Annotated in this window: 105 protein-coding genes (2 of these 105 only partly in view); 54 read left to right on the forward strand and 51 right to left on the reverse strand. The window is 61.4% G+C overall.

Annotated features, from left to right (window positions below; translation table 11 throughout):
* The 4 genes in view from PS14A_RS21820 to lnt are tightly spaced (at most 14 nt apart) and all read left to right on the forward strand, a layout consistent with a single transcriptional unit that may run on beyond the window.
* Positions 1-255 carry the end of a PhoH family protein gene (locus PS14A_RS21820; protein WP_016773043.1) on the forward strand. It extends 738 nt beyond the left edge of the window, so the window shows 255 of its 993 coding nt (coding positions 739-993); its start codon lies beyond the left edge, outside the window; it ends in the stop codon at positions 253-255.
* On the forward strand, positions 248-742 hold the full coding sequence (gene ybeY, locus PS14A_RS21825; protein WP_212617211.1) for an rRNA maturation RNase YbeY: 495 nt from the start codon (positions 248-250) through the stop codon (positions 740-742). The genes PS14A_RS21820 and ybeY overlap by 8 nt, the downstream gene beginning before the upstream one ends.
* A gap of 5 nt (positions 743-747) precedes the next feature.
* A complete protein-coding gene (locus tag PS14A_RS21830) occupies positions 748-1,587 on the forward strand; it encodes an HlyC/CorC family transporter (protein ID WP_122610970.1) in 840 nt (279 codons plus the stop codon).
* A 14-nt stretch (positions 1,588-1,601) separates the two neighbouring features.
* Complete coding sequence (lnt, locus tag PS14A_RS21835; protein WP_212617213.1) at positions 1,602-3,125, forward strand: apolipoprotein N-acyltransferase; 1,524 nt, start codon at positions 1,602-1,604, stop codon at positions 3,123-3,125.
* Between the two features lie 116 nt (positions 3,126-3,241).
* Here lnt and PS14A_RS21840 read toward each other — a convergent pair whose 3' ends face one another.
* Together PS14A_RS21840 and PS14A_RS21845 are read right to left on the reverse strand one after the other, a co-directional pair.
* Positions 3,242-4,003 (reverse strand): YdcF family protein, encoded by a 762-nt coding sequence (locus tag PS14A_RS21840; protein ID WP_130912135.1) that lies wholly within the window; start codon positions 4,001-4,003, stop codon positions 3,242-3,244.
* Positions 4,004-4,107: 104 nt separating this feature from the next.
* Positions 4,108-4,431: a hypothetical protein gene (locus PS14A_RS21845; RefSeq protein WP_024014441.1), complete on the reverse strand. Its 324-nt coding sequence runs from the start codon at positions 4,429-4,431 to the stop codon at positions 4,108-4,110.
* A 255-nt stretch (positions 4,432-4,686) separates the two neighbouring features.
* Here PS14A_RS21845 and leuS point away from each other — a divergent pair, with 255 nt between their 5' ends.
* The 5 genes from leuS (at position 4,687) to PS14A_RS21870 (ending at position 10,758) form a co-directional block, all read left to right on the forward strand.
* Positions 4,687-7,293 (forward strand): leucine--tRNA ligase, encoded by a 2,607-nt coding sequence (gene leuS, locus PS14A_RS21850; RefSeq protein ID WP_212617214.1) that lies wholly within the window; start codon positions 4,687-4,689, stop codon positions 7,291-7,293.
* Positions 7,294-7,381: 88 nt separating this feature from the next.
* Positions 7,382-7,987: an LPS assembly lipoprotein LptE gene (gene lptE, locus PS14A_RS21855; RefSeq protein ID WP_130912133.1), complete on the forward strand. Its 606-nt coding sequence runs from the start codon at positions 7,382-7,384 to the stop codon at positions 7,985-7,987.
* A 39-nt stretch (positions 7,988-8,026) separates the two neighbouring features.
* Entirely contained in the window at positions 8,027-9,064 is a 1,038-nt protein-coding gene (gene holA / locus PS14A_RS21860) for a DNA polymerase III subunit delta (protein ID WP_041477726.1), read from the forward strand.
* Positions 9,065-9,209: 145 nt separating this feature from the next.
* Positions 9,210-9,374: an alternative ribosome rescue factor ArfA gene (arfA, locus tag PS14A_RS21865; protein ID WP_016773035.1), complete on the forward strand. Its 165-nt coding sequence runs from the start codon at positions 9,210-9,212 to the stop codon at positions 9,372-9,374.
* 61 nt (positions 9,375-9,435) lie between these two features.
* Positions 9,436-10,758 carry a lytic murein transglycosylase gene (locus PS14A_RS21870; protein ID WP_130912132.1) on the forward strand — a complete coding sequence of 441 codons (1,323 nt, stop codon included), beginning with the start codon at positions 9,436-9,438 and terminating at the stop codon, positions 10,756-10,758.
* A 100-nt stretch (positions 10,759-10,858) separates the two neighbouring features.
* Here the strand turns inward: PS14A_RS21870 and PS14A_RS21875 are convergent, their stop codons facing one another.
* From PS14A_RS21875 to PS14A_RS21935, 13 genes are all read right to left on the reverse strand, one after another.
* Positions 10,859-11,824 (reverse strand): LD-carboxypeptidase, encoded by a 966-nt coding sequence (locus tag PS14A_RS21875; RefSeq protein WP_212617215.1) that lies wholly within the window; start codon positions 11,822-11,824, stop codon positions 10,859-10,861.
* A 132-nt stretch (positions 11,825-11,956) separates the two neighbouring features.
* Positions 11,957-12,955, reverse strand: a complete 999-nt coding sequence (gene lipA, locus PS14A_RS21880; protein WP_160768663.1) for a lipoyl synthase — start codon at positions 12,953-12,955, stop codon at positions 11,957-11,959.
* Positions 12,956-12,980: 25 nt separating this feature from the next.
* The gene (lipB, locus tag PS14A_RS21885) at positions 12,981-13,628 is read right to left on the reverse strand and encodes a lipoyl(octanoyl) transferase LipB (RefSeq protein WP_130912129.1); all 648 of its coding nucleotides are present in this window, start codon (positions 13,626-13,628) and stop codon (positions 12,981-12,983) included.
* Complete coding sequence (locus tag PS14A_RS21890; RefSeq protein WP_093098020.1) at positions 13,628-13,903, reverse strand: DUF493 domain-containing protein; 276 nt, start codon at positions 13,901-13,903, stop codon at positions 13,628-13,630. The genes lipB and PS14A_RS21890 overlap by 1 nt, the downstream gene beginning before the upstream one ends.
* 80 nt (positions 13,904-13,983) lie before the next feature.
* Positions 13,984-15,141 (reverse strand): D-alanyl-D-alanine carboxypeptidase family protein, encoded by a 1,158-nt coding sequence (locus PS14A_RS21895; RefSeq protein ID WP_016773028.1) that lies wholly within the window; start codon positions 15,139-15,141, stop codon positions 13,984-13,986.
* 188 nt (positions 15,142-15,329) lie between these two features.
* Positions 15,330-16,340, reverse strand: a complete 1,011-nt coding sequence (locus PS14A_RS21900) for a septal ring lytic transglycosylase RlpA family protein (protein WP_016773027.1) — start codon at positions 16,338-16,340, stop codon at positions 15,330-15,332.
* Complete coding sequence (mltB, locus tag PS14A_RS21905; RefSeq protein ID WP_137215661.1) at positions 16,340-17,350, reverse strand: lytic murein transglycosylase B; 1,011 nt, start codon at positions 17,348-17,350, stop codon at positions 16,340-16,342. Before mltB ends, PS14A_RS21900 begins: the two co-directional genes overlap by 1 nt.
* A 17-nt stretch (positions 17,351-17,367) precedes the next feature.
* Positions 17,368-18,471 (reverse strand): rod shape-determining protein RodA, encoded by a 1,104-nt coding sequence (gene rodA, locus PS14A_RS21910; RefSeq protein WP_051600793.1) that lies wholly within the window; start codon positions 18,469-18,471, stop codon positions 17,368-17,370.
* Positions 18,472-18,502: 31 nt separating this feature from the next.
* The gene (gene mrdA, locus PS14A_RS21915) at positions 18,503-20,398 is read right to left on the reverse strand and encodes a penicillin-binding protein 2 (RefSeq protein ID WP_071173699.1); all 1,896 of its coding nucleotides are present in this window, start codon (positions 20,396-20,398) and stop codon (positions 18,503-18,505) included.
* Positions 20,399-20,408: 10 nt separating this feature from the next.
* The gene (gene rlmH, locus PS14A_RS21920) at positions 20,409-20,876 is read right to left on the reverse strand and encodes a 23S rRNA (pseudouridine(1915)-N(3))-methyltransferase RlmH (protein ID WP_011063671.1); all 468 of its coding nucleotides are present in this window, start codon (positions 20,874-20,876) and stop codon (positions 20,409-20,411) included.
* A gap of 9 nt (positions 20,877-20,885) precedes the next feature.
* Entirely contained in the window at positions 20,886-21,380 is a 495-nt protein-coding gene (rsfS, locus tag PS14A_RS21925) for a ribosome silencing factor (RefSeq protein WP_016773024.1), read from the reverse strand.
* Positions 21,381-21,452: 72 nt separating this feature from the next.
* Positions 21,453-22,142 carry a nicotinate-nucleotide adenylyltransferase gene (gene nadD, locus PS14A_RS21930; RefSeq protein WP_016773023.1) on the reverse strand — a complete coding sequence of 230 codons (690 nt, stop codon included), beginning with the start codon at positions 22,140-22,142 and terminating at the stop codon, positions 21,453-21,455.
* A 1-nt stretch (position 22,143) separates the two neighbouring features.
* Complete coding sequence (locus tag PS14A_RS21935; protein ID WP_212617216.1) at positions 22,144-23,415, reverse strand: glutamate-5-semialdehyde dehydrogenase; 1,272 nt, start codon at positions 23,413-23,415, stop codon at positions 22,144-22,146.
* 177 nt (positions 23,416-23,592) lie between these two features.
* Here PS14A_RS21935 and PS14A_RS21940 point away from each other — a divergent pair, with 177 nt between their 5' ends.
* The 5 genes from PS14A_RS21940 to PS14A_RS21960 all read left to right on the forward strand — a co-directional run bounded on the left by PS14A_RS21940 (position 23,593) and on the right by PS14A_RS21960 (position 33,581).
* Entirely contained in the window at positions 23,593-24,288 is a 696-nt protein-coding gene (locus tag PS14A_RS21940) for a DNA-3-methyladenine glycosylase (protein ID WP_130912141.1), read from the forward strand.
* A gap of 126 nt (positions 24,289-24,414) precedes the next feature.
* The gene (locus PS14A_RS21945; protein ID WP_130912124.1) at positions 24,415-25,731 is read left to right on the forward strand and encodes a bifunctional DedA family/phosphatase PAP2 family protein; all 1,317 of its coding nucleotides are present in this window, start codon (positions 24,415-24,417) and stop codon (positions 25,729-25,731) included.
* A gap of 566 nt (positions 25,732-26,297) precedes the next feature.
* On the forward strand, positions 26,298-27,962 hold the full coding sequence (locus PS14A_RS21950; RefSeq protein WP_249121388.1) for a hypothetical protein: 1,665 nt from the start codon (positions 26,298-26,300) through the stop codon (positions 27,960-27,962).
* A gap of 183 nt (positions 27,963-28,145) precedes the next feature.
* Positions 28,146-31,511: a calcium-binding protein gene (locus tag PS14A_RS21955; RefSeq protein WP_349251724.1), complete on the forward strand. Its 3,366-nt coding sequence runs from the start codon at positions 28,146-28,148 to the stop codon at positions 31,509-31,511.
* A gap of 111 nt (positions 31,512-31,622) precedes the next feature.
* A complete protein-coding gene (locus tag PS14A_RS21960) occupies positions 31,623-33,581 on the forward strand; it encodes a hypothetical protein (protein ID WP_212617219.1) in 1,959 nt (652 codons plus the stop codon).
* Between the two features lie 58 nt (positions 33,582-33,639).
* Here the strand turns inward: PS14A_RS21960 and PS14A_RS21965 are convergent, their stop codons facing one another.
* The 5 genes from PS14A_RS21965 to PS14A_RS21985 form a co-directional block, all read right to left on the reverse strand.
* Positions 33,640-34,200, reverse strand: coding sequence for a hypothetical protein (locus PS14A_RS21965; protein WP_212617220.1), 561 nt, complete (start codon positions 34,198-34,200; stop codon positions 33,640-33,642).
* 71 nt (positions 34,201-34,271) lie between these two features.
* The gene (locus tag PS14A_RS21970) at positions 34,272-34,526 is read right to left on the reverse strand and encodes a hypothetical protein (protein ID WP_130912119.1); all 255 of its coding nucleotides are present in this window, start codon (positions 34,524-34,526) and stop codon (positions 34,272-34,274) included.
* A gap of 90 nt (positions 34,527-34,616) precedes the next feature.
* Positions 34,617-35,207, reverse strand: a complete 591-nt coding sequence (locus tag PS14A_RS21975) for an LON peptidase substrate-binding domain-containing protein (RefSeq protein ID WP_137215668.1) — start codon at positions 35,205-35,207, stop codon at positions 34,617-34,619.
* A 10-nt stretch (positions 35,208-35,217) separates the two neighbouring features.
* Positions 35,218-35,934, reverse strand: coding sequence for an LrgB family protein (locus PS14A_RS21980; RefSeq protein ID WP_016773013.1), 717 nt, complete (start codon positions 35,932-35,934; stop codon positions 35,218-35,220).
* A complete protein-coding gene (locus tag PS14A_RS21985) occupies positions 35,934-36,296 on the reverse strand; it encodes a CidA/LrgA family protein (protein WP_016773012.1) in 363 nt (120 codons plus the stop codon). The genes PS14A_RS21980 and PS14A_RS21985 overlap by 1 nt, the downstream gene beginning before the upstream one ends.
* A 194-nt stretch (positions 36,297-36,490) precedes the next feature.
* On the opposite strand from PS14A_RS21985, the gene PS14A_RS21990 reads away from it, so the two are divergent.
* The 3 genes from PS14A_RS21990 to PS14A_RS22000 all read left to right on the forward strand — a co-directional run bounded on the left by PS14A_RS21990 (position 36,491) and on the right by PS14A_RS22000 (position 39,445).
* Complete coding sequence (locus PS14A_RS21990; RefSeq protein WP_016773011.1) at positions 36,491-36,946, forward strand: MaoC family dehydratase; 456 nt, start codon at positions 36,491-36,493, stop codon at positions 36,944-36,946.
* 102 nt (positions 36,947-37,048) lie between these two features.
* On the forward strand, positions 37,049-38,776 hold the full coding sequence (locus tag PS14A_RS21995) for a C13 family peptidase (protein ID WP_212617221.1): 1,728 nt from the start codon (positions 37,049-37,051) through the stop codon (positions 38,774-38,776).
* 27 nt (positions 38,777-38,803) lie between these two features.
* Positions 38,804-39,445: an oxidoreductase gene (locus PS14A_RS22000; RefSeq protein ID WP_016773010.1), complete on the forward strand. Its 642-nt coding sequence runs from the start codon at positions 38,804-38,806 to the stop codon at positions 39,443-39,445.
* Positions 39,446-39,545: 100 nt separating this feature from the next.
* Here the strand turns inward: PS14A_RS22000 and PS14A_RS22005 are convergent, their stop codons facing one another.
* From PS14A_RS22005 to PS14A_RS22020, 4 genes are all read right to left on the reverse strand, one after another.
* A complete protein-coding gene (locus PS14A_RS22005; RefSeq protein WP_212617222.1) occupies positions 39,546-39,830 on the reverse strand; it encodes a YceK/YidQ family lipoprotein in 285 nt (94 codons plus the stop codon).
* Positions 39,823-40,470, reverse strand: coding sequence for a flavin prenyltransferase UbiX (gene ubiX / locus PS14A_RS22010; protein WP_024014462.1), 648 nt, complete (start codon positions 40,468-40,470; stop codon positions 39,823-39,825). The genes PS14A_RS22005 and ubiX overlap by 8 nt, the downstream gene beginning before the upstream one ends.
* Positions 40,467-41,816, reverse strand: a complete 1,350-nt coding sequence (mpl, locus tag PS14A_RS22015) for a UDP-N-acetylmuramate:L-alanyl-gamma-D-glutamyl-meso-diaminopimelate ligase (protein ID WP_212617223.1) — start codon at positions 41,814-41,816, stop codon at positions 40,467-40,469. Before mpl ends, ubiX begins: the two co-directional genes overlap by 4 nt.
* Before the next feature lie 608 nt (positions 41,817-42,424).
* Positions 42,425-44,338 carry a sigma-54-dependent Fis family transcriptional regulator gene (locus PS14A_RS22020; protein ID WP_212617224.1) on the reverse strand — a complete coding sequence of 638 codons (1,914 nt, stop codon included), beginning with the start codon at positions 44,336-44,338 and terminating at the stop codon, positions 42,425-42,427.
* A 302-nt stretch (positions 44,339-44,640) separates the two neighbouring features.
* Between PS14A_RS22020 and PS14A_RS22025 the strand changes: the two genes are divergently transcribed.
* The 10 genes from PS14A_RS22025 to PS14A_RS22070 all read left to right on the forward strand — a co-directional run bounded on the left by PS14A_RS22025 (position 44,641) and on the right by PS14A_RS22070 (position 54,682).
* Positions 44,641-46,161, forward strand: a complete 1,521-nt coding sequence (locus tag PS14A_RS22025; protein WP_024014465.1) for an aldehyde dehydrogenase family protein — start codon at positions 44,641-44,643, stop codon at positions 46,159-46,161.
* A gap of 193 nt (positions 46,162-46,354) precedes the next feature.
* Positions 46,355-47,806 carry an ethanolamine permease gene (eat, locus tag PS14A_RS22030; RefSeq protein WP_076564284.1) on the forward strand — a complete coding sequence of 484 codons (1,452 nt, stop codon included), beginning with the start codon at positions 46,355-46,357 and terminating at the stop codon, positions 47,804-47,806.
* Between the two features lie 52 nt (positions 47,807-47,858).
* The gene (locus PS14A_RS22035; RefSeq protein ID WP_212617225.1) at positions 47,859-49,253 is read left to right on the forward strand and encodes an ethanolamine ammonia-lyase subunit EutB; all 1,395 of its coding nucleotides are present in this window, start codon (positions 47,859-47,861) and stop codon (positions 49,251-49,253) included.
* A 5-nt stretch (positions 49,254-49,258) separates the two neighbouring features.
* Positions 49,259-50,083, forward strand: coding sequence for an ethanolamine ammonia-lyase subunit EutC (gene eutC, locus PS14A_RS22040; protein ID WP_212617226.1), 825 nt, complete (start codon positions 49,259-49,261; stop codon positions 50,081-50,083).
* Between the two features lie 115 nt (positions 50,084-50,198).
* Positions 50,199-50,660 (forward strand): GNAT family N-acetyltransferase, encoded by a 462-nt coding sequence (locus PS14A_RS22045; RefSeq protein WP_016773002.1) that lies wholly within the window; start codon positions 50,199-50,201, stop codon positions 50,658-50,660.
* Positions 50,661-50,918: 258 nt separating this feature from the next.
* Complete coding sequence (locus PS14A_RS22050) at positions 50,919-51,569, forward strand: DedA family protein (RefSeq protein WP_016773001.1); 651 nt, start codon at positions 50,919-50,921, stop codon at positions 51,567-51,569.
* Between the two features lie 4 nt (positions 51,570-51,573).
* A complete protein-coding gene (locus PS14A_RS22055; RefSeq protein WP_212617227.1) occupies positions 51,574-52,386 on the forward strand; it encodes a zinc-dependent peptidase in 813 nt (270 codons plus the stop codon).
* A gap of 112 nt (positions 52,387-52,498) precedes the next feature.
* Entirely contained in the window at positions 52,499-53,026 is a 528-nt protein-coding gene (gene ppa / locus PS14A_RS22060) for an inorganic diphosphatase (RefSeq protein WP_003205933.1), read from the forward strand.
* 320 nt (positions 53,027-53,346) lie between these two features.
* Positions 53,347-54,093, forward strand: a complete 747-nt coding sequence (locus PS14A_RS22065; protein ID WP_038860948.1) for a S24 family peptidase — start codon at positions 53,347-53,349, stop codon at positions 54,091-54,093.
* Positions 54,094-54,511: 418 nt separating this feature from the next.
* Positions 54,512-54,682: a hypothetical protein gene (locus tag PS14A_RS22070; protein ID WP_212617228.1), complete on the forward strand. Its 171-nt coding sequence runs from the start codon at positions 54,512-54,514 to the stop codon at positions 54,680-54,682.
* Between the two features lie 62 nt (positions 54,683-54,744).
* Here the strand turns inward: PS14A_RS22070 and PS14A_RS22075 are convergent, their stop codons facing one another.
* Genes PS14A_RS22075 through PS14A_RS22100 form a run of 6 tightly spaced genes read right to left on the reverse strand, consistent with a single transcriptional unit; the run spans position 54,745 to position 64,927 of the window.
* The gene (locus PS14A_RS22075; protein ID WP_212617229.1) at positions 54,745-55,557 is read right to left on the reverse strand and encodes a DUF2135 domain-containing protein; all 813 of its coding nucleotides are present in this window, start codon (positions 55,555-55,557) and stop codon (positions 54,745-54,747) included.
* Positions 55,558-55,560: 3 nt separating this feature from the next.
* Complete coding sequence (locus PS14A_RS22080) at positions 55,561-57,180, reverse strand: DUF2300 domain-containing protein (protein ID WP_212617230.1); 1,620 nt, start codon at positions 57,178-57,180, stop codon at positions 55,561-55,563.
* Position 57,181: 1 nt separating this feature from the next.
* On the reverse strand, positions 57,182-61,756 hold the full coding sequence (locus PS14A_RS22085; protein ID WP_212617231.1) for an alpha-2-macroglobulin: 4,575 nt from the start codon (positions 61,754-61,756) through the stop codon (positions 57,182-57,184).
* Positions 61,753-62,403 (reverse strand): DUF1175 family protein, encoded by a 651-nt coding sequence (locus tag PS14A_RS22090; RefSeq protein ID WP_212617260.1) that lies wholly within the window; start codon positions 62,401-62,403, stop codon positions 61,753-61,755. The genes PS14A_RS22085 and PS14A_RS22090 overlap by 4 nt, the downstream gene beginning before the upstream one ends.
* Positions 62,388-64,100: a DUF2138 domain-containing protein gene (locus PS14A_RS22095; protein WP_212617232.1), complete on the reverse strand. Its 1,713-nt coding sequence runs from the start codon at positions 64,098-64,100 to the stop codon at positions 62,388-62,390. The genes PS14A_RS22090 and PS14A_RS22095 overlap by 16 nt, the downstream gene beginning before the upstream one ends.
* Positions 64,101-64,135: 35 nt before the next feature.
* Positions 64,136-64,927: a DUF2135 domain-containing protein gene (locus tag PS14A_RS22100; RefSeq protein ID WP_130912727.1), complete on the reverse strand. Its 792-nt coding sequence runs from the start codon at positions 64,925-64,927 to the stop codon at positions 64,136-64,138.
* Between the two features lie 278 nt (positions 64,928-65,205).
* On the opposite strand from PS14A_RS22100, the gene PS14A_RS22105 reads away from it, so the two are divergent.
* From PS14A_RS22105 to PS14A_RS22125, 5 genes are all read left to right on the forward strand, one after another.
* On the forward strand, positions 65,206-66,339 hold the full coding sequence (locus PS14A_RS22105) for a Fic family protein (protein ID WP_137215680.1): 1,134 nt from the start codon (positions 65,206-65,208) through the stop codon (positions 66,337-66,339).
* A gap of 105 nt (positions 66,340-66,444) precedes the next feature.
* On the forward strand, positions 66,445-66,687 hold the full coding sequence (locus tag PS14A_RS22110) for an exodeoxyribonuclease VII small subunit (protein ID WP_016772991.1): 243 nt from the start codon (positions 66,445-66,447) through the stop codon (positions 66,685-66,687).
* A complete protein-coding gene (gene ispA, locus PS14A_RS22115) occupies positions 66,684-67,571 on the forward strand; it encodes a (2E,6E)-farnesyl diphosphate synthase (protein WP_122705939.1) in 888 nt (295 codons plus the stop codon). Before PS14A_RS22110 ends, ispA begins: the two co-directional genes overlap by 4 nt.
* 91 nt (positions 67,572-67,662) lie before the next feature.
* Positions 67,663-69,561, forward strand: coding sequence for a 1-deoxy-D-xylulose-5-phosphate synthase (gene dxs / locus PS14A_RS22120; protein ID WP_130912730.1), 1,899 nt, complete (start codon positions 67,663-67,665; stop codon positions 69,559-69,561).
* A gap of 140 nt (positions 69,562-69,701) precedes the next feature.
* Positions 69,702-71,585: a TonB-dependent receptor gene (locus tag PS14A_RS22125; RefSeq protein ID WP_212617233.1), complete on the forward strand. Its 1,884-nt coding sequence runs from the start codon at positions 69,702-69,704 to the stop codon at positions 71,583-71,585.
* A 137-nt stretch (positions 71,586-71,722) separates the two neighbouring features.
* Here PS14A_RS22125 and PS14A_RS22130 read toward each other — a convergent pair whose 3' ends face one another.
* From PS14A_RS22130 to nrdR, 12 genes are all read right to left on the reverse strand, one after another.
* Positions 71,723-72,523 carry a cobalamin-binding protein gene (locus PS14A_RS22130; RefSeq protein WP_212617234.1) on the reverse strand — a complete coding sequence of 267 codons (801 nt, stop codon included), beginning with the start codon at positions 72,521-72,523 and terminating at the stop codon, positions 71,723-71,725.
* Positions 72,523-72,942 carry an MFS transporter gene (locus tag PS14A_RS22135; protein ID WP_212617235.1) on the reverse strand — a complete coding sequence of 140 codons (420 nt, stop codon included), beginning with the start codon at positions 72,940-72,942 and terminating at the stop codon, positions 72,523-72,525. Before PS14A_RS22135 ends, PS14A_RS22130 begins: the two co-directional genes overlap by 1 nt.
* Positions 72,939-73,556, reverse strand: a complete 618-nt coding sequence (ribA, locus tag PS14A_RS22140) for a GTP cyclohydrolase II (protein ID WP_024014485.1) — start codon at positions 73,554-73,556, stop codon at positions 72,939-72,941. Before ribA ends, PS14A_RS22135 begins: the two co-directional genes overlap by 4 nt.
* 243 nt (positions 73,557-73,799) lie before the next feature.
* On the reverse strand, positions 73,800-74,537 hold the full coding sequence (locus PS14A_RS22145; protein ID WP_212617236.1) for a transporter substrate-binding domain-containing protein: 738 nt from the start codon (positions 74,535-74,537) through the stop codon (positions 73,800-73,802).
* A gap of 25 nt (positions 74,538-74,562) precedes the next feature.
* Positions 74,563-75,066, reverse strand: a complete 504-nt coding sequence (locus tag PS14A_RS22150) for a phosphatidylglycerophosphatase A (protein ID WP_039761886.1) — start codon at positions 75,064-75,066, stop codon at positions 74,563-74,565.
* Positions 75,063-76,028 carry a thiamine-phosphate kinase gene (gene thiL, locus PS14A_RS22155; protein ID WP_212617237.1) on the reverse strand — a complete coding sequence of 322 codons (966 nt, stop codon included), beginning with the start codon at positions 76,026-76,028 and terminating at the stop codon, positions 75,063-75,065. The genes PS14A_RS22150 and thiL overlap by 4 nt, the downstream gene beginning before the upstream one ends.
* Before the next feature lie 27 nt (positions 76,029-76,055).
* Positions 76,056-76,556 carry a transcription antitermination factor NusB gene (nusB, locus tag PS14A_RS22160; protein WP_039761889.1) on the reverse strand — a complete coding sequence of 167 codons (501 nt, stop codon included), beginning with the start codon at positions 76,554-76,556 and terminating at the stop codon, positions 76,056-76,058.
* Positions 76,553-77,029 carry a 6,7-dimethyl-8-ribityllumazine synthase gene (gene ribE, locus PS14A_RS22165; protein ID WP_003228649.1) on the reverse strand — a complete coding sequence of 159 codons (477 nt, stop codon included), beginning with the start codon at positions 77,027-77,029 and terminating at the stop codon, positions 76,553-76,555. Before ribE ends, nusB begins: the two co-directional genes overlap by 4 nt.
* Positions 77,030-77,119: 90 nt before the next feature.
* Positions 77,120-78,211 carry a bifunctional 3,4-dihydroxy-2-butanone-4-phosphate synthase/GTP cyclohydrolase II gene (ribBA, locus tag PS14A_RS22170; protein WP_039761895.1) on the reverse strand — a complete coding sequence of 364 codons (1,092 nt, stop codon included), beginning with the start codon at positions 78,209-78,211 and terminating at the stop codon, positions 77,120-77,122.
* A 21-nt stretch (positions 78,212-78,232) separates the two neighbouring features.
* Positions 78,233-78,895, reverse strand: coding sequence for a riboflavin synthase (locus PS14A_RS22175; protein ID WP_212617238.1), 663 nt, complete (start codon positions 78,893-78,895; stop codon positions 78,233-78,235).
* Between the two features lie 47 nt (positions 78,896-78,942).
* Positions 78,943-80,076: a bifunctional diaminohydroxyphosphoribosylaminopyrimidine deaminase/5-amino-6-(5-phosphoribosylamino)uracil reductase RibD gene (gene ribD, locus PS14A_RS22180; RefSeq protein WP_212617239.1), complete on the reverse strand. Its 1,134-nt coding sequence runs from the start codon at positions 80,074-80,076 to the stop codon at positions 78,943-78,945.
* Positions 80,073-80,537: a transcriptional regulator NrdR gene (gene nrdR / locus PS14A_RS22185; RefSeq protein WP_007910946.1), complete on the reverse strand. Its 465-nt coding sequence runs from the start codon at positions 80,535-80,537 to the stop codon at positions 80,073-80,075. Before nrdR ends, ribD begins: the two co-directional genes overlap by 4 nt.
* Positions 80,538-80,665: 128 nt before the next feature.
* Between nrdR and PS14A_RS22190 the strand changes: the two genes are divergently transcribed.
* From PS14A_RS22190 to trxA, 3 genes are all read left to right on the forward strand, one after another.
* The gene (locus PS14A_RS22190; RefSeq protein WP_071173724.1) at positions 80,666-81,130 is read left to right on the forward strand and encodes a YbaY family lipoprotein; all 465 of its coding nucleotides are present in this window, start codon (positions 80,666-80,668) and stop codon (positions 81,128-81,130) included.
* Positions 81,127-81,783: a 50S ribosomal protein L11 methyltransferase gene (locus tag PS14A_RS22195; RefSeq protein ID WP_212617240.1), complete on the forward strand. Its 657-nt coding sequence runs from the start codon at positions 81,127-81,129 to the stop codon at positions 81,781-81,783. The genes PS14A_RS22190 and PS14A_RS22195 overlap by 4 nt, the downstream gene beginning before the upstream one ends.
* Positions 81,784-81,912: 129 nt before the next feature.
* The gene (gene trxA, locus PS14A_RS22200) at positions 81,913-82,785 is read left to right on the forward strand and encodes a thioredoxin (protein ID WP_212617241.1); all 873 of its coding nucleotides are present in this window, start codon (positions 81,913-81,915) and stop codon (positions 82,783-82,785) included.
* A 126-nt stretch (positions 82,786-82,911) separates the two neighbouring features.
* On the opposite strand, the gene PS14A_RS22205 is transcribed toward trxA, so the two are convergent.
* Positions 82,912-83,271, reverse strand: coding sequence for a hypothetical protein (locus PS14A_RS22205; protein WP_212617242.1), 360 nt, complete (start codon positions 83,269-83,271; stop codon positions 82,912-82,914).
* Between the two features lie 128 nt (positions 83,272-83,399).
* On the opposite strand from PS14A_RS22205, the gene PS14A_RS22210 reads away from it, so the two are divergent.
* The 6 genes from PS14A_RS22210 (at position 83,400) to PS14A_RS22235 (ending at position 88,287) form a co-directional block, all read left to right on the forward strand.
* Positions 83,400-83,966, forward strand: coding sequence for a hypothetical protein (locus tag PS14A_RS22210; protein ID WP_212617243.1), 567 nt, complete (start codon positions 83,400-83,402; stop codon positions 83,964-83,966).
* Between the two features lie 155 nt (positions 83,967-84,121).
* Positions 84,122-84,715: a DUF2796 domain-containing protein gene (locus PS14A_RS22215; protein ID WP_133339259.1), complete on the forward strand. Its 594-nt coding sequence runs from the start codon at positions 84,122-84,124 to the stop codon at positions 84,713-84,715.
* Between the two features lie 145 nt (positions 84,716-84,860).
* Positions 84,861-85,571 (forward strand): ABC transporter ATP-binding protein, encoded by a 711-nt coding sequence (locus PS14A_RS22220; RefSeq protein ID WP_212617244.1) that lies wholly within the window; start codon positions 84,861-84,863, stop codon positions 85,569-85,571.
* Position 85,572: 1 nt separating this feature from the next.
* Positions 85,573-86,838: an ABC transporter permease gene (locus PS14A_RS22225; RefSeq protein WP_212617245.1), complete on the forward strand. Its 1,266-nt coding sequence runs from the start codon at positions 85,573-85,575 to the stop codon at positions 86,836-86,838.
* Between the two features lie 11 nt (positions 86,839-86,849).
* Positions 86,850-87,368, forward strand: a complete 519-nt coding sequence (locus tag PS14A_RS22230; protein WP_024014502.1) for a DUF3299 domain-containing protein — start codon at positions 86,850-86,852, stop codon at positions 87,366-87,368.
* Between the two features lie 220 nt (positions 87,369-87,588).
* Positions 87,589-88,287 carry an OmpW family outer membrane protein gene (locus tag PS14A_RS22235; RefSeq protein ID WP_212617246.1) on the forward strand — a complete coding sequence of 233 codons (699 nt, stop codon included), beginning with the start codon at positions 87,589-87,591 and terminating at the stop codon, positions 88,285-88,287.
* A 411-nt stretch (positions 88,288-88,698) separates the two neighbouring features.
* Here PS14A_RS22235 and PS14A_RS22240 read toward each other — a convergent pair whose 3' ends face one another.
* Positions 88,699-89,631, reverse strand: a complete 933-nt coding sequence (locus PS14A_RS22240) for an NAD-dependent epimerase/dehydratase family protein (protein ID WP_212617247.1) — start codon at positions 89,629-89,631, stop codon at positions 88,699-88,701.
* The gene (locus tag PS14A_RS22245) at positions 89,624-90,508 is read right to left on the reverse strand and encodes a sugar nucleotide-binding protein (protein ID WP_137215697.1); all 885 of its coding nucleotides are present in this window, start codon (positions 90,506-90,508) and stop codon (positions 89,624-89,626) included. The genes PS14A_RS22240 and PS14A_RS22245 overlap by 8 nt, the downstream gene beginning before the upstream one ends.
* Positions 90,509-90,784: 276 nt before the next feature.
* Here PS14A_RS22245 and PS14A_RS22250 point away from each other — a divergent pair, with 276 nt between their 5' ends.
* Positions 90,785-95,071 (forward strand): DEAD/DEAH box helicase, encoded by a 4,287-nt coding sequence (locus PS14A_RS22250; protein ID WP_212617248.1) that lies wholly within the window; start codon positions 90,785-90,787, stop codon positions 95,069-95,071.
* 114 nt (positions 95,072-95,185) lie between these two features.
* Here the strand turns inward: PS14A_RS22250 and PS14A_RS22255 are convergent, their stop codons facing one another.
* A complete protein-coding gene (locus PS14A_RS22255; protein ID WP_212617249.1) occupies positions 95,186-97,288 on the reverse strand; it encodes a mechanosensitive ion channel family protein in 2,103 nt (700 codons plus the stop codon).
* 387 nt (positions 97,289-97,675) lie between these two features.
* On the opposite strand from PS14A_RS22255, the gene PS14A_RS22260 reads away from it, so the two are divergent.
* The 4 genes from PS14A_RS22260 to PS14A_RS22275 are packed head-to-tail and all read left to right on the forward strand — an operon-like array spanning position 97,676 to position 101,650.
* The gene (locus tag PS14A_RS22260; RefSeq protein ID WP_212617250.1) at positions 97,676-98,602 is read left to right on the forward strand and encodes a DUF72 domain-containing protein; all 927 of its coding nucleotides are present in this window, start codon (positions 97,676-97,678) and stop codon (positions 98,600-98,602) included.
* Positions 98,599-99,396 carry an endonuclease/exonuclease/phosphatase family protein gene (locus PS14A_RS22265; protein WP_130912274.1) on the forward strand — a complete coding sequence of 266 codons (798 nt, stop codon included), beginning with the start codon at positions 98,599-98,601 and terminating at the stop codon, positions 99,394-99,396. Before PS14A_RS22260 ends, PS14A_RS22265 begins: the two co-directional genes overlap by 4 nt.
* Positions 99,393-100,667: a cardiolipin synthase ClsB gene (clsB, locus tag PS14A_RS22270; RefSeq protein WP_016772961.1), complete on the forward strand. Its 1,275-nt coding sequence runs from the start codon at positions 99,393-99,395 to the stop codon at positions 100,665-100,667. The genes PS14A_RS22265 and clsB overlap by 4 nt, the downstream gene beginning before the upstream one ends.
* On the forward strand, positions 100,664-101,650 hold the full coding sequence (locus PS14A_RS22275) for a lysylphosphatidylglycerol synthase domain-containing protein (protein WP_212617251.1): 987 nt from the start codon (positions 100,664-100,666) through the stop codon (positions 101,648-101,650). Before clsB ends, PS14A_RS22275 begins: the two co-directional genes overlap by 4 nt.
* Positions 101,651-101,761: 111 nt before the next feature.
* On the opposite strand, the gene PS14A_RS22280 is transcribed toward PS14A_RS22275, so the two are convergent.
* The 3 genes from PS14A_RS22280 to PS14A_RS22290 all read right to left on the reverse strand — a co-directional run bounded on the left by PS14A_RS22280 (position 101,762) and on the right by PS14A_RS22290 (position 104,900).
* Positions 101,762-102,520, reverse strand: a complete 759-nt coding sequence (locus tag PS14A_RS22280) for an alpha/beta fold hydrolase (RefSeq protein WP_016772959.1) — start codon at positions 102,518-102,520, stop codon at positions 101,762-101,764.
* Positions 102,510-103,619 carry a DUF3182 family protein gene (locus tag PS14A_RS22285; RefSeq protein ID WP_212617252.1) on the reverse strand — a complete coding sequence of 370 codons (1,110 nt, stop codon included), beginning with the start codon at positions 103,617-103,619 and terminating at the stop codon, positions 102,510-102,512. Before PS14A_RS22285 ends, PS14A_RS22280 begins: the two co-directional genes overlap by 11 nt.
* A 279-nt stretch (positions 103,620-103,898) precedes the next feature.
* Positions 103,899-104,900 carry a GlxA family transcriptional regulator gene (locus PS14A_RS22290; protein WP_212617253.1) on the reverse strand — a complete coding sequence of 334 codons (1,002 nt, stop codon included), beginning with the start codon at positions 104,898-104,900 and terminating at the stop codon, positions 103,899-103,901.
* 101 nt (positions 104,901-105,001) lie between these two features.
* Between PS14A_RS22290 and PS14A_RS22295 the strand changes: the two genes are divergently transcribed.
* The 7 genes from PS14A_RS22295 (at position 105,002) to PS14A_RS22325 (ending at position 110,264) form a co-directional block, all read left to right on the forward strand.
* A complete protein-coding gene (locus tag PS14A_RS22295) occupies positions 105,002-105,556 on the forward strand; it encodes a cysteine hydrolase family protein (protein ID WP_137215703.1) in 555 nt (184 codons plus the stop codon).
* A gap of 143 nt (positions 105,557-105,699) precedes the next feature.
* Entirely contained in the window at positions 105,700-106,368 is a 669-nt protein-coding gene (locus PS14A_RS22300; RefSeq protein ID WP_212617254.1) for a YjfI family protein, read from the forward strand.
* Between the two features lie 17 nt (positions 106,369-106,385).
* A complete protein-coding gene (locus PS14A_RS22305; RefSeq protein WP_041477670.1) occupies positions 106,386-107,084 on the forward strand; it encodes a PspA/IM30 family protein in 699 nt (232 codons plus the stop codon).
* A gap of 210 nt (positions 107,085-107,294) precedes the next feature.
* Complete coding sequence (locus tag PS14A_RS22310) at positions 107,295-107,945, forward strand: DUF2491 family protein (protein WP_137215705.1); 651 nt, start codon at positions 107,295-107,297, stop codon at positions 107,943-107,945.
* A gap of 14 nt (positions 107,946-107,959) precedes the next feature.
* Positions 107,960-108,385, forward strand: coding sequence for a DUF350 domain-containing protein (locus PS14A_RS22315; RefSeq protein ID WP_016772952.1), 426 nt, complete (start codon positions 107,960-107,962; stop codon positions 108,383-108,385).
* Between the two features lie 18 nt (positions 108,386-108,403).
* Positions 108,404-109,105: a DUF1190 domain-containing protein gene (locus PS14A_RS22320; RefSeq protein ID WP_110646974.1), complete on the forward strand. Its 702-nt coding sequence runs from the start codon at positions 108,404-108,406 to the stop codon at positions 109,103-109,105.
* Position 109,106: 1 nt separating this feature from the next.
* Entirely contained in the window at positions 109,107-110,264 is a 1,158-nt protein-coding gene (locus PS14A_RS22325) for a glutathionylspermidine synthase family protein (protein ID WP_212617255.1), read from the forward strand.
* Between the two features lie 194 nt (positions 110,265-110,458).
* Here PS14A_RS22325 and PS14A_RS22330 read toward each other — a convergent pair whose 3' ends face one another.
* Positions 110,459-110,980 carry a single-stranded DNA-binding protein gene (locus PS14A_RS22330; RefSeq protein WP_042610650.1) on the reverse strand — a complete coding sequence of 174 codons (522 nt, stop codon included), beginning with the start codon at positions 110,978-110,980 and terminating at the stop codon, positions 110,459-110,461.
* A gap of 9 nt (positions 110,981-110,989) precedes the next feature.
* A complete protein-coding gene (locus PS14A_RS22335) occupies positions 110,990-112,387 on the reverse strand; it encodes an MFS transporter (protein WP_041477665.1) in 1,398 nt (465 codons plus the stop codon).
* Between the two features lie 191 nt (positions 112,388-112,578).
* Here PS14A_RS22335 and uvrA point away from each other — a divergent pair, with 191 nt between their 5' ends.
* Positions 112,579-114,951, forward strand: the 5' portion of a protein-coding gene (gene uvrA / locus PS14A_RS22340) for an excinuclease ABC subunit UvrA (RefSeq protein ID WP_039761937.1). It continues 462 nt past the right edge of the window; the window shows 2,373 of its 2,835 coding nt (coding positions 1-2,373); it begins with the start codon at positions 112,579-112,581; its stop codon lies off the right edge, out of view.

The raw sequence follows: 114,951 nt of genomic DNA on the forward strand, positions 1-114,951 counted from the left end.
ATGTTCCTCACCCGCATCGGCTTCGGCTCCACCGCCGTGATCACCGGCGACATCACCCAGGTCGATCTGCCGCGCGGCACCAAGTCCGGCTTGCACCATGTGATCGAAGTGCTCAAAGACGTGCCGGGCATCAGCTTCACCCATTTCCAGCCCAAGGACGTCGTGCGCCACCCGTTGGTGCAGCGGATCGTCGAGGCCTACGAGCGCTTCGAGACCCGTGCCGAAGCTGCAAAGGAAGCCTCGCGCGATGCTTGAGCTGGATCTGCAAATCGCCACCGAGGCCAGCGCGCCGAGTGAAGCCGAGTTCCGTCAGTGGTGCGAACTGGCCCTGCGCCAGCGCAGCGCTGATTCGGAAATGACCATTCGTCTGGTCGACGAGGAAGAAGGCCGCGAGCTCAATCACACCTGGCGCCACAAGGACTACGCGACCAATGTGTTGTCGTTCCCGGCGGAAGTGCCTGACGAGTTTCTCGATATTCCGCTGCTCGGCGATCTGGTCATCTGCGTGGCCGTGGTCGAACGCGAAGCCGCCGAGCAGGGCAAGGAACTAAAGGCCCACTGGGCACATCTGGTCATTCACGGCTGCTTGCATCTGCTCGGTTACGACCATATAGATGACGACGAAGCCGAGGAAATGGAAGTACTGGAACGCGAGTTGCTTGCTGAACTGGGCTATCCCGATCCGTACGCGGATGACGAAACCGAACCAACCCCCATCGTTACAACAAAGGATTCAGAGTAATCGCTATGAGCGAAGATCGATCGAGCAACGGGCAGAAGTCATGGCTGGGTAAACTGACCCAGGCTTTTGCCCACGAGCCGAAGAACCGTCAGGAGCTCCTCGAGCTGCTGCGTGATGCACATCAGAACAAACTGCTGGACAGCGAAGCGCTGGCCATCGTCGAAGGCGCCATCCAGGTGGCTGACCTGCAAGTGCGCGACATCATGGTGCCGCGTTCGCAGATGATCAGCATCAAGGCGACCCAGACACCCCGCGAATTCCTCCCTGCCGTGGTCGACTCGGCCCACTCGCGCTATCCGGTCATCGGCGAAAGCCATGACGACGTGATGGGCGTGCTGCTGGCCAAGGATCTGCTGCCGCTGATCCTCAAGGAGAACGGCGACAGCTTCAACATCAAGGATCTGCTGCGCCCGGCCACCTTCGTGCCGGAGTCCAAGCGCCTGAACGTGCTGCTGCGGGAGTTCCGCGCCAACCACAACCACATGGCCATCGTCATCGACGAATACGGCGGCGTGGCCGGTCTGGTGACCATCGAAGACGTGCTCGAGCAGATCGTCGGCGACATTGAGGACGAGCACGACGTCGAAGAAGACAGCTACATTAAGCCGCTGCCCAGCGGTGATTTCCTGATCAAGGCTCTGACGCCGATCGAGAACTTCAACGAGTTCTTTGACAGCGAGTTCTCCGACGACGAGTTCGATACCGTTGGCGGTCTGGTGATGAGCGCGTTCGGGCACTTGCCAAAACGCAACGAAACCACTGAAATCGGCGCTTATCGTTTCCGCATCCTGAACGCCGACAGCCGTCGGATTCATTTGCTGCGACTGACGCCTATCGCTCGTTGATTCTAAGGACTGAAATGCGCTGGACAACCCGCCCCGGCTGGCCCGGTAACCTGCTGGCCGTGGCGGCCGGTGCAATCACCACATTCGCTCTCGCACCGTTCGACATCTGGCCGCTGGCATTGCTGGCGGTTGGTCTGTTCTATGCCGGTTTGCGTGAGCTGAGCCCGCGTCAGGCGCTCGGCCGTGGCTGGTGCTTCGGCTTTGGCCTATTCGGCGCCGGCACCAGCTGGATCTATTACAGCATTCATCATTTCGGTGGCGCTTCGGTGTTGCTCGCCGGGTTCCTGATGCTGCTGTTCACCGCGGCGATTGCCTGGTTCTTCGCCCTGCCCGCCTGGCTGTGGGCGCGCTGGTTGCGACGTAACGAAGCACCGCTGGCGGATGCCTTGGCCTTTGCGGCGTTGTGGGTCGGCCAGGAAGCGTTTCGTGGTTGGTTCCTTACAGGTTTCCCGTGGTTGTATTCCGGTTACAGTCAGCTCGACGGTCCGCTGGCCGGGCTCGCGCCGGTGGGCGGCATGTGGCTGGTGTCGTTTGTTCTGGCACTTACAGCAGCGCTGATCTACAACGCTCCGCGCTTGTTGCAGGCACGCCGCAAAGGTTTTGTCGCGGCCGGTGTGGTACTGCTGGCGGGGCCTTGGGTGGCGGGCATTGCCCTCAAGGGCCACGCATGGACCAGCCCGTCCGGCGCACCGCTGACGGTCGCCGCAATTCAGGGCAATGTCGCGCAAAGCATGAAATGGGACCCGGCCGAACTCAACGCGCAACTGGCGCTGTACCGTGATCTGAGTTTCCGCTCCAAACCAGTCGATCTGCTGATCTGGCCGGAAACCGCCGTGCCGGTGTTGAAGGAGTCCGCCGAGGGCTACCTGACGATGATGGGCAACTTCGCCGCCGAGCGTAAATCGGCGTTGATCACCGGTGTGCCGATCCGCCAGACCGTGCATCACGAACGGCGCTTCTTCAACGGCATCACCGTGGTCGGCGAAGGCGACGGCACTTACCTGAAGCAGAAACTGGTGCCATTCGGCGAATACGTGCCTTTGCAGGATGTGTTGCGCGGCTTGATCGCGTTCTTCGACCTGCCGATGTCGGACTTCGCGCGCGGCCCGTCGGATCAAGCGCTCTTGCAAGCCAAGGGTTACCAGATCGCACCGTTTATCTGCTACGAAGTGGTCTATCCGGAATTTGCCGCCGGCCTGTCGGCACGCAGTGATCTGCTGCTGACGATCAGCAACGACACCTGGTTCGGCACGTCCATCGGCCCGCTGCAACACCTGCAAATGGCGCAGATGCGCGCGCTGGAAGCCGGACGCTGGATGATCCGCGCCACCAACAACGGCGTCACCGGCCTGATCAACCCGTTCGGACAGATCACCGAGCAGATTCCGCAGTTCGAACAAGGCGTGTTGTATGGCGAAGTGGTGCCGATGCACGACCTGACACCGTATCTGCAATGGCGTTCGTGGCCGCTGATCGTGTTGTGCCTGCTGCTGTTTGGCTGGGCGCTGATGGCCAATCGGATGTCAAAAACCCTCTGAGAAATGTGGCGAGGGGATTTATTCCCACTGGAGTGCGCAGCAGTCCCCTCTTCTGAAGGTAAGAGAGGGGCCGCTACGCGCCCCATCGGGGATAAATCCCCTCGCCACGATGATCTTCAGCGGTAAAACAGCGAATACCCCACCTGCCCCACCGCTTCATTGAGCAATTGCCCGCTCTGCCAGATCGACTTGAATTCCGGCAACCAGCCGCCAAAAGGCCGGGCGTTGTCAGTGCCTAAAAAGCCCACCGGTGCCGGCACCACTTCGAATCCCGCCTGTTCAAAGCTCCACACCGCACGCGGCATGTGCCACGCCTGCGTCACCACGACAACCCGCTTGATCCCCTGCGGCAAGAGAATATCGGCCGTCATCTTCGCGTTCTCCCATGTGGTGCGGCTCTCGCCTTCCTGCCAGCGCACCGTTACGTCGAAATCATCACGCAACGAATCTGCCATCAATTTCGCTTCGGTCGGCGGCGTGCCGTAGTGCAGGCCGCCGCTGGTCAGAATCGGCAGGCCCGAGGCCTTGGCCAGGCGCGCCGCGTAACGCTGACGCTCAAGGCCGATGCCGGTCGGCTGGTCTTCGCCCCAGGCGATGTCTCCGCGCTCGCGACCCGAGCCCAGCACCACAATCGCATCGGCACGTTGCGCCAGGGTCGTCCACTCTGACCGCGCCAGCGGCGGCTCACGTTCCAGCGCCTTGGCGCTCCACTGCACCACCACCGGCAGGCTCATCAGCAGCAGGCCACCAAAACCAACGGCAAAACACACGCCAGCCAATCGCGGCCGCGAGCGGCGCAGCCACCAGGCGGCCAGCAACAGCAGCAAAAGAATGCCGGGCGGCAGTAAAAGTTGTTTGATGAAATATCGAAAGGGCATCGGGCATCTCCAAAGATGCCCGAAGCCTAAGAGTGTTGATTACGAGTTACAACCAATAGGCGGGATCCTGTTGCAAAAGATCCGTTTCATGACCTGCCATGCGCTTACTTGGCCTGCACAGAACGCACCTTGCCGGTGTCTCTGCGCGGCGCCTTGTCCTTGAGCCAGATGACCTTGGCCGAATGTGCTGCATCGAGTTGCTTCACTGCTTGAGACAGGCATCCCTGCGTTTCACGTTCACTGCGATCCAGATAGGCCTTGACCAGTTTGAACTCGGCGGGGCTCAAGCCACGCAATTCCAGTTCCAGGGGGCGCTCGTCGCGCAGCCGGTCGGCGGTTTTCACGGCGTCCAGCGCCATGCCCAGACGATCGATCAACCTTTCGTACAACTCGGGTTTCGTTACGTTTTTTTTCCGTTGCTCCACCATCCCTCACCTCATTGAAGATAAGACTCACTCCCCAGTTAGAGCTTAGCTTCGCTGCACGAACCGGCTACACGCCGCGACCAACGGCCCTCGTCGCCCAAAAGGTCTGGCAAACAGCTGTAATCAGGGTTTCCCTCGGCCAAGCGCGGTCATGTATGCTACGGCGCTTCCTGTCATTCCACTTCCAGCGCACCCGGGCCATCCCGGATGCCGCCGTCGAAGAGGATTAGGCCACCCCTATCCAGTACAAAAGTAGCCATGCACGAACAATATCAGCCACGTGAGATCGAAGCCGCCGCCCAGTCGTTCTGGGATGAGCAAAAGTCCTTTGAAGTCAGTGAACAGCCAGGCAAGGAAACCTACTACTGCCTGTCGATGTTCCCTTACCCCAGCGGCAAGCTGCACATGGGCCACGTGCGCAACTACACCATCGGCGACGTGATCTCGCGCTACCAGCGCATGCAGGGCAAGAATGTGCTGCAGCCAATGGGTTGGGATGCGTTCGGCATGCCGGCGGAAAACGCCGCAATGAAAAACAACGTAGCGCCCGCCAAGTGGACCTACGAGAACATCGCCTACATGAAGTCGCAGCTGCGCAGCCTCGGCCTCGCGGTGGACTGGTCCCGTGAAGTGACCACCTGCAAGCCGGACTACTACCGCTGGGAACAATGGCTGTTCACCCGCCTGTTCGAAAAAGGCGTGATCTACCGTAAGAACGGCACCGTGAACTGGGACCCGGTCGACCAGACCGTTCTGGCCAACGAGCAAGTCATCGACGGCCGTGGCTGGCGTTCGGGCGCGCTGATCGAAAAGCGCGAAATCCCGATGTACTACTTCAAGATCACCGCTTACGCCGACGAGCTGCTGGAAAGCCTCGACGAACTGACTGGCTGGCCGGAACAGGTCAAGACCATGCAGCGCAACTGGATCGGCAAGTCCCGTGGCATGGAAGTGCAGTTCCCGTACAACGTCGATTCGATCGGCGAAGCCGGCACCCTGAAAGTCTTCACCACCCGTCCGGACACCCTGATGGGCGCGACCTACGTCGCCGTCGCTGCCGAGCACCCGCTGGCCACCCTGGCCGCGCAGAACAATCCCGAGCTGCAAGCGTTCATCGCTGAATGCAAGGGCGGCAGCGTCGCTGAAGCCGATGTCGCCACCCAGGAAAAGAAAGGCCTGCCGACCGGGCTGTTCGTCGAGCACCCGCTGACCGGCGAGAAGCTGCCGGTGTGGGTCGCCAACTACGTGCTGATGCACTACGGCGACGGCGCGGTCATGGCGGTTCCGGCGCACGACGAGCGCGATTTCGAATTCGCTCACAAGTACAACCTGCCGGTGAAATCGGTGGTGCGCACCAGCTCCGGCGACAGCAACCCGGCGCCGTGGCAGGACGCCTACGGCGAGCACGGCACACTGATCAACTCCGGTGAGTTCGACGGCCTCGACTTCGCCGGCGCGTTCGACGCCATGGAAGTGGCGCTGATCAAGAAAGAACTCGGCGCCTCGCGCACCCAGTTCCGCCTGCGCGACTGGGGCATCAGCCGCCAGCGCTACTGGGGCTGCCCGATCCCGATCATCCACTGCGCCGCGTGCGGCGACGTGCCGGTGCCGGAAGACCAACTGCCTGTCGTTCTGCCGGAAGACGTGGTGCCGGACGGCGCCGGTTCGCCGCTGGCGCGCATGCCCGAGTTCTACGAGTGCAGTTGCCCGAAATGCGGCGCGCCGGCCAAGCGCGAAACCGACACCATGGACACCTTCGTCGAGTCGTCGTGGTACTACGCCCGCTACGCCTCGCCGCACTTTGAAGGTGGCCTGGTGGAAAAATCCGCCGCCGACCACTGGCTGCCGGTGGATCAGTACATCGGCGGTATCGAACACGCCATTCTGCACCTGCTCTACGCGCGCTTCTTCCACAAGTTGATGCGCGACGAAGGTCTGGTCAGCTCCAACGAGCCGTTCAAGAACCTGCTGACCCAGGGCATGGTGATCGCCGAGACTTACTATCGTCGCGAAGCCAATGGTGCCTATACCTGGTTCAACCCGGCGGACGTGGAACTGGAGCGTGACAGCAAAGCCAAGGTCATCAGCGCCAAGCTGAAATCCGACGGCCTGCCGGTGGAAATCGGCGGTACCGAGAAGATGGCCAAGTCGAAGAACAACGGCGTCGACCCGCAGTCGATGATCGACCAGTTCGGTGCCGACACCTGCCGTCTGTTCATGATGTTCGCTTCGCCGCCTGACATGAGCGCGGAATGGTCCGACTCCGGCGTTGAAGGATCGCACCGTTTCCTCAAGCGCGTCTGGCGTCTGGCGCAAGCCCACGTCACCCAGGGCCTGCCGGGCAAACTGGATATCGCCGCTCTGAACGACGAGCAGAAAACCGTGCGTCGTGCGATTCACCTGGCGATCAAGCAGGCCAGTCATGACGTCGGCCAGAACCACAAATTCAACACCGCCATCGCTCAGGTGATGACGCTGATGAACGTGCTGGAAAAAGCCGCCCAAGGCACCGAACAGGACCGCGCGCTGCTGCACGAAGGCCTGGAAGCGGTGACCCTGCTGCTGGCACCGATCACCCCGCACATCAGCCACGAACTGTGGAAGCAGTTGGGTCACGCAGATGCGGTGATCGATGCAGGCTGGCCGGCCGTGGACGAAAGTGCCTTGGTGCAGGACAACCTGACCCTGGTGATTCAGGTCAACGGCAAGCTGCGCGGGCAGATCGAAATGCCGGCCAGCGCCACCCGCGAAGAGATCGAAGCCGCCGCGCGCACCAACGAAAACGTGCTGCGTTTCGTCGACGGCCTGACCATTCGCAAAGTGATTGTGGTACCGGGCAAACTGGTCAACATCGTCGCCAGCTAAATTGGATCGGCTGCCAGGCTCGCCTGGCAGCCAGTAAAACCTTTCGGGCCGCAGAGTCGGCTCACCTGGTTTCAAGGGGAGCAACACAATGATCAAACGCAATCTGCTGGTGATGGGCCTCGCCGTTCTGCTGAGCGCCTGCGGTTTCCAGTTGCGTGGTACCGGCACCAACGAACTGTCGATCAAGGAAATCGACCTGAGCGCGCGCAACGCTTACGGCGAAACCGTGACTCAATTGCGCCAGGTGCTGGAGTCCAGCGGCGTCAAGGTCTACACCGGCGCGCCATACAAGTTGTACCTGGCTGACGAGCAGGAAAACCAGCGCATTCTCAGCTATGCAGGCGCCGGTCGCACAGGCGAGTATCAGGTCAGTACCGTGCTGAGCTACGACATCCGCGGCGAGAACAATCTGTCACTGATCAGCGACAAGCTTGAAGTGCAGAAGGTGTTCATTCATGACGGCAACAACCTTGTCGGCTCCGATCAGGAAGCCAGTGACGCCCGTCGCGAGACCCGTCGTGAACTGGTTCAGCGCATGATGCTGCGTCTGTCACAACTGACCCCGGGCCAGTTGCAGCAACTGCAGCAAACCGCCAACGACCGCGCCAAGGCTGAAGCCGATGCGCTGGAAGCGGCGCAGAAGGCTGAGGCGGAAACTCCGCGTCAGTCGCCGCTCGAAATCCCGCAGCAGTAAGACGGCCGGGGCGCCCAGGCGCCCCGTTCGCCCTTTCTTATGAAGCTCGCTCCCGCGCAACTCGGCAAACACCTGCAAGGCGCACTCGCGCCGGTCTACATCATCAGCGGCGATGACCCGCTGCTGTGTCAGGAAGCCGCCGACGCCATCCGCACCGCTGCCCGCCAGCAAGGTTTCGACGAACGCCAAGTCTTCGCCGCCGACGCCAATTTCGATTGGGGTACGTTGCTGCAGGCCGGCGCGAGCATGTCGCTGTTCGCTGAAAAACGCCTGCTGGAGCTGCGCCTGCCGTCGGGCAAGCCTGGCGACAAAGGCGCCGCCGCGCTGATCGAATACTGCTCACGCCCTGCTGAAGACACTGTCCTGCTGATCAGCTTGCCGAAGCTCGATGGCAGCGCGCAGAAAACCAAGTGGGGCAAGGCGCTGGTCGAAGGCCAACAAACCCAGTTCGTGCAGATCTGGCCGGTGGATGCCAATCAGCTGCCGAGCTGGATTCGTCAGCGCCTGTCCCAGGCCGGTCTATCGGCCAGTCAGGACGCGGTCGAATTGATTGCCGCACGTGTCGAAGGCAACCTGCTCGCCGCTGCCCAGGAAATCGAAAAGCTCAAGTTGATGGCCGAAGGTGGGCAGATCACCGTCGAAACCGTTCAAGCCGCCGTGGCCGATAGTGCGCGGTTTGACGTGTTCGGCCTGACCGACGCGGTGCTCAACGGCGAACCGGCCCACGCCTTGCGCATGCTCGAAGGTTTGCGCGGCGAAGGCGTCGAACCGCCGGTGATCCTCTGGGCACTGGCGCGGGAGTTGCGCCTGCTGGCCAATATTTCCCTGCAATACAGCCAGGGCACGCCACTGGACAAGTGCTTCAGCCAGTCGAAACCGCCGGTCTGGGACAAGCGCAAGCCGCTGATGAGCAAGGCACTGCAACGCTACTCGGCGCAACGCTGGGCGCAGTTGCTGCTCGAAGCGCAGCGTATCGACGCGCAGATCAAGGGTCAGGCGGCGGGATCGCCGTGGATGAGCTTGAGTCGCTTGGCTCTATTGATGGCAGGCCAACGCCTGTCTTTGCCTGCCGAATAAGATCAAAAGATCGCAGCCTTCGGCAGCTCCTACATTTGGAATGTATTCCCCCTGCAGGAGCTGCCAGAGGCTGCGATCTTTTGACTTTTCTTTAGCATGAGCAGATTATCCGCAACGCGAAACCCACCACACCGAGAGAACCCTCATGAGCAAAAAGCCAGCAAAGCATGGCCCCAACAAGGCCAAATCCATCGTCGCCCAGCCCTTGTTCCGCAGCCGCCAGGAACGACCAGCCAAGGGCAAAGGCAGCTACCGCCGCGAAGCCTTCCGGTCTGACAACCGGGAGGCTTTTTACTTTCTGGCTGCCTGAAGCGCACTACCCCCTGCTCATGTTAAGGTCTGCACCTGATTCGTTTCCCCTGGAACTGTGCATGCCCCCAAGTCTTTCCCGTCGTTGGCCCGTGCGCCAATTGATCGCTGCCTCCAGCTTCATCCTGCTTGTCGCCTGCGCGGAAAAACCCACCGCCGCCGATGCACAACCGCTTCAAGCCGCCCCGGTTACCACGGCCCCAGCGATTATTCCGCCGGTAGTGCCGTCCGCCGACCCGCTCGATATTCAACCGACCCAGACCTTCGCCGAATGGCAGGCAGGTTTTCGCAAGGACGCCCTCGCCGCCGGGATTCGCCCCGAGCTGTTCGATCAGGCATTTGCCAATGTCAGCTTCGACGCCAGCGTAATCCGTGCCGATCGCAGTCAGCCGGAGTTTTCCCGCCCGGTGTGGGAATACCTCGACGGTGCGCTGTCGCCGCTGCGCGTACGCAAGGGCCAGGCGCTGATCAACCAGTACGCCGACATTCTGCAGAGCATCGAGCAGCGTTATGGCGTTGATCGCCAGGCGCTGGTGTCGGTGTGGGGCATGGAAAGCAACTTCGGCCAGTTCCAGGGCAGCAAGTCGGTGATCAACTCGCTGGCCACCCTCGCCTACGAAGGCCGTCGTCCGGGCTTTGCTCACGCACAATTGATCGCCGCCCTGCAGATTCTGCAACAGGGCGATATCACCCCGGAGAAAATGCTCGGCTCCTGGGCCGGCGCGATGGGCCAGACCCAGTTCATTCCGACCACTTACAACACCCACGCCGTGGATTTTGACGGTGACGGTCGCCGCGACATCTGGGGCAGCCCGGCCGATGCGCTCGCCTCGACCGCGCATTATCTGCAAAGCTCGGGCTGGCAACGCGGCCAGCCGTGGGGTTTTGAAGTGCAATTGCCGAGCGGTTTCAACTACACGCTGGCCGATGGCGCGATTCGCAAAAGCGTCGCCGAATGGCGGCAACTGGGCGTGAACCTGCCCAATGGCGCGCAGGTGCCAGCCGGCTCCGAACAACTGTCCGCCGCCCTGCTGTTGCCGGCCGGGTATCGTGGCCCGGCGTTTCTGATCCTCGATAACTTCCGGGCGATTCTCAAGTACAACAATTCGTCGTCGTATGCGCTGGCGGTGAGCCTGTTGTCCGAGCGTTTCGAAGGCGCGGGCCTGATCAACGGCAACTGGCCGAAAGATGATCTGCCGCTGAGCCGTACTGAGCGCATCGAACTGCAAACGCTATTGAGCGCGCGTAATTATGACGCCGGCACGGCGGACGGGATTATCGGCGCCAATACGCGCAAGGCCATTCGCAGTGCCCAGCAGGCGCTGGGCTGGCCTGCGGATGGTTACCCGACGCACAAGTTGCTTGAGAGCCTGCGCACCCAATAGAAAGACTGCCGTATGGCGGATATCGCTTTCGCGAGCAGGCTCGCTCCCACAGTTGAGCGTATTCCAATGTGGGAGCGAGCCTGCTCGCGAAGACTGACTGTCAGGCAATAACCGTTTCAGCCTTGATGACCACATCCTGCTCCAGCAGCAACTCCTGCTTTCCCGCATCCAGGCGCACCAGCGCGCCCAACGGCAGTGTCAGGTTCGGGTCGCAATGGCCACTGCGCCAACCCGACAAAACCGGAATCCGCAACGACTCAAAGGTTTGCTTGAGCAAGCGATTCAGCGCGTCGACCTCCACTCCGGCGATATCACCGACCAGCACACCGCGCAGTCGGGCCAGCTTGCCGGCCAGACGCATCTGGGTCAGCAGCCGATCAATGCGATACAGCGGCTCGTTGATGTCCTCGATGAACAGAATCCCCCCTTCGACATCAATCTCGTAGGGCGTGCCGAGGGTTGCAGCAATCATCGCCAGGTTGCCGCCGAGCAAACGCCCGTGAGCGATGCCCGGTTCGACGGTTGATAACGGATAAGCCGCCGGATGGCTGAGCACACTGCCCGCTTTCAATTGCCCGCGCAGCATGGCGAAGAATGAAGTGACGGTCGGCGGCTCTTTGTCGCCCAGCAGGTCGGCATTGAGCAGCGGCCCGTGAAAGGTCACAAACCCGGCGTAGCGACTGATGGCCAGGTGGAGCGCAGTAATGTCGCTATAGCCGACAAAGGGTTTGGCGTGACGGCTGAGCAGGTCGTAATCGATTCGGTCGAGCAGACGCGGCGTGCCGTAGCCGCCGCGCAGGCAAATGATCGCGTCGACTTCGGGATCAGCGAACGCTGCATGCAGATCGCGCAGGCGTACGTCGTCACTGCCAGCCAGATAGCCGTCCTTCTCATAGACACCCGGAAACACCTTCAGCCCATAGCCGCGCGCGCGCATCCATTGCAGCGCTTTTTCAGTGTCGAGGGCGCCGGGACCGGCAGGCGCGATGACGCCGATCGTCCCTTCGGAGGGCAGCGCCGGTACGGCTCGGTGGGCAATCAGGGTGTGGCTCGGTCGAACGGTCATCCTTGGGCTCCAGCGGTAAAGTCATGCACACACAGTAGTCAGCTGAAGAGACAAACAAAAGCCCCTTGTCTCAGGCAAAAAAATGCCCGCCGAGGAACCGTCCTCGGCGGGCATTTTTACATCAGCAGTGAATCAGGAACCCAGCAGCTCGGCCTTGACCAGCTTCGCCTGCTCGTCGGCGTGGTACGAGGAGCGTACCAATGGACCGGAAGCAACGTTCTTGAAGCCCATCTTGTAACCTTCTTCGGCGAACCAGGCGAAGGTGTCCGGGTGCACGAAACGCTGCACCGGCAAGTGACTGCGCGACGGTTGCAGGTACTGGCCGAGAGTCAGCATGTCGATGTCGTGTTCGCGCATGCGCTTCATGACTTCGATGACTTCCTCGTCGGTCTCGCCCAGGCCCAGCATCAGGCCGGACTTGGTCGGAATGTGCGGCATCATCTGCTTGAAGCGTTGCAGCAGGGTCAGCGACCACTGGTAATCCGAGCCCGGACGCGCAGCCTTGTACAGGCGCGGCACGGTTTCCAGGTTGTGGTTGAACACATCCGGCGGCTCGGCGGCGGTGATTTCCAGAGCGATGTCCATGCGGCCACGGTAGTCCGGGACCAGGGTCTCGAGCTGAACGTTCGGCGACAGTTTGCGGATTTCGCGGATGCAGTCGGCAAAGTGCTGGGCACCGCCGTCACGCAGGTCGTCGCGGTCCACCGAAGTGATCACCACGTATTTGAGCTTGAGGTCGGCGATGGCGATAGCCAGGCTTTCCGGCTCGTTGACGTCCAGTGGCTTCGGACGACCGTGGCCAACGTCGCAGAACGGGCAGCGGCGGGTGCAGATGTCGCCCATGATCATGAAGGTTGCGGTGCCGCCGGAGAAGCATTCGCCGAGGTTCGGGCAGGACGCTTCTTCGCAGACACTGTGCAGCTTGTGCTTGCGCAGCAGGCTCTTGATGCGGTCGACTTCCGGCGAAACCGGGATGCGCACGCGGATCCAGTCGGGTTTCTTCGGCAGTTCGGTGGTCGGGATGATCTTGACCGGGATGCGTGCAACCTTCTCGGCGCCGCGCAGCTTGACGCCGGCTTCAACCTTGGGACGCGGGGCCGGGCGCTCGGTCACGTCGAGCGTCGGGATCATGGTTTGCACTGCATCAGTAGTCATATCAGTCGATTCCGCCCGTGAGGGTCGTCTGCTCAGCATAGTCGAGGTGTTTGACGAGCTGCGCGCGCAGCCGGGCACTTACCTCGGCAAATTCAATCGATCCTGCGTGATCGCTCAGCTGGGTCATGGCCAGCCCGGCGTAGCCGCAGGGATTAATCCGTCGAAACGGTTCCAGGTTCATATCCACGTTCAGGGCCAGGCCATGAAAGGAACAACCGTGGCGAATGCGCAAACCCAGAGAAGCGATTTTCGCTCCATCGACATACACGCCGGGAGCATCTGGCTTGGCGGCGGCGGTAACGCCGTAGCTGGCCAGCAGTTCGATCAGGCAGGCCTCCATGCGGCTGACCAGATCGCGCACGCCGAAACCCAGCTTGCGCACATCCAGTAGCAAATAAGCCACCAGTTGCCCGGGGCCATGATAAGTCACTTGGCCGCCACGATCGACCTGCACCACCGGAATATCTCCCGGCAGCAACAGGTGTTCTGCCTTGCCGGCCTGGCCCTGAGTGAACACCGGCGGGTGTTCGACAAGCCAGATTTCGTCGTCGGCAGCAGTCCCGCGCTCATTGGTGAAACGTTGCATGGCATGCCAGACCGGCTCGTAAGCCATCTGGCCCAGCTCGCGAAAGCCCAGCGTGCCGTGCATCACAACACCATGTGCACGAAGCCGGTCGCCCGCAGTTCGCTGTTGATGTTGTACAGCTGATCCTGATCGGTGGCGACGATGTGCAGCTGGATGGTGGTGTACTTGCCGGTGCTGCTCTGACGCTCGTCGATGCGCTCGTCATTGATGGTCGCGTGTTTCTTGACGATCTCGATGATCTGGTCTTTGCGGCCGACGCCCGTATCGCTGATCACCTTGACGGGATAATCCGTGACAGGAAATTCGATCTTTGGCGCCTTTACTTCGGTATCGGTCATGGCGTAACGGCCTCTTAAGCCGTGGTAACGCACATGGCCCCGCACCGGATCGGGGCGGGGCCATGCAGGTCAACACAAAATCAGTTGAACAAGCCGTAGAAGAATAGACGGATGCTATCCCACATGCGGCGGAAGATACCACCCTCCTCGACGCCATCCAGAGCGATCAGGTCGGCGCTGTGCACTACCTTGTCTTCCAGTTTGACTTCGACTTTACCGATCACGTCGCCCTTGGCGATTGGCGCAACCAGTTGCGGGTTCATGGTCATGCTGGCTGCGAGTTTCTTCAGCTGGCCTTTCGGCAGAGTCATGGTCAGGTCTTGCGCCAGGCCGGCCTTGACCTGGCTGGTGGTGCCTTTCCATACCGGCGCCTGCGCCAGTTCAGTGCCCTTCTGGTAGAAGGTCTGGGTTTCGAAGAAGCGGAAACCGTAGGTCAGCAGCTTCTGGGTTTCTGCGGCACGGGCCACTTCGCTGTTGGTGCCGAACACCACGGCGATCAGGCGCTGGCCGTCACGTACCGCCGAGGACACCATGCAGTAGCCGGCTTCATCGGTGTGACCGGTTTTCAGACCGTCAACGGTCTTGTCGCGCCACAGCAGCAGGTTGCGGTTAGGCTGCTTGATGCCGTTCCAGAAGAACTCTTTCTGCGAGTAGATCGCATAGTGAGCCGGGTCTTCGTGGATGATCGCGCGAGCGAGGATCGCCATGTCGTGAGCGGACGAATAGTGCTCAGGGTTCGGCAGACCGGTCGGGTTCATGAAGTGGGTATTGGTCATGCCCAGTTCGGTGACGGTCTTGTTCATCAGGTCGGCGAACGCGTCTTCGCTGCCGGCGATGTGCTCGGCCAGGGCGACGCTGGCGTCGTTACCGGACTGGATGATGATGCCGTGCAGCAGGTCGCTGACAGTCACTTGCGAGCCGACCTTGATGAACATCCGCGAACCGCCGGTGCGCCAGGCGTTTTCGCTGACGGTCACCGGGTCGTTTTCACCGATCTGACCGCGACGGATTTCCAGGGTCGCGATGTACGCGGTCATCAGCTTGGTCAGGCTGGCCGGTGGCAGACGCTGGTCGCCGTTGTTTTCGACCAGCACGTTGCCGCTGCTGGCATCCATCAGAACGTAGGCCTTGGCGGCCAGTTGTGGTGGCGACGGCATCATCTCGGCCGCAAAGGCGGCTGGCGAGAGGAGCAGCGGGACTAGCAGACACAGGCGTTTGGCAAAGGTGGTGATGTTCATCCGTCTCTCGAAATCGCTAATGGAAACTGTCCTTGCGGACAAAATTTAATCAGATGGCTTTCTGACGAGCCATCGCGTGTTCAGTTGCTCACTCCAGTCACCCTTGCCGGGCTTTTGTTCTTCGACGAGCCAACAACCTGGTTCACCCCCCGTATACCGCAAGTGAACCGTCAATCAAGGTCTACGTATTACTCGGTGACCACGCTGGGCGAACCCAGATTGGCCAGACGCACACTGTTCTGCACCTGGGCAATTTCACCCGGCGAGCCGATCGGCCCCAGGCGTACCCGGTGCAGGGTCTGCTGATTGCGCACGATCGAGCTGATGAACACTGGCGCGCTCACCATCCCGCTGAGCTTCGATCTCAGCAGTTCGGCAGCGTCCGGGTTGGCGAACGCGCCCACCTGCAGATACTGGCCAGACGCTGGTGCAGAAGCGTTTTTTTTTGCATCGATCTGCACGGGCACCACGGCCGCGGCGTGTTGCTGCGGCGGCGGTGTCCATTGCTCGACGGTGCCGGCCGAAGCCGTAATCACTGGCGCGCTATTCTGCGCCACTTGCGGCTCGTTGAGCATCAGCGGCGCCGGACGGCCCTTGGCCGCCCACCACTGCTGCGGATCGATGCCTTCGACCTTGACCCGCGCGGTGCCGGTTTCGGCATAGCCGAGCTTCTTCGCCGCTGCGTAGGACAAGTCGATGATGCGATCGGAGTAGAACGGCCCACGGTCGTTGACGCGCAGGATCACGGTCTTGTTGTTGTCCAGGTTGGTCACCCGGACGTAACTTGGCAGCGGCAAGGTCTTGTGCGCGGCACTCATGCCGTACAGGTCATACACTTCGCCGTTGGCGGTGTTCTGGCCATGGAACTTGGTGCCGTACCAGGACGCCGTGCCCGAAGCCACGTAGGTCTTGGATTCCTGCAACGGAAAATAGGTCTTGCCCAGCACGGTGTACGGATTGGCCTTGTACGGGCCGGTGTGCAGGGTCGGCGTCGCATCCGGGATGCGCGAAACATCGACATCCCACCACGGCGCGCCGTCTTTGTGCGCGCGGTTGATGTCCAGGCCCGGTTGGGCGCGGACAGCGGTGGACGGGGTTTTCTGCGTCGGCGTACGGCTGGTCGTGCAACTGGCGACCAGGACTGCCAACGCAGCGAAAGCCACCAGCTTCAGGGGTTTATTGTTAGGCAATGCCTGCATTACTTGACGCCCCGTGCTTGTACCAGCTGTTCAGACAGTTGATGTACGGCCATGGCGTACATCACGCTGCGGTTATAACGCGTGATCGCGTAGAAATTCTGCAGGCCCATCCAGTATTCAGGGCCGTTGTCGCCTTCGAGGCGAAATGCGGTAACCGGCATATCATCGCGCAGCGCATCATGACTTGACCAGCCCAGCGCCCGCAACTCTGCGACCGTCTTCACCGGTTCGATACCGGTGGTCAGGCCTTCATCGACCTGCTCGCCGCGCACATCGGCGCGGCTGACCACCGGCTCACCGGCGACCCAGCCGTGACGCTTGAAGTAGCTGGCGACGCTGCCAATGGCATCGTCCGGGTTGTTCCAGATATTGATGTGGCCGTCACCGTCGAAATCCACCGCGTAGGCACGAAAGCTGCTCGGCATGAACTGCGGCAGGCCCATGGCCCCGGCGTACGAGCCTTTCAGGGTCAGCGGGTCGACCTGCTCTTCACGGGCCAGCAGGAGGAACTCACGCAGTTCCTTGCGGAAAAATTCGGCACGGGGAGGATAGTCGAAGCCGAGGGTCGATAAAGCATCGATCACGCGGAAATTGCCGGTATTACGTCCGAAAAAGGTCTCGACGCCGATGATCGACACGATGACCTGTGCCGGCACGCCGTATTCCTGCTCGGCACGGGCCAGGGTCGCCTCGTGCTGACGCCAGAAATCGACACCCCGGGCGATGCGCGCGTCAGTGATGAACATCGGGCGATATTCATTCCACTGCTTGACCCGTTCGGCGGGTTTGGAGATGGCGTCGAGAATCGACTGCTTGCGTTGCGCCTCGCGGAACACACCCATCAGTTGTTCACCGGCGAAACCGTAGTCGCGGGTCATTTCGCCGACGAATTCGGCCACCTGCGGCGAGCCTTCATAGTCGCCGGCCAGCGCTTCCTGCACGCTCCCCAGCAGGCCCATCAGGCCAACCAGCGGCGCGCATCGAGTCGCCCAGCCACGCATTACTTGCATTGCACTCTTCACCTTATTCAAACCTGTGCGATCCACTTGCGATGGGTATGGATCGACATCAAAACCCCAAACGCTGACAGCAGCGTCACCAGCGAAGTTCCTCCGTAGCTAATGAACGGCAACGGCACCCCCACGACCGGCAACAGGCCACTGACCATACCGATGTTGACGAAAACGTAAACAAAAAAAGTCATGGTCAACGCACCGGCGAGCAATTTGCCGAACAGCGTTTGCGCCTGGGCGGTGATCACCAGCCCGCGACCGATCAACAACAGATAGATCAGCAGCAGCGCGCAAATCCCCACCAGACCGAATTCTTCACCAAGCACAGCAATGATGAAGTCGGTGTGGCTTTCCGGGAGAAAGTCCAGGTGTGACTGGGTGCCGAGCAGCCAGCCTTTGCCGAATACGCCACCGGAACCGATCGCGGCTTTGGACTGAATGATGTTCCAGCCGGTACCGAGCGGATCGCTTTCCGGGTCGAGGAAAGTCAGGACCCGTTGCTTCTGATAGTCGTGCATGACGAAGAACCACATCGCCACCGATACCGGCACCGCCGCCGCCAGCACGCTGAGAATCCAGCGCCAGCGCAGGCCGCCCATGAACAGCACGAAGGCGCCACCGGCGAGAATCAGCAACGAGGTACCGAGATCGGGCTGGCGCACGATCAGAATGAACGGCACGCCAATCAGCATCAGGCTGATGCCGACGTGCTTGAGCTGCGGCGGCAAGGTGCGTTTGGACAGATACCAGGCGATGGTCGCCGGCATCAGGATCTTCATGAATTCCGAGGGCTGGAAGCGGATCACCCCGGGGATGTTGATCCAGCGCGTGGCGCCCATGGCGTTGTGGCCCATGATGTCGACGACAATCAGCAAGACCACGCCGATCACGTAACCGAGCGGCACCCAGCGGGCCATGAAACGCGGCTCGAACTGGGCGATGACAATCATCGCCACCAGGCCGATGCCGAAGGATGTGGCCTGCTTGCCGAGCAGATCCCAGCTCTTGCCGCTGGCCGAATACAGCACGAACAGGCTGCCGGCGGCGAGGATCAGCAACAGGATCAACAGCGGGCCATCGATATGCAGTCTTTGCAGCAACGTCGCGCGGCGACGCATCACATCCTCGCTGGAGAGCATGCGATCGAAATTATTCATCACGGGCCGGGGCCTCCGCAGTGATTGGGCTGGCGTACTCGGCTTTCAGGTGGCCGTCCTGGTCGAGCAACCAGGCATCCATGACCTGACGCACCACCGGCGCGGCAACGCCGGAGCCGGATTCACCGTTCTCGACCATCACCGACACGACGATTTTCGGATCATCGGCCGGGGCGAAGCCGACGAACAGGGCGTGGTCGCGGTGGCGTTCCTGGACCTTGGAGCGGTCGTATTTCTCGCCCTGCTTGATCGCCACCACCTGCGCGGTACCGGACTTGCCGGCGATGCGATATTGCGCGCCGATCGCCGCTTTGCGCGCGGTACCACGGGCACCGTGCATCACCTGCTGCATGCCGTGGTTGACCTTGTTCCAGTCGGACGGGTCGCGCAGGACGATGTTCGGCATCGGGTTTTCATCCACCGGCTTGACCCCGTCGAGGGACTTGGCCAGGTGCGGACGATTCCAGATGCCTTTGTTGGCCACCAGCGCCGTGGCCTGGGCCAATTGCAGCGGCGTCGATTGCATATAGCCCTGGCCGATCCCGAGAATCAGGGTCTCACCGGGGAACCACGCCTGCTTGCGCGTCGCCCGTTTCCATTCGCGGGACGGCATCAGGCCCGGGGACTCTTCGAACATGTCCAGTGAGACCTTCTGGCCGATGCCGAACTTGTTCATGTAGGTCGACAGCCGATCAATGCCGAGCTTGTGCGCCAGGTCATAGAAGTAGGTGTCATTGGAACGCATGATCGCCGTGTCGAGGTCGACGAAGCCGTCACCGGTGCGGTTCCAGTTGCGGTACTTGTGGTCGTAGTTGGGCAGCATGTAATAGCCCGGATCGAACACCCGGCTCGAAGCCGTGACCACGCCGGCGTCGAGACCGGCAATCGCTACCGCCGGTTTGATCGTCGAGCCCGGCGGGTACAGACCGCGCAGCACGCGGTTGAACAGCGGCCGGTCGATGGAATCACGCAACTCGGCGTAGGCCTTGAAGCTGATGCCGGTGACGAACAGGTTCGGGTCGAAACTCGGCTGACTGACCATCGCCAGCACTTCGCCGGTTTTCGGATCAAGCGCCACCACCGCGCCACGACGCCCACCCAGCGCGGCCTCGGCGGCTTCCTGCAACTTGATGTCGAGGCTCAGGACGATGTCCTTGCCGGGAATCGGATCGGTGCGCTTGAGCACCCGCAACACGCGGCCACGGGCGTTGGTCTCGACTTCCTCGTAACCGACCTGACCGTGCAATTCCGGCTCGTAGAAACGCTCGATGCCGGTCTTGCCGATGTGGTGGGTGCCGCTGTAGTTGACCGGATCCAGCGACTTCAGCTCTTTCTCGTTGATCCGCCCCATGTAGCCCACCGAGTGCGCAAAATGCGCGCCCTGCGGGTAATGCCGGACCAGTTGCGCGACCACTTCCACCCCGGGCAGGCGGAACTGATTCACCGCGATGCGGGCGATCTGCTCTTCGGTCAGTTCGAACAGGATCGGCACCGGCTCGAACGGCCGGCGCCCCTGCCGCATGCGTTTCTCGAAGATCACCCGGTCCTCGGGCGTCAGCTCCAGCACCTCGACGATAACGTCGAGCACTTGCTGCCAGTCGCCGGAGCGCTCGCGGGTCATGCTCAGACTGAAGCTCGGCCGGTTGTCGGCCACGACCACGCCGTTGCGGTCGAAAATCAGCCCGCGCGTTGGCGGAATCGGCTGCACATGGACGCGGTTGTTTTCCGACAGGGTCGAGTGGTACTCGTACTGGATCACCTGCAGGTAATACAGACGCGCGATCAACACACAGATCAGCGCCACGATCACGATCGCACCGAACACGACACGGCTGCGCACCAGACGGGCGTCCTTTTCGTGGTCCTTGATGCGGATCGGCTGAGACATGAGGGCAGGCTTACTTGTGGTAAGGGTGGCCGGACAACACGGTCCAGGCACGGTACAACTGTTCGCCGATCAGGATCCGCACCAGCGGGTGCGGCAAGGTCAGCGGCGACAACGACCAGCGCTGGTCAGCGCGCGCACAGACTTCCGGTGCCAGCCCTTCCGGGCCGCCGACCATGAAGTTGACCGTGCGCGAATCCAGGCGCCAGCGATCGAGCTCAACCGCCAGTTGCTCGGTGCTCCACGGCTTGCCGTGAACCTCCAGCGTGACGATCCGCTCGTTGTGCCCGACCTTGGCCAGCATGGCTTCGCCTTCCTGGCGGATGAAACGGGCCACGTCGGCATTCTTGCCGCGGGTATTGAGCGGAATTTCCACCAGTTCCAGCGCCAGCTCGGACGGAAGACGCTTGGCATATTCATGCCAGCCTTCTTCCACCCACTTGGGCATGCGTGAACCGACGGCGATCAGGCGCAGTCGCACAGCAATCCCTTAGAACTGGTCTTTGTTGAGCTTGGTGAAATGCTCGTGGGTGTTTTCCGGGCTGTGATGCTTGGCATCGGCCGCACGGCTTTGCTCGGCACCGGCCCACAGACGCTCCAGGTCGTAGAACTGACGCGCCGAGGCGGTCATCATGTGCACGATCACCAGATCGAGGTCGAGCAGTACCCAGTCGCTGTCGCCCTTGCCTTCTTCGCCCAGCGGCTTGGCGCCCTGCTTTTTCACTTCCTCGCGGACCTTGTCGAGCATCGCGTTGATCTGGCGATTGGAGGTACCGGTGGCGATGATCATGTAGTCAGTGATGCTCTGCTTGTCGCGCACATCGATGATCTGGATGTCCTGGGCCTTGACGTCTTCCAGCGCGGCGACGGCAATCTTGACCAGTTCGTCGCCCTTGAGCGGCTCGTTGGTGTTGACGGCTTCCGGCAGTGGTGCGCTCTTGAACGTGCCTTTGCGCTTTACTTTCGGTAGATCTTTATCAGTCATATGTAACTCGTTTTGCTCATGTATTCGGCGGCTTGGGGATACGGTGATCCGTATCGGTGAAGCACGCCTTGTTCAGTTCGACGCACGGTACAGACCGTGCGCATCGATGTAGGCCAGGACCGCGTCGGGCACCAGGAAACGTACCGACTTACCGCTGGCCAGCAGTTGACGGATCTGGGTGGCGGAAACCGCGAGCGGTGTCTGCCAGACGAATGCAATCTGTCCGCTCGGCCCTTTCAGGGCCAGCGGGTCGCTCACCGAACGCGCTGCCAGCAGGTTGCGCAAGGCATCCGGCGGTTCGCTGTCGGCGTCCGGGCGCTGTAGCACCAGGATGTGGCAATGCTGGAGCAACTCTTCCCAGCGGTGCCAAGTGGGCAGGCCGCAAAATGCGTCCCAGCCCAAAAGCAGAAAAACCTGGGTCTCGGCGGGCATCTCTGCGCGCAGCGACTCCAGGGTATCGATGGTCCAGGACGGTTTGTCCCGCTGCAATTCGCGGGCGTCCACCACCAGCGGCGGCAATCCGGCCACCGCGCACTCGACCATCGCCAGCCGATCCTGCGCCGACACCTGCGGCGTACCGCGATGTGGCGGCCGCGCATTCGGCATCAGGCGCAACTCGTCCAGCGCCAGCGCTTCGACAACTTCCAGCGCGCCACGCAAATGGCCGATGTGCACCGGGTCGAACGTACCGCCCAGCACGCCAATGCGTTGCGGGCGCGACTCGCTGCCCGTGTGCGGCGCTGTCAGGTCGAGGTCGGTCAAGTCAGACCGTCGCCTGGCCGCGCAACTGGCCATCGCCGACCACGATGTACTTCTCGCAGGTCAGCCCCTCGAGCCCGACCGGGCCGCGGGCGTGCAGCTTATCAGTAGAAATGCCGATCTCGGCACCCAATCCGTATTCAAATCCATCGGCAAAGCAGGTCGGCGTGTTGATCATCACCGAGGCCGAGTCGACTTCCGCCACGAACCGGCGGGTGTCGGCGAGGTTTTCGCTGACGATCGAGTCGGTGTGATGGGAGCCGTAATGATTGATGTGTTCGATTGCCTGCTCCAGTCCGTCGACCACGCGGATCGACAGGATCGGCGCCAGGTACTCGCTGTGCCAGTCGTCCTCGGTGGCCGCTACAGCCTCGATGATCGCCCGGGTGCGTTCGCAACCACGCAGCTCGACACCTTTGTCGCGGAACTGCGCGGCCATCGACGGCAGGAAATCCCTGGCAATCGCTCGATCGACCAGCAAAGTTTCCATCGCGCCACAGATGCCATAACGGTAAGTCTTGGCGTTGAAGGCGATGCGCTGGGCTTTGGCCAGATCGGCATGTTCACTGACGTAAACGTGGCAGATGCCGTCCAGGTGCTTGATCACCGGCACGCGGGCATCGCGGCTGATGCGTTCGATCAGGCCACGGCCACCACGGGGCACGATGACGTCGACGTATTCAGGCATGCTGATCAGCGCGCCGACCGCGGCACGATCAGTGGTTTCGACCACTTGCACCACGGCGGCGGGCAGTTCGGCCTCGGCCAGACCGCGCTGAATGCACGCGGCAATCGCGCGGTTGGAATGAATCGCCTCGGAGCCACCGCGCAGGATGGTCGCGTTGCCGGACTTCAGGCACAGGCTGGCGGCATCGATGGTCACGTTCGGACGGGATTCGTAGATGATTCCGATCACGCCCAGCGGTACACGCATCTTGCCGACCTGAATGCCCGACGGACGGAAGCTCATGTCGCGGATCGCGCCGACCGGATCCGCCAGTGCAGCGACCTGGCGCAAGCCGACGATCATGCCGTCGATGCGTGCCGGGGTCAGTTCCAGACGTTCCAGCAGCGCCGGCTCAAGACCGCTGGCGCGACCGGCAGCCAGATCCAGCTCATTGGCTGCGGCCAGCTCGGCGCGTGCAGCATCCAGAGCATTGGCGGCAGCCTGCAAGGCGCGGTTTTTCTGCGCGGTGCTGGCGCGACCGATGACCTTGGAGGCAGCGCGGGCGGCGCGACCCAATCGGGTCATGTAGTCAAGAACGGACTCAGTCATGGTCTGCTGGGGTCTTGGCAAAGAGGAAAGCGGCAGATTATAGCTGCCGCGTCCCGGGACTAACAGCGGTGACGGGCGGATGGTCGAAATGAGCTGCGTTTGCCTCTTGTTCAGACGTAATTAAGCTCAGCGTTGTTATCATCACGACCTCTTGAGCCTGGATAAACCTTGCCCATCATGACCAACGTGCCCCTTTGCCCCGAGTCCGCGCGCCTGCCCGTGGGCCTGCCGGACAGTTTTTTCGACCGCGACGCACAAGTGCTGGCGCAGGCGCTGCTCGGCAAAGTCATCCGCCATCGCGTCGGCGACCTGTGGCTGAGCGCACGAATCATCGAGACCGAAGCCTATTACTGCGCGGAAAAAGGCAGTCATGCCTCGCTCGGTTACACAGAAAAGCGTAAGGCTTTGTTTCTGGATGGCGGCCACATCTATATGTACTACGCCCGTGGCGGTGATTCGCTGAACTTCAGCGCGCAAGGTCCGGGCAATGCCGTTTTGATCAAATCCGCCTATCCGTGGGTCGACGAAGTCAGCGGCCCGGCGAGTCTGGCGCAAATGCTGCTGAACAATCCCGATGCCCAGGGGCGACCGCGTCCGACGCAGAAGCTCTGCGCCGGGCAGACGTTGTTGTGCAAGGCATTGGGTTTGAAAGTACCGATGTGGGATGCCAAGCGTTTCGACCATGAGTTGTTGCTGGTCGAAGACACCGGGCCGCCGCCCTCGCAGATTATTCAAACCACCCGGCTGGGCATTCCGCTGGGCCGTGATGAACACTTGATGTACCGCTTCGTTGACGCCGCGTATGCGCAATGGTGCACGCGGAACCCGCTGCGACGGGGTCAGGTCGAAGGCCGGGATTATATGTTGCTGTAAATGCTTACCCTTGTAGGAGCTGCCGCAGGCTGCGATCTTTTGATCTTGTTCTTTTAAAGCAGAATCAAAAGATCGCAGCCTGCGGCAGCTCCTACCGGGATCATCAATAGTCTGGAGTTTTTCTGTATGGGCCCATGGCTCGATAGCATCACCGGATGGCTCGGCGCCAATCCACAGTGGCTGGCCGCAGCGGTGTTCCTCGTGGCGTGCGTGGAGTGCCTGGCGATTGCCGGGCTGATCGTGCCAGGCACGGTGCTGCTGTTTGCCGTGGCGGTACTGGCCGGCAGCGGCGCGCTGTCACTGAGCGAAACGCTGCTGCTGGGCTTTCTTGGCGGCATCCTCGGCGACCTGATCTCGTACTTTCTGGGGCGGCATTTCCATCAGAACATCCGCCGCCTGCCGGGCCTGCGCCATCATCCGGAATGGATGGCTGGCGCCGAGTCGTACTTCCAGCGCTATGGCATCGCCAGCCTGCTGGTCGGGCGTTTCATCGGCCCGCTGCGGCCGATGCTGCCGATGGTCGCCGGGATGTGCGACATGCCGTTCCCGCGCTTCTTCGCCGTCAGCCTGCTCGCCGCCGCCGGCTGGAGCCTGGCTTACCTGTTGCCGGGCTGGGCCACGGGCGCAGCGTTCCGCCTGCCATTGCCTGAAGGCTTCTGGCTCGAAGCCGGGATTGTCGCGGCCAGCATCGCGGTCATGGTCGGCCTGAGCGTCAACAGCAGCGTGCGCCGACATCGTCGCGCGACGATCTGGATCGGCAGCATGAGCCTGTTGATCCTGATTGGCCTGTTCATCGGCTACCCGTACCTGACCGCGCTCGACAACGGTGTGATGACTCTGGTGCAGGAACATCGTCAGCCAGCGCTGGACGAAATCGCCGTGACGCTGACCCTGATCGGCGAGTTCCGCAACATGCTGCTGTTCAGCGCCCTGCTTGTCATATTGCTGTTGCTGTGCAAGCAGTGGCGCCAGGCGATATTTGCCGGCGCGACCATGATGGTCACCGCGATGGCCAACACCGGAACCAAATACTTCTTCGCCCGGGTGCGCCCTGAAGTGCTCAGTGATCCATTGACCACCTACAGCATGCCAAGCGGTCACGCCTCGGGCGCATTCGCCCTGTTCCTGACGCTGGGTGTACTGGCTGGTCGCGGTCAGCCGCCACGCATGCGTCTGACCTGGCTGCTGATTGCCTGCATCCCGGCACTGGCAATTGCCTTGTCACGGGTCTATCTGGGGGCGCACTGGCCAACCGACATTCTCGCCGGTGCCATGCTCGCCAGTTGCGTCTGTGCCGCGATGCTGTGGTTGAGCCAACGACAGACGTCCCTCAACGCGATGCCGTTCAAGATCTGGTGGCTGATCCTGCCATCGATGGTTGCACTGTTCGGATTCTTTGTACTGCGCCACTTGCCCCATACATTGTTGCGTTACGCTTATTGAAACAAATACTTTTCAGATATCAACCATTAAGCGCCGCTCTTCGGAAACACTCGAAGAGAGCGGCGCCGCCATTGGATTCACCTGTATTACTTGCGCACTCGCAAGCCGGCTAACTTTCCTGCTGAAACGAATATAAAATTGGCGTTACATAATAAATCCAACTTCATACACCAGCGCCTTTCATACTGATAAGCACACGCCAGGTTAATAAACTTGATTAGCGTGATTACATATCCTCAAACATTGATCTCACCAGACAATGTTTATAGTTGCTATCAGTTTCGAGTCAAATCATGAGTCCAAAATTACCGCGCAAAACGTCCGTGACGGCTACGCGCCATTCTGAAACAGGCACTTCCGGGACGCGCAGATCCGACATTGCGCTCCCCGGGTTTTCGCGCATCACGGATTTTTTTCAACAGACATTGCCGAACAGTCCTGGCAGCCTGCAATCAAGCGGGGAAACTCCAAGGTTGCCCGCCGTCGAAGTCACCCCCATGCCAGCCCATAGAGGGAGTGAAAAATCGATAGATGACTATTGGCTTTCCGAGGCTTTTTTGCGCGGCATGAACCCCGCCGACGCAGAAGGCTTTCGCTGGATCGTCAACCGCAAGTTCGTTGATGTGTATGTCGACGGCGTGCTGCGCACCACTCATGTCGGCCTCGATGAATCCGGCACCCTGCGAAGCAAACTGCTGACCGAGCGCATCCCTTCCGGACCGCGCCTGTATAAAAATGCCGAGGGCCAGACCTGGCGCCTGACGGAACAGCCTGCCGCAAAACGACCGCGCGTGCAGTCACCCTCTCAGCCCATCGACCAGAGCCGCTACTGGCCCTCGGGGCGCTCGCCAGACAACCAGGGTTATTTCGAAATGCGCGAGTCCGGGGGATCAAGCGCACCTCAGACACTGTTCGCTCTCACGGATGAGTATGGCAACTTCATGCGCGTCGACCCGCCCGCTGGCGGCTTTGACGCACAGCCGACGCACTTCGTGCACTGGACCGACAGGCAAATCTGGCAACTGTACGGGCTGCACGGCGAGGACATCGTGAGGTTTCGTCTGCATGCCCACACCACCGGCCAGCCACCCCAATGGGCGCAACCATCGCCCACGGGCAACCCGGTGACCGACCTGCTGCGCGACAGCCTGCGCTGGCTGCACCCGGCCATGTCCTTCAAGGAGCGTGAGCGTTATCTGCAGTCGTTCAACCTGCTGCCAAGCCAATTGCTGCGTCTGCAGCAAGACATGCAGAACCGGCTGGCAATACCGGCCTGGGTCCAGGCTCACCAGCGCTTGCTCGATGACGTCGACAATCCGCAGCGATTCGAGCAGTTCGCCAAGGATGCAGTCGAACAACTCAACCTCAAGCGCAATGCCCGCCACGACTGGTATCACGCCGAGAACAGTCTGACCCCCGAAATACGCGAAGCACTGCTGAAGTCACTGGGTTACCTGCGCAACAAGAACAATTGCCTGTACCGCACCGACATTCCTGCGCTGTTTCGCGGTGACGAGCGCACCCCGTTCGAATTGGCGAACGACGGCACCATGCTGCCGCGCTACCACCATGAACCCGGCGCCACTACGCACAAGCCGATCAGCGCGACCTTCAGTCTCAATGAGGGCCAGATGTATGCCAGCGCGCCGGATCCTGAATACCTGCGCTTCAACAGCCAGACCCACAAATATCCGGGGCGTGATGCCAGTGACAGCAGCTCGGAAAGTGCTGACAGCGATGCCAGCGATTCGCCGAGCAGTTCGTCTTCCGGCTGGTCTGAACCGTCCAGCCCCGTGGCGTGGGATCACGAGCGCGATTACCGGTCCAGCCGCACCCGGCAGACGGAAATGTTCATCTACGCCCTCGACACCCGCAACCTTGAAGTCGTCCCGCATGAAGAAAACATGATGTTCAACGCCAGCGCCCGCAAAACGCCGCCGACCTGGTTTCCCTCTGACGATTTCGAGGGACTGATCTCTGTCAGCCGCAGCGGACTGAGTGCCGAGCGTATCTGGCTGCTGAACAGCGCCCAGACCAAAGGCGCCAGGGTGACAGACATCAACGACATGGCGGGAGACAGCGCTGGACGCATCAAAGCGGCGACCCATGCCGGACACTCCAATCAGTTCGAATATGACCGATTGATCGACCAGGTCGAGGCAGCGGCCCTGCCCATAGTCAGGCTTTCAGGCAACAGAAACGAATTCGCTCATGACATCGTCTGGCCCTGAAACAAACAGTTTGCCCGCAACACCGGTAAGGAAACCGCAGCTTCATACACACCATTCAAGGATCAAGACGTGGCGAAACTCATCATACCCTCGACGCATAGTTCCAATGTGCGCCTGCTTCAAGTCACTCCCATTGATGCCTCAGCCAATGCGTATGCACCGGCAACAGGCAACCCCGAGCACGTGCCTTCACCTTCCATCGTCGAGCCCGCTGACGCCTCGCACAGCCAGACGCTGCAATCCCTCGACGAACACTTCGGCCCGCTGCGCATTGGCGAGTACATGGCCAGTCGGGTCGAACTGCAGGCGCTGGGCGCAACGGTCAACGGCCAACTGATCAGCACGACAAACGCCAACATGAAGGTCCCGGATCAAGAGTTTCTCGACGGGCTCAATTTCCAGGCGGCAGCAGTCGAAAGTCGCTTGAGGGCGGCCGACGTCCCGGACAGCGGCCTGGTGGCAATGCTCTTTTATGAGATCGCCTGCAAACGCTCCATCGACGCCGGGCCGATGTTCGTCAGCGACTCGCCCATTGCGGCTGGCAGCAGTACCGATCGCCTGAATCAACTGGGCAAGGCTGCGCAAAAGCTGGATATCCATCGGATCGATACGTTCGAAAACGCGCCAGGCTGGATCAACAAATACAAAAGTTACCTGACCAGCAGTGCAGGTGTCGGCCTGCAGGGGTTTGGCATCTACAGCGGTTATATGGCCATGGCCGATGCGCTGCAAAAGGGTGAAAAACTGGAAGCGCTGTTCCAGGGCAGCTCCATTGCCGCCGAACTCGGCTCGCTGGTCATCGAGCAGGGTCTGACCAAGACTGGCCACGCGATGCTCACTCAAGGAGGCAACCTCTTCAAATACTTCCCGCTGACTTCGGTGGGCAAATACATGAGCCGCGGCGCAGGAATGTTCGCCAGCGCGATCACCCTGCCGTTCGACATCATTGATGCGGTCAAATCGTTCAACGCTGCTGCTGCCGCGTCGGGCAAAGAAGCGCAGGATCACTACGTCAGTGGCGCGTTGAGCGTGGCCGGCGCTGGCATCAGTCTGGTGTTGGGCGTCGCTGCGCTGGCCGGGTTTGGCAGTGTCGCCGGCCCGGTCGGGCTCGCCGCTGCGGCGCTGCTGATCGCCGGGTCGATGATTTATCAGGCCGCGCGGGTGGTTGACGACATCGATGACTACATTGAACTCACCGGCCTCGAACGCCTGCGCTCCGGCTGGTTCGCTTTCACCCGCCAGGAACTGGACACGGAGGTGATGGATCGCTTCAAGCTGAGCAAAGGTTATCGCGACCATGAAAAACAGCTCGAACAGTCGGCCAGGGACCTGCTCGAGGGCGCGTACAAGAACTCCATCGAGCACGTGGTCAACGGCGCTTTTCGCACCGAATTGCAATCCGTCGAGCTGTGGCGCTATGTCTGGGACGAAAGCGTCGGACAGAAGCCGTTCAAACTCGATAGCCAGGCCGTCATCGTTGGCGCAGACGATGTGATCGATGCCGGCGATGGCTTGCCTGCCGATCTCAAAGGCAAGGTCAGCGGCAGCGCGGGCGAAGGCAAAGGCATTTTCTGGCGCCTGGGCGATGGCGATGACCGCGTCGTCGGCGTCAAGGCCCAGGCCAATCTGTTCACCTACCGCGACGGCCACAAAGCGCTGACCGGCGGCGACAGGAACGATGCGTTCCATCACGAAGTCACTGAGCAGGAACTGGACCGGCCAGGCAAACCGGCGCACATCAATGTGCTCGACGGCGGTGCCGGCGCCGACACCGTGGCGTTCGAAGGCAGCCGCCCGACCAGCGACACGCGCCACATCGGGCATGACATCAATCTGCAAACCGGCAAGGTGGCGTTGCGCGGCCTGGACCCAGCGGCGCAAGGAATCGAAGTCGCGCACCTGACTTCGTTCGAGAACGTCTCGACCCTGCGCAAAGGCACCAGCCGCGTCACGGGCACCGCCGATGCCAACCAGATTGCTGCCAACGGTTACGACCGCATCAGCGCAGGAGACGGCAACGACATCATTGCCATCTTCGGCACCGAGTGTCAGGTGGACGGAGGCAGCGGCGAGGACAGCTACTACATCGCCAATTCCAATATGCGCACAACGATCATCGAGGACGGCGAACACTCCAGCGTGGTCGAATTCGGCTGGCCGCGGGAAGTCATTCAGCGCTGGCAGGTCATTGGCACTTCGCTGGTCGTCAGTTCGCTGCGCGGCAAGGATGGCAGCGAACCCGAACATGTGCTGACGCTGGACAACGTCTATCGGATGGTCGACGGCCAGCGCCAACTGAAAAACGCCCGATGGTTGTTCCGCACACAAGACAAATATGAACTGCTGGCGCTGCTGCCTGCCCAGCCAGGCGAAGCACTGAGTCAGGACATCGAGGTCGCCGTGACCGTCAACGGTCGACCGGCCGCGGCGCCGGCCATCATCAATGACGGCAAGGTAGTCATCGACAGCCAGGGCCTGAATCGATATTTCATTGCACGCACGGACCGTCGGGTCGAATTCGTCGCTGAGCGCACCGCACCTGCCACGGCCCGCACCGTTTATCTCGACTTCCGGGACAGTGAAATCATCGACGCGGTGATCAGCTATGACGTCGAGTTGCGTAACGGAGTTTCGGGCAATACCCACCTGATCTACACGAATATCTGCCTGTCGATTCTGCTGCCGTCCAAAGTGGTTGCGTTCAAGGGCGTGATTCAAACCATTGCATCAGCGACGGGATACAGCGGCCGCAACAGCCTGAAAGTCACCACACCCCTGCTGGCGCAGGACATCGTGCTGGTTCTCCAGGATGAAGTTTCCTACCGCCTGCAAGTGCCGGAGCTGGACTACGAAGAAGACGCGCAAAACCCCGGCACGCGGCTGTTCAGCACACGCAGCTGGTTGAAAAAGCGCAATGGCAAATATCTGTTCACGCGGCCTTTGGTCAGTGAAAAACCAGCATTGACCGCACAGGCGAGCAAGGTGGTCATCGAACAGCGTGCGCACACAGGAATCTATCTGCTCGAGGGCCAGAGCGCGACGTACGACGTTTATCTGGCCAGCAACTGCATCGTGCGCCTGTCCACCCCGGGGGCCGCGGCGAAAACCGCCAATGCGTCCACCTGGAATCTGTTTACTCGCACGCTCGGTGAGACCGTTACACGCGAGGACATCCGGCTTGACGGCAATCGCTTGCGCATCGCCAGCGTCACCGTTGAACTGCCGGAGATGGGAGTCGACACGCCAGTGGAGTCCGTCAGCGTGGTGACGTCGGCCGGCAATATCTACGAAGTCTCGCTGTTATTCGAAATGTTGCAGCTATACGTCATCGATGCCCGCAGCTACGCCAGCGTCGAGGCGCTGCTGGCCGGCATCGAACAGCACAGGCAACGCAGCGAACTGGCCGCACGGGTCTACGTGACGCACATCGGTTACCAGCCCGGCACGCAGGGCACGCTGGTGTACAACTCGGTGAGCAACTACTGGAGTTCGGTGACTGATCCACAGACACGCTTGAACCGCAAAGACCTGTTTATCGCCCGCCATTGAATCTGACCGCGCCAGCGCGATGTGAACAAATTGCCAGTGGAGATCCGACTATCCACTGGCACCTGAACAACTCTGCCATTGAAGGCTGACTCGTAAAAAAGGAGTTTTTTCATGCGACAAAAACCAGGAGGCGTGCGCCCTTCACCGACGGCCGGTACATCCACCGGTTCAACATCCCGTCCTTCACAACCCGATCGCTTGACAGATCTGGACTTCCATTTGCCAGGACGAATCAGACCGGACGGTTTGAACGAAGCGCCTGGCACCGGCCCCAGCGCCTTTGACGATCATGGACAAGTGGATGCGAACATCACGGTCTCGCAGATGCGCGAGACGCAAGCTCCTCGACCTCGAACAACAGGCTTGCCACTGGAACTCTACTTGCAAAGCGTCGATCAGACCCTCGCCTGCAATGCGAACGGCCTGAGGGTTTATAAGGGTCGTCAGTTTGCCGACATCGCCAATGATGACGGCACCGCCGCAGGGCAAACGGTGATGGTGGCGTATCACGACCTGATGAAGGCCTGGCGCGCCAGGCTGCCGAGCGAGCGAGTGCCATCCGGACCGCCTCTTTATCGAGTCGCCGACACTGACTTGTGGAGCTTGAACAAGCTCGTCGAGGAGTACCCATCCGATCGTCGGGCCGGATCCTATTCCGCAGCTGTACCGGATGCGCAAGGCTATTACGCAGTACACGAATGGCAGGAAACGCCCCATCAAGGGCGGGTCACCTCGCGTTTGAATGTCGGCTTCGCCTTTCGGGACAAGCACGACAGACTGATCAAAGCAGACCCGAGCGAGGCACGTCCGGACCCTTCCTTGCCTTTGCAGCTTGCGCACTGGACCGATGGCGAAATCTGGGATGCGTATAACCTGCGCGATGCACAAATCCATGCCTTTCGTACCGAAGCCCAAGCAAACGGCGGTCCGCCAGCGTGGGCAAGACGCAGGGATATCAAGGACCATCATAAATTCCTTCTGGACTCCATGAAGTGGTCCCACCCGGAGAAAACGCGCAGCGAATGTGCCGAGCTTTTACGCAGTTACAATCTGAGCGTCGCTCAGCAAAAACGCTTGCGAGCAGACATGGAAGACGGCTTCCCGGAGTGGGCCGGACAGCACAGACAAATGACACAAAACGGCCCGGACGAGAAAAGGTTCGAGCACATTGCGGAGGAACTGGGCCCGTTCAGTCTGAAGCTTAGAGAAGAAGGTGAAGGGGGTGAGAGCGATCTGCCTGACGTTAGTCAACGTTATGAAGAAAGCTTTCTGAACAGCTATCTCGAATATGCAGGCTACAAGCGCAACAAGCATGACTATCTTTATCGTACGGACATCCCTGCAATGTTCCGCGCCGATTTGCGTACCCCCTTTGAACTGGCGCGGGACAAGCGGTTGGTGAAGTTGCGGGGCAACCCTTCCGACACCACAACCAAACATGCTTTCAGCGCGACATTTTCTTTGGGTGACGGCGTCCATTATTTGAGTTTTGACTACTATTCCAACCCCCGCCACTACAACAGCCAGGCCAACCGCTATGCGGGGCATTTTTCCGACAGTGACTCATCCAGCGGAAATCGATTCAGTTCGGGTGAGGAGTCGGATACATCATTTGAGATGGACAACTCGCGTGATTACCCATTGCTGCGGCGCAAACAGGCACTTGGCTTTATGTATGTCATCGACACTCGCAGCATCGAAGTGGTCCCGCGGGTGGAAAACATCTACCTGAATAACAGGGACTTTGAGGGGGATACCTACGAAGGGCGGATTTCCATGCCCACCCGGGGTATCAGCGCCGAAAGGATCTGGCTGGTGCGATCGGATCTGAGCCAGGCAGCGCGTGTCGAGGATGTGTTAAGGCAGGCAGGCGACAATGCGGATGCGATCGAAAAGGCAACCTGGGCAGGCACTGATGGTGAGGATATGTATTGGCATGGAAGCAATGCCTATGACCGATTGATAGATCAAATAGCCCAATCCGGTGGCGTCGTGTTAAAGCTGCCAAAAGGCGGGAAGACCTGTTCCGATGATGTGACCTGGCCTGTGGCCGAACACTACCGCCCATGAAAAAAGGCGCCATTCATTGAAAATGAATGGCGCCTTTTCATGAATCTGCTGCTGTACGTTATTTAACGACTTTGATCACCAATCGTGCTGGTTTGCTGTTGAAGGCGTTATGCCCTGTGACATTGGGGTCTGTGTCCAGAAACAAACTCATGCCATCGCTCAACTGCCGATACAGCGGCTTGTCCTGCGGCTCGCTGTTCAACTCGATAAGTGCCGCACCGGAAGCGATATCGTTGAGGGAAGCCTTCGGCGCCCCATAGGTACTGATTGAAAAGTAATGCTCCGGGGCGCTGGTGCTTGCCAACAGGTTATGGGTCTTGTCCTCGATGAACATCTGCGCACCGTCAAACGCGCCCGGATGCACCAGGTGGACTGCGTAATAATCACCCTGAGGAACGAATTTCAACACCAGCGGGTCATCATCCTCATGGTCAGCCAGCGTAATGAAGCTGGATGTCCGCAGGCTCGTCAGTCCTACCTCAGCCTCCAGTTTTTCGCCCAGGGTTATCCGCTTTTCTCGCAACACCTGTTGCAGACGCTGTTGATTGAGAACGACCGGTCGACCATCCAGATAAAGATTTGCCGTGAAGCTCTTATTGTTTATTTTTGCCAAAGACATAGGGTTACCCACTGATAAACGCTCTGCCGTGACTCAACTGCATCGGCAGATAAATACTGAAAAGGGAAAAATCAAATAGCGGTCGCGGTCGCGATGGTTGCGGCTGTTGCCAACATCCGCGGTATATCGCCGTCAGGGATCTTTCCAGACTTGCGTTTACGTCGGGCTATTACCATGCGATCGGCATAATTCGCTGCCGCCTCGATTACGAGGCCGGCGTTATGATCAGTACCGGCATTTTTCAGAATATACTTGCCGGCAATATCGTCCCAGAACGCCCATTCATCTTCATATACAGTCATGCTTTCGTCCTTGTTCTTGTTCAAGTCATCCGCTTCCTGCGGACAACTTGAAACTAAGGCAAAGGAATGATCAGAACAATGCTGGCAAAAGCGATCAGTTGATTCAGAGTGCAACTAGGCAAACAACTCGCCCTGCAACTCATCGAGCAATGCCTGAATTGCATCCAGCCGTTGCTGAGGGTCGTCGAGTTGCAGCAGATCGATCTTGTCTTCTTCAGCGAAGGGCAACAGATAGGCAAGCTGATTGGCCAGCGCCTGTTGCCCGGCGGCTTCGGTGCCCATATCCAACGCTTCGACCATCGGGTGTTCGGCCAGCGCCTTGAGCAGCGCGACCAGATCGGCGTCCTCGTCCTGTAACGGTTGCTCGGGCTCGTCGTCCAGCCATTCGACGTCGGCCAGAATCAGTTGGTCGCGCTGTACTTCGGTGCGCAACACGGTGAAACGCCGCCCGCCCTGGACACGAATGCCGAGCAGGCCGTTGTCCTGTTGCTGGAAATCGGTGATCCGCGCCTCGCAGCCGACCAGCGCAAAACCTTCCGGCGCGACGCCGACTTCGCTGCCCTCAAGGATGCACACCACACCGAAACCGACGCCCTGCTTCATGCAGCGGCCGATCATGTCGAGATAGCGCGCCTCGAAGATCTGCAAGTCGAGATTGCAGCCGGGGAACAGCACCGTGTTCAGCGGAAAAAGCGGCAGACTCATAGACATTTCCTTACACCACCATCGACACCGCCAACGGCAGGAACACCGCCGTGGCCACGCCCATCAGACTCATCGCCAGCGCGGCGAACGCGCCGCACTCATCGTTTTCCTGCATCGCCACCGCCGTGCCGACCGCATGCGCGGTCATGCCCAGCGCCATGCCGCGCGCTTCGGGGCTGTGCACGCCAAGGCGGGTCAGCAGCGCCGGGCCGAAGATCGCGCCGATCACTCCGGTGATCAGCACAAACACCGCTGCCAGCGCCGCCACGCCGCCGATCTGCTCGGCGACCAGCATGGCGATCGGCGAGGTCACCGATTTCGGCGCCATGGTCATCAGGATCATGTGATCGGCACCGAACCACCAGCCCAGCGCCACGCCCATGCCCGTTGCCACTACCCCGCCTATCACCAGCGTAGTAAAAATCGGCCAGAACAATTGGCGAATGCGCCGCAGATTCAAATACAGCGGCACCGCCAGCGCCACCGTGGCCGGCCCCAGCAGAATGCTGAGGATCTCGGTGCTCTTGCGGTATTCCGCGTAGGTCAGGCCGCAGCCGACCAGCACACCGATCACCAACAACATGGAGACCAGCACCGGTTGCAGAAAGATCCAGCGGGTTTTCTCGAACGCCGCCAGCACCAGTTGATAGGCGCCAAGGGTGATGCCGATGCCGAACAGCGGATGATGAATCACCGACGCCCACGCGCCTTGCCAGTCAAACAGCATCAGGACTCCTCCGCCGGCGGCGCGTGACGTTTGACCAGCCGCTGCATGAGCACGCCGGCAAAGGCCATCGACAGGATCAGCGAGACCACCAGCGCGCCGACAATCGCCCAGAAATCCGCAGCAATCGCCGTGGCATACACCATCACGCCCACCGCCGGCGGCACCAGCAGCAACGGCAGATAACGCAGCAGACTGCCCGCTGCCTGATTCAACGGCTCGCCGACTTCACCGCGAATGATCAGGAACACCAGCAACAGCAGCAGCCCGATGATCGGCCCCGGCAATATCGGCAACAGCAAATGATTGAGCGCGGTGCCAAGCAATTGGAACAGCACCAGCAGGGTCAGGCCACGTAACAACATCCGACATCTCCGTCTTACATTTTCAGCCAGCAGGGGCTCGGCATTATAAGCATGCCGGCGCTATGGCCCGGCATTCGCCAAAAGCATGGTCGGTTGACCTGAGCAAATCGCCATGATGATCTACAGTGGTTCGCAGGCCGGTCAAATCCGCCCCCTGAAAAACTATAAAACAGATGAACCCAAGGAGAGTCTCAATGCCCTATGTTCCCGTTGCAGAGCTCAAGGATTATGTCGGCAAGGAACTTGGACGTTCCGAATGGCTCACCATCGATCAGGAGCGCATCAACCTGTTCGCCGAAGCCACCGGTGATTTTCAGTTCATTCACGTCGATCCGGTCAAGGCCGCGCAAACGCCGTTTGGCAGCACGATCGCCCATGGTTTCCTGTCGCTGTCGCTGATGCCGAAACTGATGGAAGACATCCTCGTGCTGCCCGAAGGCGTGAAGATGGTCGTCAACTATGGCCTGGACAGTGTGCGTTTCATCCAGCCGGTCAAGGTCAACTCGAAAGTCCGACTGAAGGTCGACATGGTCGAAGTCACCGAGAAAAAACCCGGCCAGTGGTTGCTCAAGGCTACCGCGACACTGGAGATAGAAGGCTCGGACAAACCGGCCTACATCGCCGAGCCGCTGTCACTCTGCTTCGTCTGATCATCACGGATGCGAAGCAGCGCACGCTGTTTCGCGTCACGTCTGTATATATGCGACGCATAGCTGCGGCATACTCGGTCGCCTAATTGCCCGGATCCCGCTATGCGCTCAATCGCTCGACTTGCACCCCTTGCCCTGACCCTGATACTCACCGCTTGCGGCGACGGCGAATCGCTGTTGCCGCCGGATGCGCGCCTGCCCGATGGCGGTCGCTATCGCGGTGAACTGGTTGACGGCTTGCTGCAAGGTCAGGGCCGCGTCGACTATCCCAACGGCAGTTGGTACGCCGGAGAGTTCGATAAGGGTCAGTGGCACGGGCAGGGCGAATGGCATGGCAGCAACGGTGAGGTCTATCGCGGCCAGTTTCAGCAAGGTCTGTTCGATGGTCAGGGCAGCCTGAGCACCAACGCCAGCAGTTACACCGGTGGCTTCAAGCAGGGCCGGCGCGATGGCGAAGGTACGCTGAAAGAAAACGGCATGACCTATCGCGGCGAGTTCAAGGCTGACCAGTATTCCGGCCTCGGCCGTCTGGAAATGGATGACGGCAGCTCCTATCAAGGCCAGTTCGCCCACGGCAAACCCAACGGCGAAGGCCAGCGCGGCGATGCCAGCGGCAATTCGTTCACGGGACATTTCGTCAACGGTCAACTGGAAGGCAACGGCACCTACAACAGCGCCGACGGCGATATCTACGTCGGCGGCTTCAAGAACAATCAACTGCACGGCAAGGGTCGCTACGAGAACGCCGACGGCGACGTCTGGCTCGGCCAGTTCAAGGAAGGCGCGCTGACCGGCAAGGGCGAACTGATCGGTGCTGATGGCAGCCATTACATCGGTGTGTTCAATGACTGGCGCTTCACCGGTCAGGGCCGCTTGAACCTGGCCGATGGCAGCTTCTACATTGGCGGCTTCGACAACGACAGCTATTCAGGACGCGGCACGCTGGTGCTGACCGATGGCAGCGTGCTCAGCGGCACCTGGATCAACGGCCAACGCGTGCGCGACGCCGACGGCAAGTTGCTGCCCGACACCCTCGAACTCGGTTTGCTCGCCCAAGGTCGGTTGCTGGATGACGCACTGGCGGCGATTCCCGCTTCGACTCCGGCAGTCGAGTTGTACACCCTGACCCTCGGTGGCGACGGCAAGCAAAGCGTGTTCCTGCGTGAATCCGATTACGTCGCCAACATGCTCAGTACGCGCTTTGGCGCCTTCGGCCAGATCCGCCTGGTCAATCATCGCGATCATCTCGGCGACCGGCCTATGGCCACTCGCGAAAACATGCGCCGCGCCGCGCAAGCCCTTGCCGAACGCAGCGGCCCGGAAGATCTGCTGTTCATTTATCTGACCAGCCACGGCACCGCCGAGCACGAACTGGTGCTCGATCAGCCGCGCATGGAACTGGCCGATCTGCCCGCCGATGAACTCGCAGCCGTGCTCGCGCCGCTGAAGCATCGCGACAAGGTCATCGTGATTTCTTCGTGCTATTCCGGTGGTTTCATCCCGGCGCTGAAGGACGAACGCACGCTGATCATGACCGCCTCGCGCGCCGATCGGGTGTCGTTCGGTTGCTCGGAAGAAGCCAACTTCACTTACTTTGGCGACGCGCTGTTCGCCCAGGCGCTGAACCAGACTGATGATCTGGAACAGGCATTCAAACTGGCCAAGGCTACTGTTGCCGAACGCGAACTGGCCGACGGCTTCGAAGCCTCGGAGCCGCAGATCTGGGCGCCGAAAACCGTGCTGTCGCACTGGCAGCTGCTGCGAAAACAGCAGGCGCGCAAAGCTTTGCAAAGCAGCGCATTGAACGACGCGGCGAAAAAAGGCAACTAAGCTGAACAGTATCAAGGGAGAGACACTATGTACTTGACGCCTCAGCACGTATTGCTTGCCGGAGCCACCGGACTGACCGGTGAACATCTGCTCGACCGTTTGCTCAACGAGCCAACCATTACCCGTGTCCTCGCCCCTTCGCGCCGGCCGCTGGCTGAGCATCCGCATCTGGAAAACCCGGTCGGCGACCCGCAGGCGTTTCTGCCGCAGCTCAGTGGCCGGGTCGATATCGCCTACTGCTGCCTCGGCACCACGATCAAGCAGGCCGGCTCCGAAGAAGCCTTTCGCGCAGTCGATCTGGACATGGTCGTGGCGTTTGCCAAGCGCGCGCGGGAAATGGGCGCGCGGCACCTGATCGTGATCAGTGCGATTGGCGCCGATCCGAATTCCTCGGTGTTCTACAACCGGGTCAAGGGTGAAATGGAACAGGCCCTGCGCGCGCAGAACTGGCCGCAACTGACCATTTGCCGACCTTCGCTGTTGCTTGGCGAACGCACCGAGCCACGGCTGGTCGAGCAACTGGCCGGGCCGTTGTCGAAGCTGATTCCGGGCAAATACCACGGCATCGAAGCGTGCCAGTTGGCACGAGCAATGTGGCGCCTGGCGCTGGAAGAACAGGATGGCGTGCGGGTGATCGAGTCGGATGAGCTGCGCAAGTTAGGCAAATAACTCCGGGACTTTCAGAACCAAAAGATCGCAGCCTTCGGCAGCTCCCACAGAAGACCCCATTCCCCTGTAGGAGCTGCCGAAGGCTGCGATCTTTTGACCTTTACAATCCACCAGTCGCCTGGAATCCGATGCCAATCACAGTGAGCAACGACAACGGCAACAACAGCGTGTCGAGCAGCGCACTGGCCGGCAGGTCCACTCCCGGATAGCTCGGCGCCTCGGCACCGAACCGGTCCATCGCGCAGCAGCCGCCGTTCAACGCATACAAATCCAGCCGCGTCCCGGCATACACCACCGGTGCGCCGGGTTTTGCCGCATCCAGCGTGCGCGCGGTGGCACACCCGCCCAGTTGCAGCGCCAGCACAAGCACCAGCAGCTTATTCATCGCTGCTCAGGTGATGCTCGCCCCAACGCGGCAGCATGTCCTGCGGGATGCCGAGCAGATTGAGAATCCGCGCCACAACGAAGTCGATCAGATCATCGATGGTCTGCGGCTGGTGATAGAAGCCCGGCGAGGCCGGCAAAATGGTCACGCCCAGATTCGACAACTTGAGCATGTGCTCCAGATGAATGCTCGAGTACGGCGCCTCACGCGGCACCAGAATCAACTGACGGCGCTCTTTCAGGGTGACGTCCGCCGCGCGCTCGATCAGGTTGTTGCAGGCGCCGGTGGCAATCGCCGACAACGTGCCGGTCGAACACGGCACCACCACCATGGCTGCCGGCGCGCCGGAGCCGGAGGCTACCGGCGACATCCAGTCTTCCTTGCCGTACACGCGAATCTGCCCGGCGGCGGCACCGGTGTATTCGGTGAGAAACGCTTGCATCATCTGCGGTTTGTTCGGCAGGGACACGTCGGTCTCTGTGGCCATCACCAGTTGCGCGGCCTTGGAGATCAGAAAGTGCACTTCGCGATCCTCGCGCACCAGGCAATCGAGCAGGCGCAAGCCGTACTGCGCGCCCGAGGCGCCGGTCATCGCCAGGGTGATGCGTTCCGGACCGCCGGCCTGGGAAAAAGTATTCATTGCAGCGCCTCGGCAAGCTTGCCGTGCAGGCCACCGAAGCCGCCATTGCTCATGATCACCACGTGCGTGCCGGGCTGCGCCTGGCTCTTCACGCGTTCGATGATGCCTTCCAGGGAATCGCTGACGATTGACGGCACGGTGCACAGGGCAGCGGTCGCGCCAAGGTCCCAACCGAGGTTGGCCGGGGCATACCAGATCACTTGATCGGCATCGACCACGCTGTCCGGCAGACCGTCGCGGTGGGCGCCGAGCTTCATCGAATTGGAGCGCGGCTCGATGATCGCAATCAGCGGCGCGTCGCCGATGCGTTTGCGCAGGCCGTCGAGGGTGGTAGCGATGGCAGTCGGGTGATGGGCAAAGTCGTCGTAAATGGTGATGCCGCCCACCTCGGCGACTTTCTCCATACGGCGCTTGACGTTCTTGAACGCGCTCAACCCGGCGATGCCCATCGACGGCACCACGCCAACATGACGCGCGGCGGCCAGAGCAGCCAGGGCGTTGGCGACGTTGTGTTGACCGGTCAACTCCCACTCGACGGTGCCTTGCGACACGCCTTCGAACATCACTTCGAACGCCGAGCCGTCCTCGCTCAGTAGTTTGACCTGCCACTGACCGCCGGCGCCGGTGGTTTGCACCGGGGTCCAGCAACCCATCTCGATCACGCGCTGCAACGCTGGCTCGGTGGTCGGGTGGATGACCAGCCCTTCGCTCGGGATGGTGCGCACCAAGTGGTGGAACTGACGCTCGATCGCTGGCAGATCAGGGAAGATGTCAGCGTGATCGAACTCAAGATTGTTGAGGATCGCGGTGCGCGGACGGTAGTGGACGAACTTCGAGCGCTTGTCGAAGAAGGCGCTGTCGTATTCGTCAGCCTCAATGACAAAGAACGGCGTACCGCCCAGGCGCGCCGATACCGAGAAATTCTGCGGCACGCCGCCAATCAGGAAACCCGGGCTCATGCCGGCATGTTCCAGCACCCAGGCAAGCATGCTGCTGGTGGTGGTCTTGCCGTGGGTACCGGCCACGGCCAATACCCAGCGCCCTTGCAGCACATGGTCAGCCAGCCACTGCGGGCCGGAGACGTACGGCAGGCCTTTGTTCAGCACATATTCCACCGCCGGGTTGCCACGGGACATGGCATTGCCGATCACCACCAGATCCGGCGCCGGATCGAGCTGTGCCGGGTCATAACCCTGCGTCAGCTGAATGCCCTGGGCCTCGAGCTGTGTGCTCATCGGCGGATAGACGTTGGCGTCGGAGCCGGTGACGTGATGGCCCAGCTCTTTGGCCAACACCGCCATCGAGCCCATGAAAGTCCCGCAGATACCCAGAATATGAATGTGCATAGTCGACCTCGTAAAACATGGCCGCAGGTTAGCGTAGGGAGGGGGAAATGGCACTCTTTAGCTGAAGGATGAAGACGGGTTGGCGGCTACATCTACGCACGGCTTCAGACCGCAGCCCCTCACCCCAGCCCTCTCCCGGGGGAGAGGGAGCCGATCTCGGACACCTTCAAATCCTGAGTTCGGCTCGATATTTCAGGTCGGCGTAAATCGGCCCGGCTTTCGATCGCAGCCCCTCACCCGAGCCCTCTCCCCAGGGAGAGGGAGCCGATCTCGGTCGCCTTCAAATCCTGAGTTCGGCTCGATATTTCAGGTCGGCGTAAATCGGCCCGGCTTTCGATCGCAGCCCCTCACCCGAGCCCTCTCCCCAGGGAGAGGGAGCCGATCTCGGTCGCCTTCAAATCCTGAGTTCGGCTCGATATTTCAGGTCGGCGTAAATCGGCCCGGCTTTCGATCGCAGCCCCTCACCCGAGCCCTCTCCCCAGGGAGAGGGAGCCGATCTCGGACACCTTCAAATCCTGAGTTCGGCTCGATATTTCAGGTCGGCGTAAATCGCCAAAACACCTCGGTCAGTCCCCTCTCCCTCTGGGAGAGGGTTAGGGTGAGGGCTTTCAGCTGACACGCCGCTCAATTCCGTGTTTACGCAGTTTTCTATAAAGGGTGTTGCGGCTTACGCCCAGTTGCTGCGCTGTATGGGTCATATGCCAGCGCGTCTGCTCAAGCGCATTGAGTAATGCGACACGCTCGGCGTCGTCCAATGGCTGCGCGGCAATCTGCGCCGCCACCACCGCCGGCCGCGCCTGCCGAATCATCACCGGCAAATCCTCAACCCCGACCCGCCCGCCATCACACAACGCCGCCAGCGTACGCAGGACATTGCGCAACTGCCGCACATTGCCCGGCCAATCGAACGCCAGCAGCGCCTGCCGCGCGGCTTCGTCGATAAGAATCGTTTCGCCTCCGGCCTCCTCGGCCAGGAGAAAATCCAGCAACTGCGATTTATCACTGCGCTCGCGCAATGCCGGCAACGCCACTTCCAGCCCGTTCAAGCGGTAATACAGGTCTTCACGGAAACTGCCGTCCTCAACCCGCTCGAGCAAATTGCGGTGCGTCGCGCTGATGATGCGCACGTCTACCGCTTGCGGTTCGCCGCCAATCGGCACCACTTGCCGATCTTCCAGCACCCGCAGCAAACGCGTCTGCAACGCCAAGGGCATGTCGCCGATCTCGTCCAAGAACAAAGTGCCGCCATCGGCCTGTTGCAGCTTGCCGCGCATGCCGTCCTTGCGCGCGCCGGTGAAGCTGCCGCCGCGATAGCCGAACAGTTCGCTCTCGATCAGGCTTTCGGGAATGGCCGCGCAATTGAGCGCGACGAAAGCATTGCCGCAGCGCTGGCTGGCCTGGTGCACAGCCTTGGCGAACGCCTCCTTGCCCGAGCCGGTTTCACCGTTGATCAACAGCGGCACGTCGCGCTCGAACACGCGCAGGGCTTTGCGAAATTCCGCCTGCAATGCTTCGTCGCCGAGGCAGATGCCAGACAGGCGTGGCGCTGGAGCAGCGATTGGCGCTGGAACAATGGCTGTCGGCTTGCGCGATTCGCCGCGCAACACCGCGAACAGATGCCGGCCATCACGGGTGCGCAGCGGCCAACTGGCGCTGGCGCTGGCACTCGCCCGCCCTAGCAGGTCATCCAGCGAACAATCGAAAAACGCTTCCACCGGTTTACCGAGCAAACCACCGCGAATATGCCCGAGCAGGTTCAGCGCGCTCTGGTTGACTGCGCTGATCCGCCCTTCGCCGTCAAACGCCAGCAGCCCTTCACTGAACAGGCCGACGGACTCGGCCTGCAGATGGAAACGCAGCAACCATTGGTTGTCGAAACAGCGCAGGAAGTAGCAGCTCTCGATCATCTTCGCCGACAGATTGACCAGCGCCATGGTGTGGAACTGGCTCTGCCGCGAGACGTCGGGCCGCGCCGAAGACACGTCGAGTACCGCCAGCAATTCACCATGGGGATCGAACACCGGGCTCGCCGAACAGGTCAGCCCCGTATGGCGGCCGCGAAAATGCTCGTCCTGGTGAATGGTCAGCGCCTGACGCTCGACCAGACAGGTGCCGATGCCGTTGGTGCCTTCGCAGGCTTCGCTCCAGTCGGCGCCGAGCCAGAGCCCGGCGCGCTCGAAAATCTTCCGTTCGGTCGGCGCGGTGACGCAATTGAGGATCACCCCACGCGCGTCGGTCAGCAGCACAGCGTGGCCGGCGCCGGAGAGTTGTTGATGCAGGCTGCTCATCTCGGTGCCGGCGATTTGCAGCACTTGTTGCAGACGCTCGCGACTTTCCAGCACGCGGCCATGTTCAAGCACGGTCGGCGCCATGGTCACAGAAGGATCGAGGTGATAGTCCTCAAGGCAACGCAGCCACGAACGGGCGATCGATGGATCGGCGCCGGGGCCGTGCAGGTGCGGTTTGCCCTGGGTGACGGTGAGAACCTGGCGGGCATGGCGACTCAAATGGTTGTCGTGCATTTCTTATTGTTCTCCCCGGGGCGCAACGGCCCAAAGCATGAGGTGACGCCCAGCATCCTCCAGCGGCTCCGGCAATGCAATGCTGGCAAGACCGCCCGGTCACGGACTGTGTCGCAAGCGGTACAAATTGTCACCCGCACTGTACCGAAACCGTCACAGCGCCACTCCATTCGTCCGAGACAAACCGGCCAAGCCCTTGATTTGCCTGACCTGCACGGCAGTGGCCCGAGCCTTGCTCTACGCTTATAGCAAGCGCACTTGCGCGTTTCTCTAATAAGTACAAAGCCAAGGAGAACATCATCATGCGTTACGCCCACCCCGGTACTGACGGCGCCAAAGTCTCGTTCAAGAGCAAGTACGGCAACTACATTGGCGGCGAGTTCGTCGCGCCAGTCAAAGGACAGTACTTCACCAATACCTCGCCAGTGAATGGCCAGCCAATTGCCGAATTCCCTCGCTCCACTGCCGAAGACATCGACAAGGCTCTGGACGCTGCACATGCCGCCGCCGATGCGTGGGGCGCCACTTCCGTGCAGGCGCGCTCACTGATCCTGCTGAAAATCGCCGATCGCATCGAAGAGAATCTCGAACTGCTGGCGATCACCGAAACCTGGGACAACGGCAAAGCCATCCGTGAAACCCTCAACGCCGACATCCCCCTGGCCGCCGACCATTTCCGTTATTTCGCCGGTTGCCTGCGCGCTCAGGAAGGCAGCGCTGCGGAAATCGACGGCAACACCGTGGCTTACCACATTCATGAACCGCTGGGCGTGGTCGGCCAGATCATCCCGTGGAATTTCCCGCTGCTGATGGCGGCGTGGAAACTCGCGCCAGCGCTGGCCGCCGGTAACTGCGTGGTGCTCAAGCCTGCCGAGCAAACCCCACTGGGCATCTGCGTGCTGATGGAACTGATCGGCGACCTGCTGCCGCCGGGCGTGCTCAACGTCGTGCAAGGCTTCGGCAAAGAAGCCGGCGAAGCACTGGCGACCAGCAAGCGCATCGCCAAGATCGCCTTTACCGGCTCGACCCCGGTCGGCTCGCACATCATGAAATGCGCAGCGGAAAACATCATTCCATCGACCGTGGAACTGGGCGGCAAGTCGCCGAACATCTTCTTCGAAGACATCATGCAGGCCGAGCCGAGCTTCATCGAGAAAGCCGCTGAAGGTCTGGTGCTGGCGTTCTTCAACCAGGGCGAAGTGTGCACCTGCCCTTCCCGCGCACTGGTGCAGGAATCGATCTATGACGAATTCATGCAGGCCGTGATGAAGAAAGTCAGCCAGATCAAACGTGGCGACCCGCTGGACACCGACACCATGGTCGGCGCCCAGGCGTCGGAGCAGCAATTCGACAAGATCCTCTCGTACCTGGAAATCGCCAAGGGCGAAGGCGCGGAACTGTTGACCGGCGGCAAGGTGGAAAAACTCGAGGGCAGCCTGGCCACTGGTTATTACATCCAGCCGACCCTGCTCAAGGGCACTAACAAGATGCGCGTGTTCCAGGAAGAAATCTTCGGCCCGGTGGTGAGCATCACCACCTTCAAGGACGAAGCCGAAGCCCTGGCGATTGCCAACGACACCGAGTTCGGCCTCGGCGCCGGCCTGTGGACCCGCGACATCAACCGCGCCTACCGCATGGGCCGGGCGATCAAGGCCGGTCGCGTGTGGACCAACTGCTACCACCTGTATCCGGCGCATGCCGCGTTCGGCGGTTACAAGAAGTCCGGCGTCGGGCGTGAAACCCACAAAATGATGCTCGACCATTATCAGCAGACCAAGAACCTGCTGGTGAGCTACGACATCAATCCGTTGGGATTCTTCTGATCCAGACGGGGTGAGGCAGGTGTTTCCTGCTTCGCCCTCTGGAGTGTCTTCGCGAGCAGGCTCGCTCCCACAGGTGATTCATGGTCGTACGCAATCCCCTGTGAGAGCGAGCCTGCTCGCGAAAGCGTTGTGCCATTCAACCCAATGGCCTGGCTGTAGCCGGGCCAATAAAACAATAAAAATGGTGAACCCTATGCCAAGCGAATCCCCGGCTGGCGCTCCGGCGACCGGCTCCTCCGTCGACTTCGAGAAAGTCGGCTCCGATTATTTCCAACAACGCGAATTGAAAAAAGGCGCCGCGGGCTGGGTCCTGCTGGTGGGCCTCGGCGTCGCCTATGTGATTTCCGGAGATTACGCCGGCTGGAATTTCGGCCTCGCCCAGGGTGGCTGGGGCGGCATGTTTCTCGCCACGCTGCTGATGGCGACCATGTACCTGTGCATGTGCTTTTCCCTGGCCGAATTGTCCTCGATGATTCCCACCGCTGGCGGCGGCTACGGATTCGCCCGCAGTGCTTTCGGGCCGTGGGGCGGGTTTCTTACCGGCACCGCGATCCTCATCGAATACGCCATCGCTCCCGCTGCCATCGCGGTGTTCATCGGCGCCTACTGCGAGTCGCTGTTCGGTATCGGCGGCTGGATGATCTATCTGGCGTTCTACATCATCTTCATCGCCATCCACATTTTCGGGGTCGGCGAAGCGCTCAAACTGATGTTCATCATCACCGCCGTCGCTGCGCTGGCGCTGGGGGTGTTTCTGGTGGCGATGGTGCCGCACTTCGACGTCGCCAACCTGCTCGACATCCCGGTGACCACTGCGGTCGGCGCCAGTGCGTTTCTGCCGTTCGGCTATGTCGGCGTCTGGGCGGCGATTCCCTATGCGATCTGGTTTTTCCTTGCCGTTGAAGGCGTGCCATTGGCCGCCGAAGAAACCAAAAACCCCAAGCGCGATCTGCCGCGTGGCCTGATCGGGGCAATGCTGGTGCTGCTGATGTTTGCCCTGCTGATTCTGATCGTCGGCCCCGGCGGCGCCGGTGCAAATTCGCTGCTGACCTCGGGTAACCCGCTGGTCGAAGCACTGAGCAAGGCCTACGGCGGCTCGACGTGGATGGGCAGCTTCGTCAACCTTGTCGGCTTGGCTGGACTGATTGCCAGTTTCTTCTCGATCATCTACGCCTACTCGCGGCAGATCTTCGCGCTGTCGCGGGCCGGTTACCTGCCGCGCAAACTCTCGCAGACCAACAAAAGCAAGGCGCCGGTGCTGGCCCTGGTGATTCCCGGCATCATCGGCTTCGGTCTGTCGCTGACCGGCCAGGGCGACCTGCTGATTCTGGTCGCGGTGTTCGGCGCTACCATTTCCTATGTGCTGATGATGGCCGCGCACATCACCCTGCGCATCCGTCGCCCCAAAATGGACCGGCCGTACCGCACGCCGGGTGGCATTTTCACCTCGGGTGTGGCGCTGGTATTGGCGTGTATCGCCGTGGTGGCGGGCTTCCTCGTCGATCCACGGGTGGTGATCGGCGCCGCGATCATCTATGGAGTGTTAATTGCTTACTTTGCTTTCTACAGTCGGCATCACTTGGTAGCGGGCACGCCGGAAGAAGAATTCGCGGCGATTCAAAAAGCTGAACAAGCCTTGCACTGATTGTCGAAAACCACGGCGCAGACCCATTCTGCGCCGTCACGGAGAACGCTGAATGGCCAGTTTTGCTCACACGGTCGGCGCGCAGACTTACCGCTTCGACAGCCTCAAAGACGTCATGGCCAAGGCCAGCCCCGCCCGCTCGGGGGATTTTCTCGCCGAGATCGCCGCGCTCAACGACGGCGAACGAGTGGCCGCGCAAATGGCCCTGGCGGACATCCCGCTCACACACTTCCTGCAGGAAGCGCTGATCCCCTACGAAGCCGACGAAGTCACCCGGCTGATCATCGACACCCACGACAAACAAGCCTTCGCCGTGGTCAGCCACCTCACCGTCGGCGGCTTTCGCGACTGGCTGCTCAGTGATGCGGCGGACGAAACCAGCCTGCGCGCCCTCGCCCCCGGTTTGACCCCGGAAATGGTCGCCGCCGTGTCGAAGATCATGCGCGTGCAGGATCTGGTGCTGGTCGCGCAGAAAATCCGCGTGGTCACCCAATTTCGCGGCACCCTCGGTTTACGCGGGCGCCTGTCGACCCGCCTGCAACCCAACCACCCGACCGACGAGCCGTCCGGCATCGCCGCGAGCATTCTCGACGGCCTGCTCTACGGCAACGGCGACGCAATGATCGGGGTCAACCCGGCCACCGACAGCATCGCTTCGATCTGCGCGATGCTGGAGATGCTCGACGCGATCATCCAGCGCTACGACATCCCGACCCAGGCCTGCGTGCTGACCCACGTCACCACTTCGATCGAGGCGATCAACCGTGGCGTGCCGCTGGATCTGGTGTTCCAGTCGATTGCCGGTACCGAGGCCGCCAATGCCAGTTTCGGCATCAACCTCAGCGTGTTGCAGGAAGGCTACGACGCCGGGCTCAGTCTCAAGCGCGGCACCCTCGGGCAGAACCTGATGTATTTCGAAACCGGTCAGGGCAGCGCGCTGTCGGCCAACGCCCACCACGGCGTCGATCAACAGACTTGCGAGACAAGGGCCTACGCCGTGGCGCGACATTTCAAGCCGTTCCTGGTGAACACCGTCGTAGGATTTATCGGCCCGGAGTACCTCTACAACGGCAAGCAGATCATCCGCGCCGGCCTTGAAGATCACTTCTGCGGCAAGCTGCTCGGTGTGCCGATGGGCTGCGACATCTGCTACACCAACCACGCCGAAGCCGACCAGGACGACATGGATACCCTGCTGACGTTGCTCGGCGTCGCCGGGATCAACTTCATCATGGGCATCCCCGGCTCGGACGACATCATGCTCAATTACCAGACCACTTCGTTTCACGACGCCTTGTACGCCCGCCAGACCCTGGGCCTGAAACCGGCGCCGGAGTTCGAGCAATGGCTGGCCAACATGGGCATCTTCACCCAGGCGGACGGCAAGGTTCGCTTCGGCAACAATCTGCCGCCGGCCTTCCGCCAGGCCTTGGCGCACTTGGGATGAGTCTTATGGAAAAACCTCCGGTCGATCCGCAAAATCCATGGCTGGAACTGCGCCGCCTGACCCCGGCGCGCATTGCCCTGGGCCGCACCGGCACCAGCCTGCCGACGCGGGCGCAGCTGGATTTTCAGTTTGCCCACGCCCAGGCCCGCGATGCCGTGCACCTGGCCTTCGATCACAGCGAAATCAGCGCACAACTGAGCGAGCGCGGGCGGGAAACCCTGGCGCTGCAAAGCGCCGCGCCGGATCGACACACCTATCTGCAACGCCCGGATCTGGGGCGCAAGCTCAGCGATGAATCGGCGCAGACCTTGCGCGACTACGCCAGCCAACATCCGGGCGGGGTCGATCTGGTGCTTGTCGTCGCGGATGGCCTGTCGGCGCTGGCGGTGCATCGCCACACGCTGCCGTTCCTGACACGCCTGGAAGAACAGATGAGCGGCGACGGCTGGTCCGTGGCACCGGTGGTGCTGGTGGAACAGGGCCGAGTGGCCATCGGAGACGAAATCGGCCAGTTGCTCGGGGCGAAAATGGTGGTGATGCTGATCGGCGAGCGCCCGGGCCTGAGTTCGCCGGACAGCCTCGGGCTGTATTTCACCTACGCGCCAAAGGTCGGCCTCACCGACGCCTATCGCAATTGCATTTCCAATGTCCGGCTTGAAGGTTTGAGCTACGGCATGGCGGCGCATCGCTTGCTGTATCTGATGCGCGAGGCGTGTCGGCGGCAGCTGTCGGGGGTCAATCTGAAGGATGAAGCTCAGTTGCACACATTGGAGGCGGACGACGCTGTCGACATGAAAGGCAACTTCCTGCTCGATCCACCGCCAGCCTGAACCGTTTCCGCATTGCCTTTCTGCGCTGCTTTCAGGCAGGATCGACGCACGGCCGCCCGGGTTTCCCATCGCCGTCAGAGCAGTTGAAGACAGCCACTTGAAGACGAGACCTATCATGCGGATTATTCAAGCGACCCTCGAACATCTGGATTTGCTGACTCCTTTGTTCGTCAAATATCGCGAGTTCTACGGCTCCCTGCCTTACCCGGATTCCTCCCGCGCGTTCCTCGAAAAACGCCTGCGCCGCAAAGAGTCAGTGATCTATCTGGCCCTGGCCGACGATGATGACAAGAAACTCATGGGCTTCTGCCAGCTCTATCCGAGCTTTTCGTCGCTGTCGCTCAAACGCGTGTGGATTCTCAACGATATCTACGTTGCCGAAGATGCGCGCCGGCAACTGGTCGCCGACAACCTGATCCGCACTGCGAAGAAAATGGCCAAGGAAACCCAGGCCGTGCGCATGCGCGTATCGACCAGCGCAAACAACGAAGTGGCGCAGAAAACCTACGAATCGATCGGTTTCAAGGAAGACACCGAGTTCAAGAACTACGTACTGCCGATCAGCGACGAGCTCTGAACCCAAAAGATCGCAGCCTTCGGCAGCTCCTACAGCGGAACGCGTTCCAATTGTAGAAGCTGCGAAGGCTGCGATCTTTTGAGGGCTGACAATTGTTCACACCACGACACTCCCCGCTACAAAACCGGCGCGCTTTTCAGCGGTCAGACCGTATAATCCCGTTCTTTCCGGCTTGTAAGAAAAACTACACCCCGCTGTAGGCTTACACGAAGTCATCCGCACAGGCCTGCCGAGTCGGGCCGTCATACAGGTGCCCCCATGGATTTCAACCCGCTCGACCTTATCCTGCATCTCGACGTGTACCTCGATTTGCTGGTGAACAACTATGGGCCATGGATCTACGCCATCCTGTTTCTGGTGATTTTCTGTGAAACCGGTCTGGTGGTGATGCCGTTCCTGCCGGGAGACTCGCTGCTGTTCATCGCCGGCGCGGTGGCCGCAGGTGGCGGCATGGATCCGGTGCTGCTCGGTGGCCTGCTGATGCTGGCGGCGATCATGGGCGACAGTACCAACTACGTGATCGGACGCACCGCCGGGGAGAAGCTGTTCAGCAACCCGAACTCGAAAATCTTCCGTCGCGACTACTTGCAAAAAACCCACGACTTCTACGACAAGCATGGCGGCAAGACCGTGACCATGGCGCGTTTCCTTCCGATCATCCGCACCTTCGCGCCGTTCGTCGCGGGCGTCGCGCGGATGCCGTACCCGCGTTTCTTCGGTTTCAGCGTGCTCGGCACCATCCTCTGGGTCGGCGGCCTGGTCACTCTGGGTTACTTCTTCGGCAACGTGCCGTTCATCAAGAAAAACCTTTCGCTGCTGGTGGTGGCAATCATCCTGCTGTCGCTGGTGCCGATGATCATCGGCGTGGTGCGCAGCCGGTTCGGCGGCACCAAAGTGCAATCGCACTGATCCGATGTGGTCACTGAGCGCCTGGCGACGCCGGCGCCTCCTGGCCAGGCACCCGATTGCCGACGACCTGTGGCAACGGGTGCGCCACCAACTCTCCTTCCTCGATGGCATCAGCGCTGCTGAAGACCAGTGGTTGCGTGAAGCCTGCGTGCTGTTTCTCGACGACAAACACCTGACCGCCCTGCCCGGCGTCGAACTGCATCAGGAGCAACGCCTGCTGCTCGCCGCCCAAGCACAGTTGCCGCTGCTGCATCTCGGTGATCTGAACTGGTACCAGGGTTTCCACGAGATCGTGCTGTACCCGGATGACTTCCTCAGCCCGCAACGTCATCGCGATGCCAGCGGCGTCGAGCATGAGTGGGACGGCGAACACAGCGGCGAAGCCTGGCAGCAGGGGCCGGTGATTCTCGCCTGGCCCGGCGTACAGGCCAGCGGTGGCTGGGAAGGCTACAACCTGGTGATCCACGAACTGGCGCACAAGCTCGATATGCTCAACGGCGACGCCAACGGCCTGCCACCGCTGCATGCCGACATGCGCGTCAGCGACTGGGCTGAAGTGATGCAGGCCGCCTACGACGACCTCAACCGCCAGCTCGACCACGATCCCGATACCGAAACTGCCATCGATCCCTATGCCGCCGAGAACCCGGCGGAGTTCTTCGCCGTCACCAGCGAATACTTCTTCAGCGCCCCGGATCTGCTGCATGAGGCTTATCCACAGGTCTACTTGCAACTGCAGCTTTTCTACCGGCAGGATCCGTTGGGCAGACTGCGGCAACTTCAGGCCACAGACCCGGTCTATCAGGCGCACGACTAAGCTCTGCACGACTTCTGGTACGTGGCGTCGGCGTAGGAATGTGCCTATAATCGCCGCCACTTTTTGGTCAATCCGGCCAAGTGTTTTTGGTCAACTACGGGGGCAACGCCCAATGAGCTACAGCAAGATTCCGGCTGGCAAAGACCTGCCGAACGACATCTACGTCGCGATCGAGATCCCGGCCAACCACGCGCCGATCAAATACGAAATCGACAAAGACAGCGATTGCCTGTTCGTTGACCGTTTCATGGCCACCCCAATGTTCTACCCGGCCAACTACGGTTACATCCCGAACACCCTGGCTGACGACGGTGATCCCCTGGACGTGCTGGTCGTGACCCCTTACCCGGTAGCGCCAGGCTCGGTAATCCGCGCCCGTCCAGTCGGCATCCTGAACATGACCGACGACGGCGGCGGCGATGCCAAAGTCATCGCAGTGCCACACGACAAGCTGTCGCAGCTGTACGTCGATGTGAAGGAATACACCGACCTGCCGCCCCTGCTGATCCAGCAGATCGAGCACTTCTTCGCGAACTACAAGGATCTCGAGAAGGGCAAGTGGGTCAAGATCGAAGGCTGGGCCGGTGCAGACGCCGCCCGCGAAGCGATCACCAAGTCGGTTGCCGCCTACAAGGGCTAAGCCATTGCGCTTTGCGTGACGCTTGAAAAAAACCCCGGACATCCGGGGTTTTTTGTTATTGGCGTCTGCATAATCGACTCGGTTGTTCAGGTCGATGTAACTCGAAATACACCTTGGTCGGCCCCCTCTCCCTCGGGGAGAGGGTTGGGGTGAGGGGCTCTTGAAAAAGCCCGACTAAACAAACCGTTTAAATTCCTACATGCAGTTTTAATCTGTTTAATTTCCCACAAGTACGTCTTACATCCCGTCGCAAAATACAGGCTTTTTTTGAACGCCCGGTTTATTCAAACCGCTCTAGTCCGGCCGTAGACTCCGTGTTTATGAGAAAGAACACTAGCGGTCCACGATTCAAGGCACTCCTGGAAGCAGCGAACATCAGCACCACGGATTTCGCAAGGTTCTGGGGCACGGAAGCCCAAAACGTTCATAACTGGTACACCCGGGGCGTCCCGGCGTATCGCATGGAAGAAGTCTCACGCCTGTTGTCGGTCAATAGTGAATGGCTGAAAACCGGGGAAGGCGTCAAGGAGGTCGCGCGCCTGCACCCACCCGCCAGCAACGGCGACACGTTCGATGCCCAGTCCATCTACGGCGTCTACACCGTCATCAACCCCAGCGACATTGACTTGGCATTTTTCAAGGAAACCCCGATCGCCAACGGCGACGGCAAAACCCACGTCATCCTCGACCCCGACCAATCCCTGCGCCTGCCCCGCGCCCACCTCGATCAACTCGACATCCAGCACGCCAACGCCATCTGCGCGCACATGATCGGCAACAGCATGGCCGATCGCATCGAAGACGGCTCCATCGTCGCCATCGACCGCGGCCTGACCCAGGTCGTCGACGGCGAAATCTACGCCGTAGAGCACGACGGCATGCTGCGCATCAAATACCTGCACCGCATGCCCGGCAACGGCCTGCGCATGCGCAGCCACAACAGCGCCGAATACCCCGACGAGGTCTTCCGGCCGGCGCAGATCGAAGAGCAGCGGATTCACATTCTTGGCTGGGTGTTCTGGTGGTCGACACTGGGCAAGCGCCGGCCGGTGGTGCCGTTTCTATGACATTTCACTTGAACCTGTGGGAGCGAGCCTGCTCGCGAAGAGGGCCCTGATAACCAGTACAAATCCAGGATTTGTACTGCTTCAGTCGCTCTAAACCGCACTCGAGGCTGGGAATCCAGAGCAAAACTCAGTATCCTGCGCCCCACATTCGCGCATCGACCCGCCCAGCGGCTCGGATGACGCCCGACGCGGCAGACCAACGTCTGACCAAGTCCCACAGCCGGACGCAGATCCGGATGTACGTTTTGAAGGCTGGCGCGGTTTACCAAAAATAAACCAAGCCAGTCCCCGAGAAGCCGGCCACAAGCCGGCTTTTTAATGCCTGCAACAAACCATATCCATTGCTGAAACCGCATTTCCCGCTTGTATAGCGCCCAATGCACTGGTTACCGTCCCGCCAAAAATCGCAGGGAACATAATGCCCAGAATCTCATGCCCCATTGAGGAAGCGCTGGAGCGCGCCGCCGAACGAGGCGAGCCGCCTGCCGAAGATAAGTTGGCCAGTGAAGAAGATGACGAACTTGCCGCCATCGTTCACGAGCGCCTCGCCGCTCCTCAGCGAATGCAGGTCAGTCTGGCTGATCTGTAAGCTGTTTGAACGCCCAGCTACAATTGCAGAATTTGTCCAACAACTTGTTGGACAAATGCCCCTTACGGATAACTGAACGACTTCACCAGCGTCAATTCCCCGGCCGTCCGCATCGGCACTACAAACGTCTCCATCTTCTCGCTCGGCGTGCCTTCTTCAGTAATCACCGTCACCTGCGCCGTGGTCAGCGCCTGCACCGCTTCGTCCCCACCTCCATCATCCCCGCGATACCCGCCGCCGTAATAATTCACGTAGACCAGATACTGCCCCTTGATCGGCGCGGGCATGGCGGCGATTTCCGGGCCGTAGCCGGTGGTGACGTCGACGTCGAGGGCGGCGCCGTTGGGTGCGACGCGGTTGCCGTACCAGATGTGGGCGCCATCGGGGGTGATCAGGTGCAGGTCGAGGTCGGTGCCGTCGCTGTCCCAGGCCAGCAGGACGCGCAGTTTGGCCGGGGTGGCGCCGCCGCGGGCGTTGAGGAATTGCGTGCGGTGGCGTTGCTGGCCGTCGGCGCTGCGCACTTCGACGCTGTTGCTGCCATTGGGGAAGGAGAACGGGCGATCAAAGCCGCCGGATGGGTCGATTTTCAGCGGCATGCTGACGCCGTTGACGATCAGGCGGCCGGGTTCGTTGTTCTTCGGCACGGCTTTGATCTGGCCGCTGATTCTGGCGGTATTGGCCTGGCCAAGCGGTGTGTTGACCGACGAGGCCGGGTAGTTGACGGTCTGGCGAAAGCTCTCGCCCTCGCCTTGCGGTGCGCCGCTGCGCCAGCCGCCGACCGGGGTGTCGAGTTTGACGCCATCGGCGGCGAACGCTTGCGGCAGTACGTTGAGGGCACAGAGCAGCAGCAAGACCTGTGGATAACGGAGTGTCATGGTCTATTCCAGCAAAAGGTGACGGGCGAGCCCTTCGATGTAGGTTTCATCCTGGCCGTTGGGGTGTGCTTCGAAGGCCAGGTGCAGATATTCGTGGGTCAGATCGAGGCGATCCTGCAGGGTCAGCACGCCGCGCACATAAATGCGCTGACGCTCACGGTCGACGAAGGGCCGGCCGAAGGCGAGTTTGCATACGGCGAAAGTGCTGACTTCGTTGTAGCCGGTTTCGCTTTCAAGCCTCGGACGCCAGCCGCGCCGCTGCTTCTGCAGCCAGTCTTGCGCGGCGGGCAATGCTTCGCAGGAGGCGACCGGGTTGTCCCAACGGCTGAGGCTGGCGCGTGGATAGGCGTGCAGCAGAATCGCGTCGTAGCGCTGCCCAGCGTTCGCTTGCTCGACGGCTTGCTGCCAGGCGAGTTTGTCCGGGCCGGGCTGGTCGGAGTGATAGGTGACGGTGCTGCCGGCCAGTACCAGATCCGCCGTCCACGCCGTGATGTTGCGTGATTCGGCCGAGGCTGGACGCGGGGCGACGCGCTGGCGATTGCTGCTGTCGTCGATGCTCAGGCAATCGCCGTTGCGCGTGGCGTTTTGCAGCAGATAAGTGCGGATCGCTACGGCCAGCGCCCTGGCGGCTTCGGCGGGTTGCGGTTTGGCTTCGCGCTCAAGGACGCGGGCGACATATTCTTCGCGATCAAGCCTTGCGACGAGTTTGTCGTTGAGCAGAAACAGTTCGCCATCGCTGTGGATGTCCAGCGCATTGCCGTTGGCGAATTCGACGCGGTAGTCGCCGCGCAATGGCCCGGACGTAGCGACACGATCCCCGACCAGAACCTTCGAAACCGGGTATTTCGAAAACAGCCCGACTTCCACACAACGCCCCGTGTCCGCTGGCCACGCCGTCGGCAACACGCTGGCCAGCGCCTGAGCGTAATGACGCAGAACCATTTGACTGGTACCGCGTCCACCCGCCCAGATCGGCGCGCCGTCGGCGCTCCAGCCGGCGAATCCACCTTGCCGCGATTGTGCATCCTGGTCGCCGAGCCAGCTCCAGGTTTTCACCCGCAGGCGTCCGCCCAACTCGCCGGCGACATTGCCGTCCGCCGCGTTCAGTACGACATCGAGCAGCACGCGGCGCATCTGTTCCTGCGCTGGCAGCAACGCCAGAACGCTCAATAACTCGGCAACCGAAACCCTTGTTGCCGGTTGCACAGCTGGCAAATCCAGCAACCACGTCGGCGCTTGCCGCGCCTGCCAATACGCTCGCCAATCCGTCGCTGCAATGCCCAACCGCGCCGGTTCGAAATACAGACCGCAGGACTTTACCAGTGCCTGATCCCGCTCGATCTTGCCGCCCGCCGAGCAGCAATAAACTTCTTCTCTGGACTGCCCGCGACATTCATAAGCCGGTTCCCGGGCACCGGTATCCACCAGCCACGCGTAGACGAACAACTTCCACAGACTGCCCAGCGGCGCATCCAGCGACGCTGGCAACGGTTCGCGCTTGATCAGTTGCGTCTGACTCAACGACAACAACTCGCCCTGATAGGCCACGCGCAACGGCTCGTCCTGCGCTGTCGCCAGCGCAGGCATCACACCCATCAGCAGCCACAACAGCGGCCGGCGCATGTCAGTTGACCGTGACCTGACCGAGGGCGGCTTTCGCCTCCTGGGCCTGATGCTGCGGTGCATACACTTGCTTGAAGCGTACCGGCGGCAGGTTGAACTGGCCCTTCTGCGAGAAGCGCACCAGATGACGCAGGCGCAACTCGCCACTCAGCGCGTCGACCGGCACCGCGTAAGCCAGTTGGCCCGGTTCGAAACGCGCCTTCTCCAGCGCGGTCGGTTCGGTGCCGTCCTTGCCCTGCAACTTGATGCCCCACGTCGTGCGCTCGACATCCGCGCCCGGTGGCAGCGGCACTTCAAGCATGCCGTAGCGCAGCGGTTTCGGTGCCTTGCTGGTGAGGATCACCTCGTCCAGGTACAGGCTGTCGCTGGACAGCGGCTTAGTGCCGACCGGCTCGAGTTTGAAGGTGAACGCTTCGTCGCCCGGCACCAAACGCGACAGGCGCCGGGTGATGGTCACGCCCATCGGATCGACCTGCGGCTGTTGCGTCTGGAAGCTCAGTGCTGCACGCAGCGGCCGCTCTTGCGTGCCGGACACGCTCAGCACGCTCGGCAGCGGCGCCGCGCCTTGCCATGTCCAGTACATCTCGCCGCTGGCCCCGTAGTTTTTCTTCCAGCCTTCACCCGGCATCAGCGCGATGGTCGGCGAGGCCTGAGCGATGCTGCGTTGCAGCCAGGTCAGCGCCAGCGCACGTTCCAGCGTCGATTGCTGCGGCAACAGGCGTTGCAACAACGCCGTCGCACGGGCCGGATCAAACGGTTGCAGCGACAGATTCAGCGCTTCGACAAAGGGCTGCGAACTGGTCGCCAGACGTTGTTGCGCTGCGCCCAGTTGCCGATTGAACGCATCCGGCAAAGCAACTTTCGCCTGCGAGGCCAACGATGCAGTGAGTACCCGCGCCGCCGCCAGACCGAGCGCCGAATCCGGGTCGTTCATCACCAGACTGTCCTGGCCGTCGTCGAGCAAGGTTTCGGCAGCGCCTTCACCGGCCTTGGCCAGATCGTCGATCAGACCGCTGAGCAGCGTGTTCACTGGCAATTCCATCTGTTTGGCGAACGACAGAATCAGCGCCCGTTGCAGCAATGGCGTATTCGGCGCTTGCTTGGCATAAACCTCCAGCACCCGCTGCCAGTGCTCCGGCGGCAGGGTCAGGTCGAGTACGCGGCTGGCATTCCAGTCGGCGTAATAGGCATAGGCGGTGAGAAATGCATCCGGCTCGCCGTCGTAGCCCCACCAGGTGAAGCTCGCCGACGGCCCGGCCATTTGCACCAGACGCAGGCGGCTGTTCTGCATGATCAGGCGCAAGCGATCGCGAATCTGCGGGTTTGAAGCCAGCGATGGATAGGCGATGCTCAACGGCAGCAAGCGACTGGCGGTCTGCTCGATGCCGCCGTACGGGTAGCTCAGGAGATCATCGAGGGCGGAACGGAACAGCGCTTGCGGACTGTCATCCAGACGCAGGCGAATATCCGTGGCATCCGCCGGCAAACTCAAGGGTGTATCGCCGCTGACCACTTCGAGGCTTTGTGTCTGGGTGACCTGCCAGCCTTCACCGGTGGCACTCAAGCGCACAGCCAGAGCATCGGCGACTTTGCCATCCTGCACCAGCTCCGCCGTCCACTCGCCAGAGGCCAAAGCGAACGCCGGCAGTGGCAGGTAATTGATGCCGCTGTTCAAAGTCACCGGCAGACGTTGTTCGTTACCGGCATAGTGAGTCACCAGTTCAGCCTTGACCGGTTTCTCCGCCTGACTGAACGCAAACACGCCCAGTTGCGGCTGATCGCCCTTGCGGAATCTGCTCGGCCCGCTCCACTTCAGGTATAGCGGTTTTTCCGAACGGACAAACTGCTTCTTCTGCCCGACCTGACCGTCATCGGCAATCGCCCGCGCGGTGATGCGCCAGCGGGTCAGCGAGTCCGGCATCTTGAAGGTGAAACGGGTTTTGCCGTCGGCGCCGGTCAACAACTCCGGCTGCCACGCAGCGGTGTCGACGTCTTCACGGCGCGGACGCTCAAGCACTTTCACGCCGCGCTCGCTGCGATTGGCCTTGCCCGGTGCGCCGGGGCTGCCCGGCAATGCCACGTCGTAGCTGATGAATGACAGGCTGGCACTGGTGCGCACGTTGTTGCGCCGCGGATGATAGAAGAACTGGTCGATGCTCGGCGCGACTTCCGGTTGCAGCGCGTAGACCATTTCGTCGACCACGCTGACCGTCAGATGCGCCGGAACCGCTTTACCGGCGAACTGAGTGGTCAGGTCGACCGTGACCGTATCGCCCGGCAGATACACCGCTTTGTCGGTGCTGATCGCCACGTCGATTTGCGGCGCGACCACTTTGATCCCGGCGTTCTGGAAGCTGTACTGACCGCCCTTGGTGTAGAGCACGGAGAAGGTCAGGTTCGGCGCGAAGTTATCCTTCACCGCAATGCGCGCGCGGTATTGGGTGTCGCTGAGTTTTTCCAGCTTCAACCAGTCAGCGCCCTTGGCCAGCAGCGCAGTGGCCTCGACCTTGTCGCGCTCCAGCGACAGCAGTGCATCGCTGACCGGCTCAGGGAAGGTGATCAGCGCCAGCGCTTCTTCGCCCGCCTTGTACTCGGGCTTGTCGAGGACGATTTCCACGGTACCCGGCACCGCTTTCACGCCGTCGCCGGTGACCGAATGGCCGGTGGCGCCGAGGACGCGACCGTGTTGATCCTTCAGCGTCAGGTTGTACGTGCCCGGACGTTCGAAGGCGAGGCTGAAGCCTTTGTCCGTTGCGGCGAGTTTGCCTTCGCCGGTGCTCTGATCTTCCAGGCGCACCCAGGCGTAGCTGCTCGGCGTTACAGCTTTGCTCTGTTCGGTGCCAGCCTCATTGGCGTAGCTGAAGGCAACCTTGTCACCGACCGCGCTGAAACGCTGCGGCGCGCTCAAGCGGAAACTCGCCGCGCCACGGTCGATGAGGATTTCCTTGGTGGTCTTGACCCGATACGCAGCGCCGTCGCTGGCAAACACGGTGAGCATGTAGCGGCTTGGCTTGTCGGCGGCTGGCAGGTCGAGGGTCGCGTTGCCCTTGCTGTCGGTGGTCAGTTCGGTGCTGGTCAGCTCCACCGGGAATTGCCCGAGGTATTGCAGCTCGTTGTCGACCATCGACAATTGCTGGGCGCGCAGGCTCAGGCTCAATTTGGCGTTGGCCACCGGTTTGCCGTCCGGGTAGAGCAACACCAGACTGCCTTTCACCGGCTCACCGGTGCGGTAATCCTGCTTGGCCAGATTCAGCGAGATCTCGAAGTGCGGCTTGATGTACTCAGCCACACGAAAGGCGCTGCTGTAGGCCTGCTCCTTGTAGTTGAAACGGATCTCGTAACCACCGGCCACGGCGTTATCCGGCAACTGGAAACGGCCCTGAGTACCTGCTTTCGAATCAAGCTTCAGATCGAGGGTTTGCAGTTCGGTCCCCGTGGCATCAAGCACGCTGACACTGACATCCGCCGCGCCCGGCAGCACCGAATCACGGGCATTCTTGAACTCGCGACCGACGATTTTCAACGACACCCAATCGCCCGGACGATACAGCGGCCGGTCGGTGAAGGCGTAAAGTTTGGTGTCGTAGATTTCGCTGTCGTAATAGAAGTTTTCCGAGACGAACACGCCGCCCTCTTCGTCCTCGCCGATGACGAACGAGCGCTCCGGGCTGACGTGTTTCAGGCGCAGCAAACCGTCGGCATCGGTAGCACCGCTGCTCATCACGCCGAGGCCATCGGTCCACAGCACATTGACCTTCGGCACCGAACTGCCTTTGTGCTTGCGCGCGGCCCAGACCAGCAGTTCATCACCGGCAATCTTGCTCACTGCGACGGTGTTGGAGACGAAAACCATGGTGGTCGCGCGGTACTTGCCGATCAGCGCTTCAACCAGATACAGCCCCGGCTTCAGGTTACCCAACGGGATGTAAACGTTGCCCGGCGCGACGCTGACGAAGTCACTGGACGAGCCGGCCAGATTGACCCCGGTCGGTGGCTGGATCGGCTTGGCCTGCCACAGTGGATAACGGAACTGGCTGACCACCGGCAGACCCGGGATCAGCGCGAATTGCGGCTGCGCGTCGTACGGCGTCGGCGCCACCATGGCCTCGCCCATTTTCAGCTCCGGCACTTCTTCTGTGACCTGCTTGCGCGACTCGTAGGAGAACGCACGCTGCATCACCCGCCGGGATTTGCGATACCAGTTGTCCCACAGATAGGCGAGAGTGTTGGACAGACCTTCGCCCTTGAACTGGCCGTCGCTGACGACGCGATGCAGGTTCTTCTGGCGCTTGAGGAAATCCAGCGGCTTGTCGATGCGATATACGCGAATGTCGGCGCCGCCGTACGGCTCCATACGAAAGCGCCGGTAGTCACGACCCGGTGCTTCAAGGCGGACCATCGCCTGCTCGTCGCTGGCAAAACTGCTGTCGGCGAGCAGGAAGAAACTCTCACCGGCCACCGGCGTGTAATTGCTCGGCTCCACCGAGTCTTCGGCGTTGACGCAGGAAAACGGCAGCAACAACGCCAACAGCAAGGAAATTCGCGAACAGATACGCAACATGCGGGCACCGGTCATTGGGAGAGAAAGTTCAGTCGATAGACGCCGATGAAGTTGGGGTTGGCTGCGTCGGGTATCCATCGGGTGTCCTTCCATGTCATGAGTTGCTGCAGGCTTGCCGAACGCATGCCGTTGTCTGTGGGGGTGGTGGTGCCGGTGTGATAGGCGATGTAGCGGCCCATCCAGATCATCAGGTGCTGGTCGTCGCCCTGATCGAAAAACATCAGGTCACCGGGCCGCGCCTGCGACACATCGCGGCCGACCAGATGGCTGTTGAACTGAATAAGTTTGATCGCGTTGACGTACGGCCCGACCTTGCCGCCGCCCTGCTGCCACTGTTGCGCGAGCTTGCGTTGCTCGTCGCTCAGCGTCAGTTCCGGCGGCAGATAGCGATTGGACAGACCATTGCTGCGCAGCCATTTGTCGTCGTGGACTTTCAGCGCTTCGTTGGCGGAAAAGCGCACCAGCCCGGCGCAGTCCTGCTGATACCAGCGCGGGCTCGGGCCCTGGCTCAATTGCTCTTGAGCAATACGCACAAACCAGGCGCGAAACACCTGGGATTGCGCCGGGCCGAGCGCCGGCGCTTCAACCGCGCGGGCGCCTGCGCTGAGCAACAGCGCGAGCAGGCCGAGGCTGCGGATCAGTGCGCTCACAGCGCTTTCCATTCCAGCGGCAGCCATTGCCAGTGGCCATCCGGCTCACTGCCTTCGGGCAGGGTCAGGGCATATTTGCCGTAACCGCCAAGGGTGCGCAGTTTCGGCATCAGGTAGGTTTGCGCAGCGTTATAAAACACCGGCTCCATGTCCTGCGGCAGGCTGTCGAGGGTTTCGCGCTGCATCAGTTGCGCCATCGCGTCCGGGCCGAAGTAGATCGGCATCAGTACGTCTTTTGGCAAAACGTCGGCCATCGGCGGGAAGCGTTTGTCGAGGGTGCCGAGGGCTTTGTCGACGAGTTTGTCGTCGAGGGAAAACAGCAGCGTCGAGCCGTGACGGGCAAGGCTGACTTTCATGAACGCCTTGCCGGAAATCGCCTCCGGGTTTTCAGCGGTCTTCGCCGCGTACGGCCCGAAACTCGAACTGACCTGACGCTGCCAGACGTGGCTCTGGCCTTCCTGCTTGTCGATCACCGGGAATACGCTTTCGGCGACATTGGCTTCGAACGCGCCGACCATCGAGCCGAACAATTTGCCCAGATCACCGTCAAGCTTGCTGCTGTCCTCGTCTTTGAGGCTGGCGACCAGCAGCGGTGTGTACAACCGCGAATCGGCGTACCAGCACAGGCCGGCCGCGCCAGCGACGTGTTCGGTCAGCGTTTGCGCAACAGCTTCATCGGCACCGAGCTTGATCAATATCGGCTTCTGCGGTTCGGCCGCCACCGGCAGGGTCACGCAAGCGCTCGCCCCCAACGGCATCGCCTGCCAGACCGGTTTGAAATCGAAGTCCGGCTGGTTTTCCAGCTCATCCATGGCCAGATAGCTGTGCCAGCCCTTGTCGTCCATGTCGAAACGCAGTCCGGCGAAATTCGGGATGAAGCGCTGATAGCCCATGGCGAGCACGCTGGAATTGACCGACAGACGCTGCTTGGTTTCCGGGCTTTTCGCCGGCAAGCCGAACGCTTCGGGGAAGAGTTTTTCACCGTTGAGCAACGCCGCCAGCGCTTGCGCGGAAACGCGGCCCGACTCTTCCGAGACGCCGCTCTCGGGGTCGTAGTACTTGGCTGGATTGGACAGCACCACCAGTTTGTCGCCGCGCGACGCGAACAGCAGTGATTTGCTGGCGTTGTAGCTGAGTTGATACAGCGGCACGTCGTCGCCGCCGACTTTGAGAGTGCCGAAGATGCTGAGCTGGGTGTCATCCAGCGCCACTTTCGCCAACGGCTCGAGCAGCTTGGCCAACCCGCCGCGATCCATCACCAGCAGGAAATCCTTCAAGCGGCCATCCGCACCACGCCACAGCGCCACATCGGCCGGTTGATCGAAAAGCTGTTCGATCAGGCTGTCCTGTAATTTGAGGTCATGCTCGTAGATGATCCGCCGGAGGCTGCCGATCAGGCCGAGGCGGTCGGCGTGGGTTTCGTAATAGAAGACGAAATCCTCGGTAAGCGTGGCCTTGAGGAACGGCACCGTCAGCAGATCCTTGGGCAACTGGCTCAGTGAACGGGTTTCGAGCAAGGCGTCTGGACGGCCGAGGCCGAGCTTGTCACTGGCAAGTGTCGCCGGCGGCGCTTTGGGCTTGAGCAGCAGCCAGCCGAAACCGCCCGCCACACCGGCCACCAGGCACAGGCCGAGCACGACCAGCGGCCAGCGCCGCGAAGGTTTGGCCGCCGGTGTCGCGGCAGCTGGAGTCACAGTGTTATCGCTCATGTTCACAACATCCGAGTTCATCCGTGGCGGGATGCTTAATAGTTGAAAGTCTTGACCAGCAGCAGATCACCGATCGCCCGCAGGGGCACGATGAAGGTTTCGCGTTTTTCGTCGACGGTGTTTTCGTTGAGCACCAGGGTGATCTGCGAGGTGATCACCTCGTTCTGATTGCTGGCTTCCTCGAAGTTATAGCCACCATCGCCGTAGTTGCCCCAATAGTTGACGTAGACCAGATACGTGCCGTGCAGCGGCGCGGTCATGGTGAACATTTCCGGGCCGGGGCCGTCGACGCCATCCGGGTCGAGGCCGCCGCCATTGCTCAACGCCGGCCTTGCCCAAAAGGCATGCTGACCGTCGGGGGTGACAATATGCAGATCCAGCTCGGCTTTCGGGTCGTCCCATCCCAAGACAAGACGAATCTTCGCCGGCGTGCGCAGATTATTTGCTTCATAAAATTGCACGCGCTTGAGCGACTGCCCTTCGGCGCTGATCACTTCAACGCTGTTGGAACCGGCGCCGAAGGCGTAAGGCCGGGCGAAACGCCCATCGTCGTCGGTGTACAGATTCAATGGATTGCCGTTGACGGCGAGGCTGTGCGGCGGACGCATGTGGCCGAGGGCTTTGAGCTGGCCCTGGATCATCGTGCGATTGCGCTGAATGCCGCGATCGATCGGCGGCGTCGGGTAGGCGACCTGCGGATTTTCCGAGCGATCGAGCAAGCCGTGATAACGCCAGCCGCCGACCGGCTCGGACACCTGCGCAGTCGGCGCGGCCCACAGCGCAGGTGCGCAGGCGAGGCCGATCAGCAGCAAAAGAAATGAACGCATGTGACGCCTCCTGCCATGCCTTGAACGAAACCTTGCACCCGATCCTCGGTACTTCACAGCGGTGAACTGCGTTTCGTCTGAATGCCCCGCAACTGTCGGAGCCGTAGAAGCGGCGAAGAGTAGCGATTCGGCAGTTTTTTAACAATCGGATACATGTGTGATGGCTGTAGGAATTGCGCCGCCCTGGTAGACGGTGAGCCGAATAGCCGGCATATTCGGCTCACCAAATGAGCCGAATAGCTTTGTTATTCAGCTCACGCTTCTTCGACAGGTGATCAATGACCGCGCACTGGATCTGGCAACAACCGGATTGGCCCGACTTCAATTGGCAAGCCGAGCGCCTCGCCCCGCTGCTGCGTGAGTGCGTGCAGACGCAGGGCCGACTCTTGGGAATGGCCGGCTCAGTGGGCGATTCGATGAGCGCACAGAGCGAGCTCGATGCGTTGCTTCAGAACATCGTCACCTCCTCCGCCATCGAAGGTGAGCAACTGAATGTCGGCTCCGTGCGTTCCTCTCTGGCCCGGCGCCTGGGACTGGAATGGACTGATCGCGATAGCGTCAGCCAGCGTAGCGAGGGCTTGGCGCAATTGATGCTCGATGCCACCCATGGCTTCGACGAGCCGCTGACTCTGGCCCGATTGCTGGAATGGCACAGCTGGCTTTTCCCCGCCGAGGAAGCGATGTTCAGCGCGCGGCCAATACTCGTCGGTACCTTGCGCGGCGACGAACCGATGCAGGTGGTGTCCGGACGACTCGACCAACCAACGGTTCACTTTGAGGCGCCACCGCGCCAAGGGCTGGAACAGCAAATTGAGCGTTTTTTGAGCTGGTTCGAAGCCAGCCGCAATCAGGTTTCGCTGGATCCGCTGTTACGCGCTGGCATCGCGCATTTCTGGTTTGTCACTCTGCACCCTTTCGATGACGGCAACGGTCGTCTGACCCGCACTATCACCGATCTGGCACTGGCTCAAGGCGAAGCGCAGGCGATCCGCTTCTACGCGATGTCCGCAAGCATTCTCGAGGATCGCGCCGGTTATTACCGGATTCTGGAGTCGAGCCAAAAGGCCACGCTCGATATCACCGAATGGCTGACCTGGTTTTTGCAGACCTTGCTGCGCAGCCTGCAGCAAGCCATCACCCGGATAGATTCGGTCTTGGGCAAAACCCGCTTCTGGCAGACGCACCGCGAGTCCGACCTTTCAGCGGAGCAGATCAAAGTGCTCAAGCGCTTGCTCGATGGCGGTGAGCGCGGTTTCGAACAGGGCCTCAGCGCAGGGCAATATCAAGCGGTTGCGAAAGTTTCCAAAGCCACCGCGACGCGGCATCTGGCGGAGTTGCTGGACAAGGGCTGCCTGCAACGCCTGCCGGGCGGCGGACGCAGTACGCGTTACAAAATCAACTATCCGGATTGACTCGCCGACCGTTATGGAGAGGCTTGGCGACGGCCCGCTCATTTGCCCATACCCCCCCTATCTGCTAGTGTCGCGCCGGTTTAACGTCTACCGGAAATTGCCGCCATGGCCCGCAAAAAAGCTGCACTGGATTTCGAACAATCCCTCGCCGACCTGCAAACACTGGTCGAGCGTCTGGAGAACGGTGAGTTGTCGCTGGAAGACTCGCTGACCGCTTTCGAGCAGGGCATCGGCCTGACCCGTGACTGCCAGGCGGCGCTGGCCCAGGCCGAGCAGAAAGTGCAGGTGCTGCTGGAGCGCGATGGCGAGCTCGCCGAGGAACCCTTCGACGCGGATGAGCCAGAATGATCGCGGCGTATTCGGCGAGCAGTCAGGCCCGGGTCAACGCGGCGCTGGAGACGCTGTTCAATGCGCCGCTGCCGGAACTGGCGCGGCTCTACGAAGCAATGCGCTACAGCGTGATGAACGGCGGCAAACGCGTGCGCCCGTTGCTGGCTTACGCCGCGTGCGAGGCCCTCGGTGGCCAGGCCGAACAGGCCAGCGGCGCGGCGTGTGCGGTCGAACTGATCCACGCCTACTCGCTGGTGCATGACGATTTGCCGGCCATGGACGACGACGATCTGCGTCGCGGCCAGCCGACCACTCACAAGAAATTCGACGAAGCCTGCGCGATCCTCGCCGGTGACGGTTTGCAGAGCCTGGCCTTCAGCGCCCTGCTCGACCCGCGCCTGAGCGATTGCAGCAGCGACATCCGTCTGCAGATGGTCACGGCGCTGGCCCATGCAGCCGGTCCGGCGGGCATGGTCGGTGGTCAGGCCATCGATCTGGGTTCGGTCGGCCTCAAGCTCGATCAACAAGCCCTCGAACAGATGCACCGGCACAAGACCGGTGCGCTGATTGAAGTCAGCGTCAGGCTCGGCGCCCTGGCCAGCGGCCGCGCTCAGCCGGATCAGCTTCAGGCGTTGCAGACTTATGCACAGGCCATTGGTCTGGCCTTTCAGGTGCAGGACGACATCCTCGACGTGGAAAGCGATACCGCCACCCTCGGCAAACGCCAGGGCGCCGACATTGCCCGCGACAAGCCGACCTACCCGGCCCTGCTCGGCCTCGACGCGGCCAAGGCCTACGCTCTGGAACTGCGCGATCAGGCCCTGCAGGCGCTGCGACCGTTTGACGCGGCAGCCGAGCCGTTGCGCGAGCTGGCGCGGTATATCGTCGAGCGACGCAACTGACGGCGTATCGGCCAAAAAAGACCAACGCGTGGGCAGGGGGCGATGCATCAGGTAAACTGCCGCATCTTTTATACCTATAACGATTCGCCTGATGCCCACGACGTTTCATGAGATTCCCCGCAAGCGCCCGACCACGCCCCTGCTCGACCGCGCGAACACGCCGGACGGCCTGCGCCGGTTAGGCGAAGCCGAGCTGGAAACCCTGGCCGATGAGTTGCGCCTGGAATTGCTCTACACGGTCGGCCAGACCGGTGGGCATTTCGGTGCCGGCCTGGGCGTGATCGAGCTGACCATCGCGCTGCATTACGTCTTCGACACCCCGGACGACCGTCTGCTGTGGGACGTCGGGCATCAGGCGTATCCGCACAAGATCCTCACCGGTCGCCGCGAGCGCATGGCCAGCCTGCGTCAGAAGGACGGCATTGCCGCGTTCCCGCGCCGCTCCGAGAGCGAGTACGACACCTTTGGCGTCGGCCACTCCAGCACCTCGATCAGCGCTGCGCTGGGCATGGCCATTGCCGCCCGTCTGCAGGACAGCGATCGCAAGGCTATCGCCGTGATCGGCGACGGCGCGCTGACCGCCGGCATGGCTTTCGAGGCGCTCAACCATGCGCCGGAAGTCAACGCCAACATGCTGGTGATCCTCAACGACAACGATATGTCGATCTCGCGCAACGTCGGCGGGTTGTCGAATTATCTGGCGAAGATCCTGTCCAGCCGCACCTACGCGAGCATGCGCGAGGGCAGCAAGAAAGTTCTATCGCGCCTGCCCGGCGCCTGGGAAATCGCCCGTCGCACCGAAGAATATGCCAAGGGCATGCTGGTCCCCGGCACCCTCTTCGAAGAGCTGGGCTGGAACTACATCGGCCCGATCGACGGCCATGACTTGCCGACATTGATCGCGACGCTGCGCAACATGCGCGATCTCAAAGGCCCGCAATTCCTGCACATCGTCACCAAGAAAGGCAAAGGCTTCGCCCCGGCGGAAGTCGACCCGATCGGTTACCACGCCATCACCAAACTCGAACCACTGGACGCCCCGGCCGCCGCGCCAAAAGCCGCCAGCGGGCCGAAGTATTCGGCGGTATTCGGTGAATGGCTGTGCGATATGGCGGCGGCTGACGCGCGTCTGGTCGGGATCACCCCAGCGATGAAGGAAGGCTCGGATCTGGTGGCGTTCAGCGAGCGCTTCCCCGAGCGTTATTTCGACGTGGCGATTGCCGAGCAGCACGCGGTCACGTTCGCCGCCGGCATGGCCTGCGAAGGTGCGAAACCGGTGGTGGCGATCTACTCGACATTCCTGCAACGCGGTTACGACCAATTGGTGCACGATGTCGCGGTGCAGAACCTCGACGTGCTGTTCGCCATCGACCGTGCCGGTCTGGTCGGCGAAGACGGCCCGACCCATGCTGGCAGCTACGACCTGTCGTACCTGCGCTGCATCCCGGGCATGGTCATCATGACCCCGAGCGATGAAAACGAATTGCGCAAGATGCTCACCACCGGCCACCTCTACAACGGCCCGGCGGCAGTGCGTTACCCGCGTGGCAGCGGCCCGAATGCAGTCATCGAAAAAGATCTCGAAGCGATCGAAATCGGCAAGGGCATCGTCCGTCGTCAGGGCAGCAAGGTCGCCATGCTGGTGTTCGGCGTGCAACTGAGCGAAGCCTTGAAAGTCGCCGAGAAACTCGACGCCACCGTGGTCGACATGCGTTTCGTCAAACCACTGGATGAAGCATTGGTGCGCGAGATCGCCGGCAACCACGAGTTGCTGGTGACCATCGAAGAGAACGCGATCATGGGCGGCGCCGGCGGCGCGGTCAGCGAATTCCTCGCCCGCGAAAACATCCTCAAGTCGATGCTGCATCTGGGCTTGCCGGACATTTACGTCGAGCATGCGAAACCGGCGCAGATGCTTGCCGAGTGCGGGCTGGATGAGGCCGGGATCGAAGCGTCGATTCGCCAGCGGCTGGCATTGCTCGACCAATAAACGCAATACCCTTGTGGGAGCGAGCCTGCTCGCGAAAGCGGACTGTCAGTCAAAGACGAACTGACTGATACACCGCCTTCGCGAGCAGGCTCGCTCCCACATTTGATTTGTGTACACCTGAAACTCCCGTTGGACTGTCCATGAACCTCTCCCGCCTCGCCCTGCCCTTCCTCCTGCTGCCAACCGCCAGCGCCCTTGCCGATACATTCGAACGCGATCAGGCGCTGAAGCTGCCGGACACGCTGATCAGCGCCAATCGTCAGGTCGAGGCGCGCAACGACAGCAGCGCCGCCAACACCGTGTTCACCCGCGAAGACATCGATCGCCTGCAACCAAGCGACGTGCCCGATCTGCTGCGGCGCGTGCCCGGCGTGCAAGTGGCGCAGACTGGCGGGCGCGGCAGTCTGCCGGGGATCTACATTCGCGGCACGCAATCGGCGCAGAGCCTGGTGCTGGTCGATGGCCAGCGCATCGGTAACTCGACTTCCGGCGACAGCAACCTGCAACATCTGAACATCGAGCAGATCGAGCGCGTCGAAGTGCTGCGCGGTTCACGCTCGGTGATTTACGGCAGCGACGCGATTGGCGGGGTGATCCAGATCTTCACTCGACGCGGCACCGAGCAAGGCTTGCAGCCACGCCTGCATCTGGGCTTCGGCAGTCAGCAGACCTGGGAACGCAGCCTCGGCTTATCCGGCGGCGACGAGAAAACCCGCTTCAACCTCGGCGCCAGCCTCGACGAAACGGCCGGGATCGACCGCACCCACGAGTCGTATCCAAGCGACAGCGACCATGACGCCTACCGCAACAAATCCCTGAGCCTGAGCCTCAGCCACGCGCTGACCGATGACGTCGAAGTCGGCGCCAATCTGCTGGATAACCGTGGCAGGAGCGAATTCGACAACCCGTTCGGCCGCTTCGACATGGACACTTTCGAGTCGGTGCAACAGCAGCCATACAGTGATTTCAATGTCAGCAGCATCAGCAGTTATGTCGATGCGCGGGTCAACGAAACCTGGAAAACCCGCGTCGAATTCGGCCACAGCGAAAACCGCGAAAAAACCTTCGACAAGCTCAGCGACGAGCGCACGGTGTTCAACACCTATCGCGACTCGGTGAACTGGCAGAACGACCTGACGCTGGACGCGCGCAACAGCCTGATCCTCGGCGGCGACTGGTACGAAGACCGGGTCAACAGCAGCACCGCGTTTGACGAGGACAGCCGCTGGAATCGCGCAGCGTTCATCCAGCATCGCTATCAGGCCGACAGTTTCTCCACCGAGATCGGCCTGCGTCATGACGACAACCAGCAGTTCGGCAGCCAGAACACCTGGAGCGGCACTTTCACCCTGCCGCTGAACCCGGACAACGACGTGCTGCTGAGCTACAGCGAAGGGTTCCGTGCGCCGACCTTCAACGACCTGTACTACCCAAGCTATAGCAACTCGGATCTGAAACCGGAAACCTCGAAAAGCTACGAACTGCAATGGCGCAGCCAGTTGAGCGACAGCGCGCGGCTGGAAGCCTCGATTTACCGTACCGACCTGGAAGACGCGATCATCTTCGGCAGCAACTCCCGCCCGCAGAACGTTGCGTCAGCGCGGATCAACGGTTTTGAAGCAGCGTTGAAGCAGGAGCTGTTTGGCTGGCAGAGCAATCTTGGCGTGGCGATCATTGACCCACGTGATCGCGATACCGGGCATACGCTGGCGCGACGGGCGCGGCGCACGGCCAGTTGGGATGTGGATCGGCAGTTTGATCGCTTGGGACTCGGCGCCAGTTGGCAGTTGGTCAGCGGCAGTTACGATGATTTGAACAACACCCAGTCGCTGGGCGGCTACGGCACGCTCGGGCTGCGCAGCAGTTGGGCGGTGAACCGTGAGATCAAGCTGGATCTGAAGGTGGATAACCTGCTGGACAAGGGTTACAGCCGGGCGAACTACAGCTATGACGGCGCGCAGTATGGCTATCGTGAGGAAGGTCGGGCGTGGATGTTTGGGGTGACCTGGACTCCTGAACTCTGAACTGAGATTTGTGTTGGTTGGCAGGCCTCTTCGCGAGCAGGCTCGCTCCCACAGTAGACTGAGTGCGGCCACACAGTTTGTTTTCAACGCAAATCCAGTGTGGGAGCGAGCCTGCTCGCGAATACAGGCGATGCGGTCTACCGATCCGGCGCGATCAATTGGCAGAGTTTGGCGGTCGCACTGATCATCTGACCACTGGGCCTTTCCAGACCTTTGTCACTGACCAATAGCAGTCTCCCCTGCCTGACCGCCGCTACCTGCGGCCAAGCCTTCCACGCCCCTAGCTGGGCCTGATCACCGGCGAAAATCACCTCTGGATCTCGCTGTAGCACTGCCTCGATACTCACCTGCGGTGCCGGCAGATTCAGCTCGGCGAAGACATTGCGCGCGCCGCACACCTCAAGCGCATCGCTGATGATCTGCCCGCCCCCCACGGTGTAAAGCGGCTTGTCCCAGACTTGATAAAACACCCGCAGCGGCACATCACGACGATAACGCTGACGAAGGTCATCCAGTTGTTTACGCAATTCGGCCGCTCGTTGCGCCCCGCGTTCAGGACGCCCGAGCTGTTCGGCAATGGCTTCGATCTGCGCGGCGAGTTGCGCCAATGTGTGCGGATCGGCGACAAACGTGGGAATGTTCAGGCGCTTGAGCTGATCACGCTGCCCGGCGCCGACGCTGCCGGGCCAGAGCAGCAGCAAATCCGGTTTCAGGCTGAGCAAGCGCTCCATGTCGAGCTGGCCGTAGCGGCCCACTGATGGAACATCGGCAATCGCCGCCGGCCGCTCGCCCGCATCCAGCACGCCGACCAGCAGGTCGGCGGAATCCAGCTCAACGACGATTTCAGACAGCGAGGGGGCGAGGCTGACCACCCGCAGTGCGGCCAGCGCCGGGCTGCTCAGGCCGAGCAGCAGAACCGCCAGCCACAGGCGACGCATCAGCCGAGTTGACGCGGAATACGGTAGAGGTAGAACAGCACGGCGGTGGACAGCGCCAGCAGCATCAATGGCACGGCTTCGAGGCCAACGAATACCGCCAGTGCGCCAATCCAGGCCGGCAAAGACGCCACCAGCAACGCCGCACGCCGACGCGCCGCGAGGGCAATCCAGGCAGCGGGTTCTTCGGCGCTATCGAGGGCTTTTTGCGTAGCGATCAGGGCGTGTTTGTAGCGGGCGAAATACTTCAGGCTGACAAACATCGAGGCGACGCCGGCGATGAACAAAGGCATCGCCAGCACTGGCAACAGGCCTTGGCCTTCACCGAACAGCGCGTTGAGCATGAACAGCGGCAACAGCGCCAACGCCAGGTATTGCCACCAGGCCACCGCCAACCGCCGCCGCACCTGGCCGCGGGTCACGCGCGGTCAACCTCGCCCTGATGCTCGTTGCCCATCATGTGATCGAGCTTGCTGGCCTTGGTCGCCAGGTAGAGTTTGTTGTGCGGATTGTGCCCGGTGTGCAGCGGCACGCGCTCGGCGACGACAATGCCCATGTCGGTCAGCGCTTTGACCTTGCGCGGATTGTTGGTCATCAGGCGCAGGGATTTCACGCCCAAATGCTCGAGCATTGGCAGGCACATGGCGTAGTCGCGCTGATCGGCAGCAAAGCCCAGACGCTCGTTGGCTTCCACGGTATCGGCGCCGCCGTCCTGCAATTCATAGGCGCGGATCTTGTTCAGCAGCCCGATGCCGCGACCTTCCTGACGCAGATACAGCAGCACGCCACGGCCTTCGCGGGCGATCGCCTGCAACGCCGCTTCCAGTTGCGAGCCGCAGTCGCAACGCTGGCTGAACAAGGCATCGCCGGTCAGGCATTCGGAGTGCAGACGCCCGAGTACCGGGGCGCCATCGGCAATTTCACCGAGGCTCAGCACGACGTGCTCACGCCCGGTGCTCTCATCGAGAAAGCCGTGCATGGTGAATTGCGCAAAAGGCGTTGGCAGCTTGGAAGCGGCGACGAAGACGACAGGCACCGATGTGCTCCTGATCTAGAAGACTGAAAATTCGCAGGCGGGCATTGTAACAGCAGGTTCCTACAGACGCTTAGGCTGAATTATCGGGTATAACGATCAAAAAGTTTGATGACACTCCCGCTCCCTGTAGGAGCTGTCGAGTGCAACGAGGCTGCGATCTTTTGATCTTGATCTACAAGCAGCAGATCAAAAGATCGCAGCCTCGTTGCACTCGTCAGCTCCTACAGGGATTTGTGTTGGGCTTCAGTTCGGGTTGAACGGATACGGCTGCTGCCACTTCTCGAAGATCGGCTTCAACTCCCCGCTCTTGACCAGTTCCGCCATGCGCCGGTCATACAGCGCCATAAGCGCGCGGGCCTGCGGGGTATCGGCGAAACCGAGAAAAAGCGGCAGTTCGGCCAGATGCGAATAACGGTACTGCGCCGGATCCGCCGCGTCGCGCACGACGGCTTCAATTTCGGTCAGCGCATCGATGTAGTAATCCGCCCGCCCCTGCTTGAGCATCAGCAGAATGCCGGTGCGCCGTTCGATCTGGTTGAAGCGCTTGATGTTCGGCAGATAGTTTTCGTAGCGGTAGCCGCGCACCCAGGCCAAGCGGTATTTGCCCAGCGTCGCCTGTGTCGGCGGCGGGCTGCTCGCCAAGCCCAGCGCGTAGATGTGATCGGAGTCGAATTTCCACTGCGGGTACAGCACGCGCTCGGCCTCGTCGCGGTAGGAGCCGACCAGCGCGTCGACTTCCTTCAACTGCACCAGCCCGATCGAACGGGTATACGGCACCGTGCGGATATCCAGCTTGACCCCGGCCGGCTCGAAGACTTTGCGCAACACGTCCCAGGCCAGGCCGTGGCCATCGGCGGCGGTGTAGTCTTGCCAGTCTTCGCTGGCCAGATGGATCACCGCAGGCACAGGCACGGCGGCCTGCGCATGGGCGAACGTGCCCAGCAGAGCCAGAAGCAGCAGCGCCAACCCGCGTCGCAGCATTGCGTGTTTCCTCACGTGCGTCTAATCAGGCGAATACCCAGACCAGCCCTTGCATCGCCAGCCAGGCGAACACACCGGCCAGCACGTCGTCGAGCATGATGCCGACGCCGCCATGCACATGCTTGTCGATCCAGCGGATCGGCCACGGCTTGAGAATATCGAAGAAGCGGAACACCAGAAAACCCGCGAGCAACCAGTACCAGCCTTCCGGCACCAGCCACAGGGTGATCCACATGCCGACCATTTCGTCCCAGACGATGCCTTCGTGGTCGTGCACGCGCAAATCGTCAGCGACTTTGCCGCACAGCCAGAAGCCGAACAGCATGGTGATGCCAAGCATCAGCCAGTAGCCCCAGTCGGGCAGCATCTGCCACAGCGGAATGAACGGCAGCGCCACCAGCGAGCCCCACGTGCCCGGCGCTTTTGGCAAGGTGCCGGAGCCGAAGCCGAACGCGAGGAAATGCCACGGATTGCGCCAGACCGAAGGAGGCACGAATTCGGCAGGAACCTGTTTCGGGTGATCTGTCACGGTGTCTCCTGAAAATGTTGGTAGCCGCGAATCTGCGGAGTGATGTCGCGCCCGTCGCGGTCCAGCAGCAGCACGCCCTGGCCCGGCAGCACGCGCCCGATCACATGGATCGGCCAGCCGTCGGCCAGCAGTGCCGGCAACTCGGCGGACGGCAAGGTGAAGGCCAGTACGTAGTCATCACCACCGCTCAATGCCGCGCGCTCGGCACCGCGCTGACCGAGAAACGCGACTAATGCATCCGACAACGGTACGCGCTCGCGTTCAATCTCAAGTCGCACCTTCGATGCCAGCGCGATATGCCCGCAATCGGCGAGCAGGCCGTCGGAGATATCCAGCGCCGCCGTAGCCTTGCCGCGCAGGGCCTGACCGAGGGCCAGTTGCGGCTGCGGCGACCAGTAATGCTCGAGCAGCGGCTGGGCGATATGCGCTTCGGCATCACGTTGGGCCAATACCAGCGGCAAGGCGCCGGCGGCATTGCCCAGTTCGCCGCCGACGCAGAGCAGATCACCGGCCTGCGCCCCGCTGCGGGTCAAGGCCTGGCCAGCGGGTACGCGGCCGAACACGGTGACCGTCAGGCTCAACGGCCCGCGCGTGGTATCGCCGCCGACCAGCGCGACGCCGCAGCTTTGCGCCATGCGGTTCAAACCCCGGGCATAGGCTTGCAGCCAATCGGCAGTTACCGTCGGCAAGGTCAGGGCAAGGGTGAAGGCAACGGGCGCGGCGCCCATGGCGGCCAGGTCACTGACCGCGACGGCCAGCGAGCGCTGGCCGAGCAGAAACGGATCGCAGGGGTCGGCGAAATGCACACCGGCCACCAGCGTATCGGTAGAAACCGCCAGCTGTTCCCCAGCGGGAACCGCCAGCAAGGCGCAGTCGTCGCCGATCCCCAAATCAACGCCTTCGCCGCCCTGCGCACAAGGCGCGGCGGCGAAGAAATTGCGGATCAGCTCAAACTCGCCCATGGCCGAGAAAAAGTATTCAAGCGCCGATCAGCGCTTGAACGCCTTCACTTCAGCTTCACGCAGGCGCGGGGCCAGCTTGTCGAGCACGCCGTTAACGAACTTGTGGCCGTCGGTCGAACCAAACACCTTGGCCAGCTCGATACCTTCGTTGATCACAACGCGGTAAGGCACGTCGACGCGCTTGAGCAGTTCCCAGGTCGACAGGCGCAGAACCGCCAGCTCAACCGGGTCCAGCTCTTCGATCGCCAGATCCAGGCAAGGCGTCAGGGCAGTGTCGATTTCGGTCTTGAACTGCGGAACCCCGTGAAGGATTTCGCGGAAGTAGGCACCGTCGACATCGGTGAAATCGTTATCAACGCGAAACTGCGCTTCGATCTCGTTCAGCGATTGCTTGGCCATGTGCCATTGGTACAGCGCCTGGGTCGCGAGCTGACGGGCTTCGCGACGCTTGACGCTTTTCGAGGGCTTGCCGGCATCCGCAGGTTTCGGATCGCGCGGGTTGAAACGATCGCTTTCGTCGCTAATCACTTGGCCTCCAACTGCGCCAGCAGGCTGACCATTTCCAGAGCGGACAGGGCAGCTTCGGCACCTTTGTTACCGGCCTTGGTGCCGGAACGTTCGATGGCTTGCTCGATGGAGTCGACGGTCAGCACGCCGAACGCAACCGGAACGCCGAATTCCATGGAGACCTGGGCCAGGCCTTTGGTGCACTCGCCAGCCACGTATTCGAAGTGCGGAGTACCGCCACGAATGACCGCGCCGAGGGCGATGATTGCTGCGAACTCGCCTTTCTGGGCGACTTTCTGCGCAACCAGCGGGATTTCGAAGGCGCCCGGGGCGCGGATGATGGTGATGTCGCTTTCGCTCACGCCGTGGCGAACCAGGGCATCAACGGCACCGCTGACCAGGCTTTCAACCACGAAGCTGTTGAAGCGGCCCACTACCAGAGCGTAGCGGCCTTTGGGGGCGATGAAGGTACCTTCGATGGTCTTCAGGGTCATTCGTCAGTTCTCTTAAAGAGCCGGGACGCGTCTGCTACGCGCCCCTCAGTGATTATTTGCCGCGAATCGGAGTCCGGAAACAGCCGGTCATTATTCGGAGGGCACGTATTCTACAACTTCCAGATCGAAACCGGATATCGCATTGAATTTCATTGGTGCCGACATCAAGCGCATTTTGCGCACGCCGAGGTCACGCAGGATCTGCGAACCGGCACCGACAATGCTGTAGGTGGTCGGTTTTTTCGGCGCTGCCTGCTCACCGGTTTCACGGATATGCGCCAGCAGCACGTCGCCATCGAGCGGGTGACCGAGCAGCAGCACCACACCGCTGCCGGCCTCGGCGACCGCAGCCATGGCGGCGCGCAGGCTCCAGCGGCCCGGTTGCTTGACCATCAGCAGATCGCGCAGCGGGTCCATGTTGTGCACGCGAACCAGCGTCGGTTCTTCAGCGCAGACAGTGCCCAGCGTCAGGGCCATGTGCACGTCGCCTTCCACCGAATCACGATAGGTCACCAGGTTGAATTGGCCCAGTTCGCTGTCCAGCGGCTGCTCGGCAATCCGCTGAACGGTACGTTCGTGGATCATTCGGTAGTGGATCAGGTCGGCGATGGTGCCGATCTTGATGTTGTGTTCGGCGGCAAAGGCTTCGAGTTCAGCGCGACGGGACATGGTGCCGTCGTCGTTCATCACTTCACAGATCACTCCGCTCGGCTCGAAACCGGCCATGCGCGCCAGGTCGCAAGCAGCTTCGGTGTGGCCGGCGCGAGCGAGGGTGCCGCCAGCCTGGGCCATCAGCGGGAAAATGTGGCCCGGGCTGACGATGTCTTCAGCCTTGGCGTCTTTGGCGGCAGCCGCTTGCACGGTGCGCGCGCGATCGGCGGCGGAGATGCCGGTGGTCACGCCTTCGGCAGCTTCGATCGATACGGTGAACTTGGTGCCGAAACCGGAACCGTTGCGCGGCGCCATCAGCGGCAGCTTCAACAGTTCGCAGCGCTCGCGGCTCATCGGCATGCAGATCAGGCCACGGGCGTGCTTGGCCATGAAGTTGATGTGTTCGGCTTGGCAGCATTCGGCGGCCATTATCAGATCGCCTTCATTCTCGCGGTCTTCGTCATCCATGAGGATGACCATCTTGCCTTGGCGGATGTCTTCAACCAGTTCTTCGATGCTATTGAGCGCCACAAGGCACCCCCTTCTTTTGAATTATTTGAGGTAGCCGTTTTGGGCCAGAAAGCTTTCGGTGATGGTGCTGCCGGCGGTCTTCTCGGCGGCCTTGTCGCCCAGCAGCAGACGCTCCAGATAACGCGCCAGCAGGTCGACTTCCAGATTCACCCGCCGGCCCGGCTTATATGAAGCCATGATGGTTTCGCTGAGGGTGTGCGGAATGATCGTCAGCATGAATTCGGCGCCATCGACTTCGTTCACGGTCAGGCTGGTGCCGTCGACGGTGATCGAGCCTTTGTGGGCGATGTACTTGGCCAGTTCTATCGGCGCGCGGATGCGAAATTCCACGGCGCGGGCATTGTCGCTGCGCGATACCACTTCACCGACGCCGTCGACGTGTCCGCTGACCAGATGCCCGCCGAGGCGCGTGGTCGGGGTCAGGGCTTTTTCCAGATTGACCGGGCTGCCGCTTTTCAAGTCATTCATGGCGGTGCAATCAAGGGTTTCGCGGCTGACGTCGGCGGCAAAGCCGTCGCCCGGCAACTCGACGGCGGTCAGGCAAACGCCGTTGACCGCGATGCTGTCGCCGAGTTTGACGTCACTCAGATCGAGCTTGCCGGTTGCGACGTGCACCCGCACATCACCGCCCTTTGGGGTCAGTGCGCGGATACTGCCGATGGATTCGATGATGCCGGTGAACATGGGGTTCTCCTTGAGAACGAGGCCAGCGCTAACGCGATGGCCGGGAATTATACGCGGGCTGCAGGGACAGGGATCGCAGTGACTCGCCAGTCATCGCCCACCGCGCGGATTTCAGTGATTTTCAGCTCCGGCGCATCTTTCATCTGCGCCAGCGGCCAGTCGAGCAGCGGACGGGCCGTGGAGCCGAGGAACTTGCCGGCAATGAAGATCACGAATTCGTCGACCAGCCCCAGTTGCGCAAAGGCGCCGGCCAGACGCGGACCGGCCTCGACCAGCACCTCGTTGGTGCCACGATTGGCCAGTTCGATAAGCAACTGATGCAGATCGACCTGGCCGTCATCACCCGGCACGATCAGGCATTCCGGGCCATTGGCATATTGCTCCTCGACCGCGACACAGGTGGCCACCAGCGCCGGCCCGGCCTTGAAGAACGGCGCCTCCAGCGGCACTCGCAGGCGGCCATCGATCAATACGCGCAATGGCGGGCGACTCATGGCCAGCGCGGTTTGCTCGCTGTCCAGACCGAGTTCGTCTGCGCGTACGGTCAAGCGTGCGCCATCGGCCAGCACCGTGTCGGCGCCGGTCAGCACCACAGCCGCCTCAGCGCGCAAACGCTGTACCGCTGAACGCGCCGCCGGGCCGGTGATCCATTGGCTCTCGCCGCTTTCCATCGCTGTGCGCCCGTCGAGGCTCATGGCCAACTTGACCCGCACGAACGGCAAGCCATGTTCCATGCGTTTCAGAAAACCTTGATTGAGCTTGCGTGCTTCAGCCTCCAGCACACCACTTTCGGTGGCAATACCAGCCTCGGCCAGGCGCTGCAAACCGCGGCCGGCGACTTGCGGATTGGGATCACGCATCGCCGCCACGACCCGGGCAACGCCAGCAGTCACCAAGGCATCGGCACACGGCGGCGTGCGCCCATGGTGGCTGCAAGGTTCGAGGGTGACGTACGCCGTCGCGCCCCGGGCCTGCTCGCCGGCGGCGCGCAGGGCGTGGACTTCGGCATGGGGTTCGCCGGCGCGCTCATGCCAGCCTTCGCCGACAATGTGGCCGTCACGCACCACCACGCAACCGACTCGCGGATTGGGATGGGTGGTGTAGTGGCCCTTGCGCGCCAGTTCCAGCGCGCGGGCCATGAAATGCGCGTCGAGGATCGCCTGCTCGGCGGCGGTGGTCATTCTTTCACCGGTTCGCGGGCGAGGCGGTCGATCTCTTCGCGGAATTCATTGAGGTCCTGGAAGCGCTTGTACACCGAGGCAAAACGGATATAGGCGACTTCATCAAGCTTTTGCAGCTCGGCCATCACCAGCTCGCCGACCACGAGGGATTTGACCTCGCGTTCGCCGGTGGCGCGCAGCTTGTGCTTGATATGGACCAGAGAGGATTCGAGGCGCTCGACGCTGACCGGACGTTTCTCCAGCGCGCGTTGCATGCCGGCGCGGAGTTTTTCTTCGTCGAACGGTTGGCGGCTGCCGTCGGTTTTGATCAGGCGCGGCAACACCAGCTCGGCCGTCTCGAACGTCGTGAAACGTTCGCCGCAGGCCAGGCATTCACGCCGGCGGCGCACCTGTTCGCCCTCGGCGACCAGACGCGAGTCGATGACCTTGGTGTCGTTGGCACCGCAGAAGGGACAGTGCATGGTGGCTGGCAACAAAAAATGGGAGGGCCATGGTAGCGCATCCCCGTGGCAAGACAAGCCATAGGCTTTGCGGTATACAGAACGGCATGATCGTCTGATCCATGGAATTCATTCTGCCGGAGCCTCCAATGCCGTTACGTCCGCTCGTTCTGCTCAGTCTTTTCAGCCTGCTGGTGGCCTGTGGCAGCGACGCACCCAAGCCGCAACCGCCGACGCCGGGCCCCGCGCCGCAACAGGCGCAGAAAAAAGCCAAAGAGGCCGCCGAACTCGGCCCGCTGCCAGCCCATCAGCGCGAATTGAGCGGCACCCTACAAGGCGTGCCAACCGGCGCCGAAGTCGAATTGGCGCTGCTGGTGATTGATGAAAAGGATCGCCCGCAACAATTGCTCGCCAGTTCCAGCCTGATCGGCAACAACCAGATCCTGCCGTTTCACCTACGCTTCAACCCCGAGGCGTTTCCGGCCGGCGCACGGGTCGAGCTGCGCGGTCGGGCGAGCCAGTCCGGGCAACTGATCCTGCACCTGCCGTCGCAGACCATCACTCAACCGACTACTCAGGCTTTGGGCCAGCTGCAATTCGTCAAAGCGCCATGACAGCACCGCTCGACCTGCAACAGGCCTTGGGGGAATTGCTCGGCGACGCCAGACTGAAAGCCTGCGCGTTGCCGGGCACCGATTTGCAGCTGTGGTTGATCGATGGCGACAACATGGCCCGCGAATTCAGCCAGGAAGAAACCCAGCGGATCCTGCATGAACCGCCCTATTGGAGTTTTTGCTGGGCCAGCGGCTTGGCCGTGGCGCGTTATCTGGCACAGTTTCCAGAGTGGGTGCGCGGCAAGCGCGTGCTGGATTTCGGCGCTGGTTCCGGGATCGCCGGCATCGCAGCGGTCAAGGCCGGAGCGCTGGAAGTGGTGGCCTGCGATCTCGATCCGTTGGCGATCGCCGCGTGCAAGGCGAACGCCGAGCTCAACGATGTGCAGATGAGCTACTCGACGGATTTCTTTGCCGAGGCCGATCGCTTCGATCTGATTCTGGTCGCCGACGTGTTGTATGACCGGGCGAACTTGCCGCTGCTCGACGCGTTTCTCAGTCGCGGCCGTGAGGCGCTGGTGGCGGATTCGCGGGTGCGGGATTTTCGTCATCCGTTATATGAGCGAATTGAAATGCTCGAAGCGATGACCTTGCCGGATCTGGCCGAGCCTGAGGAATTCAGGCATGTCAGCCTTTACCATGCGCGGCGTGATTGACGCCGCCAAAAGATCGCAGCCTTCGGCAGCTCCTACAGTGCAACGCATTCCAAAGTAGGAGCTGCCGAAGGCTGCGATCTTTTGCGTCACCCCTTATAGTGCGGTCATTGACGCTTAGAGAGATCCCCCATGAGTCAGCAAACGCCGTACATCTTCGACGCCACGACTGCCGATTTCGACCAGTCGGTGATCGAAGCCTCCTTCAACAAACCGGTGCTGGTGGATTTCTGGGCCGAATGGTGTGCGCCGTGCAAGGCGTTGATGCCGATGCTGCAAGGCATTGCCGAGAGCTATCAGGGCGAGTTACTGCTGGCCAAGGTCAACTGCGACATCGAGCAGGACATCGTCGCCCGCTTCGGCATTCGCAGCCTGCCGACCGTGGTGCTGTTCAAGGACGGTCAGCCGGTCGACGGCTTTGCCGGGGCACAACCGGAATCCGCCGTGCGCGCCCTGCTGGAACCGCATGTGCAGATGCCGCCACCGGCCGCTGCCGACCCGTTCGAACAGGCTCAGGCGATGTTCGACGAAGGTCACTTCGCCGAGGCGGAAGCAGTGCTGGTGACCCTGCTCAATGAAGACAATACCAACGCCTGGGCGCTGATCCTTTACGCACGCTGCCTGACCGAGCGCGGTGAGCTGGGCGAAGCGCAAACTGTGCTCGACGCGGTCAAGAGCGATGAGCACAAAGCCGCACTCGCCGGCGCCAAGGCGCAGATCCAGTTCCTCGGCCTCGCCCGCGATCTACCGGACGCCGCCGACCTGAAAAGCCGCCTGGCGCAAAATCCGCAGGATGATGAAGCGGTTTACCAACTGGCGATCCAGCAACTGGCGCGCCAGCAATACGAAGCGGCGCTGGACGCCTTGCTCAAACTGTTCATCCGCAACCGCAGCTACGGCGACGGCTTGCCGCACAAGACCTTGCTGCAGGTGTTCGAACTGCTGGGCAATGATCATCCGTTGGTGACGGCTTATCGTCGCAAGGTATTCGCTGCGCTTTATTGAGAGCAAAAGATCGCAGCGTGCCGCAGCTCCTACATCGGATCGTGTTCATCGCGGTTTTTGCGGATGAACACTGATTCTGCAGGAGCTGCCGAAGGCTCGGGCCGCGATCAGACGATCTTTAGCGGCTCACCCGATCCAACTGTAGAGCGGCGTATCCCCTCCGCTCGCCACCTTCACATCGGAACTGTGGCGCAGACGCACCAGCAAACGCTTGCCCGCTGCCGCACTGCCGGTGAGCGCTTCCAGTTGATCGAGCAGATCCGGTCCACTGAGCTGCCCGGCCTTGCGCAGCAAGTCTTTGGCCACCTGCCACAGCGCATCGTCCTGATTCACCGGCTTCGCCGCCGGGGCCGACGCCACTGCCTCAGACTGCGCAATCGGCGCCTGCCCGCTTAGCGCGGAACCCAGCCTCGCCCAATCGCTGTCATCCAGCTCCACCGTCAAATCCACCGGCACCTCGCCGACCGTTCCGCGTATCCGCAACATCGAGTTCGCTCCTGCACTTTTCTGACCTGCATGCTCCCACGGGACTTGTGCAACGCCAAGCGACGTTGTCCAGTGTGGCGGTTATCGAGCATTCATCTACAGTGTCCTTTTTCTCACAGCACCCTGTAATGAAACGAAGTTACTACGCCCTATTGATGACCCCACTCTTGCTCATCGTGGCATGGCGCATCTGGTTGCCTGCCGATCTTTCGGCTTGTCCCGCTGACGGGGAAACTGCAGGTCCACTGACCCTTGTTATTCGTGATTACTTTGAGCGCAATAGCCGGACCGACTGGCGAGACATGGATGATCGTTTCGACATACTTTCATCCCCCGAAGGCCAGAGCATAGCGAGTCAACCGAATTCACACACTTGCGAAGCATTGCGGGTACTGCAGAGTCCGGCGTTCAGTCAGAGTGAAAAAATCTTCACCATGGCACTTATGTTCAGACTGCCAATCGACCAGTACATGGCCCTGATGGATCGCAGTCATCAACTCTACACGCAGGGCAAAATGGATAAGGAGGTGCTGAGTGTGGTGGTACTTCCGCGCGGAACAGCCATCAACTACTGGTGGCTTCCGGCTTGGCGACAGCGTTTCAGTCGCGATGCCCCGAGCGTGCTCGACGCAAATCTGATCAACGATGTTCTTTCGGGACACTATTGGTTCGACTATCCCGGCGCAGGCTTCTGATTCTGCAAGCATGACATCCAATCCCAGCACCGCCCGCGAACTCATCCCGGGCGGTGCTTAGCCATGTCTTGCGCAATCTCAAGCGCACGGGCACACTCTGCGCACTTTCGTTATAAGATTACATAACAAACTTTTCATTTTTCTCGGAGTCCGTCATGCGTCGTCTGTTGCTCGCTTTGCCGTTTGCCCTGTTGCCGCTGGCCGCTGCCCATGCGGTTGATGAGCACGATCATGATCATGAGCACGGCAGCCTCGGCGCTCACGAACATGGCGTGGGTCGGCTGAACGCCGCGCTCGATGGTCAGACCCTGGAGCTGGAGCTGGAAAGCCCGGCGATGAATCTGGTCGGTTTTGAACACGCCGCCACGTCCGATGCCGACAAGGCCAAAGTCGCTGCCGCTCGTGCGCAGCTGGAAAAACCATTGGCTCTGTTCAGCCTGCCCGCTGCGGCCGGTTGCAAGGTGGTCAGCCAGGAACTGGAAAGCCCGCTGTTCGGCGACAAACCGGACGCCGACGATCACGACGAAGATGAAGCGGACAAGGACGGTCACGAGCATCACCACGACCACAGCGAAATCCATGCGCATTACCAATTCAGCTGCGCCACACCGGGGGCACTGAACACGCTGAACCTGACGAACATCTTCAAGACCTTCCCGGCGACGCAGAAGATTCAGGTACAACTGATCAGCGCGACCGGCCAGCAAGGTACCGAAGTGACGGCAAAATCGGCTGCGCTGAAATTCTGAAGCGAATGAAGATCCCCTGTAGGAGCTGACGAGTGCAACCAGGCTGCGATCTTTTGATCCTGGTTTTTTTACAACCAAAAGATCGCAGCCTGGTTGCACTCGTCAGCTCCTACAGGGGTCCGTGTCCAACCATGAAATCGGTGCCATGACCCAAGCACTCATCGAACTTTCCGACCTTGGCTTCAACTGGCCCGGTCACCCGACGCTGCTGGACATCCCGGCGTTTCGTCTGGAAGCCGGCGAAACCCTGTTTCTCAAAGGCCCCAGCGGCAGCGGCAAGACCACTCTGCTCGGCCTGCTCGGCGGAGTGCAGAAGCCCGGTCGCGGCAGCATTCGCCTGCTCGGCCAGGAGCTGACCGAACTGTCTGCCGGCAAGCGCGATACGTTTCGTGTCGATCACACCGGCTACATTTTCCAGCAATTCAACCTGCTGCCGTTTCTCTCGGTGCGCGAGAACGTTGAGTTGCCGTGTCACTTCTCGAAACTGCGTGCGCAACGGGCGAAACAGCGCCACGGCAGCGTCGATCAGGCCGTCGCCACCCTGCTCGCGCACTTGGGCCTGAAGGACGAAAGCCTGCTCAGTCGCCGCGCCGACTCCTTGTCCATCGGCCAGCAACAACGGGTCGCTGCCGCCCGCGCGTTGATCGGTCAACCGGAACTGGTGATCGCCGACGAACCGACCTCGGCGCTGGATTACGACGCCCGCGAGAATTTCATTCGCCTGCTGTTTGCCGAGTGCCGCGAGGCCGGATCGAGTCTGTTGTTCGTCAGCCACGACCAGAGCCTGGCGCCGCTGTTCGACCGTCATCTGTCCCTGGCCGATCTCAATCGCGCCGCTACGTCCGCCGAGGTCTGAGATGTATCTGTTTCGTCTGGCCATGGCCAGCCTGGCCAACCGCCGTTTCACCGCATTGCTCACCGCCTTCGCCATTGCCCTGTCGGTGTGCCTGCTGCTCGCCGTCGAGCGCGTGCGCACCGAAGCCAAGGCCAGTTTCGCCAGCACCATCAGCGGCACTGACCTGATCGTCGGTGCTCGTTCGGGGTCGGTAAACCTGCTGCTGTATTCGGTGTTCCGCATCGGCAACGCTACCAACAATATTCGCTGGGACAGCTTCGAACACTTCGCCAACAATCCGAAAGTGAAGTGGGCAATCCCCATGTCCCTCGGCGATTCCCATCGCGGCTATCGCGTGATGGGCACCACCGAAGCCTATTTCGAGCACTATCAATACGGGCGCCAGCAACACCTGGCGCTGGCCGACGGTCGCGCGTTTGCCACCGATCCTTTCGAAGTGGTGCTCGGCGCCGAAGTCGCCGAAGCGCTGCACTACAAGCTCGGCGACAAACTGGTGCTGGCCCACGGTGTGGCGGCGATCAGCCTGGTCAAGCACGACGACAAACCCTTCACCGTGGTCGGCATCCTCCAGCGCACCGGCACCCCGGTGGACCGCACGTTGCACATCAGCCTCGGCGGCATGGAGGCGATTCACATCGACTGGCACAACGGTGTGCCGGCGCGCGGCAACGGGCGGATCAGCGCTGATCAGGCGCGCAACATGGACCTGACCCCGCAAGCGATCACCGCGTTCATGCTCGGCCTCAACAGCAAGATTTCCACCTTCGCCTTGCAGCGCGAGATCAACGAATACCGTGGCGAACCGATGCTGGCGATCCTGCCGGGCGTGGCCTTGCAGGAATTGTGGAGCCTGATGGGTACGGCCGAGAAAGCCTTGTTCGTGGTCTCGCTGTTTGTGGTGCTGACGGGGCTGATCGGCATGCTCACGGCGATTCTCACCAGCCTCAACGAACGTCGCCGCGAGATGGCGATTCTGCGTTCGGTGGGGGCGCGGCCGTGGCACATCGCAAGCCTGCTGGTGCTGGAAGCCTTTGCGTTGGCGCTGGCCGGAGTCATCGCCGGACTGGCATTGCTATACATCGGCATCGCCGCTGCGCAGGGTTACGTGCAGGCCAATTACGGTTTGTACCTGCCGCTGGCATGGCCGAGCGAGTATGAATGGACGCTGCTCGGTGGCATTCTGGCGGCCGCGCTGCTGATGGGCAGCGTGCCGGCCTGGCGCGCGTATCGCCAATCATTGGCCGATGGCCTGTCGATCCGTTTATGAGGATGTTCACCATGCCCCGCGCCCTGCTTGCGCTGCTGATGCTGGTCGCCCTGCCCGTGTGGGCGGCGGCGCCGAAAGACCTGACCTGGTCGGAAATGATCCCGCCGGACGCCGCGCCGGAAGTGCCGAACATGACCCCGCTGCACGACCTGTCGAAGATGGGCGACGCACTTTCCGCCGAGTCCGCACCAGCGGCCAAGCAGGACATGCCCAATGCACCGGTCGTGAAGAGCCTCGACGGGCAGAACATTCGCTTGCCGGGCTATATCGTGCCGCTGGAAGTCAGCGAAGAGGGGCGCACCACCGACTTTTTGCTGGTGCCGTACTTCGGCGCCTGCATCCACGTACCGCCACCGCCGTCGAACCAGATCGTCCATGTGAAAAGCGAACTGGGCGTGAAGCTCGATGAGCTGTATCAGCCGTATTGGGTTGAGGGACCGTTGCAGGTGAAAGCCTCGAGCAGTGAACTGGCCGATGCCGGGTATCAGATGGAGGCGGAGAAGATTTATGCGTATGAGCTGCCGGAGTAATTCCCGGTAGTTTTGTATTGGCTGGTCTATCGTCTTCGCGAGCAGGCTCGCTCCCACAGGTGATCACATTCCAAGGTGGGAGCGAGCCTGCTCGCGAATAGGCCCTCAAGGGTTCCACAAAACCCCGCCCCTTCACTGTTTCATTGAGCTGAGTCAAAACACCGTATCAGACGGCTTCGTACCCTAGGACATCGAATTTTTATGTCCTTTCGGAGCCCCCATGAACAAGTCCTTGCTCAGCGCCCCGCTGTTTGCCCTCGCGCTCGCAGCCCCGCTCGCCCACGCCCACGAAGCCGGTGACATTCTCGTGCGCGCTGGCGCGATCACCGTCAACCCGAAGGCCGACAGTTCCAGCGTCAAGGTCGATCAGGGTCCGCTGAGCGGCACTGATCTGGGCGGCAAGGCGACCATGAGCAGCGACACCCAACTGGGTCTGAACTTCGCCTACATGCTCACCAACAACATCGGTATCGAGCTGCTGGCAGCCACGCCGTTCGAGCATGAGGTCAAGCTCAAGGGCACCGCCCTGCCCGCCGCCAACGGCAAGCTCGGCACGCTGAAACACCTGCCGCCGACCCTCAGCGTCGTCTACTACCCGCTGGATTCGAAATCGGCCTTCCAGCCGTATGTGGGTGGTGGCATCAACTACACCTGGATCTACGACGAACACGTCGGCAGCGAAGCCAGCGCCAACGGCTTCAGCAACTTCAAGGCGAAAAACTCCTGGGGCCTGGCCTGGCAGGTCGGCGCCGACTACATGATCACCGACAACATCATGCTCAACGCCCAGGTGCGCTACATCGATATCGACACCCGCGCGACCGTCGAGAACAACGCCGTCGCCCCCGGCACCCGCGCGCGGGTAAATGTAGACGTCGATCCATTCATCTACATGGTCGGTCTGGGCTATAAGTTCTAAGTCGATTTTTTACTGAACGTTCACGTGGTGGTGAATGAGGCTTGGTGGCGGGCAGGCACAGACCTGACGACGACCGTACGCGGTCGATCGGGGGACAACGTTCCCTCGCCACAGGAGTAGCGATATTCCGGCCGTGAAAAAGGCGCCTGATGAAGGGCGCCTTTTTCATTTGGGCTGGAGGTCGCTGGTGAGGCGGAGTCTTACCCCCTCACCCCAGCCCTCTCCCCCAAGGGGGCGAGGGGGAAAGGGAGCCGATTTGTGTGCGTTTCAAATCCGCGTTCGACTTGGCCTCGCGCATCGCTTTGCTCTGCTCGATGTGAGGTAGGCTCGGTATTTCAGGTCGGTGTATTTCGCCCAAACACCTCGGTCAGTCCCCTCTCCCTATGGGAGAGGGCTAGGGTGAGGGCTACATCAGGCACGCCCTAACAAGCGTGCCAAGCCCACACTCATCGGCGTCTGCGGGGGCATTTCAAAGCGCTGCAGCAAGCGTCGGTTATCCGCCCGCGAATGACGAATATCACCCGAACGCGCAGGCCCGTAGCTCACGGGCGGCAACTCACCGACTACCGATTTCAACGCTTCGAGCATCTGCTTCAGGCTCATCGCCTGATTCCAGCCAACATTGACCGCGCCTTCCTGTACTTCAGGCTTTTCCAGCGCCTGCACCAGCAAATCCACCAGATCCCCGACAAAGAGGAAATCCCGAGTCTGCTCGCCATCGCCAAACACGGTGATCGGTAAACCTTTCGACGCGCGCTCGCTGAAGATGCTGATCACCCCGGAATACGGCGAGGAAGGATCCTGGCGTGGGCCGAAGATGTTGAAGAAGCGAAAGATTGCCGGCTCCAGGCCATGCTGGCGGCGGTAGAAATCGAAGTAATGTTCACCGGCCAGTTTGTCCGAGGCATACGGTGTCAGCGGCGCCTTCGGCGTGTCTTCATCAATCGACTCGCCCTCGCCATTGTTGCCGTACACCGCCGCGCTGGAGGCGTACACCACACGCTTGACCCCGCCCAGGCGCATGGCTTCGCAGACATTCAGGGTGCCGATGAAATTGCTCTGGTGGGTTTTCACCGGGTCGTCCACCGAGGCCTGCACCGAGGCCACGGCCGCCAGATGCGCGACAGCGTTGCAACCTTGCATGGCGCGGGCGACCAAAGCGGCATCGGCGACATCGCCGACCACCAGTTCAACCTTGGGATTGTCCAGCGGCAAATTGCTGCGCTTGCCGGTCGACAGGTCGTCGAGCACGCGCACTGCGTAGCCCTTGGCGAGCAGCGCGTCGGTCAGGTGCGAGCCGATGAATCCGGCTCCGCCAGTGATCAGAACCGTTGCTTCAGCCATGTCGGTAAAACCTGTCCAGTAAGCCTGGGAGTGCGGCACGCCAGGCGCGCGGCTTGATCCCGAAAGTGTGGAGAATTTTCTTGCAGGCCAGCACCGCGTGTTGCGGTTCTTCGGCGGCGTCCGGGCGCGCGGCGTGCGCCTGCGCGGTCGGTGCTTCGATCGCCAGCGGATGCAGGCTGCGTGCTTCGGTGAGAATCGCCTGGCCCAGCGCCAGCGGTGTGGTCGCTTCGTGGCCGGCGTAATGGTAAGTGCCCCACAGCGGCGCGGCGCAGTCGAGTTGCTTGAGCACGGAAATGATCACTCGCGCGGCGTCATCGACCGGAGTCGGATTGCCGCGACGATCATCGGCCAGCAGCAATTCTTCGGGTTTTTCCGCGCGGGCGAGGAAGCGTCCGAGGGTGCCGTCCGGGCTGTCGTCGAGCAGCCAGCCAAACCGCAGCAATACATGTTGCGGGCAGGTCGCGCGCACGCTTTGCTCGATGCGCCACAAGGCCTGACCGCGCAGGCCCAGCGGCACCGGTTCGTCTTTTTCGCTGTAGGCCGTGGCCCGCGAGCCGTCGAACACGCGATAGCTCGACGGTTGCACAAGGACAATGTTGTGGTGCTGGCACAGTTCGGCCAGACGCTCGATGGCGCGTTCCTGGCCGCTCATGCGGCTTTCGCTGACGCTCTCGGCCTGGAACCAGTCGAAATAGTAGGCGAGGTTGATCAACGCATCGGGACGGGTGTCGTCGAGCAGTTGGGTGAGGCTCGCGGCATCCCAGCCGTTTTCGGGCGGGCGGGGGGCGAGGAAACCGATGTCTTCTTCCGCACCGAGGCGAATCAGCGCCTGCCCAAGGGCATTTCCGCCGCCCAGTAACATAAGGCGCATTCGCATAGAGTCAGCAGGCCCAGTCTGATTGGAACGATGGCTTTGGCGACGGTCCTCGTGGAACCGTCGTCGATAATTGCCGGAATCGTTGCATTTTGCGGGTTTAGTGCGCAACCGTCATCCGTAAAGTGTAGATCCGCGAATTTGCGGCGTCCCGACCGGCCCCTTCGCGAGCAGGCTCGCTCCCACAGGGGACCGGGTTCCAAGGTGGGAGCGAGCCTGCTCGCGAAGGCGTCCGAACGGTACTTGCATCTTCCCGCCCCCGCCCGCATAACTTCAGTCATGAATCTGCCCCTCCCCGCCAACAGTGCGCTGGCCGGTTTTCACCCCGCCGTCAGCGCCTGGTTCAACAAGACTTTCCCGGCGGTCACCGCCGCTCAGGCCCGTGCGTGGCCGTTGATCCGCCAGCGCCGGTCGACGCTGATTGCCGCGCCCACCGGCTCCGGCAAAACCCTGACCGCGTTTCTCGCCGTGCTCGATGAGCTTGTCCATCGCGGTCTGGAACAGCCCGACGGTCTGCCCGCCGAAACCCTGGTGATCTATGTCTCGCCGCTGAAGGCACTGTCCAACGACATTCAGATCAATCTGCAGAACCCGCTCGCCGGCATCACTGCGCAATTGCGCGAAATGGGCCTGCCGGAGCTGACCATCACTACCGCCGTACGCACTGGCGACACGCCGCAGAAAGACCGCGCCGCCATGCGCAAGACCGCGCCGCACATTCTGGTCACCACCCCGGAATCGCTGTACGTGCTGCTTGGCTCGGAATCCGGGCGCAGGATGCTCGGCACCACGCGCACGGTGATCATTGACGAAATCCACGCCATGGCCGCCGGCAAGCGCGGCAGTCATCTGTCCTTGAGCCTTGAACGACTGCAAGCGTTGTGCGCCGAACCGCTGACCCGCATCGGCCTGTCCGCCACGCAGAAACCGGTAGAAGCCGTGGCGCAATTCCTGGTCGGTCATGATCGCCCCTGCGAAATCGTCGACATTGGCCACGCCCGCCCACGAGACCTGGGTATCGAAGTGCCGCCGGTGCCGCTGTCGGCGGTGATGGCCAACGATGTCTGGGAACTGGTGTACGAGCGCCTCGCCGAACTCGCTCGCGAGCACCGCACCACGCTGATTTTCGTCAACACCCGACGCCTTGCCGAGCGCCTCAGCCGGCATCTGAGCGAGCGCCTCGGCAAGCAGGCCGTGGCCGCGCACCACGGCAGCCTGGCCAAAGAGTTTCGCCTCGATGCGGAACAGCGCCTCAAGCGCGGCGAGTTGCAGGTGCTGATCGCCACGGCGTCGCTGGAGCTGGGCATCGATATCGGTGAAGTCGACCTGGTCTGCCAGATCAGTTCACCGCGTTCGATCGCCGCGTTTCTGCAACGAGTCGGTCGCTCCGGACACCAGGTCGGCGGCACGCCCAAGGGGCGTTTGTTCGCCACCACCCGCGACGACCTGATCGAGTGCGCCGCCCTGCTCGACTGCGTGCGCCGGGGCGAGCTGGATACGCTGCACATTCCGGAAAAACCGCTGGACGTGCTGGCGCAGCAGATCATTGCCGAGGTCAGTTGCCAGGAATGGTCGGAGGACGCGTTGCTGGCGATGTACCGCCGAGCCTGGCCGTATCGCGATCTCGACGAAAAACACTATCAGGCCCTGCTGAGCATGCTCGCAGAGGGTTACAACGGCCGCCAGGGCATCCGCAGCGCCTACCTGCACCGCGATGCCGTCAGTCGCACCTTGCGTGGCCGGCGTGGCGCGCAACTGACCGCCGTGACCAGCGGCGGCACCATCCCGGACAACGCCGACTACAGCGTATTGCTAGAACCCCAGGGCTTGAACATCGGCAGCGTCAACGAAGATTTCGCCGTGGAAAGTATCGCCGGCGACGTGTTCCAGCTCGGCAATACCTCGTACCGCATCCTGCGGGTGGAAAGCGGCAAAGTGCGCGTCGAGGATGCGCAGGGCATGCCGCCGACCATTCCGTTCTGGCTCGGCGAAGCGCCGGGGCGCAGTGATGAACTGTCGGCGGCCGTCGCACGCCTGCAAGCGCAGTTGGACGAATTGCTCAGCGCCAGCCCCGGTAATCTGCAACCGGCGCTCGACTGGCTGACCACCATACTCGGCCTCAACCTCGCCAGCGCCGAGCAATTGGTCGAATATCTGGCGCGCGCACGGCAAACCCTTGGCGCCCTGCCCTCGCAGGACACGCTGTTGATGGAGCGGTTTTTCGACGAGTCCGGCGGCACCCAACTGATCATTCACACGCCGTTCGGCAGCCGCATCAACCGCGCCTGGGGCCTGGCCCTGCGCAAGCGTTTCTGCCGCACCTTCAACTTCGAGTTGCAGGCCGCCGCCAGCGAAGACGCGATCGTGCTGTCGCTGTCCACCAGTCACAGCTTCGAGCTCGACGAAGTCTGGCGTTACCTGCACAGCAACAGCGCCGAACACACGCTCATTCAAGCGGTGCTTGATGCGCCGTTGTTCGGCGTGCGCTGGCGCTGGAATGCCGGAGTGGCGCTGGCGTTGCCGCGTTTTACCGGCGGGCGCAAAGTCGCTCCGCAACTGCAACGGATGAAAAGCGAAGACCTGATCGCCAGTGTGTTTCCCGACCAGATCGCCTGCCTGGAAAACCTCGCCGGCGAGCGTGAAGTCCCCGAGCATCCGTTGGTGGAACAGACCCTCGACGATTGCCTGCACGAAGCGATGGACAGCGAAGGCTGGCTGACCCTGCTGCGGCGCATGGAGCGTGACGAGGTGCGCCTGATCGCCCGTGATCTGCCTGCGCCGTCGCCACTGGCGGCAGAAATTCTCAGCGCCCGACCCTACACGTTTCTCGACGACGCGCCGCTGGAGGAACGCCGCACGCAAGCGGTGATCAATCGACGCTGGAGCGATCCGCAGTCGACCGATGATCTCGGCGCACTCGATGCCGATGCGATCACCGCAGTACGCGAAGAAGCCTGGCCGTCGCCCAATTCCATGGATGAAATGCACGAAGCGCTGATGAGCCTCGCCTGCATCGGCGACGCCGAAGCCCAAGCCAACGCGGGCTGGCAGGACTGGCTGCAAACGCTGATGGCCAGCGGCCGCGCCTGCCTGTTGCAGATCGACGCCGAGCATCAGTTATGGCTGGCCCGTGAACGCTTGAGTTGCCTGCAAGCACTTTATCCACAGGCCACGTTGCTGACTGAGGCGGTGGTGCTGCCCGGCTTCGACGACACGTGGGCATTCGATGAGGCGTTGGTCGAAGTGATCCGCGCCCGCCTCGGCGCCTTTGGGCCGATCCCGTTGCCCGCCATCGCCGAGCCGCTCGCTCTGCCAGCCGCGCAAGTCAATCAGGCCCTCGCGCAACTGGAACGCGAAGGCTATGTGTTGCGCGGCCAGTTCACGCCGAACAGCGCGATTGAAGAATGGTGCGAACGCCATCTGCTGGCGCGCATCCATCGCTACACGGTCAAGCGCCTGCGCCGGGAAATCGAACCGGTGGCATTGCAGGATTTCATGCGTTTCCTGTTCGACTGGCAGCATCTGACGCCGGCCACCCAAGGTCAGGGCAGCGCGGTGTTGCCGGCGATTATCGGCCAGTTCGAAGGCTACCCGGCGGCAGCTTCGGCGTGGGACAGCGACATCCTGCCGGCGCGCCTCAAGGACTACTCGCCGAGCTGGCTGGACGACCTGTGCCGCAACGGCAAACTGGTGTGGACGCGCATCAGCGCGCGGCAGAAGGTCAGCGGCTCGGCATTGCGCAGTACACCGATTGTGCTGCTGCCGCGCAGCCAGGTGGGTTTGTGGAGTGCATTGGCGGAACAGACGCCAGTGAGTGAGTTATCGCCGAAAACACAGAAAGTCTTCGAGGCGCTGAGTCAGCAAGGCGCGCTGTTTTTCGATGAGCTGATACACGAAGCGCGCCTGCTGCGCAGCGAACTGGAAATCGCCTTGCAGGAACTGGTTGCCGCAGGTTTGGTGAACGCCGACAGCTTCGCCGGTCTGCGCGCGCTGATCACTCCCGCAAGCAAGCGCCAGCAGCGCAGCAGTCGACGCGGACGCGGGGCGTTTATCGGCGGCATGGACGATGCCGGGCGCTGGGCATTGCTGCGCCGTGGATCAACCGTGGATTCGGCCGAAACGCTCGAACATGTCGCCATGACCCTGCTGCGCCGCTACGGCGTGGTGTTCTGGCGTTTGCTGGAACGCGAGGCGGACTGGCTGCCGAGCTGGCGGGAATTGCTGCGCACCTTTCATCGTCTGGAAGCGCGGGGCGAGATTCGCGGCGGTCGGTTTGTCAGTGGTCTGGCTGGCGAGCAGTTTGCCTTGCCCGAAGCCATTCCCTTGCTGCGCGAAGTACGCCGACGCCCGCAGGACGGCAGCCTGGTGGCGGTGTGCGGGGTTGATCCATTGAATCTGGCCGGGACCTTGTTGCCCGGGGTGAAAGTGCCGGCGCTGGTGAGCAATCGGCTGGTGTATCGCGATGGGATTCCAGTGGCCGCGGTGATTGCCGGCAAGCAGCAGGTTTGGGTAGAGCTGGATCCGATAGCCATGGGACAACTGCATGCCAAGCTGATCCGGCATTGAGAGTGTTCGCACCGGCGTTTTCGCGAGCAGGCTCGCTCCCACAGTTCAATCCCGTTTCCCCTGTGGGAGCGAGCCTGCTCGCGAATGGCCGGCCCTGCACCCCAAAATCATGCTTCAGGTCCGCGACTCCTGCGGCACTTCACCCGCAACCACCGCCCCTTCCTCCTGCCGCTTCGGCAACAACACCTGCTGTGGATAAGTCTGCGCAAAATGCACATTCGCTGTGTTATCCACAAGCTTCTTCAAGCGCTGGTTGAACGCGCGGCTCACCGCATATTGGCCACCGGACACTGTGCGGAATTGCGCCGTCAACACCACGCCGTTCAAGTCCATTTTGTCCACGCCAAACACATCCAGCGGCCCTTGCAGGTTGTACTTGAGGAACGGGTCTTCGCGGATCGAATCGCCGGCCTCGCGGATCAGCTCGATGGCTCTGTCGACATCGGTGTCGTAAGTGAACTGCACCGAGAAAAACGCGAAGGCGAACTGGCGTGATTGGTTGGTCACAGCCTTGATCTGGCCGAACGGCACCGAATGCACAAAACCCTTGCCGTCGCGCAGGCGCAAGGTGCGAATGGTCAGGCCTTCCACGGTGCCGGCGTGGCCGGAATCGAGCACCACCCAGTCGCCGATCGACAAAGTGTCTTCGATGATGATGAACAGCCCGGTGATGACGTCCTGCACCAATTGCTGCGAACCGAAACCGATGGCCAGGCCGACCACGCCGGCACCGGCCAGTAGCGGCGCGACGTTGATGCCGAGGTTGGCCATGGTGGTAATCGCGCAGATCACCACGAGGATGATTTTGATCGCATTGCGCAGCAGCGGCAGGATGGTTTTCACCCGCGTGCTCGGCTGGCGTGCCGCGCGTTTGCTCAGCGGCGGTTTCAGCGCTTCCTGAATCGCCGTGTCGAGCACCACCCACAGCAGCCACGTCACCAGGAAGATCAGACCGATGCTGCTCAAGGCATTGCTGATCGCCCGGCCGACCGTGCTGCTCTGGGCGAAATCGAGCAACGACACGCCCCAGATCCGCCCGAGAATATCGATGAACACAATCGCCATGACGATGCGCAGCAACGCATGCAACAGGCTGAGAAAACGTTCCTTGTAGGCACTGCTGCGCTGGATCGCCTCGGCCTTGCGCGACTTGAACAGGTGCTGCAATACCGTGCTGATAAACACCGTGGCGATCAGCAGCACGGTGGTGAACAAGGCGCAGCGCAGAGCTTTCTGATTGTCCTCGCCGATGCCGATCAGACTGACTGCCGAGACCAGCACCATCAGCACGATCGGCCAGTACCACAGCCCGGAAAATATCCGCAGCGATTCCTGCAGCGACGGTTGTTTCAAACGCTGACTGAGCGGGCGATTGCGGATCAGATGCGCGACCGGCCGGCGCAGGCGAATCACCAGCAAACCGAAGATGACCGAGGCGATCAGCCCGGTGAACACGGCGATGCTGCTGGTGATATTGCCGCCCAGTTGCCGGGCGATCTGCGGGCTGGTCAGGGCATCGCTAAGGGCGGCGAGAAAGCCGATCAGGAACAGCGGGCGCGGGCAGTATTCACGGATGATTCGCGCGGCGGCGCGCTTGTGGCCGACGTTGAACATCACCACCACGCACAACAACATCGACGTGGAAAAGATGCCGCTGCTGGTGGCGTAGGCCAGACACAGCGCCAGCGCGCGGCCCACCGAAGCTTGCAGAAAATGGCTGACATACAGCGTCAGCGGCAGGCAGATCAGCGCCGGCACGGTGTAAGGCAGCACGTAGCCGAGCAGATCCTGACTGCGCTGGCGGGTGCGCAACCAGCGGCCCTCACGCAGACGCTTGGCCAATAGACTGCCGAGCACGGTGAGCAGGGCGAAACTGCCCAGCCAGACTCCCGACAACGTCAGGAAATCCCCGGCCACGCTCCAGCCCGAGCGGTTTGACGGTTGCTTGACCAGCCGATCGACCTCATCCGCCGCGCGGTCGGCGCGCAGCCGCCAGGCATCGACCAGGTGTTCGTTGAGATCGAGTTTTTCCTGCACATCGTCGATGCTCGTACTGATCGCCCCGAGCAGACCGCCCTGCACCAGCGGTTCCGGTTCGGCGGGTTTTTCCGCCGTATCGGCGGCAGCCGGAACGCCCGGCAGCGCGGCGGCTTGCGATGCGTTGACGCCGAAGCACAGCAGCGCTCCCAGCAGAATGGCGATCCTGAAATTGCGCAAAGCTCCGATCTCCCGTGGCTGACCCTGGTAAGGAACTGATCGGTAATTGCGCGGCAAGTTCAAGAGCCCCCTCACCCCAGCCCTCTCCCCCAGGAGAGGGAGCCGACCGAGTTGCCTGACCAAAATCACCAACTGCACGTCTTGAGTCGAACTCAAGTCCTGAACACCATGCAGATCTGCTCCCTTCACAGTCGTACGCGATTTCAGGAGGCATGAAGATCTGCTCCCTTCCCCCTCGCCCCCTTGGGGGAGAGGGTTGGGGTGAGGGGGTAAGCTCTTGATCTTCGCTTCACCCGCGACCGTCCGTAACACCACCGAAACTTTCCCGCCCCCGCCGCAGTCATCACAGAACATCGGCAACACGAGGACTTTCTACGGGAGGATGGGATGGCGACGATTCACATCGGTATTTCAGGCTGGCGCTACGCCCCGTGGCGCGGGGATTTCTACCCGAAGGGACTGGCGCAGAAGCGCGAATTGCAGTTCGCCTCCCGCGCGGTCAACAGCATCGAAATCAATGGATCGTTCTACGCCCTGCAACGCCCTGAACGTTACGCCCAGTGGTACGCCGAAACCCCTGATGACTTCGTGTTCAGCGTCAAGGCGCCGCGCTTCATCACCCACGTGCGCCGTTTGCGCGAAATCGAAAAGCCGCTGGCGAATTTCTTTGCCTCGGGCGTGCTGGAACTGAAGGAAAAACTCGGGCCGATCCTCTGGCAGTTTCCGCCAAACTTCAAGTTCGACGCCGAGCGTTTCGACCAGTTTCTCGCGCAACTGCCCCACGACACCCAAGCCGCAGCCGCTCTTGCCCGCCAGCACGATTCACACCTGCCCGGCCACGCCAGCGTCAAAGCCTGGCGCAAGAAGCCGTTGCGCCATGCCGTGGAAATCCGTCACGAGAGCTTTATCGACCCGGAGTTCGTGCGCCTGCTCAAGCGCCATAACGTGGCACTGGTGGTCGCCGATACCGCCGGCAAATGGCCGTACCGCGAAGACCTCACCAGCGACTTCGTCTATCTGCGCCTGCACGGCGCCGAAGAGCTCTACGCCAGCGGTTATTCCGAACAAGCGCTCAAGCGCTGGGCCGAGCGCATCGACGCCTGGCATCACGGTAAACAGCCAGAGGACGCCCACCTGATAGCGCCACGCCTGAAACCCCGCGCGCGCAAATCCCGCGAAGTGTTCTGCTACTTCGACAACGACATAAAAGTCCGCGCGCCCTACGACGCACGCAACCTCTTGCAGCGCTTCGACCTCGATAAAGACCTGGCCACGACTCCCGGGCAAGTTGCCGCAGAAGGAGTTCTGTCATGAGTATTCCCGAACCGGTCGGTTTCACCGACGAAGGCTCCGTGGTCGCGCCCTCGGTGCGCACCTTCACCGTACTGACCGTCAACACCCACAAGGGCTTCACCGCGCTGAACCGGCGCTTCATTCTGCCGGAGCTGCGTGAAGCGGTGCGCAGCGTCGCCGCCGACGTGGTGTTTCTGCAGGAAGTGCACGGCACGCACGAGCAGCATCCGAAACGCTACGACAACTGGCCGACGATGCCGCAATACGAATTCCTCGCCGACAGCCTCTGGCCGCAATTCGCTTACGGGCGCAACGCGGTGTATCCGGCGGGCGATCACGGCAATGCGCTGCTGTCGAAATTCCAGATCATCCGCCACGACAACCTCGACGTGTCGATCAGCGGCCATGAAAACCGTGGCCTGTTGCATTGCGTGCTGCGCCTGCCTGGCGACGGCACCGAAGTGCACGCGATCTGCGTGCATCTGGGCCTGCGCGAAAGCCATCGCAACGCACAGCTGGATCTGCTGCTGCAACGCCTCGCCGAACTGCCCGCCGATGCCCCGGTGATCGTCGCCGGTGATTTCAATGACTGGCGCCAGCGCGCCGATGCACAGCTCAAGCCCTGTGGCCTGCGCGAAGTGTTCGCCGAGCAGTACGGCAAGCCCGCGCGCAGTTTTCCCGCGCGTCTGCCAGCGCTACGACTCGACCGTATCTACGTACGCAACCTCAAGGCCAGCCGGCCGAAAGTTTTGACCAACCGGCCCTGGTCGCACCTTTCCGACCACGCACCGTTATCGGTGGAGATTGAACTATGAACAGTGCGCCACTGGAAAAATCTGCCGTCGACCCGGTCCCGTTGAACCCGCCCGTGCGCGAGCCCGGCCACGTTGACGTCGAGTATCAATGGCACAGCAACAACCGCGTAGAGCTGCTGGAGAACGGCGAGGAATATTTCCCCCGCGTGTTCGAAGCGATGCGCGCAGCCAAGAGCGAGATCCTGCTGGAGACCTTCATCGTTTTCGAAGACAAGGTCGGCGCCGAGTTGCAGCAAATCCTCATCGAAGCCGCCCAGCGTGGCGTGCGCACCACGGTCAGCCTCGACGGCTTCGGCTGTGGCGAGCTGAGCACCGGCTATCTGTCGGCCTTGAGCGATGCCGGCGTGCATCTGCAAATCTTCGATCCGGCGCCAAAGCACCTCGGCATCCGCACCAACTGGTTCCGCCGCTTGCACCGCAAGATCGTAGTGGTCGATGGCTTGATCGCGTTCATTGGCGGGATCAACTTTTCCGGCGATCACTTGGCCGACTTCGGCCCCGAAGCCAAGCAGGATTACTCGGTGGAGATCCAGGGCCCGGTGGTCGCCGATATCCATCACTTCGCCCTCCTGCAAAGCGGTCGCCCCGGACGCGCGCGGTTCTGGTGGCAGCGCCGGCGCCAGCGTCTGGAGGAAATGGCCTTCACCGACCACGACGGCCAGGTGCGCCTGGTGTTCCGCGATAACGATCAACACAACACCGATATCGAAGACGTGTATTTGCAGGTGCTGCGCAAGGCCAAGCGCCGAGTGATCATCGCCAACGCCTACTTCTTTCCCGGCTACCGTTTGCTGCGCGAAATCCGCAACGCCGCCCGCCGTGGCGTCGAGGTGCGGCTGATCCTGCAGGGCCAGCCCGACATGCTCGTAGCCAAACTGGCGGCGCGCATGACTTACGATTACCTGCTGCGTGCCGGCGTGCAGATTCACGAATACTGTCAACGCCCGCTGCACGGCAAGGTCGCGCTGGTCGACGATGACTGGAGCACCGTGGGCTCGAGCAATCTCGACCCGCTGAGCCTGTCACTGAACCTGGAAGCCAACGTGCTGATCCGCGACCGCGCGTTCAATCAGCACCTGTACGAACGCCTCGAAGACCTCAGCCAGAACCATTGCAAGGCCATGGACGCCAAACTGTTGCCGCGTGGGCGCATCTGGCACATGACCGTGGGTTTTCTGGTGTTCCACTTCCTGCGGCACTTCCCGGCCATGGCCGGTTGGCTGCCGGCGCATAAACCGCGTCTGAAGCCATTCCGAGGTGCGCGTCCATGAGTCATTCCGAAGTCCATTCCAATAGCCATTCGGCACAAGCGGCGCCGTCGAAATGGAGCCGCTGGAAACGTCCGCTGACCATCCTGTTTTTCCTCGCGCTGATCGTCCTGCTGACGATGTTCGCCACGCGCATCGAATGGGCCGAGGTGCTGGAGACCCTCGCCGATTTCAAGGTGCGCACACTGATCATCGCCGCCAGCCTGACGTTGCTGAGTTTTCTGGTGTACGCCAGTTTCGACCTGATCGGCCGCACCTACATTCGTCAGGACCTGACCTGGAAGCAGATCCTGCCGGTGGGCATCATCAGTTACGCCTTCAACCTCAATCTCAGCGCCTGGGTTGGCGGCATCGCCATGCGTTATCGCCTGTATTCGCGGCTGGGCGTAAGCAAAGGCAACATCGCCAAGATTCTTGGCCTGAGCCTGGCGACCAACTGGTTCGGCTACATGACCATCGCTGGCGTGGTCTTCAGCAGCGGTTTGGTACGCATGCCGCCGGGCTGGAAACTCAGCAGTGATGCGCTGCAACTGGTTGGCGTGTTGTTGCTATTGCTCAGCGCTGGATATCTCGCGGCATGTCAGTTTTCCAAGCGCCGCGAGTGGTCGATTCGCGGCGTGGAAATCAACCTGCCGTCGCTGCGCATGGCGGTGCTGCAATTGCTTTTGGGCGCGTTGAACTGGTCGCTGATGGCGGCGGTGATTTTCACTCTGCTGCCAAGCAAACTGGATTATCCGCTGGTGCTCGGCGTGCTGTTGATCAGCGCGATTGCCGGGGTCATCACGCACATTCCGGCGGGGCTGGGGGTGCTGGAAGCTGTGTTTGTGGCGCTGCTGCAGCACGAGGCATCGCGCGGCAGTCTGGTGGCGGGATTGCTTGCGTATCGGGCGATTTATTTTCTGCTGCCGCTGTTGATTACGGTGGTGATGTATCTGGTGGTGGAGGCCAAGGCCAAGGCGTTGCGGATCGAAAAGAAACCCTCCTGACCATGCCTTGCTGCTGATGGCCCTTTCGCGAGCAGGCTCGCTCCCACATTTGAAATGCGTTCAACCTGTGGGAGCGAGCCTGCTCGCGAAGGGGCCGGTACACGCGACACATCATCTGGACTGGATAATGCTCAACCGCTCCCCCACTACCATCTCGGTAATCCAGTCCACCAGAATCGAGGTGTAGGCCTGCTGCGACACCGGATCACTCAATGCGTGATCCGCGCCATCGATGATCCGGTGGGTCAACGAGTGGGTCTGCTGACACGCGGCGCGGTAACTCATGATCGTCGCGTGGGGCACGAAATCGTCGGTTTCCGATTCCACCAACAGCACGTCACCCGTGAATTGCGAGCAGGCATGCAGGGCGCGATTGCTGTCGGCGCGCACCAGCGTGCCGCGATAATCGCGCAGGTCGGCCTTGTCCAGATCGCGCTTGGGCGTGTGCCATTGCTCGTCGCGGTACAGCGCCGGTACGCGCAGCGCCAGCCAGCGCACCGGGCGCAATGACGTCAGGATCGAGGCCAGATAACCGCCATAACTGGTGCCGACCACGGCGATCGCCGAGGTATCCAGCGCCGGGTGCGCCAGCAAGCGATCATAGGCCGCCAACAAGTCACGCAAATTGTCTTCACGGGTCACGCGGGTCAGCGGAATTCCGGTGCCGCCGGTATGCCCGCGCAGGTCGAAGGTCAGGCACACACAACCCAGGCCAGCGATGCCTTTGGCCCGTTCCAGATCACGTTCCTGACTGCCGCCCCAACCGTGAACAAACAACACCCCCGGGACTTTCGATTTGGGACTGAGAAAGGTCCCGCTCATCTGTTCGTCATCAATGTCGATTTGAATGCTTTCGCTTCTAGCCGTCATAGGATTGGACCGTTACGTATTTGAGAAGAAACGCGCTGTTTTCCGCCGGGCCGCGATAGACCTCGATGGCGTCCGCCGGCAGCGCCTGATCGGTATAGGTTTCCACCGACGACACGCGGATGGCGTGCATCTGTGGATCGTTGACGAAGCTTTGCAGCGCGGCCACTTCAGCACTGCTGGCGCCGCCCATGCGCCAGGATTGTTCGAGCACGCCGCTGCGTGGGTCGCCGCTGGCGTCGAGGCCTTGGGCGATATCGTAATTGCGCCGCGAGGCGAAGAAGCGCGGGTAGGCTTCGTTGGCGGCGCTGTCGAAGACCTGCGCCTGTTCGATGGCCAGACGCACATCATCGGGCAGATCCAGCGCCAGTAATTGGTCATAGCCACCCTGCACCACGAGCAGGTTGGAGCCGCCATAGACCTCTTCGCCCTGGCCGTCCTCAGTCAAGTATTGCTCACCGCAGTAGCTCAACACCTTGCCGCCGATGAACGACTGGCCGACGCTATGGGTAACGACGTTGCTCAAGTCCTGCTCCAGCACTACGCCGTCTCTGAACAAACTCTCCGCTTCGGGGCGAGCGAGGATTTCATCGAACGCATCGAGGCTTTTGATCACTTCCTGGCCGCGCCCGGCGCAAGCGTGAATCGGCTTCAAGCGGATCGGCCCGGTATACAGCAAATGCTCGGCGGCGGGCCGCGCATCTTCCAGGGCGAATACGCTGAGACCGTCGAGTACGACGTTGCGCACCCGCTCCGAAAACAGCGGCGACCAGCCCTGCGGCGCGTGCGCCAGATGGCTGCGCAAACCGTGGCTGATGGCTTTGGTGCAGATGAAATCGTATTCGACGTAACCGCCCCACAAGTCATCGGGGCCGTTGATGCCGAGCGCTCGGGCGTGGGCGGCGCCGACGATTGTCTGCGTCGGCAGCAGATACAGGTCGCGGCCCGAATGTTTGGCCGGGTCGTAACTGCCGCCGAACTTGCAACCGAGAATCTGCGCCAACCAGCGCGCCAGAGCCTTGTTGGTCTCGACTTCATGTTGCGGCGCCTCGGCACGCACCGAATGGGCAACGACGATTTTGTTGCTGGGTGTCGGGGTCATGCGTTCCCCTTTTATCAGTCGATGGGTTCTCAAAGGAAATTGCAGAGATCAGGCCAAACAACGATCCCGCCGAACCGCCCGATAATCGGGAGTTTGCCGTGACTGTGCTGGCATGAAGCCTGTTTCAAACTGCACGACGGCGCGCAAAACTCCGGCAAATTGCACGATCTCTCATCCTCGCCGCGATCATTGTGGGAGCGAGCCTGCTCGCGAAAGCGTAGTGTCAGCCGTCTACAATTCTGTAGATCCAGCGCCTTCGCGAGCAGGCTCGCTCCCACATTAGTTCATCGTCGTTCTGGGAGCGGGGTTCACACCAAACCGCCCCCGGTACTCACTCGGCCCCAACCCGGTAATCTTCTTGAAAATCGCGCGAAACGCGCCCGGATCCTGATAGCCCACCGTCCAGGCAATATGGTCGATCGTGCCATTGGTGAACTCGAGCATTTCTCGCGCTTTGCCAACCCGCACGTGCTGGCAATACTCGATCGGTTTCAAGCCTGTCGCGGCGCGGAATCGGCGCAGGAAAGTGCGTTCTTCAAGGCCCGCGCGCTCGGCCATCGCGTTCAGCGAAACATCCGTCGCCCCGGTGCTTTGCAGCCAGTGCTGGACCTTGAGAATCGCCGCGTCGCCATGGCTGAGGATCGGCGCAAAATTGCTCCCGCATTCACTGGCGCTGTCGCTGTGTTCCATCACCAGAAAACGCGCGGTCGCGGTGGCGATGCTCGGGCCGAGCAAGCGATCGACCAAGCGCAGTCCCAGTTCCGACCAGGCCATCAGCCCGGCCGTGGTGATCAGGTCACCGTCGTCGACAATCGGCGTGTCGGCCTTCAGTCTGATCTTCGGGTAACGCTCGGCAAACGCCTGGGCCGAGGTCCAGTGGGTGGTGGCGCTGCGACCGTCGAGCAAGCCGCTTTCTGCGAGCATCAACGAGCCCACACAAACACCACCAAGGGTTGCGCCGCGCGCATGCTGATCGCGCAGCCATTGCGCAAGACTCGAGGTCATCTGCGCCGCATCGAACCCGCCGAGGGACGGTGGAATCAGTACGGCGAGCAAAGCGTCTTCGGCACCCGGATGACTGTCATAGACCCGCGTCGGCAGCTGCTCGCCCTCGACCTGCCAGTGACTGACCCGCAGCAAGGGCAATTGCACAGCCTGATACTCGACGGCGATGCGGTTGGCCACGGCGAACAGATCGGTCAGACCGTGCACCGCCGCCAGTTGCGCGCCGGGATAAATCAGCACGCCCAGTTCAGCGGTGGCGGCTCTTTGTGCAGCCATTGTCAGTTTTCCCCCGTCTATTGTCGGTGCGGCCAATCCTCGAATCCTCGGCCAGCGTCAATACTGAGGCCACACCCAATCACCGTCTCGAGGACAATCCCATGACCAAGCAAGCGCTCATCGTAGTCGATATCCAGAACGACTACTTCCCCCAAGGCAAGTGGCCGCTGGTCGGCGCCGACGCCGCTGCGGACAACGCCGCACGGCTGATCGCAGCCTTTCGCGAAACGGGCGATCCGGTGGTGCACATTCGGCATGAATTCACCTCCGACGATGCGCCGTTTTTCACTCCCGGCTCCGAAGGCGCGAAACTGCATCCGAAAGTGCTCAACCGCGCCGACGAGCCGGTGGTGCTCAAGCATTTCGTCAACTCGTTCCGTGAAACCGAACTGCAAGCGGTGCTAGACGAACACGGCATCACCGACCTGGTGGTGGTCGGCAGCATGAGCCATATGTGCGTCGATGGCATCACCCGCGCGGCGGCGGACATGGGGTATGTCGTCACGGTGATTCACGATGCCTGCGCCAGCCGTGACCTTGAATTCAACGGTCTGACGGTGCCGGCCGCCCATGTGCACGCAGCATTCATGTCGGCGCTGGGTTTTGCCTACGCCAGCGTGGTATCCACTGACGAGTTCCTGAGCAGCAACGCCTAGCAACAACTGCGCAATCCCTTGGCCCGCCACGTTGCGGGCCTTTTTGCGTCTGTCATGAAAATCTCACGCGTGAGTCATTGATGGCACTTTGCATTAGTTGTAGTGTGGCCCACGCGTGAGACGCTCATAACCGGATTCCAGCCATGACAAGCCGCACCCGAACGACCGCCGCAGCCAGCCCCAAGGGCGAGCGTGCCAAGGCGTCGGCGAAAAAACCGTCGAGCTTCTACATGAAGCAGATGCGCGCAGGCCTGGCCGCCGCCGGTTATGTGAAACACGAAACTTGGGTGCTTCCGGAAAACCGAAGCTTGCTCAAGCAAATGGAGCAACAGCTACGCCAACCGATTCTGGCTGGCTCTTTCATGTCGGAGAATTACATGAGCGCAGGCAACAACTGGACCATCGACAGCCTCTTCAATGCCCTCAAGGCGCTGGACGAGGTGGCTTCCCAAGAGATTTCGCTGTCCCTGATCCAGAGCTCCGAACCGAGCATCAAGCTGGAAATGAACGAATTCGGCGGCCTGCCGATTCACATCGCCCTGGCCGGCCAGCAGATCATCGTCGACACCGTGCTGGTGGACATCGATTCGATCAGCAACGTCCAGGCGTTCAACGATGCCGTGCTGCGCAGCCGCGAGATGTTCCCGCTGTCGTCGATCGGAATCGAGTCGATGCCCAACGGGCAGACCGTCTACAACATGTTCGGCGCCCTCAGCGCCGATTCGAGCCTGACCAACGTCGTTACCGAGGTGAAAACCCTGGTCGACAATGTGCAGCGCGCCAGCGAAGCCTTCGAACACTTCTTCAAGTAATCAACAGGGAATATCCAATGACTCAGTCTATCTGGAGCAAGTTGTTCACCGCACTGCGCGGCGGCGCCAATGAAGTCGGCGAAGCCATCGCCGATCAGCAGGCCCTGCGCATCCTCGATCAGGAAATCCGCGACGCCGACACCGCGCTGTCCAATGCCCGCCGCGAGCTGGTAACGATCATGGCCAAGCACAAACTGGCCGCCGACCGCGTCAGCGAGTACGACGCCAAGATCAAGGACCTCGAAGCCAAGGCTGTGGCCGCGTTGAATGCCGGCCGCGAAGACCTGGCGCTGGAAGTGGCCGAAGCGATTTCGACCCTGACCAACGACCTCGCTGCCGAGAAGAAACTCAGCGATGAATTCGGCGCCTACGCCGACAACATGCGCAAAGACATCAGCAAAGCCGAGTCGCGGATCAAGAGCCTGCGCCAGCAAGTGGACATGGCCAAGGCCCGCGACAGCGTGCAGAAAGCCCAGGTCAGCGCCTCGATCGCCAGCGGCGGCGCCAACGGCAAACTCGAGACCGCCGTCGGCACCCTCAATCGCCTGCAAGCCAAGCAACAGCAACGCGCTGCCGAACTGAGCGCAGCGGACGAACTGGCCGACGCCTCCACCGGCAACGACCTGGAACGCAAACTGCGCGACGCCGGCATCACGCCGAACGAAGGCAGCGCCAATGCAATCCTTGAGCGGCTGAAGCAGAAGTCCGCGCAGTAATCACTGAACGGTAACTTGTGGGAGCGAGCCTGCTCGCGAAAGCGTCGTGACAGTCAAATAATCGAGTGACTGACACAACCCATTCGCGAGCAGGCTCGCTCCCACATGGTTTCACGGCGTAATTGCCTCTGCTCGTTCACCGCTTCGCCCGGTACACTACCGCCACTTTTTCACCCCCGAACACCTCCACCCGCTTCAAGGAACGTACCCATGGGATGGTTTAAAGACTTGCTCGGCACCAGCAATTGGCAGACCGCTGCGCCAACGAGCACCGGCGCCAGCGGCCCGCTGGGCATGGCACAAGGCAAAGGCGTGCGCTTCGACACGACCCTGGCGTTGCTGCTGGAAGGTTCGACCTCGGTGCGAGTGCCGTTCGATCAAGCGGTGTGGAGCGCCGGCTGGGTCGACCTCGGCCAGTCCAACAAACTGCACCGCTACTACATGAACGACGAGGATTTCTGGGTGCAGATCCACGTCACCGGCGATGATCAGGTCGAGTCGGTCACCCTGTTCAATTACCTCAGCTACGTGACGGTCAACAGTGACGCCGAACTGCAGCGTCTGGCCGGCCCCAACAGCCTGATCGGTCTGCCGACCTACCACCACGACGGTGTTGAATACACCCGCGAATGGGGCACCGAACTGCAGCAGACCGAACTGGTGCCAATGACCGAACACGTGGTCAACCCGGACGAGTCCTACACCATCAAGCACCACGCCATGCTGTATGCCCGCGACACCGGCCTGACCGATCGCCGCGAACTGCTGCTGTTCTCCGTCGAACAGGACGAAGAAGGCACCGTCAGCCTGAGCACCTCGCTGGGCATCTCGCTGTACACGACTGATTTGAGCGCCATTTAAAAAGGAAGTTTTTCATGCTGGAAGTCTTGGCCGTTTCCCTGAACAAAACCGCGCTGGTCGGTTTTGTCGTCTACCTGATCGGCGCCGTGTTGCTGTTCATGCTGTTTCAATTCGTCTACACGCGCATTACCGCGCACAAGGAATTCGAACTGATCCGTGCCGGCAACACTGCCGCCGCCATTGCCCTGTCCGGGGCGATCATCGGTTTCGCCATTCCGGCGAGCAACGTGATCGCCTACTCGGTCAACGTGCTCGACTTTGTCCTCTGGGCGGTTATCGCCGCCGTCGTGCAATTGCTGGCGTTTGTCGCTACCGGGCTGGTGCTCAAGGGCACTTCCCAGCGCATCGCCAACGGCGAAGTCGCCGCCGGCATTTATGTGGCGGCCGTGGCGATCAGCGTCGGCATGCTCAATGCCGCGTGCATGACCCCGTCCCACTGACCGGCAGGAAGCCTCTCGATGAAACGCAGCAAATACGTGCAGTTGTCCCTCGCCGCGTCGGTGGCGATGGCGATTTCCGGTGAAGCAGCGGCGCTGGATCAGCCGCGCAACTTCCAAAGCGTTGAACAGTGTGTCGACGCCGAATTGGCCGCCGATCTCTGCTCCAGCGCCTACGTCGCCGCCCTGAACGAACACCGGCGCATCGCCCCGGCCTACACCGACAAGGCCAAGTGCGACGCAGACTTTGCCGCTGGCTGGTGTCAGAAAAATTCCGATGGCCGTTTCGTGCCGAAACTCGGCGGCTTCAAAGTGCCGGGCAATGCCGAGACGCCGCAAGATCTCGATGCCATCGCCAATTCGCAAATGCCCGCGGGCGACACCACCACCAGCAGCAGCGCAAGCCACGGCGGCTCGCACTATTCCGGTGGCTCAGGTGGTGGCGGCAATGGCTGGCTGACCGGTTGGCTGATCGGCAACGCAATGAGCAACAACGCCGAACGCACCGTTTACCGTGATCGCGAAACGCGCCAGCCGTACAACACCTCAACGCAGTACCGCCGAGCTGACACAACCTCGCGCAGCCAGTCGGATTACGAGAGCAGCAAGAGCAAGCCGGTGAATGTTGCGTCGTCGACTTCGCGCGGCGGTTTCGGCAGCCAGTCCAGTGCCCGCAGCGGTTGGGGTGGCTGGGGCAGCAGTTCCGGACGCTCGAGCAGCTGACATGAAAAAGATCCACTGCGCCGAGCGCCCCGACTGGAAACACACCGCCGAAAGCCTCGGTTTCCTGTTCCACACCATCGACGACGAACCGTACTGGGACGAAAGCGCCTACTACCAGTTCAGCCTCGCGCAGATCGAAAACGATCTCGAAGACCCGACCACCGAACTGCATGAGATGTGCATGGACCTGGTGGATCGCGTGGTCAACAGCGAGGAGTTGCTCGATCGCCTCAGCATCCCGGCGGCGTACTACGACATGATCCGCACCTCCTGGCGCGAGGGTCATCCGCATCTGTACGGTCGCATGGACTTTTCCTACAGCGGCAGCGGGCCGGCGAAACTGCTGGAGCTCAACTACGACACGCCGACCAGCCTCTATGAAGCGGCGGCGTTTCAGTGGGGCTGGCTGGAACAATGCATCGAGCGTGGCACGCTGCCGCCGCATGCCGACCAGTTCAACAGCATCGACACCAAGCTGCATCAGGCCTTCGCCGAGTTGCAGTTGAAGCGCCCGTTCTACTTTGCCTCGATGAAGGACTCGGTCGAGGACAAAGGCACCACCGATTATCTGCGGCTGATCGCGGAAAAGGTTGGCATCGAATCACGCCATATCGATATCGAAGACATCGGCCTGACGGCTGAGGGTCGTTTCGTCGATCTGCAGGATCGCTGGATCCCGCACCTGTTCAAGCTGCACGCCTGGGAATTCATCTTCCACGAACCGTTCGGCGCCGCGATCGCCGAGTGCGATACGCAGTTTTTCGAACCGGCGTGGAAGGCGATCCTGTCCAACAAAGGTGCGCTGCCGCTGCTGTGGGAATTGCACAAGGGACATCCGAATCTGCTCGCTGCGCACCTTGATCCGAATCCGAAGAGTGCGGTGCCAAAAGGCTGGGTGCGCAAACCGTACTTTTCCCGCGAGGGTGCCAACATCGAGCTGCAAACCGCGGAGGGTCTGATCGTCAAAGAGGACGGGCCCTACACCGATGCGCCGTTCATCTTGCAGGAGTTCGCACCGCTGCCGAAGTTTGGCGACAGCTACACGCTGATTGGCTCGTGGGTGATTGGTGATGAGGCGGCAGGGATTGGTGTGCGCGAGGACAATAGTCTGATCACCAAGGACTCCAGCCGCTTCCTGCCGCACCTGATCCTGGATTAAGACGAAGTTACCTTGTGGGAGCGAGCCTGCTCGCGAAAGCGTCCTGTCAGTTACAGATTCATCGACTGATCTGACGCATTCGCGAGCAGGCTCGCTCCCACAGGAAATTGCGAGTCGCTAGGAGTTTCCTGAACAAAAAAGGCCCGTCGTTTAAGCGACGGGCCTTTTTCATTCAAAGCGGTTACAGCAGCAAATCAGAACGGAATATCGTCATCGAAGCTGTCGAAATCCGGAGCCGGTTGCGGTGCGGCCTGCTGCGGCGCTGGCGGAGCCGAACGCTGCTGCGGAGCCGACTGCTGCGGGCGCGGTGCCTGCTGACGTGGCGCCTGCTGCTGGTAGTTGTTGCCGCCGCCTTGCTGGTCGCCCTGTTGTGGACGGCCGCCGAGCAGTTGCATGGTGCCTTGCATGTCGACCACGATTTCAGTGGTGTAACGCTTGATGCCGTCCTTTTCCCACTCGCGGGTCTGCAGCTTGCCTTCGATGTACACCTGCGAACCCTTGCGCAGGTATTCGCCGGCGATCTCGGCAACCTTGCCGAACATCGACACACGGTGCCACTCGGTCTTCTCGACCTTCTGACCGGTCTGCTTGTCGGTCCATTGTTCGCTGGTGGCCAGACTCAGGTTGGTCACGGCGTTACCGTTAGGCAGGTAGCGAACTTCGGGATCCTGGCCGCAAGTGCCGACCAATATGACTTTGTTAACCCCACGGGCCATAACGTTCTCCTAAGCGTCGCACGCAGCCCCGGCCGGGTTGTTGACCAGGCGTTCGAGGGTGGTGCGATCCACTAATTCTTTGTCCAGTTTGATGTAAACAGCCGCTTCTTCGGCGACTATCACTGCATCTGTTACCCCTACCAGGGCCTTGAGGCGCTCGACCAGACCCGCTTCGCGGATCGCTTCGGGCGACAACGGCAAGCGCAGGCTCGTCACGTAGGGAGGTTCGCGCATGGTAACAGCAAAGGCCAGCCAAAGTGCAGCCAGCGCGGCGCATCCGAGGAACACAACCGACAGACCGCCATGCTGGAACAACCAGCCGCCGAGTATCCCGCCGAGTGCCGAACCGAGGAACTGGCTGGTGGAGTACACGCCCATGGCCGTGCCCTTGCCGCCTGCCGGTGAAACCTTGCTGATCAGCGACGGCAACGATGCCTCGAGCAGATTGAACGCGGTGAAAAACACCACCGTACCAATCACCAGAGCGCGCAGGCTGTCGCCGAACTGCCAGAAGAATAGTTCAGTCAGCATCAATGTCATGACGGCGCCGAGCAAAACTCGTTTCATTTTGCGTTTCTTCTCGCCGTAGATAATGAACGGGATCATGGCGAAGAAAGAAATCAGCAGCGCGGTGAGGTAGACCCACCAGTGCTGTTCCTTGGGCAAACCGGCTTTTTCCACCAGTGCCAGCGGCAAGGCCACGAAGCTCGACATCAACATGGCATGTAACACAAAGATGCCCAGATCCAGGCGCAGCAAGTCCGGGTGTTTGAGCGTCGGCATCAGCGCCTGCCGCGCCACGCCGGATTCCCGGTGCTGCAACGGCCCGGTGGATTGCGGCACCATGAACATGATGATCAAAATGCCGACCAGCGCCATGGCGCCGGTGGCAAGAAACAGCCCGGACAACCCGAACGCACTGGTCAGTAACGGCCCGACCACCATGGCCACGGCGAACGACAGGCCGATGGTCATGCCGATCATCGCCATGGCTTTGGTCCGATGCTGTTCGCGGGTCAGGTCGGAAAGCAGCGCCATGACCGCTGCGGAAATCGCCCCGGCGCCCTGCAGGATTCGTCCGGCGATCACGCCCCAGATCGAATCGGCCTGCGAAGCCAGCACACTGCCGAGGGCGAAGACGATCAGGCCGAGGTAGATCACCGGTCGACGGCCGATACGATCGGAAATGATCCCGAACGGGATCTGGAAAATTGCCTGGGTCAGACCGTAAGCGCCAATCGCCAGCCCGATCAGGGCCGGGGTCGCTCCCGCCAGATCCATGCCATAGGTCGCCAGCACCGGCAACACCATGAACATGCCAAGCATACGGAAGGCGAACACCAGGGCCAGACCGCTCGCCGCGCGGGTCTCGCTGCCACTCATGCGTTCGCTGTGGGGATCGTGCATGGAAAAACCTCGTGTGAACCGGCGGCGATTCTACCAGTCCCATCGGAAGACGGGGTATATCGCGACGCTATGACGCGTATAGATGAAACTCTCTTCATGAACGGCAAAACGCCCTTCGTTTGATAGTGTGCATCCATCCAGTATTTGCCCGTATACTCCTACGTTTTCGACGCCCGCCAAGCGAGGCCACTTTGGACAAGATCCTGATACGTGGGGCCCGTACCCACAACCTGAAGAACATCGACCTGACCCTGCCACGGGACAAACTGATCGTCATCACCGGCCTGTCCGGATCCGGCAAGTCGTCCCTGGCGTTCGACACGCTGTATGCCGAAGGTCAGCGCCGCTATGTCGAATCGCTGTCGGCCTACGCCCGGCAGTTCCTGTCGATGATGGAAAAACCCGACGTCGACACCATCGAAGGCCTGTCGCCGGCGATCTCCATCGAACAGAAGTCGACCTCGCACAACCCTCGTTCGACGGTCGGCACCATCACCGAAATCTACGACTACCTGCGTTTGCTCTATGCCCGCGTGGGTACGCCGCGTTGCCCGGATCACGACATTCCACTGGAGGCGCAGACTGTCAGCCAGATGGTCGACCTGGTGCTGGCACAGCCGGAAGGCAGCAAACTCATGTTGCTGGCACCGGTGATCCGCGAACGCAAAGGCGAACACCTGTCGGTCTTCGAAGAATTGCGTGCGCAGGGTTTCGTCCGCGCCCGGGTCAACGGACGCATTTGCGAACTCGACGAGCTGCCGAAGCTGGATAAACAGAAGAAGCATTCGATCGATGTGATCGTCGACCGCTTCAAGGTTCGCGCCGATCTGCAGCAACGTCTGGCCGAATCTTTCGAAACCGCGCTGAAACTGGCCGACGGCATTGCCCTGGTCGCGCCGATGGACGACGAGCCGGGCGAAGAAATGATCTTCTCCGCACGCTTCGCCTGCCCGATCTGCGGCCATGCGATCAGCGAGCTGGAACCCAAGCTGTTTTCCTTCAACAACCCGGCCGGCGCCTGCCCGACCTGCGACGGCCTGGGTGTGAAGCAGTTCTTCGACATCAAGCGTCTGGTCAATGGCGAGCTGACCCTGGCCGAAGGTGCGATTCGCGGCTGGGACCGGCGCAACGTCTATTACTTCCAGATGCTCGGCTCACTCGCCTCGCACTACAAGTTCAGCCTGGACAAGCCCTTCAACGACCTGAGCGCCGAGCAGCAGAAGTTCATCCTGCACGGCAGCGGCTCGCAAAACGTCGACTTCAAATACCTCAACGACCGTGGCGATATCGTCAAACGCTCGCACCCGTTCGAAGGCATCGTGCCGAATCTTGAGCGTCGCTATCGCGAAACCGAATCGGCGAGCGTGCGCGAAGAGCTGGCCAAGTTCCTCAGCCATCAGGCCTGCCCGGATTGCCGTGGCACGCGTCTGCGTCGCGAAGCCCGGCACGTCTGGGTCGGCGAGAAAACCTTGCCGGCAGTGACCAACCTGCCGATTGGCGATGCCTGCGAATATTTCGGCGCGCTGAAGATGACCGGTCGCCGCGGCGAGATCGCCGACAAGATCCTCAAGGAAATCCGCGAGCGTCTGCAATTTCTGGTCAACGTCGGCCTCGACTATCTGTCGCTGGATCGCAGTGCCGACACATTGTCCGGTGGCGAGGCGCAACGGATTCGTCTGGCCAGCCAGATTGGCGCCGGTCTGGTCGGCGTTCTGTATATCCTTGATGAACCGTCCATTGGTCTGCATCAGCGCGACAACGACCGGTTGCTTGGCACGCTCAAGCATTTGCGCGATATCGGCAACACGGTGATTGTGGTCGAGCACGATGAAGACGCGATTCGTCTGGCTGACTATGTCGTCGATATCGGCCCGGGCGCCGGTGTGCACGGCGGGCAGATCGTTGCCGAAGGCACGCCGGATGAAGTCATGGCGCACCCGGATTCGCTGACTGGCAAATACCTGTCCGGCCGGGTGAAGATCGAAGTGCCGGCCAAACGCACGCCGCGCAACAAGAAGCTCAACCTGTCGCTCAAAGGTGCGCGTGGCAACAACCTGCGCAACGTCGATCTGGACATCCCGATCGGCCTGCTGACTTGCGTGACTGGCGTATCCGGTTCGGGCAAATCGACACTGATCAACAACACGCTGTTCCCGCTCAGCGCCACGGCACTGAATGGCGCGACCACGCTGGAAGCAGCCGCGCATGACAGCATCAAAGGCCTGGAACATCTCGACAAAGTCGTCGACATCGACCAGAGCCCGATCGGCCGTACTCCGCGCTCCAACCCGGCGACCTATACCGGGCTGTTCACGCCGATCCGCGAACTGTTTGCCGGCGTGCCCGAGTCGCGCTCCCGGGGTTACGGCCCAGGGCGTTTCTCGTTCAACGTCAAGGGCGGTCGCTGCGAAGCGTGCCAGGGCGATGGCCTGATCAAGGTGGAAATGCACTTCCTGCCGGACATCTATGTGCCCTGCGATGTGTGCAAGAGCAAGCGCTACAACCGCGAAACCCTTGAAATCAAATACAAGGGCAAGAGCATCCACGAAACCCTTGAAATGACC

The sequence above is a fragment of the Pseudomonas sp. 14A genome (assembly GCF_018132745.1).
Classification (GTDB): domain Bacteria; phylum Pseudomonadota; class Gammaproteobacteria; order Pseudomonadales; family Pseudomonadaceae; genus Aquipseudomonas; species Aquipseudomonas mercuritolerans.

Excerpts from the sequence above, each read along its gene's own strand:
- ybeY (WP_212617211.1), top strand. The coding sequence starts at position 248 with ATGCTTGAGCTGGATCTGCAAATCGCCACCGAGGCCAGCGCGCCGAGT.
- PS14A_RS21830 (WP_122610970.1), top strand. The coding sequence starts at position 748 with ATGAGCGAAGATCGATCGAGCAACGGGCAGAAGTCATGGCTGGGTAAA.
- lnt (WP_212617213.1), top strand. The coding sequence starts at position 1,602 with ATGCGCTGGACAACCCGCCCCGGCTGGCCCGGTAACCTGCTGGCCGTG.
- PS14A_RS21840 (WP_130912135.1), bottom strand. The coding sequence starts at position 4,003 with ATGCCCTTTCGATATTTCATCAAACAACTTTTACTGCCGCCCGGCATT.
- PS14A_RS21845 (WP_024014441.1), bottom strand. The coding sequence starts at position 4,431 with ATGGTGGAGCAACGGAAAAAAAACGTAACGAAACCCGAGTTGTACGAA.
- leuS (WP_212617214.1), top strand. The coding sequence starts at position 4,687 with ATGCACGAACAATATCAGCCACGTGAGATCGAAGCCGCCGCCCAGTCG.
- lptE (WP_130912133.1), top strand. The coding sequence starts at position 7,382 with ATGATCAAACGCAATCTGCTGGTGATGGGCCTCGCCGTTCTGCTGAGC.
- holA (WP_041477726.1), top strand. The coding sequence starts at position 8,027 with ATGAAGCTCGCTCCCGCGCAACTCGGCAAACACCTGCAAGGCGCACTC.
- arfA (WP_016773035.1), top strand. The coding sequence starts at position 9,210 with ATGAGCAAAAAGCCAGCAAAGCATGGCCCCAACAAGGCCAAATCCATC.
- PS14A_RS21870 (WP_130912132.1), top strand. The coding sequence starts at position 9,436 with ATGCCCCCAAGTCTTTCCCGTCGTTGGCCCGTGCGCCAATTGATCGCT.
- PS14A_RS21875 (WP_212617215.1), bottom strand. The coding sequence starts at position 11,824 with ATGACCGTTCGACCGAGCCACACCCTGATTGCCCACCGAGCCGTACCG.
- lipA (WP_160768663.1), bottom strand. The coding sequence starts at position 12,955 with ATGATCCCGACGCTCGACGTGACCGAGCGCCCGGCCCCGCGTCCCAAG.
- lipB (WP_130912129.1), bottom strand. The coding sequence starts at position 13,628 with ATGCACGGCACGCTGGGCTTTCGCGAGCTGGGCCAGATGGCTTACGAG.
- PS14A_RS21890 (WP_093098020.1), bottom strand. The coding sequence starts at position 13,903 with ATGACCGATACCGAAGTAAAGGCGCCAAAGATCGAATTTCCTGTCACG.
- PS14A_RS21895 (WP_016773028.1), bottom strand. The coding sequence starts at position 15,141 with ATGAACATCACCACCTTTGCCAAACGCCTGTGTCTGCTAGTCCCGCTG.
- PS14A_RS21900 (WP_016773027.1), bottom strand. The coding sequence starts at position 16,340 with ATGCAGGCATTGCCTAACAATAAACCCCTGAAGCTGGTGGCTTTCGCT.
- mltB (WP_137215661.1), bottom strand. The coding sequence starts at position 17,350 with ATGCAAGTAATGCGTGGCTGGGCGACTCGATGCGCGCCGCTGGTTGGC.
- rodA (WP_051600793.1), bottom strand. The coding sequence starts at position 18,471 with ATGCGTCGCCGCGCGACGTTGCTGCAAAGACTGCATATCGATGGCCCG.
- mrdA (WP_071173699.1), bottom strand. The coding sequence starts at position 20,398 with ATGTCTCAGCCGATCCGCATCAAGGACCACGAAAAGGACGCCCGTCTG.
- rsfS (WP_016773024.1), bottom strand. The coding sequence starts at position 21,380 with ATGACTGATAAAGATCTACCGAAAGTAAAGCGCAAAGGCACGTTCAAG.
- PS14A_RS21935 (WP_212617216.1), bottom strand. The coding sequence starts at position 23,415 with ATGACTGAGTCCGTTCTTGACTACATGACCCGATTGGGTCGCGCCGCC.
- PS14A_RS21940 (WP_130912141.1), top strand. The coding sequence starts at position 23,593 with ATGACCAACGTGCCCCTTTGCCCCGAGTCCGCGCGCCTGCCCGTGGGC.
- PS14A_RS21945 (WP_130912124.1), top strand. The coding sequence starts at position 24,415 with ATGGGCCCATGGCTCGATAGCATCACCGGATGGCTCGGCGCCAATCCA.
- PS14A_RS21950 (WP_249121388.1), top strand. The coding sequence starts at position 26,298 with ATGAACCCCGCCGACGCAGAAGGCTTTCGCTGGATCGTCAACCGCAAG.
- PS14A_RS21960 (WP_212617219.1), top strand. The coding sequence starts at position 31,623 with ATGCGACAAAAACCAGGAGGCGTGCGCCCTTCACCGACGGCCGGTACA.
- PS14A_RS21965 (WP_212617220.1), bottom strand. The coding sequence starts at position 34,200 with ATGTCTTTGGCAAAAATAAACAATAAGAGCTTCACGGCAAATCTTTAT.
- PS14A_RS21975 (WP_137215668.1), bottom strand. The coding sequence starts at position 35,207 with ATGAGTCTGCCGCTTTTTCCGCTGAACACGGTGCTGTTCCCCGGCTGC.
- PS14A_RS21980 (WP_016773013.1), bottom strand. The coding sequence starts at position 35,934 with ATGCTGTTTGACTGGCAAGGCGCGTGGGCGTCGGTGATTCATCATCCG.
- PS14A_RS21985 (WP_016773012.1), bottom strand. The coding sequence starts at position 36,296 with ATGTTGTTACGTGGCCTGACCCTGCTGGTGCTGTTCCAATTGCTTGGC.
- PS14A_RS21990 (WP_016773011.1), top strand. The coding sequence starts at position 36,491 with ATGCCCTATGTTCCCGTTGCAGAGCTCAAGGATTATGTCGGCAAGGAA.
- PS14A_RS21995 (WP_212617221.1), top strand. The coding sequence starts at position 37,049 with ATGCGCTCAATCGCTCGACTTGCACCCCTTGCCCTGACCCTGATACTC.
- PS14A_RS22000 (WP_016773010.1), top strand. The coding sequence starts at position 38,804 with ATGTACTTGACGCCTCAGCACGTATTGCTTGCCGGAGCCACCGGACTG.
- PS14A_RS22005 (WP_212617222.1), bottom strand. The coding sequence starts at position 39,830 with ATGAATAAGCTGCTGGTGCTTGTGCTGGCGCTGCAACTGGGCGGGTGT.
- ubiX (WP_024014462.1), bottom strand. The coding sequence starts at position 40,470 with ATGAATACTTTTTCCCAGGCCGGCGGTCCGGAACGCATCACCCTGGCG.
- mpl (WP_212617223.1), bottom strand. The coding sequence starts at position 41,816 with ATGCACATTCATATTCTGGGTATCTGCGGGACTTTCATGGGCTCGATG.
- PS14A_RS22020 (WP_212617224.1), bottom strand. The coding sequence starts at position 44,338 with ATGCACGACAACCATTTGAGTCGCCATGCCCGCCAGGTTCTCACCGTC.
- PS14A_RS22025 (WP_024014465.1), top strand. The coding sequence starts at position 44,641 with ATGCGTTACGCCCACCCCGGTACTGACGGCGCCAAAGTCTCGTTCAAG.
- eat (WP_076564284.1), top strand. The coding sequence starts at position 46,355 with ATGCCAAGCGAATCCCCGGCTGGCGCTCCGGCGACCGGCTCCTCCGTC.
- PS14A_RS22035 (WP_212617225.1), top strand. The coding sequence starts at position 47,859 with ATGGCCAGTTTTGCTCACACGGTCGGCGCGCAGACTTACCGCTTCGAC.
- eutC (WP_212617226.1), top strand. The coding sequence starts at position 49,259 with ATGGAAAAACCTCCGGTCGATCCGCAAAATCCATGGCTGGAACTGCGC.
- PS14A_RS22045 (WP_016773002.1), top strand. The coding sequence starts at position 50,199 with ATGCGGATTATTCAAGCGACCCTCGAACATCTGGATTTGCTGACTCCT.
- PS14A_RS22050 (WP_016773001.1), top strand. The coding sequence starts at position 50,919 with ATGGATTTCAACCCGCTCGACCTTATCCTGCATCTCGACGTGTACCTC.
- PS14A_RS22055 (WP_212617227.1), top strand. The coding sequence starts at position 51,574 with ATGTGGTCACTGAGCGCCTGGCGACGCCGGCGCCTCCTGGCCAGGCAC.
- ppa (WP_003205933.1), top strand. The coding sequence starts at position 52,499 with ATGAGCTACAGCAAGATTCCGGCTGGCAAAGACCTGCCGAACGACATC.
- PS14A_RS22065 (WP_038860948.1), top strand. The coding sequence starts at position 53,347 with ATGAGAAAGAACACTAGCGGTCCACGATTCAAGGCACTCCTGGAAGCA.
- PS14A_RS22070 (WP_212617228.1), top strand. The coding sequence starts at position 54,512 with ATGCCCAGAATCTCATGCCCCATTGAGGAAGCGCTGGAGCGCGCCGCC.
- PS14A_RS22075 (WP_212617229.1), bottom strand. The coding sequence starts at position 55,557 with ATGACACTCCGTTATCCACAGGTCTTGCTGCTGCTCTGTGCCCTCAAC.
- PS14A_RS22080 (WP_212617230.1), bottom strand. The coding sequence starts at position 57,180 with ATGCGCCGGCCGCTGTTGTGGCTGCTGATGGGTGTGATGCCTGCGCTG.
- PS14A_RS22085 (WP_212617231.1), bottom strand. The coding sequence starts at position 61,756 with ATGACCGGTGCCCGCATGTTGCGTATCTGTTCGCGAATTTCCTTGCTG.
- PS14A_RS22090 (WP_212617260.1), bottom strand. The coding sequence starts at position 62,403 with ATGGAAAGCGCTGTGAGCGCACTGATCCGCAGCCTCGGCCTGCTCGCG.
- PS14A_RS22095 (WP_212617232.1), bottom strand. The coding sequence starts at position 64,100 with ATGAGCGATAACACTGTGACTCCAGCTGCCGCGACACCGGCGGCCAAA.
- PS14A_RS22100 (WP_130912727.1), bottom strand. The coding sequence starts at position 64,927 with ATGCGTTCATTTCTTTTGCTGCTGATCGGCCTCGCCTGCGCACCTGCG.
- PS14A_RS22105 (WP_137215680.1), top strand. The coding sequence starts at position 65,206 with ATGACCGCGCACTGGATCTGGCAACAACCGGATTGGCCCGACTTCAAT.
- PS14A_RS22110 (WP_016772991.1), top strand. The coding sequence starts at position 66,445 with ATGGCCCGCAAAAAAGCTGCACTGGATTTCGAACAATCCCTCGCCGAC.
- ispA (WP_122705939.1), top strand. The coding sequence starts at position 66,684 with ATGATCGCGGCGTATTCGGCGAGCAGTCAGGCCCGGGTCAACGCGGCG.
- dxs (WP_130912730.1), top strand. The coding sequence starts at position 67,663 with ATGCCCACGACGTTTCATGAGATTCCCCGCAAGCGCCCGACCACGCCC.
- PS14A_RS22125 (WP_212617233.1), top strand. The coding sequence starts at position 69,702 with ATGAACCTCTCCCGCCTCGCCCTGCCCTTCCTCCTGCTGCCAACCGCC.
- PS14A_RS22130 (WP_212617234.1), bottom strand. The coding sequence starts at position 72,523 with ATGCGTCGCCTGTGGCTGGCGGTTCTGCTGCTCGGCCTGAGCAGCCCG.
- PS14A_RS22145 (WP_212617236.1), bottom strand. The coding sequence starts at position 74,537 with ATGCTGCGACGCGGGTTGGCGCTGCTGCTTCTGGCTCTGCTGGGCACG.
- thiL (WP_212617237.1), bottom strand. The coding sequence starts at position 76,028 with ATGGGCGAGTTTGAGCTGATCCGCAATTTCTTCGCCGCCGCGCCTTGT.
- ribE (WP_003228649.1), bottom strand. The coding sequence starts at position 77,029 with ATGACCCTGAAGACCATCGAAGGTACCTTCATCGCCCCCAAAGGCCGC.
- PS14A_RS22175 (WP_212617238.1), bottom strand. The coding sequence starts at position 78,895 with ATGTTCACCGGCATCATCGAATCCATCGGCAGTATCCGCGCACTGACC.
- ribD (WP_212617239.1), bottom strand. The coding sequence starts at position 80,076 with ATGACCACCGCCGCCGAGCAGGCGATCCTCGACGCGCATTTCATGGCC.
- nrdR (WP_007910946.1), bottom strand. The coding sequence starts at position 80,537 with ATGCACTGTCCCTTCTGCGGTGCCAACGACACCAAGGTCATCGACTCG.
- PS14A_RS22190 (WP_071173724.1), top strand. The coding sequence starts at position 80,666 with ATGCCGTTACGTCCGCTCGTTCTGCTCAGTCTTTTCAGCCTGCTGGTG.
- PS14A_RS22195 (WP_212617240.1), top strand. The coding sequence starts at position 81,127 with ATGACAGCACCGCTCGACCTGCAACAGGCCTTGGGGGAATTGCTCGGC.
- trxA (WP_212617241.1), top strand. The coding sequence starts at position 81,913 with ATGAGTCAGCAAACGCCGTACATCTTCGACGCCACGACTGCCGATTTC.
- PS14A_RS22205 (WP_212617242.1), bottom strand. The coding sequence starts at position 83,271 with ATGTTGCGGATACGCGGAACGGTCGGCGAGGTGCCGGTGGATTTGACG.
- PS14A_RS22210 (WP_212617243.1), top strand. The coding sequence starts at position 83,400 with ATGAAACGAAGTTACTACGCCCTATTGATGACCCCACTCTTGCTCATC.
- PS14A_RS22215 (WP_133339259.1), top strand. The coding sequence starts at position 84,122 with ATGCGTCGTCTGTTGCTCGCTTTGCCGTTTGCCCTGTTGCCGCTGGCC.
- PS14A_RS22220 (WP_212617244.1), top strand. The coding sequence starts at position 84,861 with ATGACCCAAGCACTCATCGAACTTTCCGACCTTGGCTTCAACTGGCCC.
- PS14A_RS22225 (WP_212617245.1), top strand. The coding sequence starts at position 85,573 with ATGTATCTGTTTCGTCTGGCCATGGCCAGCCTGGCCAACCGCCGTTTC.
- PS14A_RS22230 (WP_024014502.1), top strand. The coding sequence starts at position 86,850 with ATGCCCCGCGCCCTGCTTGCGCTGCTGATGCTGGTCGCCCTGCCCGTG.
- PS14A_RS22235 (WP_212617246.1), top strand. The coding sequence starts at position 87,589 with ATGAACAAGTCCTTGCTCAGCGCCCCGCTGTTTGCCCTCGCGCTCGCA.
- PS14A_RS22240 (WP_212617247.1), bottom strand. The coding sequence starts at position 89,631 with ATGGCTGAAGCAACGGTTCTGATCACTGGCGGAGCCGGATTCATCGGC.
- PS14A_RS22245 (WP_137215697.1), bottom strand. The coding sequence starts at position 90,508 with ATGCGAATGCGCCTTATGTTACTGGGCGGCGGAAATGCCCTTGGGCAG.
- PS14A_RS22250 (WP_212617248.1), top strand. The coding sequence starts at position 90,785 with ATGAATCTGCCCCTCCCCGCCAACAGTGCGCTGGCCGGTTTTCACCCC.
- PS14A_RS22260 (WP_212617250.1), top strand. The coding sequence starts at position 97,676 with ATGGCGACGATTCACATCGGTATTTCAGGCTGGCGCTACGCCCCGTGG.
- PS14A_RS22265 (WP_130912274.1), top strand. The coding sequence starts at position 98,599 with ATGAGTATTCCCGAACCGGTCGGTTTCACCGACGAAGGCTCCGTGGTC.
- clsB (WP_016772961.1), top strand. The coding sequence starts at position 99,393 with ATGAACAGTGCGCCACTGGAAAAATCTGCCGTCGACCCGGTCCCGTTG.
- PS14A_RS22275 (WP_212617251.1), top strand. The coding sequence starts at position 100,664 with ATGAGTCATTCCGAAGTCCATTCCAATAGCCATTCGGCACAAGCGGCG.
- PS14A_RS22280 (WP_016772959.1), bottom strand. The coding sequence starts at position 102,520 with ATGACGGCTAGAAGCGAAAGCATTCAAATCGACATTGATGACGAACAG.
- PS14A_RS22285 (WP_212617252.1), bottom strand. The coding sequence starts at position 103,619 with ATGACCCCGACACCCAGCAACAAAATCGTCGTTGCCCATTCGGTGCGT.
- PS14A_RS22290 (WP_212617253.1), bottom strand. The coding sequence starts at position 104,900 with ATGGCTGCACAAAGAGCCGCCACCGCTGAACTGGGCGTGCTGATTTAT.
- PS14A_RS22295 (WP_137215703.1), top strand. The coding sequence starts at position 105,002 with ATGACCAAGCAAGCGCTCATCGTAGTCGATATCCAGAACGACTACTTC.
- PS14A_RS22300 (WP_212617254.1), top strand. The coding sequence starts at position 105,700 with ATGACAAGCCGCACCCGAACGACCGCCGCAGCCAGCCCCAAGGGCGAG.
- PS14A_RS22305 (WP_041477670.1), top strand. The coding sequence starts at position 106,386 with ATGACTCAGTCTATCTGGAGCAAGTTGTTCACCGCACTGCGCGGCGGC.
- PS14A_RS22310 (WP_137215705.1), top strand. The coding sequence starts at position 107,295 with ATGGGATGGTTTAAAGACTTGCTCGGCACCAGCAATTGGCAGACCGCT.
- PS14A_RS22315 (WP_016772952.1), top strand. The coding sequence starts at position 107,960 with ATGCTGGAAGTCTTGGCCGTTTCCCTGAACAAAACCGCGCTGGTCGGT.
- PS14A_RS22320 (WP_110646974.1), top strand. The coding sequence starts at position 108,404 with ATGAAACGCAGCAAATACGTGCAGTTGTCCCTCGCCGCGTCGGTGGCG.
- PS14A_RS22325 (WP_212617255.1), top strand. The coding sequence starts at position 109,107 with ATGAAAAAGATCCACTGCGCCGAGCGCCCCGACTGGAAACACACCGCC.
- PS14A_RS22330 (WP_042610650.1), bottom strand. The coding sequence starts at position 110,980 with ATGGCCCGTGGGGTTAACAAAGTCATATTGGTCGGCACTTGCGGCCAG.
- PS14A_RS22335 (WP_041477665.1), bottom strand. The coding sequence starts at position 112,387 with ATGCACGATCCCCACAGCGAACGCATGAGTGGCAGCGAGACCCGCGCG.